Source organism: Streptococcus australis (genome assembly GCF_015553625.1).
Classification (GTDB): Bacteria; Bacillota; Bacilli; order Lactobacillales; family Streptococcaceae; genus Streptococcus; species Streptococcus australis_B.
Window position 1 is genome coordinate 1 of record NZ_JADNGY010000007.1, and the last position, 112,775, is coordinate 112,775.

124 protein-coding genes and 18 tRNA genes (1 of these 142 running past the window's edge) are annotated in these 112,775 nt (G+C 42.6%); 122 read left to right on the forward strand and 20 right to left on the reverse strand.

What is annotated here, in order from left to right:
• Positions 1-206 precede the first annotated feature (206 nt).
• The 34 genes from I2D56_RS06870 to purH all read left to right on the forward strand — a co-directional run bounded on the left by I2D56_RS06870 (position 207) and on the right by purH (position 19,882).
• Positions 207-279 (forward strand) — tRNA-Val (locus tag I2D56_RS06870).
• 2 nt (positions 280-281) lie between these two features.
• Positions 282-354: transfer RNA gene (locus I2D56_RS06875), tRNA-Asp, on the forward strand.
• Positions 355-385: 31 nt separating this feature from the next.
• Positions 386-458 (forward strand) — tRNA-Lys (locus I2D56_RS06880).
• 5 nt (positions 459-463) lie between these two features.
• Positions 464-545: transfer RNA gene (locus I2D56_RS06885), tRNA-Leu, on the forward strand.
• Positions 546-562: 17 nt separating this feature from the next.
• Positions 563-635, forward strand: a tRNA-Thr gene (locus I2D56_RS06890).
• 23 nt (positions 636-658) lie between these two features.
• A tRNA-Gly gene (locus I2D56_RS06895) sits at positions 659-730 on the forward strand.
• Between the two features lie 7 nt (positions 731-737).
• Positions 738-823, forward strand: a tRNA-Leu gene (locus I2D56_RS06900).
• Positions 824-844: 21 nt separating this feature from the next.
• Positions 845-918, forward strand: a tRNA-Arg gene (locus I2D56_RS06905).
• A gap of 36 nt (positions 919-954) precedes the next feature.
• A tRNA-Arg gene (locus I2D56_RS06910) sits at positions 955-1,028 on the forward strand.
• Positions 1,029-1,047: 19 nt separating this feature from the next.
• Positions 1,048-1,121: transfer RNA gene (locus tag I2D56_RS06915), tRNA-Pro, on the forward strand.
• A gap of 5 nt (positions 1,122-1,126) precedes the next feature.
• A tRNA-Met gene (locus I2D56_RS06920) sits at positions 1,127-1,200 on the forward strand.
• Between the two features lie 16 nt (positions 1,201-1,216).
• A tRNA-Ile gene (locus I2D56_RS06925) sits at positions 1,217-1,290 on the forward strand.
• 9 nt (positions 1,291-1,299) lie between these two features.
• A tRNA-Ser gene (locus I2D56_RS06930) sits at positions 1,300-1,389 on the forward strand.
• A gap of 9 nt (positions 1,390-1,398) precedes the next feature.
• Positions 1,399-1,472, forward strand: a tRNA-Met gene (locus tag I2D56_RS06935).
• A 5-nt stretch (positions 1,473-1,477) separates the two neighbouring features.
• Positions 1,478-1,550, forward strand: a tRNA-Phe gene (locus I2D56_RS06940).
• A 17-nt stretch (positions 1,551-1,567) separates the two neighbouring features.
• Positions 1,568-1,638 (forward strand) — tRNA-Gly (locus I2D56_RS06945).
• A 33-nt stretch (positions 1,639-1,671) separates the two neighbouring features.
• Positions 1,672-1,745: transfer RNA gene (locus tag I2D56_RS06950), tRNA-Ile, on the forward strand.
• A 3-nt stretch (positions 1,746-1,748) separates the two neighbouring features.
• Positions 1,749-1,836, forward strand: a tRNA-Ser gene (locus I2D56_RS06955).
• Positions 1,837-1,980: 144 nt separating this feature from the next.
• Positions 1,981-3,228, forward strand: a complete 1,248-nt coding sequence (pcsB, locus tag I2D56_RS06960; protein WP_195348254.1) for a peptidoglycan hydrolase PcsB — start codon at positions 1,981-1,983, stop codon at positions 3,226-3,228.
• Positions 3,229-3,388: 160 nt separating this feature from the next.
• Positions 3,389-4,363 (forward strand): ribose-phosphate diphosphokinase, encoded by a 975-nt coding sequence (locus I2D56_RS06965; RefSeq protein ID WP_195348255.1) that lies wholly within the window; start codon positions 3,389-3,391, stop codon positions 4,361-4,363.
• 380 nt (positions 4,364-4,743) lie between these two features.
• On the forward strand, positions 4,744-5,388 hold the full coding sequence (locus tag I2D56_RS06970; protein ID WP_195348256.1) for an LPKTxAVK-anchored surface protein: 645 nt from the start codon (positions 4,744-4,746) through the stop codon (positions 5,386-5,388).
• 93 nt (positions 5,389-5,481) lie between these two features.
• A complete protein-coding gene (gene srtB / locus I2D56_RS06975; RefSeq protein WP_195348257.1) occupies positions 5,482-6,333 on the forward strand; it encodes a class B sortase, LPKTxAVK-specific in 852 nt (283 codons plus the stop codon).
• 167 nt (positions 6,334-6,500) lie between these two features.
• On the forward strand, positions 6,501-7,682 hold the full coding sequence (locus I2D56_RS06980) for a pyridoxal phosphate-dependent aminotransferase (protein ID WP_195348258.1): 1,182 nt from the start codon (positions 6,501-6,503) through the stop codon (positions 7,680-7,682).
• Positions 7,666-8,445: a DNA repair protein RecO gene (gene recO, locus I2D56_RS06985; RefSeq protein ID WP_195348259.1), complete on the forward strand. Its 780-nt coding sequence runs from the start codon at positions 7,666-7,668 to the stop codon at positions 8,443-8,445. The genes I2D56_RS06980 and recO overlap by 17 nt, the downstream gene beginning before the upstream one ends.
• Positions 8,442-9,446 (forward strand): phosphate acyltransferase PlsX, encoded by a 1,005-nt coding sequence (gene plsX, locus I2D56_RS06990; RefSeq protein ID WP_048687892.1) that lies wholly within the window; start codon positions 8,442-8,444, stop codon positions 9,444-9,446. Before recO ends, plsX begins: the two co-directional genes overlap by 4 nt.
• Positions 9,443-9,688: an acyl carrier protein gene (locus I2D56_RS06995; RefSeq protein WP_023027448.1), complete on the forward strand. Its 246-nt coding sequence runs from the start codon at positions 9,443-9,445 to the stop codon at positions 9,686-9,688. Before plsX ends, I2D56_RS06995 begins: the two co-directional genes overlap by 4 nt.
• Before the next feature lie 169 nt (positions 9,689-9,857).
• On the forward strand, positions 9,858-10,565 hold the full coding sequence (gene purC / locus I2D56_RS07000) for a phosphoribosylaminoimidazolesuccinocarboxamide synthase (RefSeq protein WP_195348260.1): 708 nt from the start codon (positions 9,858-9,860) through the stop codon (positions 10,563-10,565).
• A gap of 68 nt (positions 10,566-10,633) precedes the next feature.
• Positions 10,634-14,359, forward strand: a complete 3,726-nt coding sequence (locus I2D56_RS07005) for a phosphoribosylformylglycinamidine synthase (RefSeq protein WP_195348261.1) — start codon at positions 10,634-10,636, stop codon at positions 14,357-14,359.
• 12 nt (positions 14,360-14,371) lie between these two features.
• Positions 14,372-15,811: an amidophosphoribosyltransferase gene (purF, locus tag I2D56_RS07010; RefSeq protein ID WP_023024864.1), complete on the forward strand. Its 1,440-nt coding sequence runs from the start codon at positions 14,372-14,374 to the stop codon at positions 15,809-15,811.
• 64 nt (positions 15,812-15,875) lie between these two features.
• Entirely contained in the window at positions 15,876-16,898 is a 1,023-nt protein-coding gene (gene purM / locus I2D56_RS07015; protein ID WP_195214412.1) for a phosphoribosylformylglycinamidine cyclo-ligase, read from the forward strand.
• Positions 16,898-17,455, forward strand: a complete 558-nt coding sequence (gene purN, locus I2D56_RS07020; RefSeq protein ID WP_195214411.1) for a phosphoribosylglycinamide formyltransferase — start codon at positions 16,898-16,900, stop codon at positions 17,453-17,455. The genes purM and purN overlap by 1 nt, the downstream gene beginning before the upstream one ends.
• Positions 17,452-17,826: a hypothetical protein gene (locus tag I2D56_RS07025; protein ID WP_195214410.1), complete on the forward strand. Its 375-nt coding sequence runs from the start codon at positions 17,452-17,454 to the stop codon at positions 17,824-17,826. The genes purN and I2D56_RS07025 overlap by 4 nt, the downstream gene beginning before the upstream one ends.
• Before the next feature lie 42 nt (positions 17,827-17,868).
• Positions 17,869-18,333 (forward strand): GNAT family N-acetyltransferase, encoded by a 465-nt coding sequence (locus tag I2D56_RS07030; protein ID WP_195214409.1) that lies wholly within the window; start codon positions 17,869-17,871, stop codon positions 18,331-18,333.
• Position 18,334: 1 nt separating this feature from the next.
• Entirely contained in the window at positions 18,335-19,882 is a 1,548-nt protein-coding gene (gene purH, locus I2D56_RS07035) for a bifunctional phosphoribosylaminoimidazolecarboxamide formyltransferase/IMP cyclohydrolase (RefSeq protein WP_195214408.1), read from the forward strand.
• 54 nt (positions 19,883-19,936) lie between these two features.
• Here purH and I2D56_RS07040 read toward each other — a convergent pair whose 3' ends face one another.
• Positions 19,937-20,941: a GBS Bsp-like repeat-containing protein gene (locus I2D56_RS07040; RefSeq protein ID WP_272066893.1), complete on the reverse strand. Its 1,005-nt coding sequence runs from the start codon at positions 20,939-20,941 to the stop codon at positions 19,937-19,939.
• 194 nt (positions 20,942-21,135) lie between these two features.
• On the opposite strand from I2D56_RS07040, the gene purD reads away from it, so the two are divergent.
• The 8 genes from purD (at position 21,136) to purB (ending at position 27,878) form a co-directional block, all read left to right on the forward strand.
• Positions 21,136-22,401: a phosphoribosylamine--glycine ligase gene (gene purD, locus I2D56_RS07045; protein WP_195348262.1), complete on the forward strand. Its 1,266-nt coding sequence runs from the start codon at positions 21,136-21,138 to the stop codon at positions 22,399-22,401.
• Between the two features lie 190 nt (positions 22,402-22,591).
• Positions 22,592-23,080 carry a 5-(carboxyamino)imidazole ribonucleotide mutase gene (gene purE, locus I2D56_RS07050; RefSeq protein WP_000805610.1) on the forward strand — a complete coding sequence of 163 codons (489 nt, stop codon included), beginning with the start codon at positions 22,592-22,594 and terminating at the stop codon, positions 23,078-23,080.
• Positions 23,067-24,149, forward strand: a complete 1,083-nt coding sequence (purK, locus tag I2D56_RS07055; protein ID WP_129822787.1) for a 5-(carboxyamino)imidazole ribonucleotide synthase — start codon at positions 23,067-23,069, stop codon at positions 24,147-24,149. The genes purE and purK overlap by 14 nt, the downstream gene beginning before the upstream one ends.
• Positions 24,112-24,783 carry a DUF6037 family protein gene (locus I2D56_RS07060; RefSeq protein ID WP_229039035.1) on the forward strand — a complete coding sequence of 224 codons (672 nt, stop codon included), beginning with the start codon at positions 24,112-24,114 and terminating at the stop codon, positions 24,781-24,783. Before purK ends, I2D56_RS07060 begins: the two co-directional genes overlap by 38 nt.
• 262 nt (positions 24,784-25,045) lie before the next feature.
• Positions 25,046-26,089: a hypothetical protein gene (locus I2D56_RS07065; protein WP_129822786.1), complete on the forward strand. Its 1,044-nt coding sequence runs from the start codon at positions 25,046-25,048 to the stop codon at positions 26,087-26,089.
• A complete protein-coding gene (locus I2D56_RS07070; protein ID WP_173018625.1) occupies positions 26,082-26,231 on the forward strand; it encodes a hypothetical protein in 150 nt (49 codons plus the stop codon). Before I2D56_RS07065 ends, I2D56_RS07070 begins: the two co-directional genes overlap by 8 nt.
• A 63-nt stretch (positions 26,232-26,294) precedes the next feature.
• Complete coding sequence (locus I2D56_RS07075) at positions 26,295-26,522, forward strand: phosphoribosylaminoimidazole carboxylase (RefSeq protein WP_195214404.1); 228 nt, start codon at positions 26,295-26,297, stop codon at positions 26,520-26,522.
• Between the two features lie 57 nt (positions 26,523-26,579).
• Positions 26,580-27,878, forward strand: coding sequence for an adenylosuccinate lyase (gene purB, locus I2D56_RS07080; RefSeq protein ID WP_195214403.1), 1,299 nt, complete (start codon positions 26,580-26,582; stop codon positions 27,876-27,878).
• Positions 27,879-28,275: 397 nt separating this feature from the next.
• On the opposite strand, the gene I2D56_RS07085 is transcribed toward purB, so the two are convergent.
• Entirely contained in the window at positions 28,276-28,992 is a 717-nt protein-coding gene (locus I2D56_RS07085; RefSeq protein ID WP_006595289.1) for a GntR family transcriptional regulator, read from the reverse strand.
• Positions 28,993-29,124: 132 nt separating this feature from the next.
• Between I2D56_RS07085 and I2D56_RS07090 the strand changes: the two genes are divergently transcribed.
• The 14 genes from I2D56_RS07090 to I2D56_RS07155 all read left to right on the forward strand — a co-directional run bounded on the left by I2D56_RS07090 (position 29,125) and on the right by I2D56_RS07155 (position 45,241).
• Positions 29,125-30,912, forward strand: coding sequence for a glycoside hydrolase family 35 protein (locus I2D56_RS07090; protein ID WP_195348263.1), 1,788 nt, complete (start codon positions 29,125-29,127; stop codon positions 30,910-30,912).
• A complete protein-coding gene (locus I2D56_RS07095; RefSeq protein WP_126403582.1) occupies positions 30,909-31,385 on the forward strand; it encodes a PTS system mannose/fructose/N-acetylgalactosamine-transporter subunit IIB in 477 nt (158 codons plus the stop codon). Before I2D56_RS07090 ends, I2D56_RS07095 begins: the two co-directional genes overlap by 4 nt.
• Positions 31,386-31,425: 40 nt before the next feature.
• A complete protein-coding gene (locus tag I2D56_RS07100) occupies positions 31,426-32,340 on the forward strand; it encodes a PTS mannose/fructose/sorbose/N-acetylgalactosamine transporter subunit IIC (protein WP_195348264.1) in 915 nt (304 codons plus the stop codon).
• Positions 32,327-33,148 (forward strand): PTS system mannose/fructose/sorbose family transporter subunit IID, encoded by an 822-nt coding sequence (locus I2D56_RS07105; protein ID WP_195348265.1) that lies wholly within the window; start codon positions 32,327-32,329, stop codon positions 33,146-33,148. The genes I2D56_RS07100 and I2D56_RS07105 overlap by 14 nt, the downstream gene beginning before the upstream one ends.
• A gap of 11 nt (positions 33,149-33,159) precedes the next feature.
• Positions 33,160-33,564 carry a PTS sugar transporter subunit IIA gene (locus I2D56_RS07110; protein WP_023024891.1) on the forward strand — a complete coding sequence of 135 codons (405 nt, stop codon included), beginning with the start codon at positions 33,160-33,162 and terminating at the stop codon, positions 33,562-33,564.
• A gap of 97 nt (positions 33,565-33,661) precedes the next feature.
• A complete protein-coding gene (locus tag I2D56_RS07115) occupies positions 33,662-34,825 on the forward strand; it encodes an SIS domain-containing protein (RefSeq protein ID WP_195348266.1) in 1,164 nt (387 codons plus the stop codon).
• Between the two features lie 27 nt (positions 34,826-34,852).
• A complete protein-coding gene (locus tag I2D56_RS07120; protein ID WP_195348267.1) occupies positions 34,853-35,893 on the forward strand; it encodes an aldose epimerase family protein in 1,041 nt (346 codons plus the stop codon).
• Between the two features lie 688 nt (positions 35,894-36,581).
• Positions 36,582-37,580: a Holliday junction branch migration DNA helicase RuvB gene (gene ruvB / locus I2D56_RS07125; RefSeq protein ID WP_045760104.1), complete on the forward strand. Its 999-nt coding sequence runs from the start codon at positions 36,582-36,584 to the stop codon at positions 37,578-37,580.
• Between the two features lie 6 nt (positions 37,581-37,586).
• Positions 37,587-38,153: a nucleotidyltransferase family protein gene (locus I2D56_RS07130; protein WP_195348268.1), complete on the forward strand. Its 567-nt coding sequence runs from the start codon at positions 37,587-37,589 to the stop codon at positions 38,151-38,153.
• Positions 38,154-38,271: 118 nt separating this feature from the next.
• Positions 38,272-38,694, forward strand: coding sequence for a low molecular weight protein-tyrosine-phosphatase (locus I2D56_RS07135; RefSeq protein ID WP_061564578.1), 423 nt, complete (start codon positions 38,272-38,274; stop codon positions 38,692-38,694).
• Between the two features lie 57 nt (positions 38,695-38,751).
• Entirely contained in the window at positions 38,752-39,165 is a 414-nt protein-coding gene (locus I2D56_RS07140) for a hypothetical protein (RefSeq protein WP_195348269.1), read from the forward strand.
• Positions 39,155-40,972, forward strand: coding sequence for an acyltransferase family protein (locus I2D56_RS07145; RefSeq protein ID WP_048717095.1), 1,818 nt, complete (start codon positions 39,155-39,157; stop codon positions 40,970-40,972). The genes I2D56_RS07140 and I2D56_RS07145 overlap by 11 nt, the downstream gene beginning before the upstream one ends.
• A 358-nt stretch (positions 40,973-41,330) precedes the next feature.
• Positions 41,331-43,982 carry a bifunctional acetaldehyde-CoA/alcohol dehydrogenase gene (adhE, locus tag I2D56_RS07150; RefSeq protein ID WP_195348270.1) on the forward strand — a complete coding sequence of 884 codons (2,652 nt, stop codon included), beginning with the start codon at positions 41,331-41,333 and terminating at the stop codon, positions 43,980-43,982.
• A gap of 209 nt (positions 43,983-44,191) precedes the next feature.
• Positions 44,192-45,241: a zinc-dependent alcohol dehydrogenase family protein gene (locus I2D56_RS07155; protein WP_195214398.1), complete on the forward strand. Its 1,050-nt coding sequence runs from the start codon at positions 44,192-44,194 to the stop codon at positions 45,239-45,241.
• 318 nt (positions 45,242-45,559) lie between these two features.
• On the opposite strand, the gene I2D56_RS07160 is transcribed toward I2D56_RS07155, so the two are convergent.
• The 7 genes from I2D56_RS07160 to I2D56_RS09855 form a co-directional block, all read right to left on the reverse strand.
• Positions 45,560-45,721, reverse strand: coding sequence for a hypothetical protein (locus I2D56_RS07160; RefSeq protein WP_006595272.1), 162 nt, complete (start codon positions 45,719-45,721; stop codon positions 45,560-45,562).
• A gap of 12 nt (positions 45,722-45,733) precedes the next feature.
• Positions 45,734-45,901 (reverse strand): hypothetical protein, encoded by a 168-nt coding sequence (locus I2D56_RS07165; protein ID WP_023024913.1) that lies wholly within the window; start codon positions 45,899-45,901, stop codon positions 45,734-45,736.
• A gap of 196 nt (positions 45,902-46,097) precedes the next feature.
• The gene (locus tag I2D56_RS07170; protein WP_195214397.1) at positions 46,098-46,250 is read right to left on the reverse strand and encodes a class IIb bacteriocin, lactobin A/cerein 7B family; all 153 of its coding nucleotides are present in this window, start codon (positions 46,248-46,250) and stop codon (positions 46,098-46,100) included.
• On the reverse strand, positions 46,251-46,421 hold the full coding sequence (locus tag I2D56_RS07175; RefSeq protein ID WP_164555422.1) for a hypothetical protein: 171 nt from the start codon (positions 46,419-46,421) through the stop codon (positions 46,251-46,253). It lies immediately after the preceding gene.
• A gap of 5 nt (positions 46,422-46,426) precedes the next feature.
• Positions 46,427-46,573: a class IIb bacteriocin, lactobin A/cerein 7B family gene (locus tag I2D56_RS07180; protein WP_126403595.1), complete on the reverse strand. Its 147-nt coding sequence runs from the start codon at positions 46,571-46,573 to the stop codon at positions 46,427-46,429.
• Between the two features lie 33 nt (positions 46,574-46,606).
• On the reverse strand, positions 46,607-46,735 hold the full coding sequence (locus tag I2D56_RS09850) for a hypothetical protein (RefSeq protein WP_267472029.1): 129 nt from the start codon (positions 46,733-46,735) through the stop codon (positions 46,607-46,609).
• Between the two features lie 15 nt (positions 46,736-46,750).
• Positions 46,751-46,876 (reverse strand): hypothetical protein, encoded by a 126-nt coding sequence (locus tag I2D56_RS09855; protein WP_267472199.1) that lies wholly within the window; start codon positions 46,874-46,876, stop codon positions 46,751-46,753.
• 394 nt (positions 46,877-47,270) lie between these two features.
• On the opposite strand from I2D56_RS09855, the gene I2D56_RS07185 reads away from it, so the two are divergent.
• The 8 genes from I2D56_RS07185 (at position 47,271) to I2D56_RS07220 (ending at position 54,822) form a co-directional block, all read left to right on the forward strand.
• Complete coding sequence (locus I2D56_RS07185) at positions 47,271-47,969, forward strand: N-acetylmannosamine-6-phosphate 2-epimerase (RefSeq protein ID WP_195214396.1); 699 nt, start codon at positions 47,271-47,273, stop codon at positions 47,967-47,969.
• Positions 47,970-48,130: 161 nt separating this feature from the next.
• Positions 48,131-48,583: a YhcH/YjgK/YiaL family protein gene (locus I2D56_RS07190; RefSeq protein ID WP_048687828.1), complete on the forward strand. Its 453-nt coding sequence runs from the start codon at positions 48,131-48,133 to the stop codon at positions 48,581-48,583.
• 113 nt (positions 48,584-48,696) lie between these two features.
• A complete protein-coding gene (locus I2D56_RS07195) occupies positions 48,697-50,046 on the forward strand; it encodes an ABC transporter substrate-binding protein (RefSeq protein ID WP_048687825.1) in 1,350 nt (449 codons plus the stop codon).
• Positions 50,047-50,099: 53 nt separating this feature from the next.
• Positions 50,100-50,984 carry a carbohydrate ABC transporter permease gene (locus I2D56_RS07200; RefSeq protein WP_048687823.1) on the forward strand — a complete coding sequence of 295 codons (885 nt, stop codon included), beginning with the start codon at positions 50,100-50,102 and terminating at the stop codon, positions 50,982-50,984.
• A complete protein-coding gene (locus I2D56_RS07205) occupies positions 50,984-51,817 on the forward strand; it encodes a carbohydrate ABC transporter permease (RefSeq protein WP_048687910.1) in 834 nt (277 codons plus the stop codon). The genes I2D56_RS07200 and I2D56_RS07205 overlap by 1 nt, the downstream gene beginning before the upstream one ends.
• A gap of 25 nt (positions 51,818-51,842) precedes the next feature.
• Entirely contained in the window at positions 51,843-52,949 is a 1,107-nt protein-coding gene (locus I2D56_RS07210) for a Gfo/Idh/MocA family protein (RefSeq protein ID WP_006595261.1), read from the forward strand.
• A 31-nt stretch (positions 52,950-52,980) separates the two neighbouring features.
• Positions 52,981-53,898: a dihydrodipicolinate synthase family protein gene (locus tag I2D56_RS07215; protein ID WP_195214395.1), complete on the forward strand. Its 918-nt coding sequence runs from the start codon at positions 52,981-52,983 to the stop codon at positions 53,896-53,898.
• Between the two features lie 30 nt (positions 53,899-53,928).
• Positions 53,929-54,822, forward strand: coding sequence for an ROK family protein (locus I2D56_RS07220; protein WP_023027495.1), 894 nt, complete (start codon positions 53,929-53,931; stop codon positions 54,820-54,822).
• Between the two features lie 249 nt (positions 54,823-55,071).
• Here I2D56_RS07220 and I2D56_RS07225 read toward each other — a convergent pair whose 3' ends face one another.
• The gene (locus I2D56_RS07225; protein WP_023024932.1) at positions 55,072-55,911 is read right to left on the reverse strand and encodes a MurR/RpiR family transcriptional regulator; all 840 of its coding nucleotides are present in this window, start codon (positions 55,909-55,911) and stop codon (positions 55,072-55,074) included.
• Positions 55,912-56,178: 267 nt separating this feature from the next.
• Here I2D56_RS07225 and I2D56_RS07230 point away from each other — a divergent pair, with 267 nt between their 5' ends.
• From I2D56_RS07230 to I2D56_RS07280, 11 genes are all read left to right on the forward strand, one after another.
• Positions 56,179-56,502 carry a hypothetical protein gene (locus tag I2D56_RS07230; protein WP_117745130.1) on the forward strand — a complete coding sequence of 108 codons (324 nt, stop codon included), beginning with the start codon at positions 56,179-56,181 and terminating at the stop codon, positions 56,500-56,502.
• Complete coding sequence (locus I2D56_RS07235; RefSeq protein WP_195348271.1) at positions 56,492-58,441, forward strand: V-type ATP synthase subunit I; 1,950 nt, start codon at positions 56,492-56,494, stop codon at positions 58,439-58,441. The genes I2D56_RS07230 and I2D56_RS07235 overlap by 11 nt, the downstream gene beginning before the upstream one ends.
• Positions 58,442-58,482: 41 nt before the next feature.
• Positions 58,483-58,962 carry a V-type ATP synthase subunit K gene (locus I2D56_RS07240; RefSeq protein ID WP_023024938.1) on the forward strand — a complete coding sequence of 160 codons (480 nt, stop codon included), beginning with the start codon at positions 58,483-58,485 and terminating at the stop codon, positions 58,960-58,962.
• Positions 58,963-59,047: 85 nt separating this feature from the next.
• Positions 59,048-59,638 (forward strand): hypothetical protein, encoded by a 591-nt coding sequence (locus tag I2D56_RS07245; RefSeq protein WP_195348272.1) that lies wholly within the window; start codon positions 59,048-59,050, stop codon positions 59,636-59,638.
• 8 nt (positions 59,639-59,646) lie between these two features.
• Positions 59,647-60,657 carry a V-type ATPase subunit gene (locus I2D56_RS07250; RefSeq protein ID WP_195348273.1) on the forward strand — a complete coding sequence of 337 codons (1,011 nt, stop codon included), beginning with the start codon at positions 59,647-59,649 and terminating at the stop codon, positions 60,655-60,657.
• Positions 60,647-60,967, forward strand: coding sequence for a V-type ATP synthase subunit F (locus tag I2D56_RS07255; RefSeq protein ID WP_048717121.1), 321 nt, complete (start codon positions 60,647-60,649; stop codon positions 60,965-60,967). Before I2D56_RS07250 ends, I2D56_RS07255 begins: the two co-directional genes overlap by 11 nt.
• Positions 60,964-61,668, forward strand: coding sequence for a GNAT family N-acetyltransferase (locus I2D56_RS07260; protein ID WP_195214389.1), 705 nt, complete (start codon positions 60,964-60,966; stop codon positions 61,666-61,668). The genes I2D56_RS07255 and I2D56_RS07260 overlap by 4 nt, the downstream gene beginning before the upstream one ends.
• A gap of 33 nt (positions 61,669-61,701) precedes the next feature.
• Positions 61,702-63,492: a V-type ATP synthase subunit A gene (locus tag I2D56_RS07265; RefSeq protein WP_195214388.1), complete on the forward strand. Its 1,791-nt coding sequence runs from the start codon at positions 61,702-61,704 to the stop codon at positions 63,490-63,492.
• Entirely contained in the window at positions 63,479-64,876 is a 1,398-nt protein-coding gene (locus I2D56_RS07270; protein WP_048690706.1) for a V-type ATP synthase subunit B, read from the forward strand. Before I2D56_RS07265 ends, I2D56_RS07270 begins: the two co-directional genes overlap by 14 nt.
• A gap of 21 nt (positions 64,877-64,897) precedes the next feature.
• A complete protein-coding gene (locus I2D56_RS07275; protein ID WP_023024951.1) occupies positions 64,898-65,521 on the forward strand; it encodes a V-type ATP synthase subunit D in 624 nt (207 codons plus the stop codon).
• Between the two features lie 550 nt (positions 65,522-66,071).
• On the forward strand, positions 66,072-67,244 hold the full coding sequence (locus I2D56_RS07280) for a LysM peptidoglycan-binding domain-containing protein (protein ID WP_195214387.1): 1,173 nt from the start codon (positions 66,072-66,074) through the stop codon (positions 67,242-67,244).
• An 84-nt stretch (positions 67,245-67,328) separates the two neighbouring features.
• Here I2D56_RS07280 and I2D56_RS07285 read toward each other — a convergent pair whose 3' ends face one another.
• Positions 67,329-68,501, reverse strand: coding sequence for a CynX/NimT family MFS transporter (locus tag I2D56_RS07285; RefSeq protein WP_195348274.1), 1,173 nt, complete (start codon positions 68,499-68,501; stop codon positions 67,329-67,331).
• 845 nt (positions 68,502-69,346) lie between these two features.
• Here I2D56_RS07285 and I2D56_RS07290 point away from each other — a divergent pair.
• The gene (locus tag I2D56_RS07290) at positions 69,347-69,688 is read left to right on the forward strand and encodes a metal-sulfur cluster assembly factor (protein WP_006595245.1); all 342 of its coding nucleotides are present in this window, start codon (positions 69,347-69,349) and stop codon (positions 69,686-69,688) included.
• 48 nt (positions 69,689-69,736) lie between these two features.
• Here I2D56_RS07290 and ilvD read toward each other — a convergent pair whose 3' ends face one another.
• Positions 69,737-71,440, reverse strand: coding sequence for a dihydroxy-acid dehydratase (ilvD, locus tag I2D56_RS07295; RefSeq protein WP_006597056.1), 1,704 nt, complete (start codon positions 71,438-71,440; stop codon positions 69,737-69,739).
• Between the two features lie 238 nt (positions 71,441-71,678).
• Here ilvD and rpmF point away from each other — a divergent pair, with 238 nt between their 5' ends.
• Together rpmF and rpmG are read left to right on the forward strand one after the other, a co-directional pair.
• Positions 71,679-71,861: a 50S ribosomal protein L32 gene (gene rpmF, locus I2D56_RS07300; protein WP_003009516.1), complete on the forward strand. Its 183-nt coding sequence runs from the start codon at positions 71,679-71,681 to the stop codon at positions 71,859-71,861.
• 15 nt (positions 71,862-71,876) lie between these two features.
• Positions 71,877-72,026 (forward strand): 50S ribosomal protein L33, encoded by a 150-nt coding sequence (rpmG, locus tag I2D56_RS07305; RefSeq protein ID WP_001265622.1) that lies wholly within the window; start codon positions 71,877-71,879, stop codon positions 72,024-72,026.
• A gap of 479 nt (positions 72,027-72,505) precedes the next feature.
• On the opposite strand, the gene I2D56_RS07310 is transcribed toward rpmG, so the two are convergent.
• Genes I2D56_RS07310 through I2D56_RS07325 form a run of 4 tightly spaced genes read right to left on the reverse strand, consistent with a single transcriptional unit; the run spans position 72,506 to position 75,266 of the window.
• Entirely contained in the window at positions 72,506-73,291 is a 786-nt protein-coding gene (locus I2D56_RS07310; protein ID WP_003013947.1) for an ABC transporter permease, read from the reverse strand.
• 1 nt (position 73,292) lies between these two features.
• A complete protein-coding gene (locus tag I2D56_RS07315; RefSeq protein WP_003013825.1) occupies positions 73,293-74,087 on the reverse strand; it encodes an ABC transporter permease in 795 nt (264 codons plus the stop codon).
• Positions 74,084-75,070: an ABC transporter ATP-binding protein gene (locus I2D56_RS07320; RefSeq protein ID WP_003010129.1), complete on the reverse strand. Its 987-nt coding sequence runs from the start codon at positions 75,068-75,070 to the stop codon at positions 74,084-74,086. The genes I2D56_RS07315 and I2D56_RS07320 overlap by 4 nt, the downstream gene beginning before the upstream one ends.
• A complete protein-coding gene (locus I2D56_RS07325) occupies positions 75,063-75,266 on the reverse strand; it encodes a hypothetical protein (RefSeq protein WP_003010127.1) in 204 nt (67 codons plus the stop codon). Before I2D56_RS07325 ends, I2D56_RS07320 begins: the two co-directional genes overlap by 8 nt.
• A 952-nt stretch (positions 75,267-76,218) precedes the next feature.
• Between I2D56_RS07325 and I2D56_RS07330 the strand changes: the two genes are divergently transcribed.
• Complete coding sequence (locus tag I2D56_RS07330) at positions 76,219-76,815, forward strand: hypothetical protein (protein WP_009732005.1); 597 nt, start codon at positions 76,219-76,221, stop codon at positions 76,813-76,815.
• 2 nt (positions 76,816-76,817) lie between these two features.
• Positions 76,818-77,042, forward strand: coding sequence for a helix-turn-helix transcriptional regulator (locus I2D56_RS07335; RefSeq protein WP_009732004.1), 225 nt, complete (start codon positions 76,818-76,820; stop codon positions 77,040-77,042).
• A gap of 314 nt (positions 77,043-77,356) precedes the next feature.
• Here I2D56_RS07335 and I2D56_RS07340 read toward each other — a convergent pair whose 3' ends face one another.
• The 3 genes from I2D56_RS07340 to I2D56_RS07350 form a co-directional block, all read right to left on the reverse strand.
• A complete protein-coding gene (locus I2D56_RS07340; protein ID WP_129270522.1) occupies positions 77,357-77,992 on the reverse strand; it encodes an SdpI family protein in 636 nt (211 codons plus the stop codon).
• Positions 77,979-78,260 carry an autorepressor SdpR family transcription factor gene (locus I2D56_RS07345; RefSeq protein WP_061564603.1) on the reverse strand — a complete coding sequence of 94 codons (282 nt, stop codon included), beginning with the start codon at positions 78,258-78,260 and terminating at the stop codon, positions 77,979-77,981. The genes I2D56_RS07340 and I2D56_RS07345 overlap by 14 nt, the downstream gene beginning before the upstream one ends.
• Positions 78,261-78,472: 212 nt before the next feature.
• Positions 78,473-80,185: an LPXTG cell wall anchor domain-containing protein gene (locus I2D56_RS07350; protein ID WP_195348275.1), complete on the reverse strand. Its 1,713-nt coding sequence runs from the start codon at positions 80,183-80,185 to the stop codon at positions 78,473-78,475.
• A 402-nt stretch (positions 80,186-80,587) separates the two neighbouring features.
• Here I2D56_RS07350 and asnA point away from each other — a divergent pair, with 402 nt between their 5' ends.
• From asnA to I2D56_RS07415, 13 genes are all read left to right on the forward strand, one after another.
• A complete protein-coding gene (gene asnA, locus I2D56_RS07355) occupies positions 80,588-81,580 on the forward strand; it encodes an aspartate--ammonia ligase (protein ID WP_048692049.1) in 993 nt (330 codons plus the stop codon).
• A gap of 191 nt (positions 81,581-81,771) precedes the next feature.
• Positions 81,772-83,046 (forward strand): histidine--tRNA ligase, encoded by a 1,275-nt coding sequence (gene hisS, locus I2D56_RS07360; RefSeq protein ID WP_195348276.1) that lies wholly within the window; start codon positions 81,772-81,774, stop codon positions 83,044-83,046.
• A 157-nt stretch (positions 83,047-83,203) separates the two neighbouring features.
• Positions 83,204-84,985 carry an MFS transporter gene (locus I2D56_RS07365; RefSeq protein WP_195348277.1) on the forward strand — a complete coding sequence of 594 codons (1,782 nt, stop codon included), beginning with the start codon at positions 83,204-83,206 and terminating at the stop codon, positions 84,983-84,985.
• 125 nt (positions 84,986-85,110) lie between these two features.
• Positions 85,111-87,321, forward strand: coding sequence for an anaerobic ribonucleoside-triphosphate reductase (gene nrdD / locus I2D56_RS07370; protein WP_129822761.1), 2,211 nt, complete (start codon positions 85,111-85,113; stop codon positions 87,319-87,321).
• A gap of 12 nt (positions 87,322-87,333) precedes the next feature.
• Positions 87,334-87,474, forward strand: coding sequence for a hypothetical protein (locus tag I2D56_RS07375; RefSeq protein ID WP_129822760.1), 141 nt, complete (start codon positions 87,334-87,336; stop codon positions 87,472-87,474).
• 45 nt (positions 87,475-87,519) lie between these two features.
• Positions 87,520-88,020, forward strand: a complete 501-nt coding sequence (locus tag I2D56_RS07380; protein WP_048716276.1) for a GNAT family N-acetyltransferase — start codon at positions 87,520-87,522, stop codon at positions 88,018-88,020.
• A gap of 9 nt (positions 88,021-88,029) precedes the next feature.
• Positions 88,030-88,548: a GNAT family N-acetyltransferase gene (locus I2D56_RS07385; RefSeq protein WP_129822759.1), complete on the forward strand. Its 519-nt coding sequence runs from the start codon at positions 88,030-88,032 to the stop codon at positions 88,546-88,548.
• Positions 88,545-89,135, forward strand: a complete 591-nt coding sequence (gene nrdG / locus I2D56_RS07390; protein WP_129822758.1) for an anaerobic ribonucleoside-triphosphate reductase activating protein — start codon at positions 88,545-88,547, stop codon at positions 89,133-89,135. Before I2D56_RS07385 ends, nrdG begins: the two co-directional genes overlap by 4 nt.
• 195 nt (positions 89,136-89,330) lie before the next feature.
• Positions 89,331-90,815 (forward strand): threonine synthase, encoded by a 1,485-nt coding sequence (thrC, locus tag I2D56_RS07395; protein ID WP_195324654.1) that lies wholly within the window; start codon positions 89,331-89,333, stop codon positions 90,813-90,815.
• 122 nt (positions 90,816-90,937) lie between these two features.
• Positions 90,938-92,221: an MATE family efflux transporter gene (locus tag I2D56_RS07400; protein WP_129822756.1), complete on the forward strand. Its 1,284-nt coding sequence runs from the start codon at positions 90,938-90,940 to the stop codon at positions 92,219-92,221.
• Between the two features lie 5 nt (positions 92,222-92,226).
• Positions 92,227-92,850, forward strand: coding sequence for an HAD-IA family hydrolase (locus I2D56_RS07405; protein ID WP_195324656.1), 624 nt, complete (start codon positions 92,227-92,229; stop codon positions 92,848-92,850).
• 575 nt (positions 92,851-93,425) lie between these two features.
• Positions 93,426-96,071, forward strand: a complete 2,646-nt coding sequence (polA, locus tag I2D56_RS07410) for a DNA polymerase I (protein WP_195324658.1) — start codon at positions 93,426-93,428, stop codon at positions 96,069-96,071.
• Between the two features lie 134 nt (positions 96,072-96,205).
• The gene (locus tag I2D56_RS07415; protein WP_129822754.1) at positions 96,206-96,646 is read left to right on the forward strand and encodes a CoA-binding protein; all 441 of its coding nucleotides are present in this window, start codon (positions 96,206-96,208) and stop codon (positions 96,644-96,646) included.
• A gap of 159 nt (positions 96,647-96,805) precedes the next feature.
• Here I2D56_RS07415 and I2D56_RS07420 read toward each other — a convergent pair whose 3' ends face one another.
• Positions 96,806-97,693 carry a DUF975 family protein gene (locus I2D56_RS07420; protein WP_229046334.1) on the reverse strand — a complete coding sequence of 296 codons (888 nt, stop codon included), beginning with the start codon at positions 97,691-97,693 and terminating at the stop codon, positions 96,806-96,808.
• A 151-nt stretch (positions 97,694-97,844) separates the two neighbouring features.
• Here I2D56_RS07420 and tgt point away from each other — a divergent pair, with 151 nt between their 5' ends.
• From tgt to I2D56_RS07565, 29 genes are all read left to right on the forward strand, one after another.
• Entirely contained in the window at positions 97,845-98,987 is a 1,143-nt protein-coding gene (tgt, locus tag I2D56_RS07425; protein WP_023024993.1) for a tRNA guanosine(34) transglycosylase Tgt, read from the forward strand.
• 433 nt (positions 98,988-99,420) lie between these two features.
• Positions 99,421-99,729: a 30S ribosomal protein S10 gene (gene rpsJ / locus I2D56_RS07430; protein ID WP_003009585.1), complete on the forward strand. Its 309-nt coding sequence runs from the start codon at positions 99,421-99,423 to the stop codon at positions 99,727-99,729.
• Positions 99,730-99,812: 83 nt separating this feature from the next.
• Positions 99,813-100,439: a 50S ribosomal protein L3 gene (gene rplC, locus I2D56_RS07435; protein ID WP_003010846.1), complete on the forward strand. Its 627-nt coding sequence runs from the start codon at positions 99,813-99,815 to the stop codon at positions 100,437-100,439.
• A gap of 24 nt (positions 100,440-100,463) precedes the next feature.
• Positions 100,464-101,087 (forward strand): 50S ribosomal protein L4, encoded by a 624-nt coding sequence (rplD, locus tag I2D56_RS07440; RefSeq protein ID WP_003009591.1) that lies wholly within the window; start codon positions 100,464-100,466, stop codon positions 101,085-101,087.
• Positions 101,087-101,383: a 50S ribosomal protein L23 gene (locus tag I2D56_RS07445; RefSeq protein WP_006595190.1), complete on the forward strand. Its 297-nt coding sequence runs from the start codon at positions 101,087-101,089 to the stop codon at positions 101,381-101,383. Before rplD ends, I2D56_RS07445 begins: the two co-directional genes overlap by 1 nt.
• Positions 101,384-101,400: 17 nt before the next feature.
• Positions 101,401-102,234 carry a 50S ribosomal protein L2 gene (gene rplB, locus I2D56_RS07450; protein ID WP_048690562.1) on the forward strand — a complete coding sequence of 278 codons (834 nt, stop codon included), beginning with the start codon at positions 101,401-101,403 and terminating at the stop codon, positions 102,232-102,234.
• A 102-nt stretch (positions 102,235-102,336) separates the two neighbouring features.
• Positions 102,337-102,618, forward strand: a complete 282-nt coding sequence (rpsS, locus tag I2D56_RS07455; protein WP_000533766.1) for a 30S ribosomal protein S19 — start codon at positions 102,337-102,339, stop codon at positions 102,616-102,618.
• 11 nt (positions 102,619-102,629) lie between these two features.
• Complete coding sequence (gene rplV / locus I2D56_RS07460; RefSeq protein ID WP_006595188.1) at positions 102,630-102,974, forward strand: 50S ribosomal protein L22; 345 nt, start codon at positions 102,630-102,632, stop codon at positions 102,972-102,974.
• Between the two features lie 12 nt (positions 102,975-102,986).
• Complete coding sequence (gene rpsC, locus I2D56_RS07465) at positions 102,987-103,640, forward strand: 30S ribosomal protein S3 (protein WP_006595187.1); 654 nt, start codon at positions 102,987-102,989, stop codon at positions 103,638-103,640.
• Between the two features lie 3 nt (positions 103,641-103,643).
• Positions 103,644-104,057: a 50S ribosomal protein L16 gene (rplP, locus tag I2D56_RS07470; RefSeq protein ID WP_023024998.1), complete on the forward strand. Its 414-nt coding sequence runs from the start codon at positions 103,644-103,646 to the stop codon at positions 104,055-104,057.
• A 9-nt stretch (positions 104,058-104,066) separates the two neighbouring features.
• Positions 104,067-104,273: a 50S ribosomal protein L29 gene (gene rpmC, locus I2D56_RS07475; RefSeq protein ID WP_003002350.1), complete on the forward strand. Its 207-nt coding sequence runs from the start codon at positions 104,067-104,069 to the stop codon at positions 104,271-104,273.
• A 23-nt stretch (positions 104,274-104,296) separates the two neighbouring features.
• Complete coding sequence (gene rpsQ, locus I2D56_RS07480; protein ID WP_000440801.1) at positions 104,297-104,557, forward strand: 30S ribosomal protein S17; 261 nt, start codon at positions 104,297-104,299, stop codon at positions 104,555-104,557.
• 25 nt (positions 104,558-104,582) lie between these two features.
• A complete protein-coding gene (gene rplN, locus I2D56_RS07485) occupies positions 104,583-104,951 on the forward strand; it encodes a 50S ribosomal protein L14 (RefSeq protein WP_195348278.1) in 369 nt (122 codons plus the stop codon).
• Positions 104,952-105,031: 80 nt separating this feature from the next.
• Positions 105,032-105,337 carry a 50S ribosomal protein L24 gene (gene rplX, locus I2D56_RS07490; RefSeq protein WP_006595185.1) on the forward strand — a complete coding sequence of 102 codons (306 nt, stop codon included), beginning with the start codon at positions 105,032-105,034 and terminating at the stop codon, positions 105,335-105,337.
• A gap of 23 nt (positions 105,338-105,360) precedes the next feature.
• The gene (gene rplE, locus I2D56_RS07495) at positions 105,361-105,903 is read left to right on the forward strand and encodes a 50S ribosomal protein L5 (protein WP_006595184.1); all 543 of its coding nucleotides are present in this window, start codon (positions 105,361-105,363) and stop codon (positions 105,901-105,903) included.
• Positions 105,904-105,920: 17 nt separating this feature from the next.
• Positions 105,921-106,106: a type Z 30S ribosomal protein S14 gene (locus I2D56_RS07500; RefSeq protein WP_001085699.1), complete on the forward strand. Its 186-nt coding sequence runs from the start codon at positions 105,921-105,923 to the stop codon at positions 106,104-106,106.
• A 284-nt stretch (positions 106,107-106,390) separates the two neighbouring features.
• Complete coding sequence (rpsH, locus tag I2D56_RS07505; RefSeq protein ID WP_006595183.1) at positions 106,391-106,789, forward strand: 30S ribosomal protein S8; 399 nt, start codon at positions 106,391-106,393, stop codon at positions 106,787-106,789.
• A 226-nt stretch (positions 106,790-107,015) separates the two neighbouring features.
• Complete coding sequence (gene rplF, locus I2D56_RS07510; protein WP_009732027.1) at positions 107,016-107,552, forward strand: 50S ribosomal protein L6; 537 nt, start codon at positions 107,016-107,018, stop codon at positions 107,550-107,552.
• 83 nt (positions 107,553-107,635) lie between these two features.
• Positions 107,636-107,992, forward strand: coding sequence for a 50S ribosomal protein L18 (gene rplR / locus I2D56_RS07515; protein WP_003010871.1), 357 nt, complete (start codon positions 107,636-107,638; stop codon positions 107,990-107,992).
• Between the two features lie 17 nt (positions 107,993-108,009).
• Complete coding sequence (gene rpsE / locus I2D56_RS07520) at positions 108,010-108,504, forward strand: 30S ribosomal protein S5 (protein ID WP_006595182.1); 495 nt, start codon at positions 108,010-108,012, stop codon at positions 108,502-108,504.
• Between the two features lie 14 nt (positions 108,505-108,518).
• Positions 108,519-108,701 carry a 50S ribosomal protein L30 gene (gene rpmD / locus I2D56_RS07525; RefSeq protein WP_002894509.1) on the forward strand — a complete coding sequence of 61 codons (183 nt, stop codon included), beginning with the start codon at positions 108,519-108,521 and terminating at the stop codon, positions 108,699-108,701.
• A 145-nt stretch (positions 108,702-108,846) separates the two neighbouring features.
• On the forward strand, positions 108,847-109,287 hold the full coding sequence (gene rplO / locus I2D56_RS07530) for a 50S ribosomal protein L15 (RefSeq protein WP_006595181.1): 441 nt from the start codon (positions 108,847-108,849) through the stop codon (positions 109,285-109,287).
• A 12-nt stretch (positions 109,288-109,299) separates the two neighbouring features.
• A complete protein-coding gene (secY, locus tag I2D56_RS07535; protein ID WP_195348279.1) occupies positions 109,300-110,607 on the forward strand; it encodes a preprotein translocase subunit SecY in 1,308 nt (435 codons plus the stop codon).
• 96 nt (positions 110,608-110,703) lie between these two features.
• A complete protein-coding gene (locus I2D56_RS07540; protein WP_006597039.1) occupies positions 110,704-111,342 on the forward strand; it encodes an adenylate kinase in 639 nt (212 codons plus the stop codon).
• A 116-nt stretch (positions 111,343-111,458) separates the two neighbouring features.
• Entirely contained in the window at positions 111,459-111,677 is a 219-nt protein-coding gene (gene infA / locus I2D56_RS07545) for a translation initiation factor IF-1 (RefSeq protein WP_001029883.1), read from the forward strand.
• A gap of 23 nt (positions 111,678-111,700) precedes the next feature.
• Positions 111,701-111,817 (forward strand): 50S ribosomal protein L36, encoded by a 117-nt coding sequence (gene rpmJ, locus I2D56_RS07550; RefSeq protein ID WP_001808836.1) that lies wholly within the window; start codon positions 111,701-111,703, stop codon positions 111,815-111,817.
• A gap of 17 nt (positions 111,818-111,834) precedes the next feature.
• Complete coding sequence (rpsM, locus tag I2D56_RS07555; protein WP_003009631.1) at positions 111,835-112,200, forward strand: 30S ribosomal protein S13; 366 nt, start codon at positions 111,835-111,837, stop codon at positions 112,198-112,200.
• 26 nt (positions 112,201-112,226) lie between these two features.
• Positions 112,227-112,610 carry a 30S ribosomal protein S11 gene (rpsK, locus tag I2D56_RS07560; RefSeq protein ID WP_001118385.1) on the forward strand — a complete coding sequence of 128 codons (384 nt, stop codon included), beginning with the start codon at positions 112,227-112,229 and terminating at the stop codon, positions 112,608-112,610.
• A 45-nt stretch (positions 112,611-112,655) separates the two neighbouring features.
• Positions 112,656-112,775: the 5' portion of a DNA-directed RNA polymerase subunit alpha gene (locus I2D56_RS07565; protein WP_006595177.1), read on the forward strand. 819 nt of this gene lie beyond the right edge of the window; 120 of the gene's 939 nt are visible here — the first part of the coding sequence; its start codon is at positions 112,656-112,658; the stop codon falls past the right edge of the window.

Below are 112,775 nucleotides of genomic sequence, written 5' to 3' on the forward strand. Positions count from 1 at the left end.
CCGAACACAGAAGTTAAGCCCTAGAACGCCGGAAGTAGTTGGGGGTTGCCCCCTGTGAGATATGGTAGTCGCTTAGCAAGATTGAGTCTAGAGAGATCTAGGCTCATTTGGGAGTTTAGCTCAGCTAAGGAGAACGAAAGTTCGACTTTGTCGAAACTGACGCAAGTCAGTGCACGACAGGGAACCAGTGAGCTAGACCACCATTTGGGAGTTTAGCTCAGCTGGGAGAGCATCTGCCTTACAAGCAGAGGGTCAGCGGTTCGATCCCGTTAACTCCCATAGGTCCCGTAGTGTAGCGGTTATCACGTCGCCCTGTCACGGCGAAGATCGCGGGTTCGATTCCCGTCGGGACCGTAGGAACATAGTTTCTAGAAGATAATGATACGACTCGTTAGCTCAGTTGGTAGAGCAATTGACTTTTAATCAATGGGTCACTGGTTCGAGCCCAGTACGGGTCATTATAGCGGGTTTGGCGGAATTGGCAGACGCACCAGATTTAGGATCTGGCGCTTTACGGCGTGGGGGTTCAAGTCCCTTAACCCGCATAAAGGAATAATAATGAGCCGGCTTAGCTCAGTTGGTAGAGCATCTGATTTGTAATCAGAGGGTCGCGTGTTCAAGTCATGTAGCCGGCATTTTTTTATATAAAGAAACAGATGCGAACGTAGTTCAGTGGTAGAACACCACCTTGCCAAGGTGGGGGTCGCGGGTTCGAATCCCGTCGTTCGCTTGAGGAGGCCGGGGTGGCGGAACTGGCAGACGCACAGGACTTAAAATCCTGCGATTGGTAACGATCGTACCGGTTCGATTCCGGTCCTCGGCATAGACTTAGGTTGGAGAAGAAGCACCCTTAGCTCAACTGGATAGAGTACCTGACTACGAATCAGGCGGTTAGAGGTTCGACTCCTCTAGGGTGCATGGTCGCAAGACTATGTAAGAATAGAATAATAACGAGCACCCTTAGCTCAACTGGATAGAGTACCTGACTACGAATCAGGCGGTTAGAGGTTCGACTCCTCTAGGGTGCATAAAGCGTAAGCTTTAGTTCGGGAAGTAGCTCAGCTTGGTAGAGTACTTGGTTTGGGACCAAGGTGTCGCAGGTTCGAATCCTGTCTTCCCGATTTATGGCGGTGTAGCTCAGCTGGCTAGAGCGTCCGGTTCATACCCGGGAGGTCGGGGGTTCGATCCCCTTCGCCGCTATACTATTGATCTTGTCGGACCTTTAGCTCAGCTGGTTAGAGCTCTCGGCTCATAACCGAGTGGTCGTAGGTTCAAGTCCTACAAGGTCCATAATTAGCTGGAGGATTACCCAAGTCCGGCTGAAGGGAACGGTCTTGAAAACCGTCAGGCGTGTAAAAGCGTGCGTGGGTTCGAATCCCACATCCTCCTTAATATTAACGCGGGATGGAGCAGCTCGGTAGCTCGTCGGGCTCATAACCCGAAGGTCGTAGGTTCAAATCCTGCTCCCGCAATATTTGGCTCGGTAGCTCAGTTGGTAGAGCAATGGATTGAAGCTCCATGTGTCGGCGGTTCGATTCCGTCTCGCGCCATTTTCTTTTAATACTAAGCGGGTGTAGTTTAGTGGTAAAACTACAGCCTTCCAAGCTGTTGTCGCGAGTTCGATTCTCGTCACCCGCTTTGAACATTCGTTCAATACCAAGTTTTTTACTTGGGCGCGTAGCTCAGGTGGTTAGAGCGCACGCCTGATAAGCGTGAGGTCGGTGGTTCGAGTCCACTCGTGCCCATTAGGAGAATTACTCAAGAGGCTGAAGAGGACGGTTTGCTAAATCGTTAGGTCGGGTAACCGGCGCGGGGGTTCGAATCCCCCATTCTCCGTATAAAATTAAGTTAGCTTTCTAGCTAACTTTTTTTGTTATTTTAATACATCAATAGAAATAAAAATGTAACAAAGGCGTAACATAAAATCTTTCATTTTCTGTTATACTAGTTAGTGTCTTATATGAAGGAGTCTTTTATTTTATGAAGAAAAAATTATTAACGACTATTTTACTTAGTACAGTTGCTTTATCACAAGTAGGTACAGTTATTTCTGTAGGAGCTGATTCTACTGATGATAAAATCGCAGCTCAAGATAGTAAGATTGCTGATTTGAGTTCAAAAGAACAAAGTGCTCAAGCAGAAGTTGATCAAATTCAATCTCAAGTTTCTGAAATCAAAAAACAACAAGAAACTCTAAAAGCTGAGAATGAACGTTTGAATGAAGAGTCTGCTCGTCTCTCTGCTGAGATTGAAGAACTCTCTAAAAACATTGTTGCTCGTCAAGAATCATTGGCGAACCAAGCACGTAGTGCTCAAACAACAGGAACTGCTACAAGTTACATTAACGCTATTGTAAGTTCTGGTTCTTTGACTGAAGCTATTTCACGTGTTTCTGCAATGAATGAAATTGCTAGTGCTAACAACAAAATGCTTGAAGAGCAAAAACGCGATAAAGAAGCAATTGATGCTAAGCAAAAAGAAAACAATGAAGCAATCAACACTGTTATTGCCAACCAACAAAAATTAGATGAAGATTCGCAAGCATTGACAACTAAAGAAGCTGAGTTGAAGGTTGCACAATTGAATTTGGCAGCTGAAAAATCAACTGCAGAAAATGAAAAGAATGCTTTGCTTGCTGAGAAAGCAGCAGCTGAGAAAGCGGCAGCTGAAGCAGCAGCAGCTGAAGCAGCTTACCGTGCACAACAAGAAGAGCAACGTAAGGCTGTAGAAGCATCTGCTAATACGAACTTGCAAGCACAAGTGCAAGCTGCAACTCAAACACCAGCAGCTGAAGCAGCACAACCTCAAGCAACTGTTGCAACTCCTGCTGCAGCACCAGCAGTTCAAACTCAAACTGTTGCTACACCTGCTGCAACTAGTCGTCCATCGTACAGCACATCTGCAAGTTCATACCCAGTAGGTGAATGTACTTGGGGTGCGAAAGTATTGGCACCTTGGGCTGGTGATTACTGGGGTAATGGAGCACAGTGGGCTGCAAGTGCCGCAGCTGCTGGATTCCGTACTGGTAGTCAACCACAGGTTGGAGCTATTGCATGTTGGAATGACGGTGGATATGGACACGTAGCGGTTGTTACAGCTGTTCAATCTACTACAAGTATCCAAGTATCTGAATCTAACTACTTAGGTATCCGTAGCATTGGGAACTACCGTGGATGGTTTAACCCAGTGAATGCACAAGGATCACTTACTTATATCTATCCAAACTAAGAATTCAAAACACCCACTAAAAGTGGGTGTTTTTTACTATAGTTACTATTTTAATTTTTGATGGATTATGGATTGAAAAATCATGTAAAAAGCGTTACAATGGGTAAAGAGAAGATTTGTACAATTTGTACATTGTGGTTAAATTTATGTGGAGGAAATCATGTCGTTTTCGGATTTAATGCTGTTTGCTTTATCTTCTAACCAAGATTTGGCTGAACGTGTTTCTAAGGAGATGGGATTGCCACTTGGTAAGTCGACCGTACGTCAATTTTCAGATGGAGAAATCCAGGTCAATATTGAGGAGTCTATTCGTGGTAAAGAAGTGTATATTCTTCAATCTACGAGCTCTCCTGTAAATGATAATTTAATGGAAATTTTGATCATGGTAGATGCTTTAAAACGTGCCAGTGCTCAAACCATTAATGTAGTGATGCCCTATTATGGTTATGCTCGTCAAGACCGTAAAGCTCGTGCTCGTGAGCCAATTACATCCAAATTGGTTGCCAATATGCTAGAGATTGCTGGTGTAGATCGTCTCTTAACTATTGATTTGCATGCAGCTCAGATTCAAGGGTTCTTTGATATTCCAGTGGATCATTTAATGGGGGCTCCATTGATTGCAGACTACTTTGAACGTTGTGGCATGGTTGGCTCTGACTATGTGGTAGTCAGTCCGGACCACGGTGGTGTGACTCGTGCTCGTAAGCTAGCTGAATTTTTGAAAACACCGATTGCTATTATTGATAAACGTCGGAGTGTCGATAAAATGAACACCAGTGAAGTCATGAACATCATTGGGAATGTCGAAGGGAAAACTTGTATCCTGATCGATGATATGATTGATACTGCGGGAACCATTTGCCACGCTGCAGATGCACTTGCTGAAGCAGGAGCTGTAGAAGTCTATGCAAGTTGTACGCACCCTGTATTATCTGGTCCAGCAATGGACAATATTCAGAAATCAGCAATTAAGAAGTTGGTGGTGTTGGATACCATTTACCTACCTGAAGAGCGCTTAATCGATAAAATTGAACAAATCTCCATCGCAAAACTATTGGCAGAAGCGATTATCCGCATCCATGAAAAACGTCCTCTGTCTCCACTATTTGAAATTGGAAATGCGAAAAAATCTTAAAAATGTAAAAAAGAGGTTGTAGAGAGCCTCTTTTTTAAGAAAGGAAAGATATGTTTTTCAACTGGTTAAAAAAAGAAAGTAAGATAAAAAATCAGAGGGAGGAGTTGCTGAAAGAAGCACAAAAAAATGAGGATAGAATGGATCCTTGTCTACCCAAAAAGACCTTGCCAAAAAGCGGTGTAGTCAAATAGAGTAAGAAAGATATCCTAGAAAATCAAGATTTCCATTATAGAAATCAAATAGTTTGCTTTTCTAAAAAAGTCTTAAAAAAATTTAAATTTTAGCAAAAAAATTGTTGACAAATAAAATATATCGTAGTAAACTAATAATAGTTACGAAGTAACGAACTATTTTTTAAAATGAAAAAAGGAGATAAAACAATGAAAAAAGTTTTATTATCATCAGTAGTTGCACTTTCAGTATTTGCAGCAGCAGCTCCTGCATTTGCAGCAGATAAAGTTGAAAAAGATACTACACCTTCAACTTTGAAAATTTCTGACCTTCCATCTACAGGTCAAGTAGCTCCATCTGCACCAGCATCAGCTGCGACAGAAAAACATCCAGGTGCTACTCAAGTTGACCCTAAAGTTGGTAAAGGTGAAGTTATCGAGAAAAAAGGTGACGTTTCATCTGTAGAATATGATGGCGAAAAAAATGCAGACACTTCTAAAGAGTTGACTGCTATCCCAGGTGCTGAATGGTTCACTCAAGGTCTTGACCTTTGGAACGGTAGCCAACACGTTACATTGAAGACTAAAGCTGGTGTTCAAACTGTTGAAGTTACAAACCCACATGATGGAACTAAATGGTTCGTAGATGTTAAGGTTGAAGCTGGTGCTGATACTCCTAGCGGATTCTACGCAACTGCAGTAAGTGGTTCATTGCGTCCTGCAGGTAAAGCTGATGCAAAAGCTCCTGCTTCTAAAGAAGAAGCTAAAGCTACTGAAGCTAAAGCTGGTAAAGCTGGTTCAGCTGGTTCAGCTGAAGCTGGTAAAGCTCTTCCAAAAACAAGCGCAGTTAAATAATTATTATTAATTAGCTCTTAAACAAAATATCACTGAGCCTTCGGGCTCGGTGTTATTTTTTAGATTAAATTTTGTATAGGGGATCTTATTTTTATGAATCGTACAGATAAACATTCTAGTTCTAAAAGAAAGGGCATTTCGCTTATTCTTGCTTTGCTTGCTCTTGTAGCCCTTGTAGGTGGTTTTGTCCTCTTTAATCCATTTGGAGGAAGCAAATCATCTAACACGCCTAAAAAAGCAAGTGGAACAAGTTCAACTAAGCAAGAAACTAAATATGAGCCAAGTCAAGAAGAAAAAGAGTATTTAGCCAACCGCTTTGCTCAATTAACTTCTGTCAATCCAGAAGCGATTGCCTATGTTTATGCTCCAGGAACTGAGTTAGATGAGCCTGTTGTTCAAACAGGGGACAATGCTACGTATTTGGATAAAACTTTTGAGGGTGGAAACCAACCTTTATTGGGAACGGTCTTCATGGATACTGATAACAAAAAGGACTTTAGTGATCGTTTGACCTGGTTATTCGGTCATGCTCGTGGTAGTCAGGTGGAAGACCATCGGATGTTTAACGATGTTAATTTCTATGATAACCAAGAGTACTTTAACCAGCACCCTTACGTAGTTATCGAAACGCCTGAACGCAAGTATTATTATGAAGCAATGGGCTTGGTCATTGTTCCTGAAACCACTGCTTTCTATCGTACAAGTTTCACGGATGATGAAGATTTCACTACCCAGTTGAAAAACATCTATGAGGCGGCGCGGACAAAAAATCCAAATATTAAAATCAATGCTTCTGATAAGTACCTAGTCTTGTCTACTTGTCGTGAAGAAGATGATACTATTCGTTCCAATCTCTACCTTCGTCAAATTCCGGATTCTGAAATGAAGGATTTCTTGGCGAAACATGGTGACCAGTTAAATTATGTGGCAACACGTGGTCAATAATAGAAAAGATTTGGTAAAATTTATTCAATGAGAGGATTTAGCATCTGCTAGGTCCTTTTTTTGATGAGAAAGGCTATTTTTGTATCATTTTAGTTGGGACTAGCCCCTTTTTTGCGATGACTTTCTATTTATAGTATAATGGTGATAGAACTTTTTTGGAGGTGGCTATGGATTTAATAAAACGGTTTAATCAAAATTTGAATCGAATCGAGATTTCTTTGATTCGTCAGTTTGACCAAGCCATTTCTTCTATTCCAGGTATCTTACGATTGACCTTGGGTGAGCCAGATTTTACGACACCAGATCATGTAAAGGAAGCGGCAAAAGCAGCTATTGATGCCAACCAGAGTCATTATACGGGGATGAGTGGCTTACTAGCTCTACGAGAAGCTGCTAGTCAGTTTGTAGCTGAAAAATATAACCTACAATATCGACCAGAGGATGAAATTTTGGTTACCATTGGGGCAACAGAGGCCCTTTCTGCGACCTTGACGGCTATATTGGAACCTGGAGATGTGGTATTATTACCAGCACCTGCTTATCCTGGTTACGAACCTATTATTAAATTGATGGGGGCTAGTGTCGTCGAAATCGATACGACTGATAATCGCTTTGTCCTCAGCCCAGAGGTTTTAGAAAAGGCTTTAGAAGAGCAAGGGGATCGCGTCAAGGCGGTTATTCTCAACTACCCAGCTAATCCGACAGGTGTCACCTACTCTAAGGAGCAGATGCAGGAGTTGGCTAGGGTCTTGAAGAAATATGAAGTCTTTGCCATTTGTGACGAAGTTTATTCAGAGCTAACCTATACAGGTCAGCCTCACGTTTCCTTGGGATCCTATCTACGGGACCAAGCCATTATTATCAATGGTTTATCAAAGTCTCATGCTATGACAGGCTGGAGACTCGGTTTTATCTTTGCTCCGGCTCCGTTGACGGCTCAATTAATCAAGAGTCATCAGTACTTGGTGACTGCAGCGGGGACCATGAACCAGTATGCAGCCATTGAAGCCTTAACGATTGGTAAAGACGATGCAGAGCCGATGAAACGGGAATACATAGAGCGTCGAGATTATATCATCAAAGAAATGTCTGCCATGGGCTTTGATATTATCCGCCCGGATGGTGCCTTCTATATTTTTGCTAAGATCCCACAAGGATATAACCAAGACTCCTTCGATTTTTTGAAGCTCCTAGCCCAAGAAAAGGCTGTTGCCTTTATCCCAGGAATGGCTTTTGGCCCATACGGCGAAGGATATGTGCGCTTGTCTTATGCAGCAAGTATGGAAGTAATCCAGGAAGCGATGAGTCGGTTGAAGGAGTTTATGAAAGAACATGCTGGAGAGCATTGAGAGTCGTGGCATCGTCCTCTACCATCGGGATTACCGAGAGGATGATAAGCTGGTTAAAATCTTTACAGAGCAAGCTGGCAAGCTCATGTTTTTCGTGAAACATGCCAATCGTTCTCGGTTGAATTCTATGATCCAACCCTTGACTTTAGCGGATATGTATCTGAAAATCAATGATGACGGACTCAGCTATATCGAAGATATTCATGAGGTTCAAAGTTTCCAAGGGATTAACCAAGACCTTTTTCGTCTTTCCTACGCAACCTATATACTGGCCTTGGCAGATGCTAGTATACAGGATCGTCAACCTGATCCAGCTTTATTTGCTTTTTTAGAGCAGACCTTGCAATTGATGGATCGGGGCTTGGATTATGAAATCTTGACCAATATTTTTGAAATGCAGATTTTATCCCGATTTGGTGTTGCCTTAAACGTCCATGAGTGTTGTGTCTGTCATCGAGTGGGGTTGCCTTTTGATTTTTCATTCCGCTTGGGTGGTGTCCTTTGCCCAGATCATTATGATCGTGACGAAAGACGAGCCCACTGGGATCCAAATGCCCTCTATTTGCTGGATCGTTTTCAAGCTGTGAAATTTGGTGAGTTAGAGACGATTTCCATCCATGATGCGATGAAGAAAGAGTTGAGAAAGTGCCTAGACCAACTCTATGATGAATATGTAGGAATTCATTTAAAAGCTAAGAAATTTATTGATTCCCTGGGAAGCTGGGGAGAGATCTTAAAAGATCAGTCAGGAGGTAAGAAATGAAAAAAATTGCAGTTGATGCAATGGGTGGAGATCATGCTCCACAGGCCCTAGTAGAGGGGGTCAATCAAGCCATACAAGAATTTAAGGATATTGAAGTCATTTTGTATGGGGATGAGGCTAAAATTAAGCAATACCTGACAGCAACTGAGCGGGTATCTATCGTCCATACAGATGAAAAAATCAACTCAGATGATGAGCCGACTCGTGCGATTCGTCGGAAAAAGCAAGCCAGCATGGTCTTAGCAGCGCATGCAGTTAAGAATGGGGAAGCGGATGCGATGCTTTCTGCAGGAAATACAGGAGCTCTTCTTGCCTCTGGTTACTTCATCGTCGGTCGGATCAAGGTCATCGATCGTCCAGGTTTGATGTCGACTCTTCCTACCCTTGATGGGAAGGGCTATGATATGTTGGATCTGGGGGCAAATGCTGAAAATACGCCAACACACTTGCACCAATATGCGATTATGGGAGCCTATTATGCAGAGAATGTCCGTGGCATTAAGCGACCTCGTATCGGTCTCTTAAATAACGGAACAGAGGAAAGCAAGGGGGATCCCCTACGCAAGGAGACCTATCAATTATTAGCAGCAGATCCTTCTCTTAATTTTGTAGGAAATGTAGAAGCGCGTGACTTGATGGATGGAGTTGCTGACGTCATTGTGACAGATGGATTTACAGGAAACGCTGTCCTTAAGACCATGGAAGGAACTGCTCTGGGTCTCTTTAAACAGTTGAAAACGGTCCTTAGTGGTGGCGGGTTGAAAGCCAAGATTGGAGCCTTCCTCTTGAAGAATGATCTACGAGGTTTGAAAAAGACCTTGGATTATTCAGATGTTGGAGGTGCGGTCTTGTTTGGCTTGCAAGCCCCTGTCGTGAAAACCCATGGTTCTAGTGATGCCAAGGCAGTCTATAGCACGATTCGCCAGATCCGGACCATGTTGGAAACAGATGTTATTCGTAAATCTGTGGTTGAATTATCAGAATTGGAGGAAGAGAAATGAGTCGTCATCAAGAAATTTTTAAACTAGTTGAAGGGTTGATTCAAGATCATAAAGGATCTGACTATGAGGTTACTTTGGATTTGGACTTACGAAAGGACTTGGAAGTAGATTCCGTTGATCTCATGGAATACATTATTTATTTGGAAGAAGCCTACCAAATTGATATCCCAGATAAAGACATTGATGCCATGGCAACCGTTGGAGATATGGTAGACTACGTTTTGAAGAAAACAAGCAAATAAAGTTCGGTTTTTACGAACGAATAAGCATCTAAAAATAAGAGGTTGAATCTTTTTGATTCAATCTCTTATTATTTTTGTGTTACAAGCGAACAAGATACGGATTTAACTTGAAAAAACAACATCTCTGTGATACACTGAAAGGGATAAAAGATGAAAGGCGAACAAGAAGATGTCCGATCAATTAATTTATACGGGGAAAGCAAAAGATATTTATAGTACAGAAGACGAACATGTGATTAAGTCCGTTTACAAGGACCAGGCCACCATGCTGAATGGAGCTCGCAAAGAGACCATTGAGGGGAAAGGTGTGCTGAATAATCAGATTTCGTCTCTTATTTTTGAAAAATTGAATGCTGCGGGTGTGGCGACACACTTTATCGAGCGTATTTCTGATACCGAACAATTGAATAAGAAGGTTAAAATTATTCCTTTGGAGGTGGTTCTTCGTAACGTGACTGCAGGTTCTTTCTCCAAACGTTTCGGCGTGGAAGAAGGTTTGGATTTGGAAACTCCAATCGTTGAATTTTACTATAAAAACGATGAGTTGGACGATCCATTCATCAATGATGAGCATGTGAAGTTCTTGGATATTGCCAATGATGAACAAATTGCCTATATCAAGGAAGAAACACGTCGTATCAATGAATTGTTGAAAGATTGGTTTACACAAATTGGTCTGCGTTTGATTGACTTCAAATTGGAATTTGGTTTTGATAAGGATGGTAAGATTATCTTGGCCGATGAATTTTCACCAGATAATTGTCGTCTTTGGGATGCGGAAGGGCACCATATGGACAAGGATGTTTTCCGTAGAGACTTAGGAAGTCTGACAGATGTTTATAAGGTTGTGTTGGAGAAGTTGCAGGGCTTGAAGTAACCTGTTTGAAAGGGAAAAACTTCGTCTTTCAAGAGCATGTTTGAATAGAAATAAATAAAGGAACTAAAATGGATAAACGTATTTTCGTTGAGAAAAAAGCTGATTTTCGCGTGAAATCTCATTCTTTAGTAAAAGAATTACAGCATAATCTTCAGTTGAAAACTTTGAAGGATCTTCGGATTGTGCAGGTTTACGATGTCTTTAATTTAGCAGAGGACTTGTTTGCGCGTGCTGAAAAACATATCTTCTCTGAGCAAGTGACCGATACTGTTTTGGATGAAGCTACGATCAAGGCAGATCTTGCTAACTATGCTTTCTTTGCTATCGAAAGCTTGCCTGGTCAATTTGACCAACGTGCAGCATCTTCACAAGAAGCTTTGCTCTTGCTTGGTAGCTCAAGTGATGTAACGGTCAATACTGCTCAATTGTACTTGGTCAATAAGGATATTGATGCGAATGAATTGGAAGCTGTTAAAAACTATCTCTTGAACCCAGTGGACTCTCGTTTCAAAGATATCACTCTTGGCATTGCTAAACAGGATTTCTCTGAGTCTGATAAGACCATTCCAAACTTGGATTTCTTTGAAACTTATACGGCAGAAGAATTTGCTCAATATAAGGCAGAGCAAGGATTGGCCATGGAAGTGGACGACCTGCTCTTCATCCAAGACTATTTCAAGTCAATTGGACGGGTTCCAACGGAGACGGAGCTTAAGGTTTTGGATACTTACTGGTCTGACCACTGCCGCCACACAACTTTCGAGACTGAGTTGAAAAAAATCGACTTCTCAGCTTCTAAATTCCAAAAACAATTACAAGCGACTTATGACAAATATATCGCCATGCGTGATGAGTTGGGACGTACAGAAAAACCTCAAACCTTGATGGATATGGCGACTATTTTTGGTCGCTATGAGCGTGCCAATGGTCGTTTGGATGACATGGAAGTGTCTGATGAAATCAATGCCTGCTCTGTTGAAATTGAAGTAGATATCAATGGTGTCAAAGAACCATGGCTTCTCATGTTCAAGAACGAAACCCACAACCACCCAACGGAAATCGAACCATTTGGTGGAGCAGCTACTTGTATCGGTGGTGCTATTCGTGACCCCTTGTCAGGTCGTTCCTACGTTTACCAAGCTATGCGTATCTCAGGTGCTGGTGATATTACAGCGCCGATTTCCGAAACGCGTGCTGGGAAATTGCCACAACAAGTGATTTCTAAAACAGCAGCTCATGGTTATTCTTCATACGGGAACCAAATTGGTCTTGCAACAACTTATGTTCGTGAATACTTCCACCCAGGTTTCGTTGCTAAGCGTATGGAGCTAGGTGCCGTTGTCGGTGTAGCTCCTAAGGAAAATGTTGTTCGTGAAAAGCCTGAAGCTGGTGATGTCATTATCTTGCTCGGTGGTAAGACTGGACGTGATGGTGTCGGTGGTGCGACAGGTTCTTCTAAAGTTCAAACGGTTGAATCGGTTGAAACAGCTGGTGCTGAGGTTCAAAAAGGGAATGCCATCGAAGAACGTAAGATTCAACGTCTTTTCCGTAATGGGGATGTGACCCGTCTGATCAAGAAATCCAATGATTTTGGAGCTGGTGGAGTTTGTGTGGCTATTGGTGAATTGGCAGATGGTCTTGAAATTGATCTAGACAAAGTGCCATTGAAATACCAAGGCTTGAATGGTACAGAAATTGCTATCTCCGAATCACAAGAACGGATGGCCGTGGTGGTTCGTCCAGAAGACGTAGAGGCCTTCGTTGTGGCATGTAATAAAGAAAATATTGACGCGGTTGTCGTGGCAACCGTGACGGAGAAACCAAATCTTGTCATGCACTGGAATGGCCAAACCATCGTTGATTTGGAACGTCGTTTCCTTGATACAAACGGAGTACGGGTAGTTGTCGATGCCAAGGTGGTTGACAAGGATGTCAAGCTTCCAGAAGAACGCCAAACATCTGCTAAAACCCTTGAAGCGGATACGCTTGAAGTCTTGGCTGACCTGAACCACGCAAGTCAAAAAGGTTTACAAACTATCTTTGATAGCTCGGTTGGTCGTTCAACAGTCAATCACCCACTTGGTGGTCGCTACCAACTCACACCAACGGAAGCTTCTGTACAGAAATTGCCAGTCCAACATGGTGTGACAACAACTGCGTCTGTCATGGCGCAAGGCTTCAACCCTTATGTAGCTGAATGGTCTCCATATCATGGAGCTGCTTATGCGGTCATCGAAGCAACCGCTCGCTTGGTTGCTGCTGGTGCAAACTGGTCTAAGGCCCGTTTCTCTTATCAAGAGTACTTCGAGCGGATGGATAAACAAGAAGAGCGTTTTGGTCAACCAGTAGCTGCTCTTCTTGGATCTATTGAAGCTCAGATTCAACTTGGTTTGCCATCTATTGGTGGGAAGGACTCGATGTCTGGTACTTTTGAAGAATTGACAGTACCATCAACCTTGGTTGCTTTTGGGGTGACAACAGCAGACAGCCGTAAGGTTCTTTCTCCAGAATTTAAGGCTGCTGGTGAACATATCTACTACATCCCAGGTCAAGCTTTAACCCAAGAGATTGACTTTGATCTCATCAAGTCGAACTTTGCTCAATTTGAAGCCATTCAAAAGGCTCACAAAGTGACAGCCGCATCAGCTGTCAAATATGGTGGTGTCCTTGAAGCTCTTGCCCTTGCAAGCTTTGGGAACCATATCGGCGCGACTGTTCAATTAGCTGATCTTGACACTAGCTTGACAGCTCAATTGGGTGGATTCATCTTCACTTCACCTGAAGAGATTGCAGGTGTGGCCAAGATCGGACAAACAGTTCCAGACTTTACACTACTTGTCAACGGTGTAACGCTCGATGGACACAAGCTTGACAGTACCTTCCAAGGTAAGTTGGAAGAAGTTTATCCAACAGAATTTGAACAGGCTACTGAACTGGAAGAAGTACCTGCTGTAGCATCAGATGATGTGATTAAAGCTAAAGAAGCAGTGGAAAAACCAGTGGTTTACATCCCAGTATTCCCAGGAACCAACTCTGAGTATGACTCCGCTAAGGCCTTTGAAAAAGAAGGTGCAACAGTCAACTTAGTGCCATTTGTCACATTAAATGAAGAAGCGATTGTCAAGTCGGTTGACACCATGGTTGACAACATCGAAAAAGCCAACATTATCTTCTTTGCAGGTGGCTTCTCAGCAGCAGATGAACCAGATGGATCAGCTAAATTTATCGTGAATATCTTGCTCAATGAAAAAGTACGTGCAGCCATTGATCACTTTATCGAAGGTGGTGGTTTGATCATCGGTATCTGTAATGGATTCCAAGCCCTTGTTAAATCAGGTCTCCTTCCATACGGTAACTTTGAAGATGCAAGCAGTACCAGTCCAACCCTTTTCTACAACGATGCCAACCAACACGTGGCCAAGATGGTGGAAACACGGATTGCCAATACGAACTCACCATGGCTTGCTGGAGTGGAAGTTGGTGACATCCATGCCATCCCAGTATCACACGGTGAAGGGAAATTTGTCGTGACAGCTGATGAGTTTGCAGAGCTTCGTGACAATGGTCAAATCTTTAGCCAATACGTCGACTTCGATGGGAAACCAAGCATGGATTCTAAATACAATCCAAATGGTTCTGTCCATGCGATTGAAGGGATCACTAGCAAGAACGGTCAAATCATTGGGAAGATGGGACACTCAGAACGTTTCGAAGACGGTCTCTTCCAAAATATTCCAGGAAATAAAGACCAGCATCTCTTTGCATCAGCGGTTCAATATTTTACTGGAAAATAAAAGGTATACAACATGACATACGAAGTAAAATCTCTTAATGAAGAGTGTGGAGTCTTTGGGATTTGGGGACATCCAGACGCTGCGAAACTCACCTATTTTGGCCTTCACAGTCTCCAACACCGGGGACAAGAAGGGGCAGGAATCCTGGCCAATGATCAAGGAACCTTGAGACGCCATCGGGATACCGGTCTACTTTCAGAAGTCTTTCGAAATCCTTTAAATCTGGAAAAATTGACAGGAAGTTCTGCTATTGGGCATGTTCGCTATGCGACAGCAGGGGAAGCTTCGGTGGATAACATCCAACCTTTCCTCTTCCGCTTTCAAGATACCCAGTTTGGTCTGGCCCATAATGGGAATTTGACCAATGCCCAATCGCTCAAATCTGAATTAGAAAAAAATGGAGCCATCTTTAGCTCAACCTCTGACTCAGAAATTTTGGCTCATTTGATTCGTCGGAGCCACAACCCTTCCTTTATGGGAAAAATCAAAGAAGCACTCAATACGGTCAAAGGTGGTTTTGCTTATCTGATGCTGTTTGAAGATAAGCTAATCGCAGCTCTGGACCCCAATGGCTTCCGTCCTCTATCCATCGGAAAAATGTCTAATGGAGCCTTGGTTGTTTCTTCTGAAACCTGTGCTTTTGAGGTTATTGGAGCAGAATGGATTCGAGATGTGCATCCTGGCGAGCTCGTTATCTTTGATGAAAATGGCATTACCTATGATCGCTATACGGATGATACCCAACTGGCGATTTGTTCCATGGAGTATATCTATTTTGCCCGTCCTGATTCCAATATTCAAGGGGTCAACGTCCATACAGCTCGCAAGCGGATGGGAGCACAGTTGGCACGAGAATTTAAGAACCAAGCAGATATTGTAGTGGGGGTTCCCAACTCTTCTCTCAGTGCTGCTATGGGCTTTGCGGAAGAATCTGGTTTGCCAAATGAAATGGGCTTGATCAAGAATCAGTATGTCCAACGGACCTTTATCCAACCGACTCAGGAATTACGGGAACAAGGGGTGCGGATGAAGCTCTCTGCCGTATCTGGTGTCGTAAAAGGCAAACGGGTTGTCATGATTGATGACTCTATCGTACGTGGAACCACTTCTCGTCGGATTGTGAAATTGTTGAAAGAAGCAGGGGCTACAGAAGTCCATGTGGCAATTGCCAGTCCAGCTTTGGCTTATCCATGTTTCTACGGAATTGATATTCAGAGCCGTGAAGAGCTGATTGCAGCCAATCATACAGTAGAGGAAACTTGTGAGATTATCGGCGCAGATAGCTTGACCTACTTGTCCATTGATGGCTTGATTGATTCTATTGGCATTGATACCGATGCACCAAACGGTGGCCTATGTGTAGCCTACTTTGATGGAAAATACCCAACGCCTTTGTATGACTACGAAGAACGCTATTTGGAAAGCTTGAATGAGCAGACATCCTTTTATTAGGAATTTTTGCAAGTGAATCTGTCCATTCACAGTAGAATCTAGGAACGGAAAAAGGAATAAACAAATGACAAATAAGAATGCATATGCTCAATCGGGTGTGGATGTTGAAGCGGGTTATGAAGTTGTTGAACGGATCAAAAAACACGTGGCACGTACGGAACGTGCGGGTGTCATGGGAGCTCTAGGTGGCTTCGGTGGCATGTTTGACCTTTCAAAAACGGGTGTCAAAGAGCCTGTCTTGATTTCAGGGACGGACGGTGTCGGTACCAAACTCATGCTGGCTATCAAGTACGACAAGCACGATACCATTGGTCAAGACTGTGTGGCTATGTGTGTTAACGATATTATCGCTGCAGGTGCGGAACCTCTTTACTTCCTTGACTATGTTGCAACTGGGAAGAATGAACCAGCTAAATTGGAACAGGTCGTTGCAGGTGTGGCTGAAGGTTGTGTGCAGGCAGGAGCAGCCCTCATTGGTGGAGAAACGGCTGAAATGCCTGGTATGTACGGTGAGGATGACTATGACTTGGCTGGTTTCGCAGTCGGTGTTGCAGAAAAATCTCAAATCATCGATGGTTCAAAAGTAGCAGCAGGTGATGTGATTCTTGGTCTCGCTTCAAGTGGTATCCACTCAAATGGTTACTCACTCGTGCGTCGCGTCTTTGCGGATTACACAGGTGAAGAAGTCCTCCCAGAATTGGAAGGTAAAAAACTGAAAGAGGTTCTTTTGGAGCCAACTCGTATCTACGTCAAAGCTGTTCTGCCACTCATCAAAGAAGAATTGGTCAATGGAATTGCCCACATCACAGGTGGTGGTTTCATCGAAAATGTCCCACGTATGTTTGCGGATGACTTGGCTGCTGAAATTGATGAAAGCAAGGTTCCAGTCCTTCCAATTTTCAAAGCCCTTGAAAAATATGGTGAGATCAAACATGAAGAAATGTTTGAAATCTTCAACATGGGGATTGGTCTCATGCTAGCGGTCAAGCCAGAACATGTGAAACGTGTCAAGGAACTTCTTGACGAACCAGTGTATGAAATCGGTCGGATTGTGAAGAAGACAGATGCTAGTGTGGTGATTAAATAATGGCTAAAAAAATTGCTGTTTTTGCTTCAGGGAACGGCTCAAACTTCCAGGTGATTGCTGAACAATTTCCAGTAGAGTTTGTCTTTTCAGACCACCGGGATGCCTACGTACTGGAGCGTGCAGAAAAGCTTGGAGTTTTATCCTATGCCTTCGAACTCAAGGAGTTTGAGAACAAGGCAGACTATGAAGGAGCCATCGTCGAGCTTTTGGATGAGCACCAGATTGACCTAGTCTGTTTAGCAGGTTATATGAAAATCGTCGGTCCAACCTTGCTAACTGCTTATGAAGGCCGTATCATCAACATTCACCCGGCTTACCTTCCAGAATTTCCAGGAGCTCATGGCATTGAGGATGCTTGGAATGCTGGTGTCGACCAGTCTGGTGTGACCATTCACTGGGTGGACTCGGGTGTGGATACCGGTAAGGTCATCAAACAAGTTCGTGTACCACGCCTAGCAGGCGATACCCTTGACTCTTTCGAAACCCGCATCCACGAAACAGAGTACAGGTTGTATCCGGAAGTGTTGGAAAGTTTGGGAGTGGAGGGGAAGAAATGAATATTGACAAATACTATATGGAGTTAAAGAATAAGTTATCTAACAGACCAATCCTACTGGATAATACTAATGATTTTCTTTTTGTTTTAGTAAATACAGTGAAAGCTATGATAGAAAATACTGATAAAAGTCAGCTTTCAGAGTTAGATAAAATTTTAGATGGTGTCACAAGTCAAGAATTAAAACTTGCCTATGATTTCTGTCAAGGGAGATTCGGTCAAGCAGGTTTTTCTTATCGTAGGCACCCTAATTATTTTTATTTGTCCAGTTTAATTGCGACTTTTCCAGAATTTGAGTTGTCTAAAGCAGACCGAGATTACCTCAAAGGAATCATAAATTTTGATAACTACCTTTTATATGAGTTAGATTAATCTTTAATCACCTCAAAACCCTATTTATTCAAAAGGAGAAAAATGATTAATCTGAAATTAGTAGATGAGAGCAGTTTTCAGGCAGTGCTGGATTTGAAAATATCTGAAGCTGATGAACGAGCACGTTTCGTAGCTCCAAATGTGCGTTCTTTAGCTGACGCATGGCTCTACCGAGAGAATGGGGATGTGTTTCCAATGGCAATCTATTGGAATGAGCAAGTGGTTGGCTTTCTCCTGCTAGAAATAGACAAGGATGAAGCGGAATACTTTATCTGGCGGATAATGATTGGCCAGCAGTACCAAGGAAGAGGTTATGGACGAAAAGCTTTGGAAGTTCTGATCAAAGAGGCTCAGATGGATAGAGCTTGCAATCATATTATCGCAGATTATGTAGTTGGAAATGAAAAAATGAAGTACCTGCTGACTAGTTTGGGTTTTCAGGAAACTGGATTTATAGAAGAAAATAACGAAGTTGCTATGCGCCTTGACCTAAAGAAAGAGGAATAGAATGACTAAACGCGCACTAATTAGTGTCTCAGATAAAGCGGGCATTGTTGAATTTGCCCAAGAACTCAAAAAACTCGGCTGGGATATCATCTCAACAGGTGGTACCAAGGTTGCCCTTGATAATGCTGGGGTAGAGACCATTGCCATCGATGATGTGACTGGTTTCCCAGAAATGATGGACGGTCGTGTCAAGACCCTCCACCCCAATATCCACGGGGGTCTTCTCGCTCGTCGTGACTTCGAAAGTCACCTAGAGGCTGCTAAGGACAATCAGATTGAGCTCATCGACCTTGTGGTGGTAAACCTTTATCCATTCAAGGAAACCATCCTTAAACCAGACGTAACGTATGCTGACGCCGTTGAAAACATCGATATCGGTGGGCCATCTATGCTTCGTTCCGCAGCGAAGAACCACGCTAGCGTGACAGTTGTGGTAGATCCTGCTGACTATGCTGTGGTTTTGGACGAATTGGCAGCCAAGGGCGAAACCACTTATGAAACTCGCCAACGTTTGGCAGCAAAAGTTTTCCGTCACACAGCAGCCTATGATGCCTTGATTGCGGAATACTTCACAGCTCAAGTGGGTGAAGAAAAACCTGAAAAACTCACTCTGACCTATGACCTTAAACAACCAATGCGTTACGGCGAAAACCCTCAACAAGACGCTGATTTCTACCAAAAAGCTTTGCCGACGGATTACTCGATTGCATCGGCTAAACAGCTCAACGGGAAAGAATTGTCCTTCAACAATATCCGTGACGCTGACGCGGCAATTCGTATCATCCGTGATTTCAAAGACCGTCCAACCGTTGTGGCTCTGAAACACATGAACCCGTGCGGTATCGGTCAGGCTGATGATATCGAGACAGCTTGGAACTACGCTTATGAGTCTGACCCAGTTTCTATCTTTGGTGGGATTGTCGTTCTCAACCGTGAGGTAGATGCTGCAACAGCTGAGAAGATGCATGGTGTTTTCCTTGAAATCATCATCGCACCAAGCTACACAGACGAAGCACTTGAAATCTTGACCAATAAAAAGAAAAACCTGCGGATTCTTGCCTTGCCATTTGACGCTCAAGATGCTAGTGAAGTGGAAGCAGAGTACACAGGTGTTGTCGGTGGACTTCTGGTGCAAAACCAAGACGTGGTGAAAGAAAGTCCAGCTGACTGGCAAGTGGTGACCAAACGCCAACCAACGGAGACAGAAGCGACTGCTCTTGAGTTTGCATGGAAAGCCATCAAGTACGTCAAATCAAACGGTATCATCATCACCAACGACCACATGACACTTGGTGTTGGTCCCGGTCAAACTAACCGTGTGGCTTCCGTCCGCATCGCCATTGACCAAGCCAAAGACCGTCTTGACGGTGCTGTTCTTGCTTCTGATGCCTTCTTCCCATTTGCAGATAACGTGGAAGAAATCGCCAAAGCTGGTATCAAGGCCATCATCCAACCGGGTGGTTCCGTCCGTGACCAAGAGTCTATCGAAGCAGCTGATAAATATGGTTTAACCATGATCTTTACAGGCGTTCGTCACTTCCGTCATTAATCAAAACAGGCACTCATCGATCGATGAGTGCCTGTTCTACTGGTTAAGAAACCTTTAATTTGGATAGATATAGCTGACCCTTCCCCAGACAACATTCGTTGGGTCAAACCAGCCACGGAAATTATTGATGGTCCGATTTCCATTGTAATTAGCTTCCTTCACTTGAATCTTTTGTTCATGTTCAACCTCTGTCACGACTGCAACGTGACCATAGCCTCCATTATCCCAGCAGGCGATAGCGCCAACCTCAGGGGTAGTTCCTGTCCGGAAGCCTGCGGCGCGAGCACTAGCAGCCCACATGCCACCGTTTCCCCACCAGTTTTGTGACCAAGGAGCCAGCTCTTTTGCTGCCCAGGTACATTCGCCAACGGGATAGTAATTATCCGGCTGGGTGACCAGTGGAGCAACTTTAGCCTGTTCTACCTGAAATGTTGTGGCGAGCAGGCCTTTTAAGTGTCCCTTGTCTTTCTGGTAGACATGGAGATGAAAGGTTCCTTTCCCTTTATGTTTTTCAGCATTGAAGGACAATTGATAGCGGCCAGGTGCCGTTCTTTTTGCGGGATACCAGATCAAGTCGTCTTGGCCATCTTGTTCAGACCAGATGGGAAAGAGGACTTCCTCCACATCTTCAAAGAGCTGGAGTTGGATCTCAAATAGCTGTGCAGTGCTAGGTCGGACTGTGATCTTGGGTTGGGAAGATGCGAGGTCTTTTTTCTCAACGATTGTCTGTAGTGGAAACAGTCCTTCAAGGTTTCCGTAAGAATTGATGCCGTAGACATGGATATGGTAAAGTCCTGCTTGATCCAAATGATTGGTCAGAGGTACTTGCAAATCAAAGCCATTTTCTCCTCGTTGAACAGGATACCAAATGAGATCGTCTTGGCCGTTTTGCTCGGACCAAATGGGGACGCTAACGCTTTGGAAGCGATCTGGAATGGTCCCGAGGTGGACAACTAATTGTCCCTTTTCCTTGTAGATGTAATTGACGTTTTGTTCTGCTCTTGCAACTTGTGAAGCCCCTGCCCAGAAAAGGCAAGCTGCCAAGAGTAGTTTCTTCATTCTCTGCATAAAACTCCTTTTTTAAAAAATAGTAGAGGTCTCAATTATAATATTCGTAAAAAGGAGTAGAAATTTAAAAAATAATGAAAAAAGTTTGTTTTCTAACGAAAATTATCGGACATTCCTTGAAATATTAGAATAAAACGAACGATTATGATATAATTTAATAAAATAATTCGCAAAAGAGGTTCAAGATGAAACTTTTGGTTGTTGGATCTGGTGGTCGTGAGCATGCGATTGCCAAGAAGTTGTTGGGGTCTAAAGACGTTGAGCAGGTTTTTGTGGCTCCTGGTAATGACGGGATGCGATTAGATGGTCTAGATTTGATCAATATCGGAATTTCCGAACATTCTAAGCTGATTGACTTCGCCAAAGTCAACGATATTGCTTGGGCCTTTGTCGGTCCAGATGATGCCCTTGCGGCTGGCATCGTGGATGATTTCAATGCAGCTGGTCTCAAGGCTTTTGGTCCGACAAGATTAGCTGCAGAGCTAGAGTGGTCTAAGGATTTTGCTAAGGAAATCATGGTCAAATATGATGTTCCAACAGCGGCCTATGGGACCTTTTCGGATTTCGAGGAAGCTAAAGCCTACATCGAAGAAAAAGGCGCTCCAATCGTCGTCAAGGCAGACGGTTTGGCGCTTGGGAAGGGTGTCGTCGTTGCGGAGACAGTTGAGCAAGCAGTCGAGGCTGCTCACGAGATGCTTTTGGACAATAAATTTGGTGACTCAGGTGCGCGTGTGGTCATTGAGGAATTCCTTGACGGAGAAGAGTTCTCCCTCTTTGCCTTTGTCAATGGTGACAAATTCTACATTATGCCAACAGCTCAGGACCACAAACGTGCTTTTGATGGTGACAAGGGTCCTAACACTGGTGGGATGGGGGCTTATGCGCCAGTTCCTCATTTGCCACAGAGCGTGGTTGACACAGCGGTTGACACCATTGTCAAGCCAGTCCTCGAAGGTATGATCAAAGAAGGTCGTCCCTATCTGGGTGTCCTTTACGCTGGTCTTATCTTGACAGCTGAAGGACCAAAAGTCATCGAGTTCAACGCTCGCTTTGGAGATCCTGAAACGCAAATCATCTTGCCTCGTTTGACATCTGACTTGGCGCAAAATATCACGGATATTTTGGATGGCAAAGAGCCAGCAATTACTTGGACCGACAAGGGTGTGACACTTGGCGTGGTTGTAGCCTCAGACGGTTACCCACTTGCTTATAAAAAAGGTGTCAAGCTTCCAGCCAAGACAGAGGGCGACATCATCACTTACTATGCAGGTGCTAAATTCTCTGATAATGGGCAAGACCTCCTCTCAAATGGCGGACGTGTCTACATGCTGGTCACCACAGCTGATACAGTCAAAGACGGCCAAAATACCATCTACAGCCAACTCGACAAACAAAACACAGAAGGCCTATTTTACCGTACAGATATCGGTAGCAAAGCCATAAAAGATTAACAGATATAATATTTGTCAATGGCGAGCGAAAGCGAGCTAGTATAGGATAATCGTCGCAGTAGTGGAACTCTAGTAGCTTTGCTACTAGGAGCGGAAAACTGGAGACCTAGGCTCCAGTTTTAGTAATGGAACGCCCTGGGCGGTCGCTTACGTCCGCACTACAATAGACGATTATCAAAAAGGAGAAGAAATGAAACCAGTAATTTCCATCATCATGGGCTCAAAATCCGACTGGGCAACCATGCAAAAAACAGCAGAAGTCCTAGACCGCTTCGGTGTAGTCTACGAAAAGAAAGTTGTTTCCGCTCACCGTACACCAGACCTCATGTTTAGACATGCGGAGGAAGCACGTAGCCGTGGCATCAAAGTCATCATCGCGGGTGCGGGTGGCGCAGCCCATTTGCCAGGAATGGTAGCTGCTAAAACAACCCTTCCAGTCATCGGCGTGCCCGTCAAGTCTCGTGCCCTTAGTGGTGTGGACTCGCTTTACTCGATTGTACAGATGCCAGGTGGTGTACCAGTCGCAACCATGGCTATCGGTGAAGCTGGTGCGACCAACGCAGCCCTCTTTGCCCTCCGTCTCCTATCAGTAGAGGACCAGGCTATTGCGACAGCTTTGGCAGATTTCGCAGAAGAACAAGGAAAAATCGCAGAGGAGTCTACAAATGAGCTCATCTAAAACAATCGGAATTATCGGTGGCGGTCAGCTGGGTCAGATGATGGCCATTTCTGCTATCTACATGGGACACAAGGTTATCGCGCTGGATCCTGCGGCGGATTGCCCAGCCTCTCGTGTAGCGGAAATTATCGTGGCTCCTTATAACGATGTGGATGCCCTCCGTCAGTTAGCTGAGCGTTGCGATGTCCTGACCTATGAGTTTGAAAATGTCGATGCAGACGGTTTGGATGCTGTCATTAAGGATGGTCAGCTCCCTCAAGGGACAGACCTACTCCGCATTTCACAAAACCGTATCTTTGAAAAGGACTTTTTATCAAACAAGGCTCAAGTCACCGTGGCACCTTACAAGGTCGTGACTTCTAGCCAAGACTTGATAGATATAGACCTATCAAAAAACTATGTCCTCAAGACGGCGACAGGTGGTTACGATGGGCATGGTCAGAAGGTTATTCGTTCAGCCGAAGATTTAGAAGAAGCCTATGCACTAGCGGATTCAGCAGACTGCGTCTTGGAAGAATTTGTTAATTTTGACTTGGAGATTTCTGTTATTGTATCAGGAAATGGCAAGGACGTGACAGTTTTCCCAGTGCAGGAAAATATCCACCGCAACAACATCCTTTCTAAGACCATTGTGCCAGCTCGCATTTCTGAGAGTCTAGCTGAGAAAGCCAAAACTATGTCAGTACGAATTGCTGAGCAACTGAACTTGTCTGGAACTCTTTGCGTGGAAATGTTTGCGACAGCTGATGACATCATTGTCAATGAGATTGCCCCACGTCCGCATAACTCTGGGCACTACTCAATCGAAGCCTGCGACTTTTCACAATTTGACACGCATATCTTAGGTGTTCTTGGAGCACCATTACCAGCAATACACCTCCATGCTCCAGCTGTCATGCTCAACGTTCTCGGCCAACATGTCGAGACTGCTGAAACATATGTGACAGAAAATCCAAGCGCTCACCTCCACTTATATGGTAAACTAGAAGCAAAGCACAACCGCAAAATGGGACATGTGACTTTGTTTAGTAATGAACCGGATAAGGTTGAGGAGTTTTGTTTATGCTAGAGAATTTGAAGTTATTAAAGTCAGATATGAAAGAAAAAGTTGGACTATTTGTAGTTTTATCTTTACATATAAGAATGTAGAATATATAGTTTTAGTAAAAAGATTTGTTGGAAGAGAACAAAGAACAGAAGAATATTCACTAGTAAAATTACATTTTATGAAAAGTGATGATTTAGGTCATGAATTGCAAGTTGAAGCGAGTAGCCAGCGGTTGTTTGTAGATGCAAAAAATTTGAGGGAGTTTTTTGGCATTGAGTATGCTAGTAATTTGGGAAGTATGCTTCACCAGCTTACTGAGCAAATAGGAAGGTCGGTTCCTCCCGTTGTTCCTGCTCCAAATGATATTAGCACAATCGAAAAAAATGCGATGGTTCATTCTTTGAGTAGAAGTGATGCAGAAGATCCCAATAAAGTATATTGTACTCATGTAAGAAGAAATCCTAACAATGGTGAACGAAGCATATTCAATTCAAATAAAACAAAATTACTTAGACCGTTATTATATGATAAACTTCAAAATGAACGTCATATTAGCTTCTGTTATTCTTTTGATAAAGATAAGGAGCGGACCGATTCTGACATTTTAAAACACTTTGCAGAGGATGAACAATATTTTAAAGGAGAAACATCTTAATCGGAGAACAAACCTAAAAACAATCGATCTTATCGGTGGCATGAGTAGGGGAAACACGACTTCCTATTATGAGCTCATCAATGATACAATCAAAGAGTTTTTAATTTATCAGTAAAGCAAGCAGACACAGCTCTCCCTCTTTATGGGACAACAACTATCTATGCCCAAGAGGTAGTGGATATGGCGATAAGTAGATGATCGTTGTGATAAAATGGTATATGATAGAGTTTAGCGATGAAATTGATTTTTGACAGGAGGATATATGGGCGAATTAGTCATAAAAAATGATAAACTAGCCAAAACGAAAGAAGCGGGAAATACCCCACTTGATGTTGAACTATTTCAAAATAAAATAAAAAGTTTTGAACAAGTTGGTAATTATTTTTCGACTATTGTTAATTCTTACAAAGAAATTAAACAAAATATCAATCCTGAGGAAATGTATGTTGTTAAATTCACTCAGGATCAGTTAAAAAAATTTCAAAATGGAGAAATTGATTTTCAGAAGACAGCGGATAGGAAGTCTCTGCTACCCAATTTTGTGACTAAAGGAACAAATAACGATATTGTTTCTAAAGCTAGACTAGAAAAGATTGTTATGGATAATCCTGAAGTTTTACAGAATATCATATATAATGTGAATCAATTAGCAAATGCTCAGAAAATTAATGATTTAGAAATTCTTCTCTCTGAAGTTAAACAGCTCAGTTTGGAAATTAAGCAGGGACAGAAAGATGATAGACGAGCAAAAATTTTAGGTGCAGAAAGCACGGTAAATCAGGCTTTACTAATGTCTGATGATAATCCACACAAACAATTTTTGTTATTAAATTCAATAAACCAGTTGAATGAAGGGCGAGCAGCCCTTATTAAAGAATTTGAAAGAGAGATCAACAAACAAATTCCTATTCCAAATTCAAAATTTATGCTGTTTTTAAAATCTTTATTTGATGATAAATTTAACGAAGACATTTCACATAGTTTCTTTGAATTAAATGATCAATTTTCTTATATCATAAAGGCTAGTGATTTACTTGCTAAAACTTATTTGGTGACAGGTAATGATAAATTGCTTGATACAATTTATTCACCTATAAAATCTTTGGTTGAAGATAACCGTGAATATGTATCAAAACTAGTAGAATTACAAGATTTAGACAATGAAGAACAGCAATGTCAAATAAAATGGTGCATTGAACCCAATGACTTCATTGCTCAAATTGGAACAATGGAACTACTGGAAAGAGATATAGTTAGTATTGAACTTACTGGTGAAGAATTATTGAACGGAGAACAACATGGATAAAAAACAAATTCATCAAATCGGTAAAACATTAAATAAACCTGTTAAAATTGTGAAGGAAAATATTGGATTGATTGCAACAGTAATACTTTCTGTTGGAGGAACAGCAATAGTCAATCATTTTTCAGGAAAAAACGAAAAATAGAAAGGAACAAGGGCTCACGTATTCACCAAAACTGAATACGGGCTACGGACTTGATTAATTCTTATGATTCAACTCATCGTCAACGCATTTGTCGAAAAAGAGAAGACGGGGGCAGTCGTTGAAGTTTTGTATGCTAGTAGTGATCACGAAAAGGTGAAAACTAAGTATGAAGAGTTGCTTGCACAATACCCTGAAAACTATTTAGCTATCTATGATGTCCCGCTGGATACAGATTTGAATACACTGGATCATTATCCATCTGTGTGGATTGGGAAAGAAGAATTTGAATAAACCGACTGTCGGTTGTTAACTGATGTGAAACATCAAAAGAAAGGAAAATAAAACAACATGATCGAACGTTACTCTCGCCCAGAAATGGCGAACATTTGGACTGAAGAAAATAAATACCGTGCTTGGCTTGAGGTGGAAATCTTGGCTGACGAGGCATGGGCGGAGTTGGGGGAAATCCCTAAGGAAGATGTGGCTTTGATTCGCGAAAAAGCGGACTTTGACATTGACCGTATTTTGGAGATTGAGCAAGAGACTCGTCACGATGTGGTGGCTTTCACACGTGCGGTTTCTGAAACTCTTGGCGAAGAGCGCAAGTGGGTTCACTATGGATTGACTTCTACTGACGTGGTAGATACAGCCTATGGTTACCTCTACAAACAAGCCAACGACATCATCCGTCGAGACCTTGAAAACTTCACCAACATCATCGCTGATAAAGCAAAAGAACACAAGTTCACGATCATGATGGGTCGTACCCACGGTGTGCACGCTGAGCCGACAACCTTTGGTCTTAAATTGGCGACTTGGTACAGCGAAATGAAACGCAACATTGAGCGTTTCGAGCACGCAGCAGCTGGTGTGGAAGCTGGTAAGATTTCTGGTGCGGTTGGGAACTTTGCCAACATCCCACCATTCGTTGAAAAATACGTCTGCGACAAGCTTGGTATCCATGCCCAAGAAATCTCTACACAGGTGCTTCCTCGTGACCTCCACGCTGAGTACTTTGCGGTTCTCGCCAGCATCGCAACTTCTATCGAGCGTATGGCAACTGAAATTCGTGGTCTTCAAAAGTCAGAACAACGTGAAGTGGAAGAGTTCTTTGCCAAAGGTCAAAAAGGGTCTTCAGCAATGCCTCACAAACGGAACCCGATCGGTTCTGAAAACATGACAGGTCTTGCGCGTGTCATCCGTGGTCACATGGTGACAGCCTATGAAAACGTCGCTCTTTGGCACGAACGTGATATCTCTCACTCATCAGCTGAGCGAATCATCGCACCAGATACGACCATCTTGATTGACTACATGCTTAACCGTTTTGGAAACATCGTTAAGAACTTGACAGTCTTCCCTGAAAACATGATCCGCAACATGAACTCAACATTTGGTTTGATCTTCAGCCAACGTGCCATGTTGACCTTGATTGAAAAAGGGATGACCCGTGAGCAAGCCTATGACTTGGTGCAACCAAAAACAGCCTACTCTTGGGATAACCAAGTAGACTTCAAACCACTTCTTGAAGCAGATCCAGAGGTAACTTCTCGCCTCACTCAAGAAGAAATTGATGAAATCTTCAACCCAACTTACTACACCAAACGGGTGGATGAAATCTTCGAACGCATCGGTTTGGGTGACTAATCGCAACGAAAAACGAGAATTTAAAAAATAGACGAAAAGAGGCTGGGACAAAAGTCCTAGCCTCTTTTCGTCTTTGGATTATCGAGCAAGACGCAGTGGTTGAGTGGGCTCTACTAGGCTGATTTCATCAGCTGTTAGATCCCTACTCAACTGTGCGGAGGTGGGACGACGAAATCGAATTCTAACGAATGACCGATTTCTGTCCCACTCTCTTTTCTTTGCCTATATCAGGCGCTCTAGATCCTGAATTTATCATAATAAATTTTGACTTATTAAACTATTTATAGGAAGTCTATCACTAATTATAGATTATTCGTTTTACATGTTTTAGGAACTATTTTTTCATGCTATAATTTGTATCATAAAAGTCTGAGGCCAGACCCCAGACTTTGAATGATCAATGATCACGATCACAAGAGATAAATTTGATTTTATAGTAGTCACCGCGTTTATAGGTTTCGCTATATTCGAGAATTTGACCGGTCGCTTCCAATTTTGTCGTCTTCACTTGACGGACAGTTGGGAAGTTTTCATCGATATTCAACACAGAAGCGATTTTGCTTGGTGTTGGAAATACAATATCATTGATTTCTTCAAAGTGTTCATCATTCATATGAATATGATAATCTTCTTTGAAGCGATCATAAATCGAACTATAGTAATCTAAGCTCGGATAATTTGGGTTAATATATTGCTCTGGGACGTAGGTCTGGTGGTAGATATAAGTATCTTCACCAATATGACGGGTCCGATCAATCTTATAATAGAATTGAGTCGGAGCGAGTCCTAGTTTATCCAAGATGTTCAGCGCGTTGCCACGCTTAATAGAGAGAACTTTTACAGTCGCTTTTTGGATAGGGAAGGTTTCAACGTCTGAAAACTCAACCAGCTTGTGTTTTCTAGCGCGCGAAACAAAGGTTCCTTTTCCTTGTTGGCGGACGATGTATCCATCGCTAGCCAAATCGTTCAAAGCCCGAACAACAGTAATCGAGCTAACATTATAAATCTTAATCAGCTCGGCTTCTGTGTAAAATTTATCTCCATTTTCGAATTTGCCTGAGATAATTTGTTGTTTCAAATCATCTTTGATGTGTTGGTATTTTGGGATTGCCATGTACTTCACCTCTTCTTTCGGATATCCCTTGTTAATATTATTTTAACATATTTTTTTAAAAGTTGTTGACATTTTTTTATTAATATATTATATTAATAAATGAAAAGGGTTTCTTAGAAGGAGGTTCTCAGTATGGGGGCATTTGAAATCCGTGAAGATTTTTATTTAAATGATCAACCTTTTAAGATTTTATCTGGTGCAATTCATTATTTTCGGATCGATCGTGAGGATTGGTATCATTCCTTATATAACCTAAAAGCTCTAGGTTTTAATACTGTTGAAACCTATGTTCCATGGAATGCTCATGAGCCACAAAGAGGCCACTTTCACTTTGAAGGGAATTTGGACCTGGAGCACTTTATCCAAGTAGCTCAAGAGTTGGATCTGTATGTGATCCTCCGTCCATCACCGTTTATCTGTTCGGAGTGGGAATTTGGGGGTTTGCCAGCCTGGTTAATCGAAGAAGACCTTCGGATTCGCTCATCGGATCCGGCCTTTCTCAAGGAAGTGGCTCGCTATTACGACGAGCTCCTGCCACGTGTGGCCAAGTACCAATTGGATCGTGGGGGTAATATCCTCATGATGCAGGTCGAGAACGAATACGGCTCTTACGGCGAAGACAAAGCCTATCTTCGGGCGATCAGAGATCTAATGATCGAGCGGGACATTACCTGTCCACTCTTTACCTCTGATGGACCTTGGAGGGCGACTCTTCGAGCAGGGACTTTGATTGAGGATGGACTCTTTGTAACCGGTAATTTTGGTTCGCGAGCAAATTACAATTTCTCTCAGATGAAAGAATTTTTTGCAGAGCATGACAAAAAGTGGCCACTCATGTGTATGGAATTTTGGGATGGCTGGTTCAATCGGTGGAAAGAACCTATCATCAAGCGAGATCCAGAAGAGTTGGCAGAAGCAGTCCATGAAGTCTTACAAGAAGGCTCTATCAATCTCTATATGTTCCATGGTGGGACCAACTTTGGATTTATGAACGGTTGCTCAGCACGAGGGACCGTGGATTTGCCACAGGTAACATCTTATGACTATGATGCTCTCTTAGATGAGCAGGGCAATCCGACTCCTAAGTACCATGCAGTCAAAAAGATGATGGCGACCTACTATCCAGAGTATCCACAGATGGATCCGCTTGTGAAGTCGACTTTGCCAGAGCATAGACTAAAGGTAACCAACAAGACTAGTTTATTTGGTAATTTAAATGAGATTGCTCAGGTCACAGAAAGTCTTTATCCACAGACCATGGAAGAAATCGACCATCCCTTAGGCTATCTGCTCTATGAGACAGATGTTGAAATGGATGCGGAAGAAGAGCGCTTGCGTATCATCGATGCGCGTGACCGGGTACAGGTTTATGCCAATGATCAATTGATTGCCACTCAATACCAAGAAGAAATCGGTCAAGATCTTTTTTTAAACGGAAAAAAGAAAACGATTACAAGTTTAAAACTCTTGATCGAAAATATGGGACGAGTCAATTATGGACACAAGCTCCTAGCGGATACGCAGCGAAAAGGAATCCGTACAGGAGTTTGCATCGATCTACATTTCAAGCTTGATTGGAAACAATATGCGCTTGATTTCACCCAGCTGGATCGCTTGGACTTTTCGAAAGAATGGCAAGAAGGTCAACCAGCTTTTTATCAATTTGCTTTTCATCTAGATCAGGTTGAGGATACCTTCCTTGACATGACTGGATTTGGAAAAGGGATCGTTCTTGTAAACGGCCACCATATCGGTCGTTTCTGGGAAGTCGGTCCAACACTCTCCCTCTACATCCCTCATGGTTTTCTCAAAGATGGGGAAAATGAGATCCTCGTCTTTGAGACAGAGGGCACTTGGACGGAGACCTTAAAACTTGTTTCACAACCTACATTCAAAGAAGTAAAGGGGGAAAACTTATGACTATTGTAGGATGCCGTATCGATGGACGTTTGATCCACGGGCAGGTAGCCAACCTTTGGACTACCAAACTAAATGTTTCACGTATCATGGTGATCGATGATGAAGTCGCTCAAAATGATATCGAAAAAAGTGGCTTGAAACTCGCGACACCACCTGGTGTCAAGCTCAGTATCTTGCCAGTAGCAAAGGCTGCAGAAAATATCTTGGCTGGAAAATATGACAGCCAACGTCTCTTCATCGTAGCTCGCAAGCCAGATCGTTTCCTCGGTTTGGTAGAAGCAGGTGTGCCACTTGAAACCTTAAACGTTGGGAACATGTCTCAATCAGACGAGACTCGTCCGATTACTCGTTCGATCAACGTAGTGGATGCTGATGTGGAAGCTTTCCACAAGCTAGCTGAAAAAGGAGTTAAGCTAACTGCTCAAATGGTTCCAAATGATCCAATTGAAGACTTCTTGAAGTTACTCAAATAGTTTATAAATAAAAAAAGAAAAATTTTAGGAGGAAATTGTCATGATACAATGGTGGCAAATTTTACTACTTACTTTGTACTCAGCTTATCAAATCTGTGATGAGTTGACGATTGTTTCATCAGCAGGATCACCAGTCTTTGCTGGTTTCATTACAGGGCTTGTCATGGGAGATTTAAAGACAGGTCTCTTTATCGGAGCTTCTCTTCAATTGACAGTGCTCGGTGTTGGTACTTTCGGTGGAGCTTCTCGTATTGACGCTACTTCTGGTGCCGTTCTTGCGACTGCCTTCTCAGTAGCACAAGGGATTGATCCAGAGCTTGCTATTGCTACAATCGCTGTGCCGGTAGCAACTTTGTTGACCTACTTTGATATTCTTGGTCGTATGACTACAACTTACTTCGCTCACCGTGTAGATGCTGCGATTGAACGCTTTGATTACAAAGGCATCGAACGCAACTATCTCCTTGGTGCTCTTCCTTGGGCTCTTTCTCGTGCTCTCCCAGTTTACTTCGCGCTTGCTTTTGGTGGATCTTTCGTAGAAACTGTTGTTACAGGTCTTGCTAATGTACAATGGTTGGCAAACGGTCTGAAACTTGCAGGTCAAATGCTTCCAGGTCTTGGATTTGCGATCTTGCTCCGTTACCTTCCTGTTCGTCGTAACCTTCACTACTTAGCACTTGGCTTTGGTTTGACAGCTATGTTGACAGTGCTTTATAGCAATGTTCAAAGCCTTGGTGCTGCAGTGTCTAGCATTGTCGGTTCTGAAGTGTTCGCTAAACTTCCAGAAGAACAAGCTATTACTTTTGTTAACAACTTCAAGAGTGTATCTATGATTGGTATTGCCATTATCGGTATCTTCCTTGCAGTACAACACTTCAAAAACAGTCAACGTACAGTCGTAGCTGCTCCAGTAACTGAATCAGAAAGCGGGGAAATTGAAGATGACGAATTCTAAGAATTACAAACTCACTAAAGAGGATTTTAATCAAATTAACAAACGTAGTCTGTTTACTTTCCAATTAGGTTGGAACTATGAACGGATGCAGGCTTCTGGTTACCTTTATATGATTTTACCTCAGTTGCGTAAAATGTATGGTGATGGCACTCCAGAATTGAAAGAAATGATGAAATTGCATACGCAATTCTTCAATACTTCACCATTCTTCCACACCATTATCACTGGTTTTGACCTCGCTTTGGAAGAAAAAGATGGTGTCAAATCAAAAGATGCGGTCAATGGTATCAAGACAGGTCTCATGGGACCATTCGCTCCTCTTGGGGACTCAATCTTTGGATCATTGGTACCAGCTATTATGGGTTCAATCGCAGCAACTTTGGCTGTTGCAGGAAACCCAGCCGGTATCTTCTTGTGGATCGCTGTGGCAGTTGCTTATGACATTTTCCGTTGGAAACAATTGGAATTTGCCTATAAAGAAGGGGTTAACCTCATCAACAACATGCAAAGTACCTTGACAGCTTTGATTGATGCAGCTGCCGTTCTGGGTATCTTCATGGTTGGTGCCTTGATTGCCAGCATGATTGGTGTTGAAGTTTCTTGGGCTCCACACATTGGGGACAAAGCGATTGAAATTCAAGATATGCTCAACCTTATCTTCCCACGTTTGGTACCAGCTATCATCACAGGTGTGATCTACTGGTTGCTTGGACGTAAAGGTATGAACTCTACAAAAGCTATCTTGCTCATCATCCTTGCAGCAATCGCATTCTCAGCATTTGGCCACTTCTTCTTTGGAATGGAATAATGGAGTAAGGTATGGCAAAACAGTTAGTATTGGTCAGTCATGGTCGCTTCTGTGAAGAGCTCAAAGCCAGCACAGAAATGATTATGGGACCACAAGACAACATTCATGCCGTGGCCCTCTTGCCAGAGGAAGGTCCTGAGGAGTTTACAGCCAAGTTTGAAGCCTGTGTTGCAGACTTTGAGGACTACATCGTCTTTGCGGATCTTTTGGGAGGCACTCCTTGTAATACAGTTAGCCGTCTGATTCTTGAAGGACGTGCGATTGACCTCTATGCAGGGATGAACTTGCCAATGGTAATTGAATTTATTAATAATAGCCTGGTCGGAGGAGAAGAAGCTTATCCAGCGCGTGCACAAGAAAGCATCGTGAAGGTTAATGATCTTTTATCCAACTTTGATGACGACGAGGATGAATAAGATACGATAGCGAAAACCGCTTGAACATTCGGAATGGGGCTGGGACAATTGTCTCGGCCTCTTACCGCTTATAAGGCGGGTAGAAAAGAGGAGAAGCATGCTAGATTATACAAAAGAAGACCTGCTTGAACTGGGGGCTGAAATTACGACACGCGAAATTTACCAGCAACCGGAAGTTTGGAAAGAAACCTATCGTCTCTATCAAGAGAAAGCAAAAGAAATTCAAGAGTTTTTAGAGACCATTGGGAAGCGTCATGGCTACATCAAGGTTATCTTGACAGGTGCAGGAACTTCAGCTTATGTGGGGGACACCTTGGTTCCTTATCTGCAGGAAGTGCACGATGAACAGCACTGGAATTTCCAATCCATTGCGACGACCGATATCGTGGCGCATCCACAAACCTATCTCAAAAAAGAAGTGCCGACGGTCTTGGTTTCCTTTGCACGAAGCGGCAACTCGCCTGAAAGTGTTGCGACAGTTGAGTTGGCTCAAGACTTGGTCGATGAACTCTATCAGATCACCATTACCTGTGCAGAAGAAGGGAAGTTGGCCCAGCAGGCCCACGGAGATGAGCGCAATCTCTTGCTCTTACAACCAAAAGAAACCAATGATGCTGGCTTTGCCATGACCTCCAGCTTTACCTCTATGCTCCTGACAGCCCTCTTGGTCTTTGATCCAAGCGAGGAAGAAATCAAGGCAAAACGAGTAGAAGAACTGATTCGTCTGTCAGAGCAAGTCTTGGAGAAAGACCGTGAGGTCAAGGAAGTTGTAGATTTAGATTTCGAACGCGTCATCTATCTGGGGGCAGGACCTTTCTTTGGGCTAGCTCATGAAGCTCAACTCAAGATTTTGGAATTGACTGCCGGTAAAATCGCGACCATGTACGAGAGTCCTGTCGGCTTCCGTCACGGACCGAAATCTCTTATCAATGACCAAACTCTCGTCTTGGTATTTGGCTCCATTAATCCTTATACGCGTCAGTATGATCTAGATTTGGTTGGAGAAGTAGCAGGGGATCAGATTGCCCGTCAGGTCGTCCTCTTGACGGACCAAGCTGCAGGTATTGAGCAGGCACGAGAAGTGTTAGTAGAAGCTTCTGCAGACTCACTAGATATCTACCGTGCCTTCCCTTACATTATCTACGGTCAATTGATTTCTCTCTTGACTTCGCTCAAGGTTCAAAATCGCCCAGACACGCCATCACCAACTGGAACAGTCAACCGTGTTGTACAAGGAGTGGTGATTCACCCTTTTCACTAGAATGAATGATCTTGGAGGAGACAACTTGTGAAACACTATCAAAAATATCTATTTGGTCAACTGGACGGCCAAGACGTAGAAGCTTATCGCCTCGAAAATGACCTGGGTTATCAATTGTCTGTCATGACTTATGGGGCGACGATCTTAGAGTATGTGACGCCTGACAAACAGGATCAATTCGCTAATATTGTATTGGGCTTTGACAATTTTGATGCCTATGTCGGCAATAGCCCCAAGTATGGAGCCAGCATTGGTCCAGTTGCTGGTCGGATCGCAGGAGCCAACTTTGAGCTCAATGGTCAAACCTATCACTTAGAAGCCAATAATGGTGCCAACTGCAACCACAGTGGATCGACTGGCTGGGACAGCGCCTTGTTTAGCGTGGAATCCGTGACAGACCAAGAAATCACCCTGTACACAGAGCGTGCAGATGGTACCGGTGGTTTCCCTGGAAATCTCAAGATCTGGGTGACCTATGGCTTGACGGAAGCAGGGGAGTTGGAAATCAGCTATCGAGTAGAAACGGACCAAGATACGCTAGTTAATCCGACCAACCACAGCTATTTCAACCTATCAGGCAACTTCACTCAGCCGATTAATGACCATGTCTTTCAGATCAACCATCAGGGGCTTTACCCTATCCATCCCGACGGTGTCCCTCTTCATACCGTAGATACAGAAAGTCCGGTTGTTCAGCATCTCTACCAAGCTATGCTCTTAGAGGATCTCTTTAAGGATTCGGATCCGCAAATCCGCCTGGTAGAAGGATTAGACCATCCATTTGCTCTTCCAGAAGGGCATGAAAATGCAGGCTTCTTCTATCATCAGCCGTCTGGACGCTTTTTGACCTTCAAGTCAGAAGCTCCCGTCTTGGTGGTGTATTCAGCTAACTTTGTGGATGAAACGGTTTATCTGGAAGGGCAACCAATGGTTCAACACAATGGCCTGGCCTTGGAATTCCAAATCGTACCAGATGCCATTCATAGCGACCAAGCTGAAAAGGTTATCTTGAGAGCGGGTCAAGTCTTCACCAGCAAGACCAGCTACCATGCCATTGCTAAGAAATAGATAAGAAAGAGAGGGTGACAAACAAGGATGTGAAAACCTTGCTTGAAACCTCCTCTTTTTTTGAAAAAAAATTTTAAAAATGACTATAAGGAAACTTTAAGCTTCCCGTCGTATACTAATACCATCATCAAAGACCTCCTAACTTTGAATGATAAAACTCCTAAAACTTTTTCATAATAATCTCCCTATAAGAGCCACCAAAACCGGTGGCTTTTTTTCTGGGAGTGAGACAGAACAATTTTTAAAAATTGCTTCGCTTCCTTATTTTTTGGCTCAGGTTGAAAAGGTTCCCCAAACCTTTTCAATTGTCTCACCCCCGCACAGTTGATTAGGTAATCTTTGGAGCTATAAGAGCGAACAAAGATACCAATCAACCACTGCGTTATGTAATTATTACTAAACCTATTTCATCTAACCAAGCCTGATAGGGACGTAGACGAGCTTAGGTACATTGACGCAGTTCGAACGCTAGTGAGAACTACGATCCTTATTTCTTAGCAAACGTTAGAGAGCTTAGGCACGTTGACGCAGTTCGAACAACAGAGAGGACTACATTCCCTAAAAAGAAACAAGGTAGTTTAAGAGGGAAACCGATTCCCAACACCTAACAATCAATAATTAGTGATAGATTGAATGGAATATGATTTTAAATCATCTGGAGGCATCATTTTTTGCTATAATAGACTGTATGAGTAGAATTTTAGACAATGAAATCATGGGCGATGAAGAGGCCGTTGAACGGACGTTGCGCCCGCAATATTTACATGAATATATCGGTCAGGATAAGGTTAAAGACCAGCTAAAAATCTTTATCGAGGCAGCCAAGCTTCGGGATGAAGCGTTGGATCATGTCCTTCTTTTTGGCCCTCCGGGGCTTGGGAAAACCACCATGGCCTTTGTCATTGCCAACGAACTGGGCGTCAATCTCAAGCAGACTTCCGGTCCTGTCATTGAAAAGGCTGGTGACTTGGTAGCCATCCTTAATGACTTAGAGCCGGGCGATGTCCTCTTTATCGATGAGATCCACCGTCTGCCTATGTCAGTCGAAGAAGTGCTATACAGCGCCATGGAAGATTTTTACATCGACATTATGATTGGTGCTGGCGAGACTAGCCGGAGTGTCCACCTGGATCTTCCTCCTTTCACTCTGATTGGGGCGACGACTCGAGCTGGGATGCTGTCCAATCCCTTGCGCGCTCGCTTTGGGATTACCGGCCACATGGAATATTATGAGCAAGATGATCTGACAGAGATTGTCGAGCGGACCGCCGAGATCTTTGAGATGGAGATTACCCACGAGGCTGCCGAAGAGCTTTCTCTTCGTAGTCGGGGGACTCCTCGGATTGCCAACCGTTTGCTGAAGCGGGTGCGTGATTTTGCCCAGATCATGGGCGATGGCTTGATTGACGATACCATTACCGACAAGGCCCTCTCTATGCTGGATGTGGACCATGAAGGTCTGGACTATGTCGATCAAAAGATCCTGCGGACCATGATTGAGATGTACGGAGGAGGCCCAGTTGGCCTTGGGACTCTTTCGGTCAATATTGCTGAAGAGCGAGAGACTGTAGAAGATATGTATGAGCCTTACTTGATTCAAAAAGGCTTTATCATGCGGACCCGGACAGGGCGCGTGGCGACCCGCAAAGCTTATGAACACCTGGGTTATCCCTACAATGGAGACTAGAAGAAAATGCTGACGGAAGAAGCGATAGTAGAGCAAATCCAAGCGGATCAAGAGATGATGACAGTCTTGGCTATTATTCGAGATCTCAACCTGGCAGATGCCTGGTTAGCAGCGGGTGCTGTGCGCAATTTTATCTGGAACCAGCTTTCTGGCAGACCAGGGTTTGACGCGTCGACAGATCTGGATCTGGTCTTTTATGACCCTACGATTAGCTATGAGGAGACTCTCCAGATCGAGCAGGAATTAAAGAAGACCTATCCCCAGCACGCTTGGGAAGTCAAAAATCAAGTCTACATGCACCAACATAGCCCAGGGACGGCCCCTTATCATAGTGCCTGTGATGCGGTTTCTAAATACCCCGAGCAGTGTACAGCTCTTGCAGTTTGCTTAAGGAATGATGGTCAGCTAGAGCTCTTTCTCCCCTATGGGACAAGGGATATCGAAGACTTCATCGTTCAGCCAACTCCACATTTTTTAGCTAGTCCCGAGCGTTTGGCAGTTTATAGAGAGCGTATGCGGAAGAAAGATTGGAAACGAAAATGGCCAGCCCTTCAGATCATCCTGCCTAAATAAAAAAAGAAAGTCAGCCCACCTCAATGGTGGACAGGCTTTTTTCATCTTGCCTCAAAATTATAATTTTAGCAGATTATATTTTTCTCACATTCTGTTATAATAGAAAGGAGGTGCTGTCATGAAAAAAATTGTATTTGTGTGTTTAGGAAATATTTGTCGGAGCCCCATGGCAGAGTTTGTCATGAAGGATTTGACCAACCAGTATGAGATTGAAAGTCGTGCTACATCTAACTGGGAGCACGGGAACCCTATTCACCAAGGGACTCAAAAGATTTTTCGCAGTCATGGCGTGCCCTATGATGCGTCTAAAACATCTCTTCAAATCAGTGACCAAGATTTTCATACCTTTGATCTGATCTTAGGAATGGATGAGAACAATGTGGCTGACCTCAAACGAATGGCACCGCCTGGAACAGAGCACAAGATTCATCTCTTTGCAGGAGAAAGTGTCCCAGATCCATGGTACACAGGAGATTTCGAAGAGACCTATCGCCGTGTCCTAGCTGGTTGTCAAGAGTGGTTGGATCGATTAGAAGATTAGTTTCGGACTGGCTCCTTAAAGGACTAACCGGCTGAAGATAAAAAGAATGAACAGAGTATGGAAAAAATAAAAGAATTATATGAGACCTATAAGGTCTATGTTACGAGAGAGAATATTGAACGCTTGTCCTTGGGGATTATTGTTCTGTCTGCTTTGTGGGTATTTCTTTCCTCCATTCCTTTCAGAGGTGTGTTGACCCTCGATAAGGGAGCTATTCGCTACGAAGGAAGTGTCGTCCGAGGCAAGATGAATGGCCAAGGGACGGTGACTTTTGAGAACGGGGACACCTACAAGGGCAATTTTGTCAATGGGACCTTTAGTGGTTATGGAACCTTTACAGCCAAGGCTGGCTGGAAATATGAAGGTGAATTTGTCAATGGCCAACCAGAAGGCCAGGGAACCTTGACGACAGAACAAAATGTCGTTTATAAGGGAACGTTTAAACAAGGAATTTATCAAAATGCGAATTAAATGGTTTTCATTGGTACGGATAACGGGACTTCTTCTCGTTCTTCTCTACCATTTCTTTCAAAAAGTTTTTCCTGGTGGATTTATTGGAGTCGACATCTTCTTTACTTTCTCAGGATTTTTGATCACGGCTCTGCTGATTGATGAGTTTGCCCGTCATCAAAAAATTGATCTCAAGGGCTTTCTTCGACGACGCTTCTACCGGATTGTCCCTCCTTTAGTCTTTATGGTCTTGCTGGTCATGCCTTTTACCTTCTTGGTCAGACGAGACTTTATTGCTGGGATTGGGACGCAGATTGCAGCCGTCTTTGGTTTTGTGACCAACTTCTATGAGATGTTAAGTGGCGGAAGTTACGAAAGTCAGTTCATCCCCCATCTGTTCATTCATACTTGGAGTTTGGCTCTTGAAGTTCATTACTATGTCCTCTGGGCGCTCTTGGCTTGGTTTTTGGGTAAAAAAGCTAAGTCAGTTGGCCAATATAGAGGCTATATCTTCCTATCTTCGACAGGTCTCTTCTTGGTGACCTTCCTGACCTTCTTTGTCGGAGCGCTGGTCACCAAGAATTTGTCCAATGTCTACTTTTCTAGTATCGCTCACGTCTTTCCTTTCTTTGTGGGGAGTGCTTTAGCGACAGTGACAGGGATTACAACGACCAGCCCAAATCTTACTCAATTAGTGAAGAAGCTATCTCTACAGAAGACGTTAGCGATTTTAGCGGGTGCTTTTCTAGTTTTATTGGTCTTGACCTTTATTCTTCCATTTGATAGTGTTTGGACCTATTTATTTGGCTTTTTAGTAGCAACTCTTGCTGCATCTGTGATGATTGTGATGACGCGTGTCCTCCATGAAAAGACACCGAATCAGAAAGAACCAGCAGTGATTACCTTTATTGCAGATACCAGTTATGGGGTTTATCTCTTCCACTGGCCATTTTACATCATCTTTTCTCAATTAATGACCAATGGCTGGGCTTCTCTACTAACAGCGCTTGTATCCTTTAGTCTTGCTGCCTTGAGTTTCTATATTATTGAACCAACCTTGGCTGGACGTGAACCGAAGATTTTTGGGATCTCGATGGATCTCAGAAGTTTCACGAAACCACTCTTTTACAGCGCGATTCCCTTGACCTTGCTCATGTTTGGGATTGCACTCTTTGCGCCACGCGTCGGAGCCTTTGATGAAAACCTGATTACCGAAGGGCTTCGTCAATCCGACAGCAAGATGCAGATCACGCGTGCCCAAGTTGACAATGCTTCAGCGACTTCCTACAATGTATCAGATGGCGTGACCATGATCGGGGATTCTGTAAACCTCCGGGCATCAGATTATCTGAAACAAGTTCTGCCAGATATCCAATTAGATGCTTTGGTGAGCCGCAATCTGGACTCAGGCTTAAAAGTATATGAAACAGATATTGCCAATAGAGTCTTACTCAAGAACGTGGTAATCGCACTTGGAACCAACTCTTCTAATAATTATCAAGAATTGTTGGATAAGTTTGTTCAAGAACTACCAAAAGGACATCGCTTAATTTTTGTGACCCCATATGATGGGCGTGAAGCCAATGATAGCAATAGCGTTACCGTTCAGACTCGACAGTATCAGCTGGAATTGGCTAAAAAATATGACTATGTCTATGTAGCAGACTGGTACCAAGTGGCTGTCGATAATCCAGAGATTTGGGCTGGAACGGATAATGTCCACTTTGGTTTAGAATCAGATGGTTCCATCGATGTTGGAGGAAACCTGTATGCCAACGTCGTGAAAGAAGCAGTTGATCAAGCCAATCAGGGGCCGGTTAAACCCTAAAATTTACTATATGATTTAAGCAATTTTCACTTGAAGAAAATTGCTTTTTTTAGTAAAATTAAGAAAACGCTTACAAAAATTGCGTGAAAATATTTGTTTGTGAAATTGAAGTGATTTCTCAAAAAAATCCTTCAATTTTTTCTTGAAAATACTCCTGTATAGAAGGAGAAGGAGGGTTCATGGAAAAAAGTTAAAAAAATCTTTGTGAAACTATTTACAAATTTTCTAAAATAGAGTACAATAATATTGTGAAAAAATTAACAAATCGAAATTTCTTACACTATTCTTGAAAGTTTCTGAAAACAAGAAAAAGTTCCGGAAAAGGATAAGGGTTTCAAACATTGGAGGAAAGCATCAAATGGCTGATAAAAAAACTCTCTCACCTGAAGAAAAGAAACTCGCTGCTGAAAAACACGTAGACGAGTTGGTGCAAAAAGCGCTCGTAGCGCTTGAAGAAATGCGCAAATTGGATCAGGAGCAAGTAGACTACATTGTGGCGAAAGCATCTGTAGCGGCTCTTGACGCTCACGGTGAGCTCGCTCTTCACGCCTATGAAGAAACTGGTCGTGGAGTCTTTGAAGACAAGGCGACTAAGAACTTGTTCGCTTGTGAACACGTAGTAAATAACATGCGTCACACGAAAACAGTTGGTGTCATTTCAGAAGATGACGTCACTGGTTTGACCCTTATTGCTGAGCCAGTCGGAGTTGTCTGCGGGATCACGCCTACAACCAACCCAACTTCAACAGCAATCTTTAAAGCATTGATCTCCTTGAAGACACGGAACCCTATCGTCTTTGCCTTCCACCCATCCGCTCAAGAATCATCTGCTCATGCGGCACAAATCGTCCGCGATGCAGCGATTAAAGCAGGAGCTCCTGAAAACTGTGTGCAATGGATTACGCAACCATCTATGGAAGCAACCAGTGCCCTTATGAACCACGAAGGAGTTGCGACTATCCTTGCGACCGGTGGTAACGCCATGGTTAAAGCAGCATACTCATGTGGGAAGCCAGCTCTTGGGGTCGGTGCCGGGAACGTTCCTGCCTATGTTGAAAAATCAGCTAACATCCGCCAAGCAGCACACGATATCGTTATGTCTAAATCATTTGACAATGGTATGGTTTGTGCGTCTGAACAAGCGGTCATCATCGATAAAGAAATCTACGATGAGTTTGTTGAAGAATTCAAATCTTACCACACTTACTTCGTTAACAAAAAAGAAAAAGCCCTTCTTGAAGAGTTCTGCTTTGGTGTGAAAGCTAACAGCAAAAACTGTGCGGGTGCGAAATTGAATGCGGACATCGTTGGGAAACCAGCAGCATGGATCGCAGAACAAGCTGGCTTCTCAGTGCCAGAAGGAACCAATATCCTTGCGGCAGAATGTAAAGAAGTTGGTGAAAAAGAGCCGTTGACTCGTGAAAAATTGTCACCAGTTATCGCTGTCTTGAAATCTGAAAGCCGTGAAGACGGAATTAACAAAGCACGCCAAATGGTTGAATTCAACGGTCTTGGTCACTCAGCTGCCATCCATACAGCTGACGAAGAATTGACCAAAGAATTTGGTAAAGCAGTCAAAGCCATTCGTGTGATCTGCAACTCTCCTTCGACTTTCGGTGGTATTGGGGATGTTTACAATGCCTTCTTGCCATCATTGACACTTGGATGTGGTTCTTACGGACGCAACTCTGTTGGGGACAACGTTAGTGCCATCAACCTCTTGAATATCAAAAAAGTCGGACGCCGGAGAAATAACATGCAATGGATGAAACTTCCTTCAAAAACATACTTTGAACGTGATTCAATTGAATACCTACAAAAATGTCGTGACGTTGAACGTGTCATGATCGTTACAGACCACGCTATGGTAGAGCTTGGTTTCCTTGATCGCATCATCGAACAGCTTGACCTTCGTCGCAATAAGGTAGTTTACCAAATCTTTGCAGACGTTGAACCAGATCCAGACATCACAACTGTTGAACGTGGTACAGAGATCATGCGTTCCTTCAAACCAGATACCATCATTGCTCTTGGTGGTGGATCACCAATGGATGCGGCCAAAGTAATGTGGCTCTTCTACGAACAACCAGAAGTGGACTTCCGTGACCTTGTACAAAAATTCATGGATATCCGTAAACGTGCCTTCAAATTCCCATTGCTTGGTAAGAAGACTAAATTTATTGCGATCCCAACAACATCTGGTACAGGATCTGAAGTAACACCATTTGCCGTTATCTCTGATAAAGCAAACAACCGTAAATACCCAATCGCTGACTACTCATTGACACCAACCGTTGCCATCGTAGACCCTGCTTTGGTATTGACAGTTCCAGGATCTGTTGCGGCTGATACTGGTATGGATGTATTGACTCACGCGACTGAAGCTTACGTATCTCAAATGGCAAGTGACTACACAGATGGTCTTGCGCTTCAAGCCATCAAACTTGTCTTCGAAAACTTGGAAAGCTCAGTGAAGAACGCGGACTTCCATTCACGCGAAAAGATGCACAATGCGTCAACCATCGCAGGTATGGCCTTCGCCAACGCCTTCCTCGGTATTTCTCACTCAATGGCCCACAAGATTGGTGCGCAATTCCACACCATCCACGGACGGACCAATGCAATCTTGCTTCCATACGTTATCCGCTACAATGGTACACGTCCAGCTAAGACAGCAACATGGCCTAAGTACAACTACTACCGTGCAGATGAGAAGTATCAAGACATCGCTCGTATGCTTGGACTTCCATGCTCTACACCAGAAGAAGCAGTTGAAGCTTACGCGAAAGCTGTTTATGAACTCGGTGAGCGCGTAGGAATCCAAATGAACTTTAAAGCACAAGGAATCGATGAAAAAGAATGGAAGAAACATTCTCGCGAATTGGCCTTCCTTGCTTACGAAGATCAATGTTCACCAGCTAACCCACGTCTTCCAATGGTAGACCATATGCAAGAAATCATCGAAGATGCATACTATGGTTACAAAGAACGTCCAGGACGTCGTAAATAAGACGCTACTGAACAAATGATGTTTATCAGCTATCCCTCACTCGAAAGAGTGGGGGATTTTTTTATTTGATAGGGTGGTTCATTTCTTGAAAATACTTTTATAAAAAATCTAATAAATATGTTGCAAGCGCTTACTTTGTATGTTATAATATTCACAAAGTAAAAACTGTAATAAAATGGTTTGATAAAACCAACAAAAAGGAGTCGCTTATGAAAGCAGCAACATATGTATCCGCAGGAAATCTTCAGTTGATTGATCAACCAAAACCAGTGATCAAGAAACCAACTGATGCGATTGTTCGTTTAGTGAAAACGACCATTTGTGGAACAGATCTCCATATTTTGGGTGGTGATGTTCCAGCTTGTAAAGAAGGGACCATCCTGGGTCACGAAGGAATTGGGATTGTCGAAGAAGTCGGCGATGCGGTTACGAACTTTAAGGTAGGAGACAAGGTTATTATCTCTTGCGTAACAGCTTGTAACACTTGCTACTATTGTAAACGTGGCTTGCCTTCCCACTGTGAAGATGGGGGCTGGATTCTTGGTCACTTGATCAACGGTACCCAAGCAGAGTATGTCCATATCCCTCACGCAGACGGCAGTCTTTATCATGCACCTGCTTCTGTAGATGACGAAGCCCTGGTTATGCTCTCTGATATTCTGCCTACTTCCTATGAAATTGGTGTTCTCCCTTCTCACGTGAAACCTGGAGACAACGTTTGTATCGTTGGTGCAGGGCCAATCGGTTTGGCAGCTCTCTTAACCGTACAATTCTTCTCACCAGCTACCATTATCATGGTAGACTTGTCAGAATCTCGTCTCGAAGCTTCTAAGAAGTTTGGGGCTACTCATACCATCTGTTCAAGTGATATTGATGAAATCAAGGCCTTTATCAATGAAGTGACCGATGGTCGTGGTGTTGATATCTCTATGGAATGTGTGGGCTATCCAGCTACCTTCGATGTCTGCCAAAATATTATCTCGGTCGGCGGTCATATTGCCAACGTCGGAGTGCATGGTAAACCAGTTAGCTTCAATCTTGATGACCTTTGGATCAAGAACATCACGCTCAATACTGGTTTGGTTAATGCCAATACAACTGAAATGCTTCTTAATGTATTGAAGTCAGGTAAGATTGATGCGACGAAGTTGGTGACCCACCACTTCAAACTTTCAGAAGCAGAGAAGGCATACGAAATCTTCAAACATGCTGGGGAAAACAGTGCTTTGAAAGTCATTATTGATAATGACCTCAGCTAAGAAGTTGGATGGTTCCATCACCTAAATAAGGTAGAAAAATGAGAGTGGGACAGAAATCGGTAATTCGTTAGAATTCGATTTCGTCGTCCCACCTCCGCACAGTTGAGTAGGGCTGTAAAAGCTGATGAAATCAGCGTGGTAGAGCCCACTCAACCACTGTGTCTTGCTCGACAATCAAAAAATAATTGAGAGGCTAGGACTTTTGTCCCAGCCTCATTTTTTTTTGCTTAAAAAGATCGTTTTAGCAATAGAACATCCCAGCTATAGAATGATAGCTGGGATGTTTGTACTGTTTAGTGAGATGATAAAGAAGTGTTACTATTTGCCTCGTTTGCGAGCGTATTCGTCAAAGGCGCCAGCGAAGGTTCCCATGAGTAGGGGAGTTGCGATTAGTCCAACAGTGATCCATACGGATCCACCATCTACATGGCTGAGTTCCTGCTCGGATAAGCTTCTAAAACGTGTTTCTTCGAGTTTCATGCTTGCTCCTTTCTAGTGCATGATGCCATTGATGATACTACGGCCAAAATCACGTCCGGAATTGTATAAAATATTCCATGTTTGAACGATGAATTTTGCCGAGTCAAAGACGGAGGCTCCTCCATCAATGGTCGCCAGTTCAGCTTCTGTTAGGCAAGTATAATGGATGCTTGTATCCATAAGTGTCCTCCTTAATGTAAGATTGTGTAGAGTAAATCAATTGCCTCGTTCAGAATGGTGAAAGTGACCATGAAGGCAATAGCAAATTTAGGAAAGTACCCTTCTACCTGTTTGGGTGCTTTTTTATCAAGAATGCAGTATCCTGTCAAAAGGATGAGGGTGATAAAGGGCAGAGAAATCATAGAAATGCCTCCTTTTAGAAGAATTTCTTTTTGATATCTTTGCCAATTGTATAGCATAGAGCGACGAGGGCGACGCAGACTCCTGCTGAAACTACTGCTCCGCCGTTAACATCGACTAGTTCATCTTCCGTCAAGGTTACAAAGTTTTGTGTGAATTCTGTTGTCATTTAGTTTTCCTTTTTATTTTTTACTTGTTTTAGGGTAGCATCGACTGCCAAATAGATTGTGGCTGCAATGGCTAAATTCATATTTGGTTGAAATGCAATCAGATGTGCATCGTGTAACATGGTTAATCCGATAATGATGGCGAAAATAATGGTGTGTAAATGTCGTTTCATAAGCCTTATCCTAAAATGAAGCCAAGGGCTAGACCAGTGATGATGCATCCTCCGTAGACGATAAAAGGTGCTACCCCACCGTTGACATGAGTTAACTCTTCATCCGTCAGAGTAGTGAATTGATTGTCAATCAGTTGATTTGTTTGTGTCATAAGCTATCTCCTTTTCTAATGTATTGTCTGTTATTACTTTCTTTGGCAACTACTTAAAGCCAAAAGTCCAAGAGGAATCAAGATGAAAGGGATGAAACCTCCAGTACATTCTTCTAATTCAGCGTCGTTTAGTTTTGAAAACTTTTTATCAATTGTTGTCATGATATTTCCTTTCTGTTAGAGCACATTGGCTAGTGTTTTTCCTAGTTCGTAGCCTACTTGATAGATGCCATACATCAAAACGGGTGTTAGAATGCTAGCGAGTATGATGAGTGACATTTTTTTGTTTTTCCTTGTTTTCATGATTTCTCCTTACAGGATGATCAGTGATAAGAATAGTAATAGAATAAAAAATTGAGTATTCTTTTTCATGTTCGGCATTCCCTTTCCTTATTTATTTACGGAAGAAGTAATACAAAAACCATGGGATGATAATGGGAGTATAGTACATCTGTGGTCCTCCTTTCTTTTTGTTTGGTCACTTATACTATTCGTATAAAAATCTGGAAATGGAAAAAATATCTAAAAAAGTTTTAGAATGTTTGAATCTCTGAAACTAGTTTTAGAGATCTTTTTATTTTTCCCAAAATGTGAAACTATAATCCAATTGCAAGAATAATGTTGTAAGCGCTTTAAAAATAGATTATAATCAATTTACAAGTACTCGAGTTGCCTTAGTATCAAAGGAGAAGGAGTTATGTCAAAGATTACAAAAGATGAACTGATTGAACAAATCAAAGATGGCATCATTGTTTCTTGTCAGGCCCTCCCTCACGAACCGCTTTATACAGAAACAGGAGGAGTCATTCCTCTCTTGGTTAGAGCGGCTGAGCAGGGTGGAGCTGTCGGGATCCGAGCCAATAGTGTCCGGGATATCAAGGAAATCAAGGAAGTGACAAAGCTTCCGATTATCGGGATCATCAAGAGAGATTATCCTCCTGAAGAACCATTCATTACTGCTACCATGAAAGAAGTAGATGAATTGGCCGTATTAGATATCGCAGTGATTGCCCTGGATTGTACCAAACGTCCGCGTCATGACGGTCTATCGATTGTCGACTTTATCCAGCAAGTGAAGGAGAAATATCCTAATCAACTCTTGATGGCAGATATCAGCACCTTTGAAGAAGGCTTAACAGCTGTCGAAGCAGGCGTTGATTTTGTCGGAACGACCTTATCTGGGTACACAGACTATAGCCCGAAAGTAGACGGACCTGACATTGACTTGATTCGCCAACTCTGCCAAGCGGATGTCGATGTGATTGCTGAAGGTAAGATTCATTATCCTGCACAAGCCAAAGAAATTCATGACCTGGGTGTCAGAGGGGTTGTAGTAGGGGGAGCTATTACACGACCTAAAGAAATTACAGAACGCTTCGTCGCAGCCTTAAATTGAGAAAACAAAACAGAAGATTGAAGGAGGAGGAGACCCAATAGAGACTAGTCGAATTCATTTAATGAGAATGTTTCAGTGAAGGATAACGATGAAGATTTCAAGAAGGAAGTCATATTTGCTTAACTTTCTGCAACATAAATCTAGTGTAAAAGGAGAAATAGATGATATTTGATGATTTAATAAACATAAAATTGTACAAAGGGATTCATCCTAATCTGGATCAAGCGATTGATTTTCTCTATGAACACCGGAAAGATTCTTTTGAGCTAGGGAGATATGATATCGACGGTGACAAGGTCTTTCTCGTTGTCCAAGAAAACACCCTTAACAAAGATGAAAATGATCGCTTTGAACATCATCGCCGTTATGCCGACCTTCATTTATTAGTTGAAGGACATGAATTTTCTAGCTACGGTTCCCTTATCCTAGATGAAGCTATTCCATTTGATGAAGCAAGTGATATTGGCTTTGTTCATTGTGAGAAATTCTATCCACTTCATTTGGGCTATCATAATTTTGCAGTCTTCTTCCCTGGTGAACCTCACCAACCAAATGGTTATTCAGGTCAGGAAGAAACAGTCAGAAAATATTTATTCAAAATTGCGATTGATTAGATGTCTTAAATAGAAAATGGAGGAGATAGGCAATATAGTTAGTTTTTTCGGAGAAGTTAAGTCTTCAAAGCGCTGATTACATATTTTGTATTTAAAACAGAAAGAGGAAAACAATGAAAAATAGTAAGAAAATTCTTTTAGCTTTGGTTCTCGCGTTATTCGCATTATTTGTCACTGCATGTTCATCTTCAAAAAATGATGCAGAAGGAAGTAATAAAACTGGAGAATTATCTGGTGAAATTGTAGTGTGGCACTCATTTACTCAGGGTCCGCGGTTAGAAAGTATTCAAAAATCAGCGGATGAGTTTATGAAGAAGCATCCAAAGGTTAAAATTAAGATTGAGACGTTTTCATGGAACGACTTCTATACAAAATGGACGACTGGATTAGCAAATGGGAATGTTCCAGATATTAGCACTGCATTGCCGAATCAGGTCATGGAAATGGTCAATTCAGATGCTTTGGTTCCATTGAATGATACCGTTAAAAAAATAGGAGAAGATAAATTTAATAAAACAGCATTAGATGAAGCGAAGGTTGATGGCAATTTTTATTCCATTCCTTTGTACTCACATGCTCAAGTAATGTGGGTTCGCACCGATTTATTGAAACAATATAATATTGAAGTTCCAAAAACATGGGATCAATTGTATGAGGCTTCCAAAAAATTAAAAGAAAATGGAGTTTATGGAGTGTCTGTACCTTTCGGGACAAATGATATGATGGGGACACGCTTCTTGAATTTCTATGTACGAAGTGGTGGTGGAAGTCTTTTGACAAAAGATATGAAAGCTGACTTGACAAGTAAACTGGCTCAAGATGGAATTAAATATTGGGTGAAGATGTACAAGGAATTTTCTCCAAAAGATTCACTTAACTTTAATGTCTTGCAACAAGCCACTTTGTTCTATCAAGGAAAGACAGCATTTGACTTTAACTCAGGATTCCATGTTGGTGGTATCCAAGCAAATAGCCCTCAATTGATTGATGCAATTGATGCCTATCCTATTCCAAAGGTGAAAGAATCAGATAAAGATTATGGTATTGAAACTTCTAATATTCCATTGGTAGTTTGGAAGAATTCCAAACATCCAGAAGTAGCGAAGGCATTCTTAGAATCTTTGTATGAAAAGGAAGATTACATTAATTTCTTAGATTCAACTCCTGTTGGAATGTTGCCTGCCATCAAAGGAATTAGTGATGATCCAGCCTATAAAGATAATGACATTCGCAAGAAATTCCAACATGCAGAAGAAGTTATTACAAAAGCAGCAGAAAAAGGTACAGCTATTGGATATGAAAATGGTCCAAGTGTTCAAGCTGGAATGTTAACAAACCAACATATCATTGAACAAATGTTCCAAGATATTATTACAAATGGTAAAGATCCAATGGAGGCTGCTAAGGATGCAGAAAAACAATTGAACGATTTATTCGAAACTGTAGCAGTTGATGTTAAATAATAATAGCAGAGGCTACAATAATGTAGCCTCTGTTTTTAGAGAGGAAAAAGCATATGGTCAAAAATAGAAATTTGACTCGATGGGTGTTTGTGTTACCTGCTATTATCATTGTTGGACTATTATTTGTTTACCCATTTTTCTCCAGCATTTATTTTAGCTTTACAAACAAACATTTGATCTTGCCGCGGTATAAATTTGTAGGATTAGCAAATTATAAAGCAGTTTTATCGGATCCTAATTTCTACAATGCCTTCTTCAACTCCCTTAAATGGACAGTCTTTTCTCTTGTGGGACAAGTGCTTGTTGGTTTTGTATTAGCACTTGCATTGCATAGAGTTAGACGTTTTAAGAAGTTATATAGGACATTGTTGATTGTTCCTTGGGCGTTCCCAACTATTGTCATTGCCTTTTCTTGGCAATGGATCTTAAATGGAGTATATGGTTATCTACCTAACTTGATTGTGAAATTAGGACTGATGAATCACGTCCCTGGATTTTTGACAGAAAGTACGTGGGCTTTCATCTGTTTAGTATTTATTAATATTTGGTTTGGTGCCCCTATGATCATGGTCAATGTTCTATCTGCCTTACAAACGGTTCCGGAGGAACAGTTTGAAGCAGCTAGGATTGATGGAGCCTCCAGTTGGCAAGTTTTTCGATTTGTAATTTTACCTCATATTAAAGTAGTAGTCGGATTACTTGTTGTACTTAGAACAGTATGGATCTTTAATAACTTTGATATTATCTATCTGATTACAGGTGGAGGCCCTTCAAACGCAACAACAACATTGCCAATATTCGCATATAATCTCGGTTGGGGAACAAAACTTCTTGGGCGTGCCTCCGCAGTAACAGTCTTGCTATTTATTTTCTTGTTGGCAGTATGTTTCATTTACTTTGGAGTAATTAGTAAATGGGAGAAGGAGGGTAGAAAATGATGAAGAGAAGAACAAATGTACTCCTTGATATTGGGTCACATGTTGTTTTAGTTATTTCAACTATTATCGCAATTTTTCCTTTAATTTGGATCCTTTTATCTTCTGTAAAAGGAAAAGGTGAATTAACCCAGTTTCCAACAAGATTTTGGCCTAAACAGTTTACTCTCGATTATTTTACGCATGTTATTAATGACCTACATTTTATAGATAATATAAAAAATAGCTTATTAATCGCATTAACGACAACTGTCATCGCTATTATCATTTCTGCAATGGCTGCTTACGGGATTGTTCGCTTCTTTCCAAAATTAGGGGCGATCATGTCTCGATTGTTAGTAATTACTTATATCTTCCCTCCGATCTTGTTGGCAATTCCTTATTCTATTGCCGTTGCAAAAGTTGGATTAACCAATAGTTTAATTGGTTTAATGATTGTTTATCTTTCGTTTAGTGTCCCTTATGCAGTGTGGTTGTTAGTAGGGTTCTTCCAAACAGTTCCAATTGGAATCGAGGAAGCAGCAAAAATAGATGGCGCGAATAAATTTGTTACCTTTTATAAAGTGGTGTTACCAATTGTTGCACCAGGGATTGTGGCCACAGCCATATATACCTTTATTAATGCTTGGAATGAATTTCTTTATGCATTGATCTTGATCAATGATACAAGTAAGATGACGGTTGCGGTGGCTTTGCGTTCATTAAACGGTTCGGAGATTCTAGATTGGGGAGATATGATGGCAGCCTCTGTAATTGTGGTACTGCCTTCAATCATCTTCTTCTCAATTATCCAAAATAAAATTGCAAGTGGTCTTTCTGAAGGATCCGTAAAATAGTAAAAATAGAAACAGGAGAAAAACAATGGTTGTAAATTATGGTGTTGTTGGCACAGGATACTTTGGTGCTGAATTAGCAAGATATATGAAAGAAAATGACGGTGCAGTAATTACAGTTGTGTATGATCCAGAAAATGCAGAAGCTGTAGCAGAAGAATTAGGAGCACGAGTGGCTTCGTCACTAGATGAATTGGTTCAAAGTGATGATGTGGACTGCGTGATTGTTGCTTCTCCTAATAATCTGCATAAAGAACCCGTTATTAAAGCTGCTCAGAATGGAAAAAATGTTTTCTGTGAAAAACCGATTGCTTTATCATATGAAGATTGTAAAGAGATGGTAGAAACATGTAAAGAAAATGGTGTGATTTTCATGGCTGGTCACATTATGAATTTCTTTAATGGTGTTCATCATGCTAAAGAATTGATCAATCAAGGGGTTATTGGAGATGTTTTGTACTGTCATACAGCGAGAAATGGCTGGGAAGAACAACAACCATCCATTTCATGGAAAAAAATTCGTGAAAAATCAGGGGGCCATCTTTACCACCATATCCATGAGTTGGATTGCGTTCAATTTTTAATGGGAGGTATTCCTGAAACAGTTACGATGACAGGTGGAAATGTAGCTCACCAAGGAGAAAACTTTGGTGATGAAGATGATATGATTTTTGTTAATATGGAATTCCCTGGCAAGCGATTTGCCTTGCTTGAATGGGGTTCTGCCTATCGTTGGGGAGAACACTATGTTCTGATTCAGGGAACGAAGGGTGCTATAAAATTAGACCTATTTAATTGTAAAGGTACTCTGAAAGTAGATGGAAAAGAAACTTATTTCTTAATTCATGAATCTCAGGAAGAGGATGATGACCGTACAAGAATTTATCATAGTACGGAGATGGATGGTGCCATTGCTTATGGCAAACCAGGGAAACGAACTCCATTATGGCTATCTTCTGTTATTGATAAAGAAATGAAATACCTTCATGACATAATGAATGGTGCTCCTGTATCAAAAGAATTTGAAAAACTATTAACCGGAGAAGCGGCGTTAGAAGCGATTGCGTCTGCTGATGCTTGTACTCGTTCCATTAATGAAGACCGAAAAGTTAAATTATCAGAGATCATGGGTTAATAATATTACTGATACGACAAAAGGAGAAAAAATGTCAGATTTAAAAAAATATGAAGGAGTCATCCCGGCTTTTTATGCCTGCTATGATGACCAAGGAGAAATTAGCCCGGAGCGGGTACGTGCGCTGGTAGAATATTTTATCGCGAAAGGTGTGCAGGGCTTGTATGTCAACGGATCTTCCGGCGAATGTATCTACCAGAGCGTAGCCGATCGCAAGCTAGTCTTGGAAGAAGTCATGGCAGTGGCTAAAGGAAAATTGACCATCATCGCTCACGTGGCCTGCAACAATACCAAGGACAGCGTGGAATTGGCACGACATGCAGAAGAACTAGGAGTAGATGCCATTGCGGCCATTCCGCCGATTTACTTCCGCTTGCCAGAGTATAGTGTAGCCCACTATTGGAATGAAATCAGCGCAGCAGCGCCAAACACAGACTTTGTTATCTACAATATCCCGCAATTGGCAGGTGTGGCTTTGACACCGAGTCTTTATAAAGAAATGTTGAAAAATCCACGGGTCATTGGGGTGAAAAACTCTTCCATGCCTGTGCAGGATATTCAAACCTTTGCTTCTTTAGGTGGTGAAGACCACATCGTCTTTAATGGTCCGGATGAGCAATTCTTAGGTGGCCGTCTGATGGGAGCAGGAGCTGGTATTGGAGGTACCTATGGTGCTATGCCGGAACTCTTCTTGAAACTCAATCAATTGATTGCGGACAAGGACTTGGAGACTGCGCGTGCCTTGCAGTTTGCCATCAATGGCATTATCGGAGTCTTGACGTCTGCACATGGCAACATGTATGGAGTCATTAAAGAAGTATTGCGGATCAATGAAGGTCTAGAACTGGGATCTGTTCGGAGTCCATTAACTCCAGTAACGGAAGCAGACCAGCAAGTGGTTCAAAAAGCAGCTAGCTTAATCCGTGAAGTCAAGGAACGTTTTCTTTAAAAAAGAATAGAAATCGGAAAGGAGAGGTGTATGGCCTATTACCTAGCGATTGATATCGGTGGGACCAATATCAAATATGGTCTGATTGATGAAGCAGAGAATTTGATTGAGTCGCATGAAATGCCGACAGAAGCTGAAAAAGGGGGACCTGGAATTCTAGGGAAAACCAAAGCTTTAGTAGAATCTTACCTCCAAGAAAATAATATTCTTGGAGTCTGTATTTCGTCAGCTGGCATGGTTGATCCCGATAAGGGAGAAATCTTTTATGCAGGGCCTCAGATTCCCAATTATGCGGGAACTCAGTTTAAAAAAGAAATTGAAGATGCCTATCATATTCCCTGCGAAATTGAAAATGACGTCAACTGTGCTGGTTTAGCAGAAGTCATGTCAGGGAATGGCCAGGGGGCTCAAGTTGCGGTCTGTTTAACAGTCGGCACTGGAATCGGTGGCTGTCTCCTAATCAATGGGGAGATTTTCCATGGCTTTAGCAATTCTGCCTGTGAAGTCGGTTACCTCCATCTTCAAGATGGCGCCTTCCAAGATTTGGCCTCAACAACAGCTTTAGTTGAATATGTTGCTAAGCAACATGGGGACCCTGTCGAACAATGGAGCGGTCGTCGTATTTTCAAGGAAGCGACCCAAGGAAATACTATCTGTATGGCGGGAATCGATCGCATGGTCGACTACCTAGGTAAGGGGCTTGCCAATATCTGTTATGTTGTCAATCCTCAAGTGGTCATTCTTGGTGGTGGGGTCATGGGACAGGAAGCTATATTGAAACCAAAAATTTCAGTCGCCCTCAAAGACTCCCTCGTTCCAAGCCTTGCAGACAAAACACAATTGGAGTTTGCGCATCATCAAAATACGGCGGGGATGATAGGAGCTTACTACCATTTCAAGCAACAGCAAGCTAGACGCAATTAAATCGAAAAGGCTGGGACAAAAGTCCCAGCCTTTCAATTTTCTTTGCATTGTAGAGCAAGACGCAGTGGTTGAGTAGGCTCTACTACGCTGATTTCATCAGCTTTTACAGCCCTACTCAACTGTGCGGAGGTGGGACGATGAAATCGAATTCTAACGAATGACCGATTTCTGTCCCACTCTCTTTTTGTGGAAAAGAAAAACCAGGTGCCGAAGGCAAAAGCCCTTGGCGCCTGGTGATACATATGGAGACTACCGTCTACGTGAATCGTAGCCATTGAGTTTTTTGTTTTCCCAATAGCTATTGAAAATTTTCTCTTTGCGCTCCCGATCCATTTCAAGAAAGTGAGCGTAGATTAAATCAATCGTGGTTAAGAACGGAAGGGTCGCCGTAATACGGTCAATATAGGTGCTTCCAGGTAGGGGAGCAACTGGTAAAATTTCCGTAAAGTCATCTTTGATAGCGTCTGGTTGAGCAGTAAGAAGAACGGTTTTTGCCCCCATTTCTTGAGCATCCAAGAGGCTATGGATAATCGAGCGTGTGGTTCCCGACAGAGAGAAGGCAATGACCAGACAGGATTTATCCAAGATACTGGTCGTCCATGCAAAGCCGTCTTGATCGGTTAAGGCCTCACAAATAACGCCTAGTCGGAGGAAACGAAGTTTCATCTCAGAAGCCACCAATCCTGAGCTTCCTTTTCCAAAGAAGTAGACCCGATCTGCTTGAGTGATTAAGTTAGCGACTTCTTTGATTTGGTCATCTTTTGCTAGGTTTTCTGTAGCCTGAAGGACATGTTGGTAGCGACGCAAGACATCCTGGGTTAATTCGTCGTGCGGGGATTGTTGTTTTTGAGATTTGGTTTCTTCGTTAAAGTGATAGATAAATTCTCGATAGCCTGTGAAGCCACACTTTTGGGAAAAACGGGTCAAAGCAGCTTTTGATACATGCAACAGTTCCGTCACTCTAGACGAGGAAAGAGAGTGTTGCTGTGCTTCAGGAGATAAAAAATAGCGGGCGATGTCTAACTCTAGCTCCGTCATTTCTTCTTGATGGCTCTTAATAATGCTTCGGAGATCACGATCTTGTTTCACAGCGGTCCTCCTTTCAACTGAGGTTACACATGGAGAAAATCCTATAATATATTTCACAGTATAACATAAAAAACCGGGATATACAAGGAGTACGACCAGCGAACGACTGAAAGAAGGAACAGAATCAGCGTCTCTTTTAAATCACCTTTGTTAAAAAAATAACCTCTGGAAACAAAGGAAAGACGCTGAAAAAAGTTGTTAAAATATGTTATAATTTACACAAGAATTTGTTCCTTCTCGTAAAGGAAGAGGTAAGGAGGTGGAGTGATGGCCAACGCAACTCTAGAAATGATGCAAGAGATTGAAATGGCGGCAGAAGCCGTTGTCGCAAGTTACGAAGATCAGGTCCAAGATTTGCGCCAACAGTTAGGTGATCACCTACAGGAGGTAGCAGCATCCTATGACAAAGAGACCGCAAAGCTAGTAGCAGAGAGGGAAGAGTCCTCGAGAGCGACGATTGCTAGCTTGGAAGCAGACCTTGCAGTGACCAGCCAGCGCAATGACGAAAAGGTGCAGCAAGCCATGACAAATAAGCGTGCAGCTTTGGTAGATGAAATTGTAGAAAAGGTGGTAGCAACCTATGGCAATTAGCCCAATGCAACACCTTTCCTTGGTTTTGCCAACCGATCTAATGGACGAGCTTCTCTTGTCGCTCCAGTCAGAGGAGTCCGTCCAAATCTATGATTTGAGCGAGAAAGAGGACTGGCAAGTTGCTTTCCAGACGAGTGATGGGGCCAAAGGATCAGCTCAAAGACTGGATGAACTAAGACGTCGGGAAGAGCAGTTAGAAAAGGCCATTCAGGCCTTGGAGCCTTTTATTCCTCAAAAGAAGGGATTAGAAAAACTAAAAGAAGCTCCCTTATCTTTGTCTTTTCACGATTTAGAGTCCCATGGGGTCATTCGTGATGAGCAATGTCTCTTACAGTCGGTGCAAAAACAATTGGCTGTCTTAGCAAAGGCACGGGATCGCATCCAGCTAGCCCAAGAAGAGCTTGCCTCTTTAGAAAAATGGGTTGACTTGTCAATGACACCTGACCAGCTCAAGCGTTTCCGCTATGTTCGTGGCTTAATCGGCACCATTCCCAATAGTGAACAGGATCAGGCGCGTCAAGCCTTGCTAGCGCACCCAGATGTAGAGGTTGATGTAGTTTTCAGCTCGGAAACAGAGCATGGAGTCGTTATCCTGTACAAGTCTGGTGACTTAGCGGATCTTCAAGATACGCTGACCAGTTCACATTTCAAAGAGTTTGACTACCAAGGAGAGACCCTGCCGAAAGAACGTTTGGAGCAACTCAAGAGAGAGATCAAAGAACAAGGTGCTGTTGAAGCGGCTACTTTGGAAAGGCTTAGCCAAGCCAAGGAAGATCTCAACCAACTCAAGTACCAACTCGATTATGTCTTGAGTCTAGGAGCTCGGGAAGAGGCTAAAGGCTCTCTGGCCAGTACAGCCCATCTAGTCGCATTAGAAGGATGGATTGAGAGCTCTCAACTCAAAGCTTTAAAGGCCAAACTTCAAAAGGAATTTGGGAACCAAGTCGTCTTGCAGACGCGAGAGGTTACTCAAGAAGAATGGGATCAGGTGCCAATCAAACTGAAAAACAATGCCTTGGTGGAGCCCTTCGAGTTAGTGACGGAAATGTATGCTCTGCCCAAGTATTACGAGAAAGATCCGACCCCAATCGTCTCTCTCTTCTACTTTGTTTTCTTCGGCATGATGGTAGCAGATATCGGCTATGGTCTCTTGTTGACATTGGCAACTGGCTTTGCTCTAAAAGCTTTCCAGCTTCAGCCGAGCGCAGCAAAAAACCTTCGATTTTTCTGCCTCTTAGGAATCTCGGTAGCCCTTTGGGGAGTCGTCTACGGTTCCTTCTTCGGCTTTGAGATGCCCTTTGCTTTGATCAGTACGACGACCAATGCCATGGCTATCTTGATCCTATCGGTTGTCTTTGGTTTCATCACCGTTTTGGTTGGTCTCTTCCTAGGTGGAATGAAAAACGTTCGCCTGAAAGACTATACGGAAGCCTACAACGCAGGCTTTGCCTGGGTCTTGATCTTGTTAGGCTTGATGCTCTTAGCAGTCGGAAACATCCTACCAGGTTTATCCTATCTAGTCCCCATTGGCCAGTGGCTAGCCATTCTCAATGCGATTGGCATTTTGGTCGTGTCCATTGTCAGTGCCAAGAAATTATCAGGACTTGCAGCAGGTCTCTTTAATCTTTACAACGTCAGTGGCTATGTCGGAGACTTGGTCAGCTTTACTCGTTTGATGGCGCTTGGTTTATCAGGGGCCAGCATCGGTTCAGCCTTTAACCTGATTGTCAATCTCTTCCCAACCCTGGGACGATTCACCGTCGGCCTTGTCCTCTTTGTCCTCCTCCATGCCATCAACATGTTTCTGTCCTTTTTATCAGGCTATGTGCATGGAGCGCGTTTGATCTTTGTCGAGTTCTTTGGCAAGTTCTACGAGGGTGGTGGCAAGCCCTTCCGACCTCTAAAACCGTCGGAACGCTATGTCAAAACAAAAAAATAATTCAGTAAATCAATCATAAAAAATTTTATAGGAGTATATTCATGGAATCTTTAGCTTCATATTTCTCAACCCATGGGGGTGCCTTCTTTGCAGCACTTGGTGTAGCCATTGCAGTGGCTCTTAGTGGAATGGGTTCAGCTCTCGGTGTTGGTAAGACCGGTCAAGCAGCTGCCGCACTCTTGAAAGAACAACCAGAAAAATTTGCCCAAGCCTTGATCTTGCAATTGTTGCCAGGTACACAAGGTTTGTACGGTTTCGTTATCGGGATCTTGATTTGGTTGCAAATTAAGCCAGATATGGCTCTTGAAACAGGAGTTGCTTATTTCTTCACAGCCCTTCCAGTAGCGATTGTCGGCTATTTCTCAGCAAAACACCAAGGAAATGTCGCAACTGCTGGGATGCAAATCTTGGCAAAACGCCCTGAAGACATGATGAAAGGGGTTATCCTTGCGGCCATGGTTGAAACCTATGCCATCTTGGCCTTCGTTGTGTCCTTCCTTTTGACTCTTCGCGTCGGCTAATCTAGACACACCTCAGTCAAAGAAGAGGAATGTTCTCTTCGTCTATTATCGGTGGCGAAGAACTCCAAAGGAGGAAATAAAAACAATGACGGATTATTCCCAATTAAAGGATTCCATCCTTGAACAGGCCCATGAAAAAGGCCGGAAATTAGTGGCAGAAGCGACGGCCAAGGTTCAAGCAGAGTCCCAGTTGCAGGAAGCTCGTTTGGTAGAAGAAAAGTTACACCAACGGGCGGTTCAATTGCAGACCATTGAGCGCCGCTTGCAACGTGAAAGCCAACAAATCGAAAATCAAAAGCGCCAATCGACATTGGTCACCAAGCAACGGGTCTTAAAAGAGTTGTTTGCGGATGCCTACCAGAAAATGGCGACTTGGTCACGCCAAGAAGAGCTCGCATTTCTGCATCGCATTCTTCCTCGCTATGCAGATCAAGCAATGGTCTTAACGTTTGGTGCTGTGACGGCAGAAAAATTGACAGATCAAGATCGTCAGGATTTGATAGAGGCCTATCCACAGTTTCAATTAGTGAAAGAAACACTTGCCCAAGAGGCTGGTTTTGTCCTTTCCTTTGGCAAAGTGGATGCCAGCTACCTCTACCGTGATTTGGTTGATGCTGTACGGGAGGAGCAAAGCTTCCATATGGCAGCTAGCATTTTTAAAGAAGAGAAAAACTAGGAGGGGCTATGAGTGAACGGACGTATTCTCAAGTAAATACCGGGATTAGTGTACGTGAAGCTAGTTTTTTGAGCCCGGCTCAGTTTGATGCCCTTCTGAATAGCTCCGATGCAGAAGCGCGTGCTAATCTCTTGCAAGGGACGGCCTATGCCTTGGAGGCAGATCAACTGCGTCAAGTCCAAGTGATCGAGCAAGCCTTGATGAAGCACCTTCTAGCAGAGTACGATTGGGCTTATCAGGTAGCTCCGAACCCTGCGGTAGTCGACCTCTTTGCCCTCAAGTACACCTATCACAATCTCAAGGTCTTCTTGAAAGAGCGAGCAACGGGGCGGGATTTGAACTTCCTATTATTGGATGCAGGTCCCTATTCCTTAGCAGTTCTTGAACAAGTAGCCAAGACCTTTTCTTCAGAGAACTGCCCAGAGTTTATGGCTCAAGAAGTCGCAGCAACCTGGCAGGAATATGTCGACTATCAGGATATTCGGGTTCTGGAGATCGGCATGGATCTGGCTTACTTTGATCATCTCAAATGCTTGGCGAAAGATCTGGACCATCCACTTTTAAAATCCTTGGTCACCTTGACCATTGATTGTTACAATGTCATCACAGTTGAACGAGCCCTCAGTTTGAAAAAGCCGAACAGCTTTATGAAGCAACTCTTGTCCGATGCAGGGACCTTCTCAGCAAGAGAAGTCATCCAGTGCGTCGAGCAGGGCAACCTCATCAGTTGGTTCCAACAAGTCAATCCCTTGCCTTATGATGTGGAATTGACACAGTATGAGGAGCAGATGCGAGCAGGCAGAGTAACTGCTGAGACAGTGGAATACCTGGAGCATGTGCTTAAGTACCGAATATTGGAACAAGCTTCATTTGAGATAGACGGGCCCTTACCTTTAGCTCGCTATCTCTTTGGAAAAGAGCTGGAGGTGAAGAACCTTCGTTTGGTCTTGACGGGTCTGGATAATCAGCTCCCGATTGACAAAATAAAAGAAAGGATGAGACCAATCTATGGCCAGTAAAACGCAAAAAATTGCCGTTGTGGGAAACCGTGATGCCATCCTTCCTTTTCAAATGATTGGCTTTCAGACCTTTCCCGTAGCAGAGGCTCAGGAAACCATCAATACCTTACGTCACTTGAGCCAAGAAGATTTTGGCATCATCTATCTGACGGAGGATATGGCTCAGGAAATCCCAGATACCATTGCCCACTATGATCGCCAAGTAACCCCAGCCGTCATCTTGATCCCTACTCATAAGGGAACGACTGGACTGGGACGGCAGCGAATTCGAGACAATGTCGAAAAAGCAGTTGGACAGGATATTTTATGAGAACAAATGAATTTGGCCAAGCGATTGGCGATGCACTGCCTGATTTTACACCAGGGCGTCTGCCAGCTATTGAGCGGATCGAGGGTCGCTATACTGTGATCGAACGCCTCTCAAAAGAAAAACATGGAGCAGATCTTTATCAGGTCTACGGGCCGGACTCTCCAGCAGCGATGTGGACCTTTCTGTTCAAAGATCCTGCCCGCAATGAAGAGGAGTGGGACCGCTTATTGGATGATCTCATGACAGATCAAGGTCGCTTTTACTATGCGATTGTAGACAAAGATTCAGGCAAGGCTTTGGGGACTTTCTCTCTGATGCGGATCGATCAAGCTAACCGAGTGATAGAAGTCGGAGCAGTGACCTACTCACCAGCGCTCCAAAGAACACGCATGGCTACAGAAGCCCAGTATCTCTTAGCGCGCTACGTGTTTGAAGATTTAGGCTACCGCCGCTATGAGTGGAAATGCGATGCCCTAAACCAAGCATCTCGCAAAGCAGCTGAGCGCTTAGGATTCACCTATGAAGGCTGTTTCCGTCAGGCTGTTGTTTATAAAGGTCGGACCCGTGATACAGACTGGTTGTCTGTCATTGACCAAGAATGGCCAGCTATCAAACAGCGCTTCGAAGCCTGGTTGGATCCAAGCAATTTCGATGCCAATGGCCAACAAAAGCAATCTCTAAGAGAGATAGCGCAAAAGTAAAACAAAGAAACAAAGGATTCCCAGGAGGAATACATGACTCAAGGAAAAATTATTAAAGTTTCCGGTCCCTTGGTGGTCGCATCAGGGATGCAGGAGGCCAATATCCAAGACATTTGCCGGGTCGGCGATCTTGGTTTGATTGGCGAAATTATTGAGATGCGGCGTGACGAAGCCTCTATCCAAGTATATGAAGAAACGTCTGGAGTCGGTCCAGGAGAACCAGTGGTAACAACCGGAGCTCCCCTCTCTGTCGAGTTGGGACCAGGCTTGATTTCTCAGATGTTTGACGGGATCCAACGCCCCTTGGAACGCTTCCAAGAAGTCACCGCCAGTGACTTCTTGGTTCGTGGGGTGCAAGTTCCAAATCTAGACCGTGACACCAAATGGACCTTCGAGCCAAGTGTGGCAGAAGGAACAGAGGTAGTTGCCGGAGACATCGTCGGTACCGTTCAAGAGACCAATATGGTGGAACACCGCATTATGGTGCCCTTCGGTGTCAGTGGACGTGTGACCAAGATCGCAGCAGGTTCTTACACAGTGGAAGAGCCAGTTTATGAGATCGAGCAGGCAGATGGTAGCCTCTTTACTGGAACCTTGATGCAAAAATGGCCGGTTCGTCGAGGCCGTCCCTTTGCACAAAAACTGATTCCAGTAGAGCCTTTGGTTACAGGCCAACGGGTTATTGATACCTTCTTCCCAGTGACTAAAGGTGGAGCTGCAGCTGTTCCTGGTCCTTTCGGAGCTGGGAAAACAGTTGTGCAACACCAGGTGGCCAAGTTTGCCAATGTAGACATCGTAATTTACGTGGGTTGTGGGGAACGTGGAAATGAAATGACGGACGTTCTAAATGAATTTCCTGAATTGATCGATCCAACGACCGGTCAATCCATTATGCAACGGACGGTTCTGATCGCTAATACTTCGAACATGCCGGTAGCGGCGCGTGAAGCTTCCATCTACACAGGGATTACCATTGCCGAATACTTCCGTGACATGGGCTATTCCGTTGCCATCATGGCGGACTCTACTTCGCGTTGGGCAGAAGCTCTCCGTGAAATGTCTGGTCGTCTAGAAGAAATGCCAGGGGATGAAGGATACCCAGCCTATCTTGGTAGCCGGATTGCTGAATATTACGAGCGTGCAGGTCGGGTTAAGACACTCGGAACTACTGCGCGTGAAGGTTCGATTACCGCCATCGGTGCCGTTTCCCCTCCAGGTGGAGACATTTCAGAGCCGGTGACCCAAAATACCCTGCGGATCGTCAAGGTCTTCTGGGGACTAGATGCTCAGTTGGCGCAACGCCGCCACTTCCCAGCCATTAACTGGTTGAGTTCTTATTCCCTTTACCAAGATGAAGTGGGCCAATATATTGATCAGCATGAACAGATTAGCTGGGCAGAAAAAGTGACCCGCGCTATGAACCTGCTTCAAAAAGAGAGTGAATTGCAAGAAATCGTCCGCTTGGTTGGTCTGGATTCCCTGTCTGAAAAAGACCGCTTGACCATGAATGCGGCCAAGATGATCCGTGAAGACTACCTGCAACAAAATGCCTTTGATGAGGTCGATACCTATACCTCCTTCAGCAAGCAGGTGGCCTTGTTGACCAACATTTTGGCCTTTGACCAAGAAAGTCAAAAAGCACTAGAATTAGGAGCTTACTTCACAGAAATCATGGAAGGAACTGTAGACCTTCGGGACCGCATTGCCCGGAGCAAGTTCATCCATGAGGACCAGTTGGCAGCCATTCAAGCCCTGAAAGAAGAAATCGTAGAAACCCTACACCAAATCGTCGCAAAAGGAGGAGTAGACAATGAGCGTGATTAAAGAATACCGTACTGTCAGCGAAGTTGTTGGCCCCTTGATGATTGTCGATCAGGTTGAAGGGGTTCACTACAATGAACTGGTAGAAATCAAGCTTCATGATGGAACGACCCGTCAGGGACAAGTCCTCGAAGTCCAAGAAGACAAGGCCATGGTCCAGCTCTTTGAAGGATCTAGCGGGATCAACTTGGAAAAAGCCAAAGTCCGCTTTACCGGACGTCCCCTAGAACTCCCAGTGTCTGAAGACATGGTGGGACGCATCTTTAACGGGATGGGCAAACCCATCGATGGTGGTCCAGAAATTATCCCAGAGAAATACTTGGACATTGATGGACAAGCCATCAATCCTGTTTCGCGGGACTATCCGGATGAATTTATCCAGACAGGGATCTCAGCTATTGACCATTTGAACACCCTAGTTCGGGGCCAAAAGCTCCCAGTCTTCTCAGGTTCTGGTCTTCCTCACAAGGAGTTGGCAGCTCAGATTGCTCGTCAAGCGACGGTTCTTAATTCTGAAGAAAACTTCGCCGTGGTCTTTGCGGCTATGGGGATTACCTTTGAAGAAGCCGAGTTCTTTATGAACGACCTACGGGAAACAGGTGCGATTGACCGCTCGGTCCTCTTTATCAACCTAGCTAATGACCCAGCTATCGAGCGGATTGCCACTCCTCGGATCGCCTTGACAGCTGCCGAGTATTTGGCCTATGAAAAAGACATGCACGTCTTGGTCATTATGACCGACATGACCAACTACTGTGAGGCCCTTCGGGAAGTATCTGCTGCCCGCCGTGAGGTTCCAGGACGTCGGGGCTATCCAGGTTACCTTTATACTAACCTCTCAACCCTCTACGAACGTGCAGGACGCTTGGTTGGAAAGAAAGGATCTGTGACCCAAATTCCGATCCTCTCCATGCCAGAAGATGACATCACCCACCCCATCCCTGACCTGACAGGCTACATCACAGAAGGTCAGATTATTCTGTCCCGCGATCTCTACAACAGTGGCTACCGTCCACCGATCAATGTTCTTCCATCCCTTTCTCGTTTGAAGGACAAGGGTTCTGGTGAAGGCAAGACTCGGAAAGACCATGCGGCGACCATGAACCAGCTCTTTGCGGCTTACGCCCAAGGGAAACAAGCCAAAGAGTTAGCCGTGGTGCTTGGAGAATCCGCCTTGTCCGATACAGACAAGCTCTATGTCAAATTTACGGATCGCTTTGAGAAGGAGTACATCAACCAAGGCTTTACCACCAATCGGACCATTCAAGAAAGTCTGGATCTAGGTTGGGAATTGCTGGCTATCTTGCCACGGACAGAGCTCAAGCGGATCAAGGATGACATGATTGACGAATACCTCCCAAAAACTTCTCAGGAAGCACAAGCCTAGGAGTAGAAAGGAGGAAGTCAAATGGCACGATTAAATGTCAAACCCACTCGGATGGAGTTAAACACCCTCAAAGAGCGTCTGAAAACGGCAACCAGAGGACACAAACTTCTCAAGGACAAACGAGACGAGCTCATGCGACGCTTCATCGAATCGGTCCGTGAAAATGACCGCCTCCGTCAGAAGGTTGAAGCCGCTCTCATTGGGAATATGCAAGAATTTGTCCTGGCTAAATGTCTGGAAAATGACCTCATGGTCCAGGAAATCTTTGCAGTTCCGACGCGGGAAGTCAGCCTGCATATCGAGACGGAGAATATCATGAGTGTGCGCGTGCCCAAGATGCATGCCCATATTGATAATCCATATGGAGACGATGAGGGAGACGTGGTCTATAGCTACGTGGCTTCCAATAGCCAGATGGACAATACCATTCAAGAAATGGAAGAACTCCTTCCAGACCTGTTGCGCTTAGCAGAGATTGAAAAAACTTGTCAGCTCATGGCCGATGAGATCGAAAAAACGCGTCGTCGGGTCAATGGACTGGAGTATGCGACTATTCCAGACCTCAAGGAAACCATCTATTATATCGAAATGAAACTCGAAGAAGCCGAACGCGCCAACCTGGTCCGAATGATGAAGGTCAAATAAGATACAAAGCCGTTAAGCAACTCAAAGGAAAATAGGGAGCAGGACAGAAGCACTGTTGTATAGAATGCTTCGTTGTCCTGCCCCCACAAGGCTGATTAGGATTTTTCCGAGCTCTTAAAGCGAGAGAAAAATCCAATCAGCTACTGTGCCTTTGAAGTTAGTACTATTACAGTTTGCGTTTTTCACACAGCATTTAGGGCGTGTTCAATTCATAAGATACAAGCCGTTAAAAACAGCACCTCAAGTGATGTCTACAGGACACGAACTTAGGGTGCTTTTTTAGCTTTTATTCGACTGAAAAATCTTCTAAAATCCCTTCGTTCAGAGCTCTCAAAAGCTTCTGACACAATGAATTTGTTTGATTATCCAAATAGTACTAACTGTCATTAATTGTTAAGAGAATGTAACAAGAAAGGGCTAATGTTACAAATTAGGGTCAGTTAGATTAAAAGAAAAGAGGAGCCATTCTAAAGACAAAAAATATGGTAGAATATTAAATGTATCTGTCTGGAGATAAATCTCCGATAATAAGAAAACGAGGAAAGAACGTATGAAGAAAGTAAATAAAAAGGCTTTAATTGCTTCGACTGTTGCTATGGCGGTCTTGCCATTTACAACTGGTAAAGCAGAATCAAATGGAGATTGGGTTGCCCGTTCTGTAGATGAAATTCGTGCAGATATCTCAACTTCAGAAAACAAACAAACCTACACTATCAAATATGGGGATACCCTAAGCACGATTGCGGAAGCTTTGAATGTTGACGTAACTGTTTTGGCAAACTTGAACCAAATCAGTAACATTGATTTGATTTTCCCAGGAACTGTCTTGACAACAACTGTCAATGATCAAAATCAAGTGACAGGTGTAGAAATCCAAACTCCTACAGCAGGTAATGCTGATGCAACTGTGACAACTTCTGCTGATTTGACAAACAACCAAATCAAAGTAGACAACCAAACTGTTGCAGTGGGTGATTTGACAAAACCAGTAGCAGATGAAAGCAACCAAGCTGTAGAACTCCCTCAAGCACCTGCAGTTGTAGCAGCAGTGGCAGAGCAAGTATCAGAAAGCTTGTCAACTCCAGAAGCACCAGCTGAAACACCTGCACCAGCAGCTCCAGTAGCAGAGGAAGCACCAGCACCAGTTGTTGAAGAAGCACCTGCACAACCTGCTGCAGCGCCAGCTGAAGTAGCGGCTCCTGTAGAAGCACCAGTTGTTGAGGAAGCCCCAGCGGCTCCAGTAGCTGAACCAGCTCCAGTCGTAGAAGTTCCAGCAGAACCAGAAGTTACTGCGGTTGCTTCAACACCACAATATGGTGCACCAGCACCAGTTGTTGATACGACAGCTTCAACTCCTTCAACAGCAACTCCAACTTCAAATGAAGGTCTTCGACCTCAAACAATTAAATTCAAAGAACAAGTGATTAATGAACTTGGCTTGACTGATATCGGTGGTTACCGTCCTGGTGACCCAGAAGATCACGGTAAAGGTCTTGCGATAGACGTTATGGTTCCAGAAAGTTCAGCGATTGGTGATCAAGTAGCTCAATATGCAATCGATCACATGCAAGAAAATGGCATTTCTTACATCATCTGGAAACAACGTTTCTATGCTCCAGTAAATAACATTTATGGACCAGCAAACACTTGGAATGAAATGCCAGACCGTGGTAGCGTAACAGAAAATCACTACGACCACGTACACGTATCATTTTACGAATAATTAAGACATAGCAAAGAATCAGGATATTCCTGATTCTTTTTTTGTATAAAAAATAGATCCCATTGCTCAATGGGACCTAGTGGATTAAAGGATGATATCAGATTTTTCAACTTGATAGAGAGCCATACTCATAAACAAAGCAACAACAAGAAGAATAAGAATCCCGGGTGTCCAAGAGTGGAAGATTTGTTGGCTTGAACCAAATAAGATAGGTCCAAGGGCAGCAAAGACGTATCCTCCCGTTTGAGCTAGTCCAGAGAGCTGAGCAGTTTTCTCAGGAGAGCTAGACTTCATGGAGAAGGTAACCATGAGGTAAGGGAATAAGATACTCGTAAAACTTCCGATCAAGATATTCAGGATCAACCAGTAAATGAAGTTGTCTGTCTTTAGTAACAGCATGGCAATTCCAGTAAAACCAGCTAAAACAGTCGTTATCAGCATGATGCGACGGTTTCGTTCAGAAAGGCTGGTGGTGAGACTTGGAATGGTCATAGAGAAGGGAAGACTCATCAGGGTGAATACAGATGCTAAAATTCCTGCATTGGCTTGACTGATGCCGGCTTGGGTCGCCATGGTAGGAAGCCAGGTCATCGTGGTATAGTACAAGAGAGACTGAAGACCACAGAAGAGCATAATAGCCCAGACCTTACCATTCTTATACCAGCTAGTCTTATTTTCATTAGAAGAGGAGTTTTTTTTCAAATAATGATTATGACGAGCATTGGGAAGCCAGATCACAAGTGCAAGCGCACAGACAACTGTCAGCACCCAGACTAGGCCTTGCCAAGAGGTAGCTTGAGTGATAGGAACAGCAACAGAAGAAGCTACCGCAGTAGACAAGCCCATTGCAGTGATATAGAGGGTTGTTAAGAAGCCAAGACGTTTAGGCTCATTGGCTTGGATCAAGCTTGGTAGAAGGACATTGATAAAGGCAATAGCAGCACCAATCAAAAGAGTTCCCACATAGAGGAGAGGCAGATTGATGGTGCGTAGAGCAGATCCAATCGTCATCAGGATCAAAACTCCGAGAAAGAGTCGCTCAATCCCAAAGCGTCTCGCCCAGCTAGTAGCAAAAGGAGAGAAAATAGCGAAGGTTAAGAGGGGCAGACTCGTCAAGAGGCCGAGAGAACTCACCTCAACACCAAAGCTAGCAGCAATATCTGATAAGACAGTGGAGAGGGTCGTAAATGGGGCCCGCAAGACCACTCCTAGTAAAAGGATTCCTGGAATGAGAAAACGAGAATGGTTTTGTTTCATAATGTACCTCCTTGTTCGAAAATGAACAGCATCCGTATCATTATAGCACAAGAACTTGGAGGAGGCAAAAGGAATTATCGGGGAAAAAAGCCTGTAAAATAGCTATTTCGCCTACAAATATAGGAAATAATAGAAAGATAGAGCTGAAAAAAATATTTTGAAGGTTTTCAAACTTTCTTCGCATATATATTTATAGGAACGTAGTTTTCGCTCCGCTCAAATTGCATCCATATCTCTAAATTCGGTTGAACTCACCGAGTTCACCTCATTCAGTTTTCTAAGGCACGGAGTTCTCACTATCGTTCGAACTGCGTCAACGTACCTAAACTCACGGATGCTCGTAAAGATAAGGAACGTAGTTCTCTCTGTCGTTCGAACTGCATCAATGTACCTAAGCTCATCTACGTCCTTGTTAGGATTGGTTTAAGGAAATAGGTTTGGTAATAATTACATAACGCAGTGGTTGATTGGTATCTTTGTTCGCTCTTATAGCTCCAAAGATTACCTAATCAACTGTGCGGGGGGTGAGACAACGAACAATTTTAAAAAATTGTTCTGTCTCACTCCCATAAAAAAAGCCACCTGATTTGGTGGCCTTTATGGGAGATTATTATGAAAAAGTTTAGGATTTTCTATCAAACAAAGTTAGGAGGTCTTCATTTGATGGTATTAGTATAAATCGGAAAACTTAAAGAAAGCTTAAGATACCTTCCTGTAATTTAAAATCAGTCTTAAGACGGATGGTTTGATTTGTAGCTGTCATTCGATCTCATTCTAGGTTAACTTGCATTATTGTCAGAATTGTGAGAAAATAGTCTTCATTAAAGGAGGGAAAGGATAGCGAGATGAGAGAGGATATCAAGATTAACGATCGTGCCCTAGCACTGGAGAAACAATTGATTGAGAAGTTAGAGCTTGTGTTTGATACCGATGTTGAATTGGACGTCTACAACCTCGGTTTGATTTACGAGTTGGACCTGGATGAGGAAGGGACTTGCAAAGTAGTCATGACCTTTACCGATACCGCTTGTGACTGTGCGGAAAGTTTGCCTATCGAAATCGTCGCCCGCCTAAAAGAAATTGACGGTATTGAAGACGTCAAAGTAGAAGTAACCTGGTCGCCAGCTTGGAAAATTACCCGGATCAGCCGTTATGGGCGTATTGCCCTTGGCTTGCCACCACGATAAATCAATAAAACTCACTTTACAAATCAGTAAAGTGAGTTTTTTCTTATCTTATTGTTTACCAGACTGTTCCATATTCCAGAAGTCGGTTACGGCACCGCGTGAAGCAGAGGATACCGTGTGGGCATACTTACCGAGAACCCCACGGCTATACAGTGGTGGCAAGGTTGTTTCAGCCTTCCGTTTGGCCAACTCTTCGTCTGAGACGTGCATGGTGATTTCTTTAGTATCTTGGTCAACTGTTACCAAATCCCCTGTATGGAGGTAGGCGATTGGACCGCCGACCTGAGCTTCAGGCGCGATATGTCCAACAACGAGACCGTAAGTACCACCAGAGAAGCGTCCGTCTGTCAAGAGGGCCACCTTATCTCCTTGGCCTTTCCCAACGATCATGGATGACAAGGACAGCATTTCCGGCATACCAGGACCACCCTTAGGACCCACAAAACGAACAACAACAACGTCGCCATCCACGATTTCATCCGAAAGAACCGCTTCAATGGCCGCTTCTTCCGAGTCAAAGACCTTAGCAGGACCAGTGATGTTACGAACTTTCACACCTGATACCTTGGCAACCGCCCCTTCTGGAGCCAAGTTCCCTTTCAAGATGATCAATGGACCATCCGCACGTTTTGGATTTTCAAGTGGCATGATGACTTTTTGGCCTGGTGTCAAATCAGCAAAGGCTTCCAAGTTCTCAGCTACTGTTTTACCAGTACATGTGATGCGATCCCCATGAAGGAAACCGTTCTTAAGAAGGTATTTCATGACGGCTGGCACACCACCGACATTGTAAAGGTCTTGGAAGACGTATTGACCAGAAGGTTTCAAGTCTGCCAAGTGAGGCACCCGCTCTTGGAAATCGTTGAAGTCTTCAAGGGTCAAATCCACATTAGCCGCATGAGCAATCGCGAGCAAGTGAAGAGTCGCATTTGTTGAACCACCCAGCGCCATGGTCACTGTAATCGCATCTTCAAAGGCTTCACGGGTCAAGATGTCAGATGGCTTCAGTCCCATTTCAAGCATTTTGACAACTGCACGACCCGCTTCTTCGATATCGGCTTTTTTATCAGCTGATTCAGCAGGGTGAGAAGAGGAACCTGGCAAGCTCATCCCAAGAACCTCGATCGCTGTCGCCATGGTGTTGGCAGTGTACATTCCACCACAACCACCAGGGCCTGGGCAGGCATTACATTCTAGTTGCTTCACTTCTTCAGCAGTCATATCACCATGGTTCCATTTCCCGATCCCTTCGAAAACAGAAACCAAGTCAATATCCTTGCCGTTCAGATTACCCGGTGCAATGGTACCACCATAGGCAAAGATCGCTGGGATATCCATATTGGCAATGGCGATCATCGAACCAGGCATGTTCTTATCACAACCCCCGATGGCTACAAAGGCATCCACGTTGTGACCGCCCATAGCCGCTTCGATAGAGTCTGCTATGATATCACGAGAAGTCAAGGAGAAGCGCATCCCAGGCGTTCCCATAGCAATCCCATCCGCAACCGTAATAGTTCCGAATTGGACCGGCCAAGCTCCCGCATCTTTTACACCTTCTTTGGCCAATTTTCCAAAATCATGAAGGTGCATGTTACAAGGTGTGTTTTCAGCCCAAGTAGAAATCACCCCTACGATTGGTTTTTCAAAGTTTTCATCTGTCATCCCAGTTGCCCGAAGCATAGCCCGGTTAGGGGACTTGACCATGCTGTCATAGACGCTACTGCGATGGCGTGTATCTAATTCTGTCATCTGATTCCCTCTCATCGTATTTTTTATTATTATAGCACAATTTACGACCCAACGACAGAAGAAAATTCTTGAATTTTCAGACAATTTAACAGAGTGAGGATGGAGAATAGCAGGATGAAAGAAATTATTTGAAAAAAGTTGTCAAGTAACTTTACTTTACAAAAAAGTTTTGTTATACTGTTAAAGTTGATGAAAATCAAACCTAATTGAATTTATATCTTAAAAGGAGAAAAACGAAATGGCAGTACCTGCACGTCGCACATCAAAAGCGAAGAAAAACAAACGTCGTACGCACTACAAAGTAACAGCTCCATCTGTAAACTTTGACGAAGCAACTGGAGATTACTCACGTTCACACCGTGTATCACTTAAAGGATATTACAAAGGACGTAAGATCGCTAAAGCTGCATCAGCTGAATAATAGAAGGGAGATACCATGCGCGTAAATATTACACTTGAACACAAAGAATCTGGTGAACGCTTGTACCTTACTTCTAAAAACAAACGTAACACTCCAGACCGTCTTCAATTGAAGAAATACTCACCAAAACTTCGCAAACACGTTGTGTTTACAGAGGTGAAATAGGGGTTCACTACACGTCAATAGATGTTAGAAACCTTGATTTTAAGCGATTCTTGAAATTCTAAATTTCACTACATTGCAATATAAATCAACCGAATCACTACCTTTTTCACTACTTTTTTTGAAATAAGAATAATGATTCGGATATATAAAAGAAGAGGAACTTTATTGTGAAGCTCCTCTTTTTGTTATGTGTTCTTTTTCTCACAGATCGTATGATCTGGTTTGACACAGTTGGATTTCAGGTACTTTCAGTTTAGCTTTATATCAACCATCATCAAAATCCAACTATTTTCTTATTTTAAAAAATATGAATAAGTTTGATTGAATGAGGGAATTTCTTTAAATTTTTTCTTAGCACCTATAAGTTAATAATACTATTCTTTAAATTATAGTTTATAATTATCTGATGTTTCAATGACCACAAAACAAAGTACAGCGAATCACTTCCTTTAGTCAAACATATAACTGAACAACATTGTTTATCTTCCTGCACTTTCATATTTTTTCAATCCTTTTCTAAAAATTGTACGACTGATAATAATCAAAAAAACTGTAAAAACTATTTGATAGAAAAATAGGTTCAATGTATCTTTCCCTAAAAATATTAATACTGCAGGATTGGCAATTAATAAATTGGGAACAAATAACATAGTGATCAATCTGTTAATACCTGTAAAAATATTATATGGATACTTAGAAATTCCAATATAATTCAAAAATACATCTACTTTTGAAAATTTAGTTGGGAACCAAAATGAACTAATCGTTATTAGAAACCAAATTGAATAATATATAATACAACCACACATTAAAGAAAGGATATAAAATAATATTTTTAATGAATTTAAATGTACATTTAAATTTCCATAACTTATAAAAATGATCGCAAGACCAAAAAAAGTATTCACGAATTGAACTAAATTAAATGATCTAAAAATATAGAACAACTGAGTATCAAACGGCCTCAATAAAATTTGATCCAAGTTACCACTCAAAATATCTGATTCTAAAATTCCCATACTTCTAATTAACAATCCCATCATAACTCCATCTACAATAGTGTAGGAACCTACCAAAAATAAAATTTGATAATAGTCCCAACCATTAAAAGAGTCTATGTTTAAGAAAATCAATCTAAAAAATACAATAGGTAAACCAATCCACAGTATCGACGAAAATAGACCACAAAAGAAGTCAAAATGAAAATTCATATCAGATTTAAAACCAAAATGAAGTAGCCTAAAAATTACTTTTATTCTAAACATTTTATCCTCCCACATTTGAGAAGTGCTCCACTCCTTTTCTCAATATGAATCTTGATATAATATAAAAAATGATGCACCAAATCAATTGAATACAAATAATTCTCAAATAGTCTATTAATTTATATGTATCATTACTAAACATCTGAAGCGGTTCATATACTAAGTATTTAAAAGGTAATACATCTAAAAACAGACGAAAATTATTTGAAAAAAAACTTAAAGGCAATAATATTCCTGATAAAAACTGAATTACTATTTCTTTAACAGTAAGGACAAAAAATATATTTTCTAACCAAAAAGAAAGCATACCTACACAACATGATATTAAAAACCATAGAACCATAGATAGAATAATTGCAATACTTCCTAAAATAAGAATTTCAATGGTTAATAACTCATTCTTGTAATAAACACTGGAGAATAAAATGACAGGAATGATGATAAATAATAAATGAGCAAGCCTATCTCCAAGCATTTTACAAAAATAATACTTATAAAAAGTAACAGGTTTTATTAATATGCTAAAAAAATTTCCTGAATGAACATCGTCATTGATTTCCCAATCAACTGGATAAAAAACAAAATATGAAAAAATTATAGTCCCCAAATAGTATTGAACCATTGAGGTAAAATCATATCCTGCTATATTTATCTGGTTACTCTGATATATATACGTCCATAAAAATACTGATATCATAATTTGTATACTTGCCTGTAACATTAACAATAGTACACTTGATTTATAGTTCAAAATAGATCGAAATGATATCAGAATAATAGACATTTCTTTTTTCAATTGTGCTCCTTTTTTGTAAAATAGTTTTGTAAAATAATTTCTTCTAAAGAAAGATTTGATATTTCAAAATCTTCTATATCTACAAGCTTATTGATTGATTCTAATGTCTCAAAGACAAAATCTCTAGGTATTTTTAGTATACATTCCGATTTTGTTTGAGAAATGACTACTACTCCTTTAACAGAGCATAACTCTGGTACCAAATCTAATGTCATTTTTATCTTTAAATATTTAAAATCAGAAAATTTAGATAAAATAACATCCATTGACTCCTGCAAAATAATTTTTCCTTTGTCAATGACGATTAATTCGTCACAAACAGACGAAATATCATCCATATCATGACTCGTTAAAATAATAGTAGTATGACATTCTTCATTCATTTTCTTTAAAAATGTTCTGATATCTTTTTTAGACTGTATATCTAACCCTATAGTAGGCTCGTCTAAAAATAATATTTCCGGACTTGTTAAAGATGCCGCGATAAACTCCATTTTCATTTTTTGTCCAAGAGAGAGGGTCCGGACCTGCTGGTAAAGCTGATCTTTTACATTCAACAAATTGCTTAATTCCTGAATTCGTTCTTGTAAAATCGCCGGTTCTACCTCATATAAAGTACCAATCAATTGAAAATAATCCATAGCCGAAACATCTTGAAATAACTGTAATTTATTTCCTACTACTATTGAAATTTTTTTTCTAAAATTTATACTTCTTTTAAATGGAATTTCTCCATTCACTTCTAATTTTCCGGAACTAGGATAAAGAGTCCCAGTCAACATTTTAATCGTTGTGGATTTACCAGCTCCATTACTCCCAATAAAGCCAACTATACTCCCTCTCTTAATCGTAAAACTAATATCTTGAACAGCTCGAATCGTTATTTGATTACGTTTCAAAAATCTCTTGATAAATGGGAGTCTTGAATCAAAATTATAAAAATTTTTAGATAAATTCTGAGCATTAATAACTATTTCACTCATATATCTCTCCTTTCGATAAAATATATTTACTTGTACTTTTTCCATACTTTACCAAAATGCTAAAGATTGAGCTAAAATCTTCGGGATGGGTAAAATAATATTTGTCTTTAAAAAGTTTCTCAAAACCTTCAAGGCGATTATTGAAATCATTAAATTTTGTATTGTCTAGCTGGTTGAATGTCTCTTTAATATCCATAAACTTTCTCCGTGATTCTTTATTTCACTTTATAAATAGAAGAGTGTCTATATATTTATAGATCCTCAAGAACTTGCATTTTATCAAGTATAAGTAGAATAGTATGTAAGGGTTTACATATTCATATCATATGATTATTTAAGGAATCTGTCAATTTTCCACATTATTATATGACAAAATGTATTTTTTAAAAATGCAAAAATCTATGAGCAAGATGTTTGACTTCCTTTTTTAAAGTATATATACTTATATTAACCTTAGAAAAGAAAAAATGTTTGAACAGATATTCAATAATAATTACTTTTTTTAAAATTAAAATTCGAACTTTAAATTTTTATCTTTTTTATATTATTGAGTAACCTAAATTGCCCAATTTGTAAAATTTAGCTAGACAAAAAAAGACATCCAAGAGAAATTTCTTAAATGTCTGTAAACGTTGATATAAGCGTGTTGATTAACGTTTTGATAATTGTGATGCTTTACGAGCTTTCTTAAGACCTGGTTTGGAAAGTTTGGGTTTCAGTTGGATTAAAAATAGCGTAATATCAAGGCTTTTCAGAACGGGATATACTGTTTAATTTCATAAAATTTGAATCAGTATTTTTTAAACAGGGGAATAGTTTAGGTCTGTAAGAATTAGCTTATACATTTACAAGGTTCATTCTGATCGACTTTATAACTGTCTAAGAAAAAAGCAGAGATTCATACAGTATCTAGATTTTCCAAAAATTCTTTATCATCAAATATTATTAACGAAACCATCCAAACCAAATCCGATGCATTGCTTCAAAAAATTCTTTAGTTGTTTGACTAGCGAGGTCTTTAATTAAAAAATTTTTTCAAATAATTGCCACATTGACACATAAATTCTTGCTTTCTAAATTTAAGTGTGATATATTTATAACATAAAATTTAAATGTTATATATTTATAACATAAAAAAGGAGTCTATCGTGAAAAAAAGTCAAAAAATGCGTGGCCTCATTGCAATGATTGCCGTAGCTCTCTTTATTGATTTTATTGTTTTATTTGGTTCTAATCTTAGTTGGGGGTCCAAGTTAGTTATTACTGGTATTTCAGTGTCAGGTCAAATTATAGCTATATGGAGCTGGCTACATATGAAACCACGGCCTCATAAGATTCAGAAAGGTGAGGGGAAGACTATTTTTGACTTGTCTGCTAAGCTTTACACGATACTTTTTTTTGCAGCAAGCATTTTTTATACAGTAGGGATTTGGGTTGCGACCCCAAGCGAAAGTTCTGGTATTAAAGAATGGATTTTGGGAATTGGTCTCGTTATTGAAGTGATTGTATTTGGTTTTTTCTGTTTGAAAAATGTCAAGGAAACTCCGGACGAACGCTTTTATGCTAATTTAGCCAAGGCAGCTAGCTTGATGTTTGTTTTTATACTAGGCGCACTGATGATTCTAGCAGTTATCATTGGGTATATAGGGTCTCTCACTCTTCACATGGGCCAGATCTTTATTAGCATATCTGCCTTGATTTTCATCTTTGCGGTTGTCTATCTTATCTTGGAACGGAGAGGATAAGCATGGCCAAAGAAAGCAAGATTATTACTAATCTCAAATCTGTTCGTGAGTCCACAGGCATGACCCAGCAGGAGTTAGCCGACCTCATCGGCATGCGACGCGAGACAATTCTGCACTTAGAAAATAACCGTTACAATCCTTCGCTGGAAATGGCTCTTAAAATTGCTCAAGTTTTTAATCTGAAAATAGAAGACCTCTTTGAACTCAGACAGAAAGAGGAAGCATAATTCTTTTCGAGACCTAGTATTAGGTTCATTGATTAATTAGGAATTGAAGCCAAAGGAAAAATCCTTTTTAGTCGTGATAAAGAAGTTATTTCATTGATACCTAACTTACATTGCTTAAAGAGAAATAAAAATGGAACCCCTAGTCATCCACTCTACTTATCCAAAGACATAAAACCTTCCTCATACAAAGGATAGACCTTCGACTTTCAGAAAAAAATCTTTCCCTGAAAATTTGGAATTTGAAACGATGAATATGCAAAAACAACCAGAAAAGAAACAGTTCACGACTGCTTCTTCTCTGGTTGTTTTTTATACTAACGATTTTTCCGACTTAATTGATAAGAGTACATCATAGGGATAAACACAATGGCGAGGATGACCAGCACCAATACATAAGAAAGCGCGAATTGAAGGCCAGCTTCCAGTAGGAGGATCAAGCCTCCGAGGACCCACAACTTCCCTGCCAAGCGATGGGTTTTGTGCCAGTTATCTTCACTCTGTAAGGTCCAAGGCAGACGGATCCCAACCGTATGGTTCACTTTTAGCTTAGGCATGTAGTTGCCCATGATTACAAAGATGAGCCCTAGCAAAGCCGAAACAAAAACAGATGGATTGGTAGTAGAACCTAGCGCCTTACTATAGATGAGATAGGAGACGATTAAGGAGACTATTGGAATCAACCAGTAGATTACTTTGACCATTTTCTCATTCATAGTACGGTTCTTAGGATCACGTCCGATCATAAAGATCACAAACAGATGCACCAAGAGAAGGAGAATAGGAAGACCAAAAACAACCAGGGGTTTCGATTGGAAGTTATCAGCCTGATCAGCAACATTAAAGTGAATCGGGATTTGGTTAGGTAATTGTGACCAAATCATCAGCCCCCAAAGTATGGGAAAGAGTATCACAATAGAGGTTAAGGCCAATAATTTTTTATTCGTTTTCATCAGTAGAATCTCCTTTCAAATCAACGAGCCAGACCATTAAATCTTCTAAGACAGAAGTATTGAGTTCATAGTAGATAAAATTCTTTTCTTTTTCCTCTCGAATCAAATCCGCCTGCTTGAGGATGCTTAAATGATGGGAAATGGTCGCTCCTGCTACATCAAAGTGGCCAGCGATATCGCCAGCAGATAATTTCCCCGCCTTTAGCAGTTCTAAGATACTTCTTCTTATCGGGTTTGATAAAGCCTTAAATGTTTGCGCAAAATTCATTCTCTATCTCCTCTAACCTATTTAGATATCTTTCTAAATAGATTGTATAACTCCACTATCATTTTGTCAACTCTATTTTGAAAAAAATCGAAATAGGTCTAAATTGGATCTCCTTGTGACCTGCTAGGAAGATGTTGTTGCCAGTAGAAATGTTATTTTAGAAGACACAAAAAACCTCTAGCTATTAGCTAGAGGTTGCGATTTAGTCATCTTTATTGATGTGAGAGTTTACGTTTCAATAAGATAGCACCTGATAGAACAACTGCTCCGAGAACAATGAATCCAGTAGCGGCAACTTCACCTGTACTTGGGAGGACTTTCTTCCGACCTTTACCTTTGCCATCGCCGGTACCTTCAGTTGTTGAAGATGACGGAGTTGGGTTTGGAGTAGTCGTTACTTTAGTAGTAGGTTCTTCGCTTGTGGTAGTTGTTGTCGTTGTCGTTGTTTCACCTGTCGTAGTAGTCGTTGTTGTATCTTCTTTGGTTGTTGTAGTAGTTGAAGATGTAGTCGGTTCTTCAGTTGTAGTCGTAGTAGTCGTTGTTTCACCTGTAGTGGTTGAAGTAGTAGTTGGCTCTTCGGTTGTTGTAGTAGTCGTTGTAGTCGTAGTCGTAGTCGTAGTAGTAGTCGTGGTTGTTTCTTCCTTCGGATTGACGATCGTCTTAGTTACTGAGTGATCGGCTCCGAAATCTTCAGCATTGACTTCTGTATCTGCAGATTTGATGGTGTAGCCTGCGGGTGCTTCTGTTTCAGTTAAGATATACTTATCTTTTAGCAAAGCACTGACAGTAATGTTCCCGTTTTCGTCGGTTACATACTCACCGATGACTTGGTTGTTCGCTTGACGTACGACCTTGAATTTGGCACCTTGAAGAGGTTGGTTGGCATCATCTACTTTGTGGATATTGATAGTAAATACATAGCCAACACCAGAGCCACCAGCGATTTGTACAGCGGCAGCATTGGTTACTTCTTTCACTACTGTATTTTTTCCTTTTAAGATGGCATCATTTTTTAGGAGTTCGCCATCTACAGGCTCGTAGTTGAGCTCAACGTCGTAAGCAATACGATACTGGTCGTTTTCAGTGATATCGCCTAAGTCAACTACAAAGGATTGACCATCTTCACTAATGGTCACCTTGTGTTGGTCAGTGACATCTGTTCGGTTGCTAAATTGCCATTCACCTGCTACAAAGGCAAAGGTACCTTTTAAGATTTTGATGCTACCAGGCACATAAGAAGCATTGGTAAATTTCATGTGATCTTCAATGGTCACGCTATTGATATTTTCTCTGGTCCGGTTGACAGAAATGGTATAGGATACCTTCTTGTGATTGTCTGAATTCACCCAGCTCGTCTTTGTTAAGACTTTGGGATTCCCGTCTCCAACTCCCTTGAAGGTTACTTTTCCGCCGACCTTAAGCTCGTTGTTAATGGTGATTTCAATCGGAATTTCTCCTTTTTCAGGGTGCTTCTGGAAATCAATCCGTGCATAGAAGAAGAAGGAACCGTTTGTGTCAGAGTGTTTTTCAACATAGTCTGTATAGGTGAGGGAAATCGATTTTTTTGCAGCATCTACGGTTGCATGAGCGATGACCTCGTTGGTGTTAATATCTCGAATCTCGAAGCTGTCTGAAGAAATGATAAGGGCATCTGGCACAGTCACGACGGTGGTGTCCCCTGCCTTGACATTTTTTCCAGCTAAATCGTAGGTGGCATTAATTCGGAAAGTAGCCCATTGCTCCAACTCCCAAGTGAGATCTCCACCTTCGTTATTGGTGACGTTGACACTGGTAATCGTGTCCGCAAATTTTCCTGTTACCGAAACAGTCGATGTTTCAGCAGATGATCTATTCAAACCTAAAGTGAATAGGGTGGCTAGCAAACAAAGAACAAATGGGAAAATCCAAAATTTCTTTTTATCCATAATTTTCTTCCTTTTTCATAAGATGGGTGTTTAATAAACAATCCTACTCTTAGTTCAACTAAGACGAACAGTAGGCTTCCAAAAGATGGAATCGCTATTAAACGACTCGGTATTGCGACAGGTTACTCGGTTGTTAGTTACGGTGTTGTTAAGAATGAAATCCTCCCTTTGTTCAAACAATCACAAGATCGTCTTCTTAGATAGATTGTAGCACAAAAAGCGCCTTATTTCAACAGTATAACTTTGATTGTTAAAATAAAAATGAGTATAAAATAGATAGGTTAAATAGCTGAAAGGAGAGGGTCTTGAAATAGCTTTCAAAACCCCTTTTTGAAGCAGTAGGTATTGCTTTTTCTCTAAAAAAGCGTATAATCAAATTCATACTATTTAAAGGGAGTCTCTATGAAGAAGAGTTTTATTCATCAGCAAGAAGAAATTTCATTTGTAAAAACAACATTTACTCAATATTTGAAAGACAAACTAGAAGTCGTTGAGGTTCAAGGTCCAATCTTGAGCAAGGTAGGAGATGGGATGCAGGACAACCTATCCGGTGTGGAAAACCCTGTCTCTGTAAAGGTCTTACAAATTCCCAATGAGACCTATGAAGTGGTTCATTCCCTTGCAAAATGGAAGCGTCATACCTTGGCGCGATTTGGCTTTGGGGAAGGGGAAGGTCTCTTCGTCCATATGAAGGCCCTTCGTCCAGATGAAGATTCGTTGGATGCGACCCACTCAGTTTATGTTGACCAATGGGACTGGGAAAAGGTCATTCCAAATGGGAGCCGTAACCTAGCTTACTTGAAGGAAACGGTTGAAAAAATCTACAAGGCCATTCGTCTAACAGAGTTAGCTGTCGAAGCTCGCTATGATATTGAATCAATCCTGCCGAAGCAAATCACCTTTATCCACACAGAAGAGTTGGTAGAGCGTTATCCTGACTTGACGCCGAAAGAACGGGAAAATGCCATCACCAAAGAATATGGAGCTGTCTTTTTGATTGGGATTGGTGGCGTCTTATCAGATGGCAAACCGCACGATGGACGGGCACCAGACTATGACGACTGGACAACGGAAACTGAAAATGGCTACAAGGGCTTAAATGGGGATATCCTTGTTTGGAATGATAACTTAGGGGCGGCATTCGAATTATCTTCTATGGGGATTCGGGTTGATGAAGACACCCTCAAGCGCCAGGTTGCTATTACAGGAGATCAAGATCGTTTAGAATTGGAATGGCACCGCGCGCTCTTGAATGGACTCTTTCCACTGACTATCGGAGGTGGGATTGGTCAATCGCGGATGGCTATGTTCTTGCTTCGTAAGAAACATATCGGAGAAGTCCAAACCAGCGTCTGGCCGCAGGAAGTTCGCGAACAATATGAAAATATCTTATAAGATAGTTGAAAGTAAAGAAACGAAAGAAATCGAGCCTTGCATGTGATGCGGGCTCGATTTTTATGGGGCTGGAGAAGTTCCCTTTTTCTATTCCTGATGGGCTTGTAGGCTGATTTTATCGCTTGAGCGCTGTCACGAACTAGAAATTATGATAAAATAAATAGTACAAAGCAAGCAAAGGAGTGGTGTCTATGAAATTACAAAAACCAAAAGGAACCCAAGATATCCTGCCACAGGAATCCGCTAAGTGGCAATATGTAGAAGGATTTGCTCGCGAAACCTTTAAAAAATACAATTACGCAGAAATCCGCACACCTATTTTTGAACATTACGAGGTGATTAGTCGTTCGGTAGGGGATACAACGGATATCGTGACCAAGGAGATGTACGACTTCTATGATAAGGGTGATCGTCATATCACTTTGCGTCCGGAAGGGACAGCACCAGTGGTCCGCTCCTATGTTGAAAATAAACTCTTTGCACCAGAAGTTCAAAAACCAAGCAAGGTCTATTATATCGGTCCTATGTTCCGCTATGAGCGCCCTCAGGCTGGCCGTCTGCGTCAATTCCACCAGATTGGTGTAGAGTGTTTTGGATCTAGCAATCCTGCAACAGACGTTGAGACGATTGCCATGGCTGACCAATTCTTCAAAGAAATTGGCATTGAAAATGTCGTCCTCCACTTGAATACCCTTGGTAGCACAGCCAGTCGGGCAGCTTATCGCCAAGCTTTGATCGACTACCTCCTTCCAATGAAGGACCAACTTTCAAAAGATAGCCAACGTCGTCTAGAGGAAAATCCGCTCCGCGTCTTGGACTCAAAAGAAAAAGAAGACAAGCAAGCGGTTGAGAATGCTCCATCTATCCTAGACTACTTGGACGAAGAAAGCCAAGCACACTTTGATGCTGTACGGGCTATGCTAGACGGTCTCGGAATTGACTATGTCATCGATACCAATATGGTACGTGGTCTAGACTACTACAACCACACCATTTTCGAGTTCGTGACAGAAGTAGATGGGAATGAGTTGACTGTGTGTGCGGGAGGTCGTTACGATGGCTTGGTAGAATATTTTGGTGGACCAGCAACACCAGGTTTTGGTTTTGGGATGGGACTTGAGCGTCTCTTGTTGATCCTCGATAAACAAGGAGTTGAGCTTCCTGTTGAGACGTCATTGGATGTCTACATTGCTGTGTTGGGTTCAGAAGCAGAAGTAGCTGCCTTGGAATTGGTTCAGGCCCTTCGTCGTCAAGGCTTCATCGCAGAACGTGATTACCTAGGCCGTAAGTTGAAGGCTCAGTTCAAGTCAGCTGACGTCTTTGGGGCCAAAACTATCATTGCCTTAGGTGGTAGCGAGGTTGAAAGTGGTCAAATCACCGTCAAAAACAACCAGACTCGCCAGGAAATGACCACGTTCATCGAAGAAGTAAAAAAAGATTTTCAGACTATTTTGAATCAACTATAAAAAGAAAAGACGGATGCCGAGAAGGTGTCAGTCTTTTTGCATGTCCTCTACTTTCTCCTTGTGGAGAAAGCTGACAGCTGGGCCCATTTTTGATATACTAGTAGGGTATGCATGTGCCCTTTAGCACTTGCAATTCTAGTAAAGGAAAAAACACGGTATGAGTGAAAAAGAAAAAGAATCGCATAAACTTGGCTTGAGTGTCGGGTCCAATTTTCAAGATACTCAAGAGCTACGAAAGGTATTGGAACAATCAATTAGCCGGGAAGAAGAAGTTTTGACGGCTAATCAACCGGTGGAATCAGAGCAGAACCAGGAAGAGAGCCAGGTTGCTGGAGAAGCGGTGGAAACAGAAGCTTCGACCGGAACTCTAAGTCGCCTATCACAATCTGGTCATCGTCGCAAAGAGAAGGTTGAAGCGAGATCGAAAGACCAAGAGGATGTAGAAGAGACATTAGAAGAGCAAGAAGATGAAAAGTCGTTGGGGCGCTATGCCATTAAGCGACCAGTTCCCTTGTCACTACCAATTGCTCTTAGTGTCCTACTTGGGCTGGTCCATGTAGCCCTTCCTTTTATCAACTTACTGGCGACCAATCAGCAAACCCAGGACTTATATGCCGGTTGGGCAATGTCTCAAGGTCAAGTTCCCTATGGTCATTTCTTTGGGGTCAATGGCTTGCTCTACTACGGGATCAGCGGTTTAGGAAGTTTGGTAGGAGGTCAAGTTCTCCTGGTGGTCTTCCAGATTTTAGCCTACTTTTTTGCTGGGACGAGCCTGTATCGGATGGTCAGAAGCTTAGTTGCAAGTGAAAAAATTGCAGGACAAGTCCAGCTGCTCTTCTACCTACTTGCTGGAGTGCTTGGATTTGGCGGCAATTACGCTGTCTTTTATGCCCTACCCTTCCTATTTGGCTCTATGAATTTCATTCTCGCTTATCTAGAGGGTGAAAAAACAGATGAATCCTTTGTCGCTTATGGCGCAGGAGCCTGTTTGGCATTTATGATGGTGCCATGGCTGAGTGTGATTTTTTATCTGCTTGCCTTCCTTGGATTGACAGCCTATCATGTGAAGCAAAAGAAATTTTCCCACGGCTTCTATCAATTCCTTGCTGCCCTCTTGGGATTCTCTCTTCTTTTCTATCCCTTAGGCTACATCACTGTGTGGAACGGCTCCTTTGGGTATGCAATTCATCAGACCTTATATAGTCTCCGCTCCCTCCAGTTTGATGCGGGGCACCTATTTGCCAACCTGGTTTATTACTGTTTATTGCTGTTGACCCTTGGTTTCGCTTCAGCTTTCGTCATGTCTTTCCGAAAAGTATCGACAAGCGGTCAACGTGTGATTCGGTTTATGAGTTGGTTTGGTCTTCTGCTGGTTGCCACTGTTGTGGTTGGGACACCAGAGCAAGGGGCCTATCAGTTCCTTAGCTTCTTGCCTTTTGGTTTCCCTTTGTTCGCTCTTTGGTTTGCGGGAGAAGAGTCCACTTATCAGCGCCGGAAGATGAAGAACAATTCTATCTGGGACCTTTATTTCTCCAGTCAAGCCTTCTTACCGTTTTTGGCAATGGCTTATCTAGTTGGCTATCCAGTTGTGAATCAATTTGTTCTCCAAAACAACCTAGCGAGTGAACGAAGCACCATTGCCCACTATATCAAGAGTCATAGTGATTCCAAGGATACCATCTATGCTTGGGATCAGACGGCCCATCTCTATCAGGAAAGTGGTCGCCTGGCATCTTCGTCCCTCCTAACTCCGACGGCCTATCTAGGTCCGAGGGAAAATCGAACCAATCTGATTAATCAGATTAAGCAAGACAAGCCGAAGTTTATTGTGGTCAATAAGGACCTAGATGTAACGTCTGCTCTGCAAAAAGTTTTAACTAAAAATTATGAAAAAGTGAACCAGAAAGGTTCCCAGTATACCTTGTACCAATATAAATAGACTATCAATATCTTGTGGTTTTGAAATGAAATAACATTTTGTGCCACAAGATATTGATTTTTTATTTTTGAGTGATATAATATGGAGTGAATTCTATTTGTATAAAAAAGAAAGTGGGCGAGCGTATGATAACGTTACGAGAAGAGCATATCCAAAGTCTCCCCCAACTCTTTGTGGAAAAGAGAGATGGGCGGAAGGTCAAGTTTGATGTCGATAAAATTTACCGTGCTTTGGTCAAAGCGACAGAAGAAGTGGCCGGTCTCACTCCAGCCTTGGAAGCGAAATTAGAAACCGTAACAGACCGGATTGTGGCTGAAATTTTGGAACGCTTCCCTCGTGGCGTAAAAATCTACGAGATTCAAAATGTCGTTGAACACGAGTTGCTGCAAGCCAATGAATATGCGATTGCCGAGAGCTATATTACCTATCGCACGCAGCGTGATTTTGAGCGCTCAAAGGCAACGGATATCAACTTTACCATCGGCAAGCTACTCAACAAGGACCAAGCTGTCGTTAATGAAAATGCCAATAAGGACAGCGACGTTTTTAATACCCAGCGCGATTTGACAGCAGGAATTGTCGGCAAGTCTATTGGTCTTAAAATGTTGCCCAAACACGTAGCCAATGCCCACCAAAAAGGGGATATCCACTACCATGATTTGGATTATAGTCCTTACACTCCGATGACCAACTGTTGTTTGATCGATTTTGAAGGCATGCTACGCAATGGTTTTAAGATTGGGAATGCAGAAGTAGAAAGTCCTAAGTCCATCCAAACTGCAACGGCTCAGATCTCGCAAATCATTGCCAATGTAGCCTCTAGCCAGTATGGGGGTTGCTCAGCAGACCGGATCGACGAGGTCTTGGCTCCTTATGCAGAAAAGAATTATCAGAAGCACTTGAAAGATGCAGAGGAGTGGGTTCTCCCTGAAAAACTCGAGGACTATGCTTGGCAGAAAACGAAAAAGGACATCTATGATGCCATGCAGTCCTTGGAGTACGAGATCAATACCCTCTTTACCTCAAATGGGCAAACGCCCTTTACTTCGCTTGGCTTTGGTCTTGGAACCAATCGCTTCGAACGGGAAATTCAAAAGGCCATTCTGGAAATTCGAATCAAGGGACTTGGTTCAGAACACAGGACCGCTATTTTCCCTAAGTTGATTTTCAGTTTAAAAAGAGGCCTCAACTTAGAACCAGGTAGTCCCAACTACGACATCAAGCAGTTGGCCTTGGAATGTGCGACCAAGCGCATGTACCCAGACGTTTTGTCTTATGACAAGATTGTCGAGTTGACGGGTTCCTTCAAGGTGCCCATGGGTTGTCGCTCTTTCCTCCAAGGGTGGAAGGACGAAAATGGCGTTGAAGTCAATTCTGGTCGGATGAACCTAGGGGTTGTGACAGTCAATCTCCCTCGGATTGCCTTGGAGTCAGAAGGGAATAAAGAAAAGTTCTGGGAAATTTTTAATGAACGGATGAACATCGCTGAAGATGCCTTGGTTTACCGGGTGGAACGCACCAAAGAAGCGACACCAGCTAATGCGCCGATTCTCTACCAATATGGGGCTTTCGGGAAACGCTTGGGCAAGTACGATCAGGTAGATCAGCTCTTCCGTCATCGCAGAGCAACTGTTTCTCTTGGCTATATCGGACTCTATGAAGTTGCAACCGTCTTTTATGGTCCAAATTGGGAAGCAAATCCAGAAGCCAAACAATTTACAATCGCCATCATCAAGGATATGAAGAAGCGGGTCGAAGAATGGTCCGACCAGTATGGCTACCACTTCTCGATTTATTCGACGCCGTCAGAAAGCTTGACAGATCGCTTCTGTCGCATGGATACGGAGAAATTTGGTCAGGTTCCGGATATCACAGACAAGGAATATTACACCAATAGTTTCCACTACGATGTTCGCAAGAACCCAACTCCATTTGAGAAACTGGATTTTGAAAAAGTCTATCCAGAAGCAGGGGCCTCCGGTGGCTTTATCCACTATTGCGAGTATCCAGTGCTCCAACAAAATCCAAAAGCCCTAGAGGCGGTTTGGGATTATGCCTATGACCGGGTCGGTTATCTCGGAACCAATACACCGATTGACCGTTGCTACAAGTGTGACTTCGAAGGGGACTTCACACCAACCGAGCGTGGTTTTACTTGCCCAAACTGTGGCAATAGTGATCCCAAGACAGTAGATGTGGTCAAACGGACCTGCGGCTATCTCGGAAATCCTCAAGCTCGCCCCATGGTCAATGGCCGCCATAAGGAAATAGCTGCACGGGTGAAACACATGAATGGCTCCACGATCAAATCAGCTGGACAGCAAGTGACAGATTAGAAAAGGAAGATTATGGGAAAATACCAATTAGACGATAAAGGCAAGGCCCAGGTTCAACGATTCCACGAAAAGCATTCGACAGGTGGAGTCAATAAAAAAGACCGCGTGGCCAGCCTAAGAGAGAAATTTTTAAAAAAGGCTAAGAAAAAATAAAAGTGAGAGTCCGCTCTCGCTTTTCTCGTATGGGGGGAGGTAAAGATGGAACTACGCAGACCGACTCTAGCAGATAAAGAAACTGTATTAGACATGATGGCAGAGTTTGAAGCGAATCAATCAGCTCACGATGGCGGATTTTGGGATGCTGAGAATTTTGTTTATGAAGAGTGGTTGGAAAGTAATCAGAATCATGAAATGGGGATTAATTTGCCTGAAGGGTGGGTGCCTGATATTCAGTTAGTTGCTTTTTCGAGAGATGGACAAGCCGTAGGGTTTCTCAATCTGAGATTGCGTCTTAGTGACTATTTGCTGGAGGTAGGTGGTCATATTGGCTATAGTATCCGTCCCTCTGCGCGTGGGCAAGGATTGGCAAAAGAGCAGCTGCGGCAAGGATTGCAAGTAGCCAAAAGTAAAAATATCAAACGTGCTTTAGTGACTTGTGATAGTGACAATGCTGCCAGTCGAGCAGTGATTCTGACTAATGGCGGAGCTTTAGAGGATGTTCGAGGCGGGAAAGAGCGCTATTGGATTGATTTAGATTGAGGAAAGTTTATGAAGTTACAACGACCAACTTTAGAAGATAAAGACGCGATTTTAGAGATGATTGCTGAGTTCGATGCTGCAAAATCCTATATGCACGGTGGCATGGGCTCCACTTGGAAGCGAGCAAAGGATTTTGCGGATTGGTTGCGAATCGTAGAGCAGCAGGAGGATACTGAGAATCTGCCAGAAGGCTGGGTTCCTACCATTCAATTTTTATCCTTTGATGAGACTGGCTACCCTCTGGGCTTTTTAGCCCTGCGCTTGTCCTTGAATGACAAATTATTTGTAGAGGGTGGTCACATTGGCTATTCCATCCGGCCCAGTCAACGCAGAAAGGGCTTGGCTAAGTTGCAGCTAGAGCTAGGACTAGCAGAGGCTCGAAAACAAGGACTAGAACGAGTGCTGATTACCTGTGATGAAGACAACGAAGCTAGCCGTCGCACGATTCTATCTGCTGGCGGTGTTTACGAAAATACAATCGACAGAAGTCAGCGCTACTGGATAGAGTTAGATGGGGAGGTGTCATGAACAATCCCAAACCTCAAGAATGGAAAAGTGAGGAGCTGAGTAAGGGGCGAATCATTGACTATAAGGCCTTTAACTTTGTGGATGGCGAAGGCGTCCGCAACTCCCTCTATGTCAGTGGCTGTATGTTTCACTGTGAAGGCTGCTATAATGAAGCAACTTGGTCTTTCAACGCTGGCATTCCCTATACCAAAGAGTTAGAAGAACAGATCATGGCTGATCTGGCCCAACCCTATGTTCAGGGCTTGACCCTGCTTGGGGGTGAACCTTTTCTCAACACTGGCATCCTGCTGCCCTTGGTCAAGCGGGTGAAAAGAGAGTTGCCTGACAAAGATATCTGGTCTTGGACCGGCTACACCTGGGAAGAAATGATGCTGGAAACACCGGACAAACTGGAGCTGCTTTCGCTGATTGATATTCTGGTGGATGGTCGCTATGATAAGAGCAAACGCAACCTCATGTTGCAGTTTCGTGGCTCTTCCAACCAGCGGATCATCGATGTCCAACAGTCCCTCAAAGAAGGAAAAGTCGTCATCTGGGACAAGCTCAATGATGGCAAGGAATCCTATGAACAAGTGAAAAGAGAGTAGCAAGAGTCGGAGGGCAAATAAATTGATGAAGAGAGGTTTTCGTGGTTTTTCAGTTTGCAAGAAGGGGGCTCTTTTTTCAGACAATTTCATTCTCACTGATAAAATTCAGAAGGATTCATGGTATAATGGAATGGATTGTACGAAAGTTAGAGTGATCCAACTCGTACATTTAAGGAACAGAATGAGGAAATTGACATGACATTAGTTTATCAATCAACGCGTGATGCGAAAAATACCGTAACAGCCAGCCAAGCGATTTTGCAAGGTTTGGCAACAGATGGAGGCTTATTTACTCCAGTTAGCTATCCAAAGGTAGATTTGGATTTTGACACATTGAAAGACGCTTCTTACCAAGAAGTAGCTAAGCTTGTCTTGTCAGCTTTCTTGGATGACTTTACAGCAGAAGAGTTGGACTACTGTATCACCAACGCCTATGACAGCAAGTTTGATACGCCAGCCATTGCTCCTCTTGTGAAACTAGATGGCCAATACAACTTGGAATTGTTCCACGGTTCAACCATTGCCTTCAAGGATATGGCCTTGTCTATCTTGCCTTACTTTATGACAACGGCAGCTAAGAAACACGGCTTGGAAAACAAGATTGTCATCTTGACAGCGACGTCTGGAGATACTGGGAAAGCTGCTATGGCAGGTTTTGCGGATGTTCCAGGTACGGAAATTATCGTCTTTTATCCAAAAGATGGTGTCAGCAAGGTCCAAGAGTTGCAAATGACCACTCAAACGGGTGAAAATACCCATGTCATCGCCATTGATGGAAACTTTGACGATGCCCAAACCAATGTGAAACATATGTTCAATGATGTGGCTCTTCGTGAGAAATTGGCAGCCAACAAGCTTCAGTTCTCATCAGCTAACTCTATGAATATCGGTCGTTTGGTCCCACAGATTGTCTATTATGTTTATGCCTACGCTCAGCTTGTTAAAACTGGCGAAATTAATGCTGGTGACAAGGTTAACTTTACTGTTCCAACAGGAAACTTTGGAAATATCTTAGCTGCCTTTTACGCAAAACAAATCGGCCTACCAGTCGGCAAGTTGATCTGTGCTTCAAATGACAACAATGTCTTGACAGACTTCTTTAAAACTCGTGTCTATGACAAGAAGCGTGAATTCAAGGTAACCACTAGTCCATCTATGGATATCTTAGTATCTTCAAACTTGGAGCGTTTGATTTTCCATCTTTTGGGAAATGATGCGGTTAAGACGGCTGAACTCATGACTGCCTTGAATACGCAAGGTCAGTATGAATTGACAGATTTTGATGAAGAAATCCTTGACCTCTTTGCAGCTGAGTATGCGACGGAAGCGGAAACAGCAGCAGAAATTAAGCGTGTTTATGAGTCAGATTCTTATATTGAGGACCCTCATACAGCGGTTGCTTCAGCAGTTTATAAAAAATACCAAGCAGCGACAGGCGATGCGGCCAAGACCGTAATTGCATCAACAGCTAGTCCTTACAAATTCCCAGTGGTTGCGGTGGAAGCTGTAACAGGGAAATCAGGTTTGAGCGACTTTGAAGCCTTGGCTCAATTACATGAAATCTCAGGTGTAGCCTTGCCACCAGCAGTGGATGGTCTCGAAACTGCTCCAGTTCGTCACAAGACAACTGTTGCAGCAACAGATATGCAGGCTGCAGTTGAAGCCTATTTGGGATTGTAAGTGGGAGTCCCAAAATTAGAAAGCAGAAGTCTCTAGGACTTGACTGAATAAATCTCACAATAGTTCTACAAGCAGAACTCAGTTAGGCAACTAGCTGAGTTTCTTTTCATCAGGAGGAAAGTGTGTCACGTCAACAACAAGTAGATCGACAAATTTTAAGAATTGCCCTTCCAGCCATCGGAGAAAACTTTCTCCAAATGCTCATGGGGATGGTAGATAGCTACTTGGTTGCTCAGTTGGGTTTAGTAGCTGTATCGGGTGTATCCGTTGCAGGCAATATCATTACGATTTACCAAGCTATTTTTATCGCTCTTGGAGCAGCGGTCGTGAGTCTCTTATCTAAAAGTATGGGACAAAAAGATCAGAAAGCCATAGCTCGTCAGGCGACTGAATCTATTAAAGTCACGGTTTTATTAAGTTGTATCTTGGGGGTCTTATCCCTCTGCTTTGGCAAGGAATTGATTGCCCTCTTGGGGGTTGAAGCAGCGGTTGCAGAAGCCGGAGGAATTTATTTATCCCTTGTCGGAGGAAGTATTTTGCTTTTAGGTCTGATGACGACCTTGGGAGCCCTAGTCCGTGTGGCCCATAACCCGCGACTACCCATGTATGTCAGTTTGTTGACCAATGTTTTGAATGCTCTATTATCGAGCATCTTGATCTTTGTTTTTGGGCTGGGCATCGCCGGGGCTGCCTTAGGAACGGTTCTCTCTCGCTTATTAGGGGCTTTCTTGCTCTGGCGTCAGGTTCAACTTCCCTTTGCTCCTTTTCGTTGGGGCTTGGATCGAGACTTGCTCTCCCTTGCTTTGCCTGCTGCTGGTGAGCGCCTCATGATGCGAGCAGGGGATATTGTCATCATTGCTATGGTGGCCGTTTTTGGTACTAGAGCGGTAGCTGGGAATGCTATTGGGGAAGTCTTGACCCAGTTCAACTATATGCCGGTCTTTGGGATTGCGACAGCGACAGTCATGTTGGTCGCCAAAAGTTTGGGACAGAATGATTTACAAGGGATCAAGCAAATCATCAGTAGGAGTTTTTGGATTTCCTTTCTCACCATGCTTCCCCTCGCCCTTACCATCTTCTTGTTTGGAAGTCCTTTGACAGCCCTTTACACTAAGGATCCAGGAGCCCTTGCTGCCTCCTTATCCGTCATTTTGTTCTCTTTACTTGGAACGCCTCTGACAGCTGGGACCGTCATCTATACCGCGGTCTGGCAAGGGTTAGGCAACGCGCGTCTTCCCTTCTATGCGACCACTATCGGCATGTGGGTGATTCGGATTGGCTCAGGTTATCTGATGGGGGTTAGCCTCGGTTGGGGCTTGCCAGGGATTTGGGCTGGTACCCTTTTGGACAATGGATTTCGCTGGATTTTCTTAAAAACACTCTATCATCGGACATGGAAGGAATAAAATGTATGACACGAGCTTTTATTTGGGATTTGGATGGAACTCTTTTGGATTCTTATGAAGCTATTTTAGATGGGATTGCTGAGACTTATGCGCATTACTCTTTGGACTTTGATCGAGAAGCGGTCCATGCCTTTATCCTTCAACAATCCGTCCAGGCACTTCTTGAAGAAGTGGCTAGAGAACATGGTTTGGATGCGGAAGAAATGAATCGTTATCGCGCGTCTAGCCTGCGTGAGAAAAATGCCCAAGTGCATCTGATGTCAGGAGCTAGAGACATTCTAGCTTGGGCCAAAGAGGAAGGGATTGTCCAATTCGTCTATACCCACAAGGGGAAAAATGCTTATCCAATTCTGGAAGATCTAGGGATCTTATCCTATTTCCAAGAGGTTGTCACAACGGACAATGGCTTTCGAAGAAAACCAGATCCAGAAGGAGTCGATTATCTAGTGGATAAGTATCAACTGGATCGGAGTGAGACCTATTATATTGGAGATCGAACCTTGGATGTTGATCTGGCAGACAATGCAAGAATCGGGAGTATTAATTTTTTGGATTACAAGCCGGATGTCAATCATGCGATTCGTCATTTGGATGACATTCGCCTCTATTTTGAAGAAGAAAAAAGTTAACTTATTTAACAAAGCTAGGCTTCTTTGTTGCTGGAATGGCGCTATGAAAAGAATCCGTAAACAATTTGTTTTGGAAATGAAATAATTCCTTAAGAAATCTTTAAGATAAATCCGATATAATAAAACCATAAACAAAGACCTCCTAACTTTGTTTATGAAATCCTAAAACTTTTCTTTTTCATAATAATCTCCCTAAAAGGCCACCAAATCCGGTGGTCTTTTACTTTGCTTTTCTTAGGGCTACGATGGCAAGGGCTCCATCTTCAGTTACCGGTCTGCAGCAAAAAACAACTGCATGCTTTGCGCCTCAGCTTTTAGTTTTCTTAAAGCTTTCTATAAGGAATGGTTTAGGTTTGAGCTGTATACTAAACTCATCCAATAAGAAATGAGGTACAGAAAATGAAAATCTCAGTTAATTATCCAAAACGCTTTAAGAAATTGCCACAACAAGGTTCTTGTTACGGCGAATAAACACTTCTCTTCATTTTTCATAAGAAATTCCTAAAGAAGGCTCTACCCGAAAGGGTAGAGTTTTTATGTACCAGAGACCTTGTGATTCGTGGTATAATAAGCCTATGGAAAAAAAGAACAAATTACTACTCATCGACGGGTCTTCCGTCGCTTTTCGTGCCTTTTTTGCACTTTATAATCAAATCGATCGCTTCAAAAATGCCAATGGGTTGCATACCAATGCGGTCTATGGTTTTAACCTCATGTTGAGCCATCTCTTGGAGCGCATCCAACCAACCCATGTCCTCGTTGCTTTCGATGCAGGCAAGACGACTTTTCGGACGGAGATGTATGCCGACTACAAAGGAGGCCGGGCAAAAACTCCAGATGAGTTCCGTGAGCAGTTTCCTTTCATTCGTGAACAACTGGATCATTTGGGGATCCGCTATTATGAGCTAGCCCAGTATGAGGCAGATGACATCATTGGAACGATAGATAAGATGGCCGAAGCTAGCTCGGTGCCCTTTGATGTCACCATTGTCTCTGGGGATAAGGATTTGATCCAGCTGACAGATGATAATACGGTGGTTGAAATCTCCAAAAAAGGGGTGGCAGAGTTTGAAGAATTCACTCCAGCCTATCTGAAAGAAAAGATGGGACTGACACCAGAGCAGTTTATTGACCTCAAGGCCTTGATGGGAGATAAGTCGGATAATATCCCGGGTGTCACCAAAATCGGAGAAAAGACAGGGATCAAACTACTCCTAGAGTATGGCTCTCTCGATGGCATTTACGAGCATATCGATGAGATGAAGGCCTCTAAGATGAAGGAAAACCTCATCAACGACAAGGAGCAGGCCTACCTATCCAAGACTCTCGCGACCATTGATACCAATGCGCCCATTGAGCTTGGCCTGGATGATATCATCTATACGGGCCCTCATCTAGAAAATCTCGCCAAGTTTTATGAGGAGATGGGCTTTAAGCAACTTCGCCAAGCCTTGGATCTCAGTGGAGAAGAAGTAGCTCCTGTAGCCATTGACTATACAGAAGTCGAGCAAGTCACTTCAGATATGCTTGCGGAAGATAGTTTCTTCCATTTCGAGATTTTTGGGGACAACTACCATACGGAACCCATCATCGGCTTTGCATGGGGGACCAAAGGTCAGCTCTACGCGAGTACAGATACTGGTCTTTTACAAACACCGATTTTCAAAGAATTTCTCGAAAAAACGCCCCTCAAGGTCTATGACTTTAAGCGGGCCAAGGTCTTGCTCAGCCACTTGGGCATTACCTTGCAAAAGCCGGCTTTTGATAGTCGATTGGCTAAGTATCTCTTGTCGACCGTAGAGGACAATGAAATTTCAACCATTGCGAGTCTCTATAGTCAGATTGCGCTACCGTTGGACGAAGTCGTTTATGGCAAGGGAGCCAAAAAAGCTATCCCAGAAAAGGCGGTCCTATTAGAGCATTTGGCACGAAAAGTCGCTGTTCTACTGGATACCGAAGGGCCCATGGTGGAGCAGTTGCAAGCCCATGACCAATTGGATTTGCTCTATGATATGGAGCAACCACTAGCAGCTGTTTTGGCCAAGATGGAAATCGCGGGGATTAAGGTAGAGCGCCAGACCCTAGAAGATATGCAGGTGGAAAACGAGGTGGTCTTGGAACGCTTAACTCAAGAAATCTATGAGCTTGCAGGAGAAGAGTTTAACATCAATTCTCCAAAACAATTGGGGGTCATTCTCTTTGAAAAATTGGAACTCCCTCTTGAATATACGAAGAAGACCAAAACCGGCTATTCAACAGCCGTCGATGTCTTGGAACGCCTAGCTCCAATTGCACCGATTGTATCTAAGATTCTTGAATACCGCCAAATCGCAAAAATCCAGTCTACCTATGTGGTGGGCTTGCAAGAGGCTATCCTAGAGGATGGAAAAATCCATACCCGCTATGTGCAGGATTTGACGCAGACAGGCCGTTTGTCCAGCGTGGATCCCAACTTGCAAAACATTCCTGTCCGTTTGGAACAAGGCCGTCTCATTCGTAAGGCCTTTGTCCCAGAAGAGGAAAATAGTGTCTTGCTCAGTTCGGACTATTCACAGATTGAATTGCGCGTCTTGGCCCATATTTCGGGAGATGAGCATTTGATTGATGCCTTTCAGCATGGGGCAGATATCCATACATCGACTGCTATGCGCGTCTTCAACATTGAAAAACCAGAATATGTAACGCCGAATGACCGGCGGAATGCAAAAGCGGTAAACTTCGGTGTGGTTTATGGAATTTCCGACTTTGGACTGTCTAACAACCTAGGGATCAGTCGAAAAGAAGCCAAGGCCTACATTGAGACTTACTTCGAACGCTACCCTGGCATCAAGGACTATATGGAGAGAGTGGTGCGGGAAGCGCGTGATAAAGGCTATGTGGAGACTCTCTTCAAGCGTCGTCGGGAGATTCCAGATATCAATTCTCGCAACTTCAATGTTCGAGGCTTTGCGGAGCGAACAGCTATCAACTCACCAATCCAAGGATCGGCAGCCGATATCTTGAAAATTGCTATGATCCACTTGGACCAAGCGCTAGAAGCAGGAGCATACAAGACCAAGATGCTCCTTCAGGTGCACGATGAAATCGTTCTGCAAGTACCAAGTGATGAACTGGCAGCGATCAAAGAGCTCGTCAAAGAGACCATGGAATCCGCTATCGAACTTGCGGTACCACTGGAAGCCGATGAGAATGAAGGCAAAACATGGTATGAAGCCAAATAAGATTAAGTTTGTTCAAAACAGAAAGCGGTAGGAAACTTTTCAGTTTCCTACCGCTTTTAACGACAAACACTTGCAATGCCTTCCGTATTGTTATACTATTTAAATAAAGGAAACGCATACAAAAGGAGATTCTTATGGCTTATTCATTTCGCAATCCTAGTGATGGCATTATCAAACATTACCTAGAAACCAGCAAGATCATCGCTGTGGTTGGATTATCTGACCGTGAAGATACGACCAGTCATCGTGTTAGCAAGGAGATGCAAGAGCGGGGCTATCGGATTATTCCTGTCAACCCTCGTGCAGCCGGTGGCCAAATCCTTGGAGAAAGGGTGTACGCTAGCCTGCAGGAAATTCCTTTCCCAGTAGATATCGTCGATGTTTACCGTCGCAGTGAGTTTTTGCCAGATGTAGCGCGTGACTTTATCGAGTCGGATGCGAAGATTTTCTGGGCACAATTGGAGCTGGAAAATCAAGAAGCAGAAGAAATCCTTCGTGGAGCTGGACGAGAAGATATCGTCATGAACCGCTGTATCAAACGCGAGCACACTCGTTTGGTCTTAGGAGAAGGATAGCCTTTGATTTATCCCAGAACCTCGCGTCTTTCATCCGGTGATTAAACTGATACGGGAGATGAAATAAATACAGACGGATTTCCCTAACAGAGATAAAAGAACCCACCTAGTGCTTTGGAGAATGGCTCCAATCGAAGGTGGGTTTTCTTGTTTTCTTTGTTAATCAAGTGGATTAGACTTTGGTAGATCCGGCGCCTTTTGCTGGAAGCGACTGTCCGCCTGCATCCGTTTTTGAAGGAGGGTATGGTAGAAGATGATTTGGCAACTGGTTGCATAAGGTTTGACATAAAAATTCGCCATTCCTAAAGTGAAAAAAGATAGAATTTGCCAACCAAGCAGGCTCAAATCAAGAACAAGGCGGTGGCTCTTAAAGCCTTTCATCTCTTCCTTACTTTGGCGGAGGATAGACATAGGCCCATCATAGGTTCCTGTCATCAGTCGACTATATAGGATCAACTCGACCAAACTATACTGGTAATAAAAAGGGAGGAAGAGCAGGAGCCCAACCAGAGCCATTAAGAGGCCGGTCGTCATCGTTGGAGCTAACTTTAGAATTGCTTGAACTTCTGGAGTATCCGCTCTAAGGGTAGACGTAGTGGAGGAGGATTCATTGATAGCGAGAACGTGATAGCTGACCACCGTTAAGAGGAGTTGACTCACATAGAGGAGACTCCCCCACAAAGACAGGATCACTTGCTTAATGAATAGCGTCAAAAACGCAGGTGTAAAATACTGGCTCTGAAAGATGGTGAAGATACCAAAGTTCTTTTCTCCCTTGCTAGAGGCAGAAATCAAAAAGCGAAAAGTTGCCCCTAAATAGAGAAAAGACAGGATAAAACCAACAATCGCAGGAAAAATCTGCCGACTTAGAAGAAAGAGTATCCCTTCTCTAAGTTCCATGTGAGCAAGTGTTTCAGTGATGTCTGTCCCTGTCAGCATGTAACTTGCAAGGATTGTCAGGAAAGTTGGTAAGGCAAAGTAGGAGAAGACTTTGGGATGTTGCAATTGCAGCTGACGAGCTTGAGCACGAACCAATTTTATATTCATAATGTCCTCTTTCATGGTAGTAGTACCCTTTATTATAACACAAGTCCGTGACAGAGCTGGTAAAATTTGGTACAATCGTACAGGTGCTCACAGGAGATCCTGTGACAGGAATAAGAAGGCTGGGACTGTTTTTCCCAGTACGGAGGTAACCATGACAGATTCACCGATTCAATATCGATTAATCAAAAAAGAAAAGCATACAGGAGCTCGTCTGGGAGAAATTATCACCCCCCACGGGACTTTCCCAACTCCAATGTTTATGCCTGTAGGGACTCAGGCAACCGTTAAGACCCAATCACCAGAAGAACTCAAGGAAATGGGGTCCGGAATTATTTTGGCCAACACCTACCATCTCTGGCTTCGTCCGGGGGATGATCTAGTCGCAAAAGCAGGAGGACTGCACCAGTTCATGAACTGGGACCAGCCCATTTTGACAGATAGTGGAGGCTTCCAGGTCTATTCACTAGCGGATACCCGAAATATCACCGAAGAAGGGGTAACCTTTAAAAACCACCTCAATGGTTCGAAGATGTTCCTCTCCCCAGAAAAGGCCATCTCGATCCAAAATAATCTAGGGAGCGACATCATGATGTCCTTTGACGAATGTCCTCAGTTCTATCAACCCTATGATTATGTGAAGAAATCAATCGAACGGACCAGTCGTTGGGCAGAACGTGGCCTTAAGGCTCATCGTCGCCCTCATGATCAAGGTCTTTTCGGGATTGTTCAAGGGGCTGGATTTGAAGACTTGCGCCGTCAGTCTGCGCGTGATCTTGTTAGCATGGACTTCCCAGGCTATTCTATAGGTGGGTTAGCTGTTGGAGAAAGCCATGAAGAGATGAATGCCGTGCTGGATTTCACAACTCCGCTCTTACCAGAGAACAAGCCTCGCTATCTCATGGGAGTAGGAGCACCAGACAGTCTGATCGATGGCGTTATTCGTGGAGTGGACATGTTTGACTGTGTCTTACCGACGCGGATTGCGCGAAATGGCACCTGTATGACTAGTCAAGGACGTCTGGTGGTGAAAAATGCGCAATTTGCAGAAGACTTTACACCGCTAGACCACGAGTGTGATTGCTACACTTGTAAGAATTACACCCGTGCTTATCTTCGCCACCTCCTCAAGGCAGATGAGACCTTCGGCATTCGCTTGACCAGCTACCACAACCTCTACTTCTTGATCAACCTCATGAAGCAGGTCCGTCAAGCCATCATGGATGACAATCTTTTAGAATTCCGTGAGCATTTCGTCGAAAAATATGGCTATAACAAATCAGGGCGGAATTTCTAGGAAAAGCTAAATAGAAAGAAAAAAGACTACAGCCATCTGAGAATAATAGGAATAACTGATAGACGCAGTGGTTGATTGGTATCTTTGTTCGCTTGTTAAGCTCCAAAGATAACCTAATCAACTGTGCGGGGGCGAGACGATGAACAAATTTGGAAATAAATTTGTTCTGTCTCGCTCCCTTTTTTCTATATATTAGCAACTTTTTTAGCACGCTTTTTCTTTCGAAAACACTTTCATCAAAAAAACGAAAAAAATCTGCTCAAATTCCTTGCATTGGGGCTTTCATTGTGTTAAACTACTATGGTGCTGTGAAAAACAGCTATTAGCTTTGATGCAAGAGGTTGCGACACGCTCGGTTGCATTGCCACGCAACGCGCGTCGGTTTTCTTGTGGAGCTAGCCTATTATCTTAAATAGACGAAAAGGAGAAAAAGATGGCAAACAAAAAAATCCGCATCCGTTTGAAAGCGTACGAACACCGTACACTTGACACAGCGGCTGCAAAAATCGTAGAATCAGCTACTCGTACAGGTGCACAAGTTGCGGGTCCAATCCCACTTCCAACTGAGCGTAGCCTCTACACAATCATTCGTGCGACTCACAAATATAAAGATTCTCGCGAACAATTCGAAATGCGTACACACAAACGTTTGATCGATATCATCAACCCAACTCAAAAAACAGTTGACGCTTTGATGAAATTGGATCTTCCAAGTGGTGTAAACGTAGAAATCAAACTTTAATCTAAAGCTTGATACCTTGAGCATAAAAAACGCTCGTTAAAAACTTTTTGAATAAAAAACTATAGAAAAGGAACTATTTTCTCATGACAAAAGGAATCTTAGGGAAAAAAGTGGGAATGACTCAAATCTTCACTGAAGCTGGCGAATTGATCCCTGTAACAGTTATCGAAGCAACTCCAAACGTTGTTCTTCAAGTGAAAACTGTTGAAACAGATGGTTACAACGCTATCCAAGTTGGTTTCGATGACAAACGCGAAGTATTGAGCAACAAACCTGCTAAAGGACATGTAGCAAAAGCTAACACGGCTCCTAAGCGCTTCATTCGTGAATTCAAAAACGTTGAAGGCTTGGAAGTTGGTGCTGAAATCACAGTTGATACTTTCGAAGCTGGAGACATTGTTGATGTAACTGGTACTTCTAAAGGTAAAGGTTTCCAAGGTGTTATCAAACGCCACGGACAATCACGTGGACCTATGGCTCACGGTTCTCGTTACCACCGTCGTCCAGGTTCTATGGGACCTGTTGCACCTAACCGCGTATTCAAAGGTAAAAACCTTGCAGGACGCATGGGTGGCGATCGTGTAACTATTCAAAACCTTGAAGTTGTACAAGTTGTTCCAGAAAAGAACGTTATCCTTATCAAAGGTAACGTACCAGGTGCTAAGAAATCTCTTATCACTATCAAGTCAGCAGTTAAAGCTGGTAAATAATAAGGAAAGGGGAATACAGTCAAAATGGCAAATGTAACATTATTCGACCAAACTGGTAAACAAGCGGGCGAAGTTGTTCTTAACGATGCGATCTTTGGTATCGAACCAAACCAAGCAGTTGTATTTGATGTGATCATCAGCCAACGTGCTAGCCTTCGTCAAGGAACTCACGCAGTTAAAAACCGCTCAGCTGTTTCAGGTGGCGGACGCAAACCATGGCGTCAAAAAGGAACTGGACGTGCTCGTCAAGGTTCTATCCGCTCTCCACAATGGCGTGGTGGTGGAATCGTCTTCGGACCAACTCCACGTAGCTATGCGTACAAACTTCCTCAAAAAGTTCGTCGCCTTGCACTTAAATCTGTTTACTCAGAAAAAGTTGCTGAAAACAAATTTGTAGCCGTTGATTCTCTTGAATTTACAGCTCCAAAAACTGCTGAATTTGCAAAAGTTCTTGCAGCTTTGAGCATCGATTCTAAAGTCCTTGTTATTCTTGAAGAAGGAAACGAATTCGCAGCTCTTTCAGCTCGTAACCTTCCAAACGTGAAAGTTGCGACTGCTACAACTGCAAGTGTTCTTGACATCGCAAATAGTGACAAACTTCTTGTTACTCAAGCAGCTATCTCTAAAATCGAGGAGGTTCTTGCATAATGAATTTGTATGATGTTATCAAAAAACCTGTTATCACTGAAAAGTCAATGGCTCAACTTGAAGCAGGCAAATATGTATTCGAAGTTGACACTCGCGCTCACAAACTTTTGATCAAACAAGCTGTTGAAGCTGCCTTTGAAGGTGTAAAAGTTGCGAATGTGAACACTGTAAACGTAAAACCAAAAGCTAAACGTGTTGGACGTTACACTGGTTTTACTTCAAAAACTAAAAAAGCTATCATCACGCTTACAGCTGATTCAAAAGCAATCGAGTTGTTCGCTACTGAAGCTGAATAATCTAAGGAGGAAATATCGTGGGAATTCGTGTTTATAAACCAACAACAAACGGTCGCCGTAATATGACTTCTTTGGATTTCGCTGAAATCACAACAAGCACACCAGAGAAATCTTTGCTCGTTTCATTGAAGAGCAAAGCAGGTCGTAACAACAACGGACGTATCACAGTTCGTCACCAAGGTGGTGGACACAAACGTCATTACCGTTTGATTGACTTCAAACGTAACAAAGATAACGTTGAAGCCGTTGTAAAAACAATTGAGTACGATCCAAACCGTTCTGCAAACATCGCTTTGGTACACTACACTGATGGTGTGAAAGCTTACATCATCGCTCCAAAAGGTCTTGAAGTTGGTCAACGCATCGTTTCAGGTCCAGAAGCAGATATCAAAGTCGGAAACGCTCTTCCACTTGCTAACATTCCAGTTGGTACTTTGATCCACAACATCGAGTTGAAACCAGGTCGTGGTGGAGAATTGGTACGTGCTGCTGGAGCTTCTGCTCAAGTATTGGGTGCTGAAGGTAAATATGTTCTTGTTCGTCTTCAATCAGGCGAAGTTCGTATGATCCTTGGTACTTGTCGTGCTACAGTTGGTGTTGTCGGAAACGAACAACATGGGCTTGTAAACCTTGGTAAAGCTGGTCGTAGCCGTTGGAAAGGTATCCGTCCAACAGTTCGTGGTTCTGTAATGAACCCGAATGATCACCCACACGGTGGTGGTGAAGGTAAAGCACCAGTTGGTCGTAAAGCGCCATCTACTCCATGGGGCAAACCTGCTCTTGGTCTTAAAACTCGTAACAAGAAAGCGAAATCAGACAAACTTATCGTTCGTCGTCGCAACGAGAAATAATTTAGAACTAGTCGCTTAAGCGCTAGATGATCCGCCAGCTCGGTAGCGCTCCTTGTGAGCGCAAGCCGCTGTGGTACTATATTTAAAGGAGAAAATAATAAAATGGGACGCAGTCTTAAAAAAGGACCTTTCGTCGATGAGCATTTGATGAAAAAAGTTGAAGCTCAAGCTAACGACGAAAAGAAAAAAGTTATCAAAACTTGGTCACGTCGTTCAACGATCTTCCCAAGTTTCATTGGTTACACTATCGCAGTTTATGATGGACGTAAACACGTACCTGTTTACATCCAAGAAGACATGGTAGGTCACAAGCTTGGTGAATTTGCACCAACTCGTACTTACAAAGGTCACGCTGCAGATGACAAGAAGACACGTAGAAAATAAGGAGAACATAAATGGCAGAAATTACTTCAGCTAAAGCAATGGCTCGTACAGTGCGTGTTTCACCTCGTAAATCACGTCTTGTTCTTGACAACATCCGTGGTAAAAGCGTAGCCGATGCAGTAGCAATCTTGAAATTCACTCCAAACAAAGCAGCTGAAATCATCTTGAAAGTGTTGAACTCAGCAGTAGCAAACGCTGAAAACAACTTTGGTTTGGAAAAAGCAAACTTGGTAGTATCTGAAGCATTCGCAAACGAAGGACCAACGATGAAACGTTTCCGTCCACGTGCGAAAGGTTCAGCTTCACCAATCAACAAACGCACAAGCCACATCACAGTGGTTGTGACAGAAAAATAAGGAGGTAACATCGTGGGTCAAAAAGTACATCCAATTGGAATGCGTGTCGGCATCATCCGTGATTGGGATGCCAAATGGTATGCTGAAAAAGAATACGCGGATTACCTTCATGAAGATCTTGCAATCCGCAAATTTATTCAAAAAGAATTAGCTGACGCAGCGGTTTCTACTATCGAAATCGAACGCGCAGTAAACAAAGTTAACGTTTCACTTCACACTGCTAAACCAGGTATGGTTATCGGTAAAGGTGGAGCAAACGTCGATGCACTTCGTGCAGCTCTTAATAAATTGACAGGTAAACAAGTTCACATCAACATCATCGAGATCAAACGTCCTGACTTGGATGCTCACCTTGTTGGTGAAGGAATTGCTCGTCAATTGGAGCAACGTGTGGCTTTCCGTCGTGCTCAAAAACAAGCGATCCAACGTACTATGCGCGCAGGAGCTAAAGGAATCAAAACCCAAGTATCAGGTCGTTTGAACGGTGCAGATATTGCCCGTGCTGAAGGATACTCTGAAGGTACAGTTCCACTCCACACACTTCGCGCAGACATCGATTACGCTTGGGAAGAAGCAGATACAACTTACGGTAAACTTGGTGTTAAAGTATGGATCTACCGTGGTGAAGTTCTTCCAGCTCGTAAAGACGCTAAAGGAGGTAAATAACCAATGTTAGTACCTAAACGTGTAAAACACCGTCGCGAATTCCGTGGTAAAATGCGCGGTGAAGCAAAAGGTGGAAAAGAAGTATCATTCGGTGAATACGGTCTTCAGGCTACAACTAGCCACTGGATCACTAACCGCCAAATCGAAGCTGCTCGTATTGCCATGACTCGTTACATGAAACGTGGTGGTAAGGTTTGGATCAAAATCTTCCCACACAAATCATACACCGCTAAAGCTATCGGGGTACGTATGGGATCTGGTAAAGGGGCACCTGAAGGTTGGGTAGCACCAGTTAAACGTGGTAAAGTAATGTTTGAAGTTGCTGGTGTATCTGAAGAGATCGCTCGCGAAGCGCTTCGTCTTGCAAGCCACAAATTGCCAGTTAAATGTAAATTCGTAAAACGTGAAGCAAAATAAGGAGAGGTCATGAAACTTACAGAAGTAAAAGAATTTGTTAAAGAACTTCGTGGTCTTTCTCAAGAAGAACTCGCGAAGCGTGAAAATGAATTGAAAAAAGAATTGTTTGAACTTCGTTTCCAAGCTGCTGCAGGTCAATTGGAGCAAACTGGACGTTTGAAAGAAGTGAAAAAACAAATCGCTCGTATCAAAACTGTTCAATCAGAAGCTAAATAATAGACTAGGGAAGGAGAATTTCAATGGAACGCAATAATCGTAAAGTTCTTGTTGGACGCGTTGTGTCTGACAAAATGGACAAAACAATCACAGTTGTAGTTGAAACTAAACGTAACCACCCAGTCTATGGTAAACGTATCAACTATTCTAAAAAATACAAAGCTCATGATGAAAACAACGTTGCCAAAGAAGGCGATATCGTTCGTATCATGGAAACTCGTCCGCTTTCAGCTACAAAACGCTTCCGTCTTGTAGAAGTTGTTGAAGAAGCGGTTATCATCTAATCAAACCTGAAAGGAGAAAACTGAAATGATTCAAACAGAAACTCGTTTGAAAGTCGCAGACAACAGCGGTGCTCGCGAAATCTTGACTATCAAAGTTCTTGGTGGTTCAGGACGTAAATTTGCAAACATCGGTGATATTATTGTGGCATCTGTAAAACAAGCTACTCCTGGTGGTGCGGTTAAAAAAGGTGACGTTGTAAAAGCTGTTATCGTTCGTACTAAATCAGGTGCTCGTCGTAAAGATGGTTCATACATCAAATTCGACGAAAATGCTGCAGTGATCATCCGTGAAGACAAAACTCCTCGCGGAACTCGTATCTTTGGCCCAGTCGCTCGCGAATTGCGTGACGGTGGTTTCATGAAGATCGTATCACTTGCTCCAGAAGTACTTTAATTTTTAAAAAAATCACAAACACAGTCCCCTGGCTCATTGGCCAGGGTGCCCATCGGGCGTAAGAATAAAAGGAGAATAAAATGTTTGTAAAAACTGGCGACAAAGTTCGTGTAATTGCTGGTAAAGACAAAGGTGTTGAAGCTAAAGTCGTTGCTGCTCTTCCAAAAGTAAATAAAGTTGTTGTTGAAGGTGTAAACCTTGTTAAAAAACACCAACGTCCAAATAACGAAAACCCTCAAGGTGCTATCATCGAAAAAGAAGCTCCAATCCACGTATCAAACGTTCAAGTCTTGGACAAGAACGGTGTTGCTGGACGTGTTGGCTACAAATTCGTAGACGGCAAAAAAGTTCGTTATAACAAAAAATCAGGCGAAGTGCTTGACTAATCACGAAGGAAAGGAGAAGTATAATGGCTAATCGTTTAAAAGAAAAATACCTTAATGAAGTAGTTCCAGCTTTGACTGAACAATTTAACTACTCATCAGTTATGGCAGTGCCAAAAGTTGATAAGATCGTTTTGAACATGGGTGTTGGAGATGCTGTTTCTAACGCTAAAAACCTTGAGAAAGCTGCTGAAGAATTGGCATTGATCTCAGGTCAAAAACCACTTATCACAAAAGCTAAAAAATCAATCGCCGGCTTCCGTCTTCGTGAAGGTGTAGCGATCGGTGCGAAAGTAACTCTTCGTGGCGAACGTATGTACGAATTCTTGGACAAATTGGTTTCAGTTTCACTTCCACGTGTTCGTGACTTCCATGGTGTTCCAACAAAATCATTTGACGGACGCGGAAACTACACACTTGGTGTGAAAGAACAATTGATCTTCCCAGAAATCAACTTTGATGATGTTGATAAAACTCGTGGTTTGGATATCGTAATCGTAACTACTGCGAACACAGACGAAGAATCACGTGCATTGCTTACTGGCCTTGGTATGCCGTTTGCAAAATAATATAGGAGGTAAAACTAATGGCTAAAAAATCTATGATTGCTAAGAACAAACGCCCAGCGAAGTTCTCTACTCAAGCATACACTCGCTGTGAACGTTGTGGACGTCCACACTCAGTTTACCGCAAGTTTAAACTTTGCCGTGTTTGCTTCCGTGAATTGGCATACAAAGGACAAATCCCTGGTGTCACTAAAGCATCTTGGTAATTTAAGATATCAAGGGCGTTAAAACTCCAAGTGAAAATAGGAAACTTGACGGAGAAACTCTAGTTTCTAGGAAAGTTTATCTTTTTCACACAGAGTTTAGCCCGGGTTCGGTTGGGCTTGCCAATTTGAACACGAGCTACAGCTTTGGCAAAAAAGACCAATTTATTTCGGAGCAGAGCTCCTACACTAAATTGCCTATTTTTGCTCGTGCTGTTACGCTCTTTGTATCATGTATTAACTAGCAAGTGAAACATTCAAACTACTAGTAAGAGGAGAAATATAAAATGGTTATGACTGACCCAATCGCAGACTTCCTAACTCGTATTCGTAACGCTAACCAAGCAAAACACGAAGTACTTGAAGTACCTGCATCAAACATCAAAAAAGGGATTGCTGAAATCCTTAAACGCGAAGGTTTTGTAAAAAACGTTGAAGTAATCGAAGATGACAAACAAGGTATCATCCGCGTGTTCTTGAAATACGGAGCAAACGGTGAAAAAGTTATCACAAACTTGAAACGTGTTTCTAAACCAGGTTTGCGTGTTTACAAAAAACGTGAAGATCTTCCAAAAGTTCTTAACGGACTTGGAATTGCTATCCTGTCAACTTCTGAAGGTTTGCTTACTGATAAAGAAGCACGCCAAAAGAACGTTGGTGGGGAAGTTATCGCTTACGTTTGGTAATTTATGATGTGAGAGCGTTAAAAGAATGCAGTGAAAATAGGAAGTTTGTAGAAGGAGCGATGCTCCAAGACAAACTTATCTTTTTCACCAAATTCTTAGCTCGAACTCAAATCAAGATACACAGTTCTTAGAGCGTGTTCAGTTCAGCTCTTGAACTAAATAAGTATCTTAAACCCCGTGAAAACTGGCCTTCAAAGGCCTGACAATTTAACAGGAGAATAAAAACATGTCACGTATTGGTAATAAAGTTATCGTGTTGCCTGCTGGTGTTGAACTCACTAACAATGACAACGTTGTAACTGTAAAAGGACCTAAAGGAGAACTTACTCGTGAGTTCTCAAAAGATATTGAAATCCGTGTGGAAGGTACTGAAGTAACTCTTCACCGTCCAAACGATTCAAAAGAAATGAAAACTATCCACGGAACTACTCGTGCCCTTTTGAACAACATGGTTGTTGGTGTATCAGAAGGATTCAAGAAAGAACTTGAAATGCGCGGGGTTGGTTACCGTGCACAACTTCAAGGAAACAAACTTGTCTTGGCTGTAGGTAAATCTCATCCAGACGAAGTTGAAGCTCCAGAAGGAATTACTTTTGAACTTCCAAACCCAACGACTATCGTTATCAGCGGAATTTCAAAAGAAGTAGTTGGTCAAACAGCTGCTTACGTACGTAGCCTTCGTTCACCAGAACCTTACAAAGGTAAAGGGATCCGTTACGTTGGTGAATTCGTTCGCCGTAAAGAAGGTAAAACAGGTAAATAATGTAGATTGGTTGTTTTTCAACCAATCTTCATCTTACCAACTCAGTGCTTAGCACATGATTTTAAAATTAAGAGGTGAAAATTGTGATTTCGAAACCAGATAAAAATAAAATCCGTCAAAAACGCCACCGTCGCGTTCGCGGAAAACTCTCTGGAACTGCTGATCGCCCACGTTTGAACGTATTCCGTTCTAATACAGGCATCTACGCTCAAGTAATTGATGACGTAGCGGGTGTAACGCTCGCAAGCGCTTCAACTCTTGACAAAGAAGTTTCAAAAGGAACTAAAACTGAACAAGCCGTTGTTGTCGGCAAACTTGTTGCTGAACGTGCAGTTGCTAAAGGTATTTCTGAAGTGGTGTTCGACCGCGGTGGATATCTATATCACGGACGTGTTAAAGCTTTGGCTGATGCAGCTCGTGAAAACGGATTGAAATTCTAATAGGAGGACACTAGAAAATGGCATTTAAAGACAATGCAGTTGAACTTGAAGAACGCGTAGTTGCCATCAACCGTGTTACAAAAGTTGTTAAAGGTGGACGTCGTCTTCGCTTTGCAGCTCTTGTAGTTGTTGGTGACCGTAACGGACGTGTTGGTTTTGGTACAGGTAAAGCTCAAGAAGTACCAGAAGCAATCCGTAAAGCAGTAGAAGATGCTAAGAAAAACTTGATTGAAGTTCCTATGGTTGGAACAACAATTCCTCACGAAGTAACATCAGTGTTTGGTGGAGCTCGTGTATTGTTGAAACCAGCTATCGAAGGGGCTGGGGTTGCTGCAGGTGGTGCAGTTCGTGCCGTTGTTGAATTGGCAGGTATTGCAGATGTAACATCTAAATCACTTGGATCAAACACTCCAATCAACATTGTTCGTGCAACAGTGGAAGGTTTAGCTCAATTGAAACGCGCTGAAGAAGTTGCTGCCCTTCGTGGTATTTCAGTTTCTGACTTGGCTTAAGAAAGGAGATTCAAATGGCTCAAATTAAAATTACTTTGACTAAGTCTCCAATCGGACGCATCCCGTCACAACGTAAAACTGTTGTAGCACTTGGACTTGGCAAATTGAACAGCTCTGTTATTAAAGAAGATAACCCAGCAGTACGTGGTATGATTACTGCAGTATCTCACTTGGTAACAGTTGAAGAAGTAAAATAATCTATTTTGAAATAGAACAAGGTTTTCAGGGGTATGAGAAATTTCTCATCCCCTAAAACTAAATATAAGTATAGGCGAGTTTGTAGTCGGGACACCTTTTCCTGATTACATGCGTTAGCAATTTACAAAAGAGGAGAAAATAATAATGAAACTTCATGAATTACAACCTGCTGCAGGTTCACGTAAAGTCCGCAACCGTGTTGGTCGTGGTACTTCATCTGGTAATGGTAAAACTTCTGGCCGTGGTCAAAAAGGTCAAAAAGCTCGTAGCGGTGGCGGTGTACGTCTTGGTTTTGAAGGTGGACAAACTCCATTGTTCCGTCGTCTTCCAAAACGTGGATTTACAAACATCAACGCTAAAGAATATGCGATTGTAAACCTTGATCAGTTGAACGTCTTCGAAGATGGTGCTGAAGTAACACCAGTTGTACTTGTTGAAGCAGGTATTGTAAAAGCTGAAAAATCAGGAATTAAAATTCTTGGTAACGGAGAATTGACTAAGAAATTGTCTGTTAAGGCAGCTAAATTCTCTAAATCAGCTGAAGAAGCTATCACTGCTAAAGGTGGTTCAGTAGAAGTCATCTAAGAGGGGTGACCTATGTTCTTTAAATTATTAAAAGATGCATTTAAGGTTAAACAAGTACGATCAAAAATTTTATTTACTATTTTTATCATACTTGTCTTCCGAATTGGGACCACGATTACGGTTCCTGGTGTGAATGCGAAGATCCTTAACAACTTACAAGATGTTTCCTTCTTGAATATGATGAGCTTGGTGTCAGGGAATGCTATGAGAAACTTCTCTGTCTTCGCCCTCGGGGTGAGTCCTTACATCACGGCTTCCATCGTAGTTCAGCTCCTTCAAATGGATTTGCTTCCAAAGTTTGTTGAGTGGGGGAAACAAGGAGAAGTTGGGCGGAGAAAGTTAAATCAGGCAACGCGCTATATTGCTTTGGTTCTAGCTTTCGTTCAATCCATTGGAATTACAGCTACTTTCCATACTTTGTCACAAGCTAAATTAGTATCGACACCGAACGTTGAAACCTACATCTTAATTGGTGCAATTTTAACGACAGGTTCGATGATTGTGACCTGGTTGGGAGAACAGATTTCAGACAAAGGATACGGAAACGGTGTTTCTATGATCATCTTTGCGGGGATTGTTTCTTCCATCCCAGAAATGATCAAAGGTGTTTATGAAGATTCATTTGTCAACGTCCGTTCTGGACAATTGAACAATTCACTAATTTTCGTAGGTGTATTAATCTTAGCGGTATTAGTGATTATCTACTTCACAACCTTTGTGGAACAAGCACAGTATAAAATTCCAATTCAATACACAAAGATTGCACAAGGAGCACCATCTAGCTCATATCTTCCACTGAAGGTAAATCCAGCTGGAGTGATTCCTGTCATCTTTGCTAGTTCGATCACAGCTGCACCGGCAGCAATTTTCCAAGTCATTAGTGCCATGGGTTACAATGCTGGATGGGTTCGAACAGCACAATCTATGTTAGCAACCAATACACCAACAGGTGTAGCAATGTATGCTTTGCTAATCATTTTGTTTACTTTCTTCTACACCTTTGTACAGATTAACCCAGAAAAAACTGCGGAAAATCTACAAAAGAGTGGTGCCTACATTCCAGGTGTGCGTCCTGGTAAGGGAACAGAAGACTACATGTCGCGTCTTCTTAGACGTTTGGCTACAGTTGGTTCTCTCTTCCTTGGATTCATCACTATTATTCCAATCCTTGCTCGGGATGTCTTTGGTTTAACAGATACAGTTGCTCTCGGAGGAACTAGTCTCTTGATCATCATCTCAACTGGTATTGAAGGAATGAAACAATTAGAAGGTTACTTATTGAAACGCAAATACATTGGTTTCATGGATACAACAGAATAGAATTAGGTTGACATTGTCAACCTTCTATTTTGTTTTTGAATAAGTTTGTTAGATCGTAACAGACTTATTTAAAAACAAAATAAGGAGCAAATGATTATGAATCTATTAATCATGGGATTGCCTGGAGCAGGTAAGGGGACACAAGCGGCTAAGATTGTCGAACAATTTCAAGTTGCACATATCTCAACTGGGGATATGTTCCGTGCTGCAATGGCCAATCAAACCGAAATGGGTGTGTTGGCAAAATCATTCATCGATAAAGGTGAATTGGTGCCGGATGATGTGACAAACGGGATTGTAAAAGAACGTTTGGCTCAAGACGATATTAAGGAAAAAGGATTCCTCTTAGATGGTTTCCCTCGTACAATTGAACAAGCACATGCTTTGGATCAAATCTTGGTCGACCTTGGTCTTGAACTTGAGGGAGTGATCAACATCGAAGTAGATCCATCTTGCCTTCTTGAACGCTTGAGTGGACGTATTATTCACCGTGAAACAGGTGAAACCTACCATAAGGTATTCAATCCACCAGCTGATTACAAGGAAGAAGACTATTACCAACGTGAGGACGATAAACCAGAAACGGTTAAACGTCGCTTGGATGTGAATATTGCTCAAGGTGAGCCAATTCTTGCTCATTATCGTGCAAAAGGGTTAGTCCATGATATCGAAGGAAATCAAGACATTAACGACGTCTTTAAAGATATCCAAAAAGTCTTGGAGAATTTGAAATAAAAACGTTTTAGTCACTTGCAATAATTGACAACAAGTGATACAATGAATTAGTCTGACTTATAATTGTTACCTCTGTGCTCAGAGGAATGAATCGAAATTTATGGAGGTACTTTTGCGTGGCAAAAGACGATGTGATTGAAGTAGAAGGCAAAGTAGTCGATACGATGCCGAATGCTATGTTTACGGTTGAACTTGAAAATGGACATCAGATTTTAGCAACAGTTTCTGGTAAAATTCGTAAAAACTATATTCGTATTTTAGCGGGAGATCGTGTTACAGTGGAGATGAGTCCGTACGATTTGACACGTGGACGTATCACATACCGCTTTAAATAATCGAAAAACTTGGAGGGATAAAAATGAAAGTAAGACCATCGGTCAAACCAATTTGCGAATACTGTAAAGTAATTCGTCGTAATGGTCGTGTTATGGTAATTTGCCCAGCAAATCCAAAACACAAACAACGTCAAGGATAAGATAGAAAGGAGAAAACATGGCTCGTATTGCTGGAGTTGACATTCCAAATGACAAACGTGTAGTAATTTCATTGACTTATGTATACGGTATCGGACTTCCAACATCTAAGAAAATTCTTGCTGCTGCAGGCGTTTCTGAAGATATTCGTGTTCGCGACCTTACACCAGATCAAGAAGATGCTATCCGTCGTGAAGTTGACGCAATTAAAGTAGAAGGTGACCTTCGTCGTGAAGTGAACTTGAACATTAAACGTTTGATGGAAATCGGTTCATACCGTGGTATCCGTCACCGTCGTGGACTTCCTGTTCGTGGACAAAACACTAAAAACAATGCTCGCACTCGTAAAGGTAAAGCTGTTGCGATTGCTGGTAAGAAAAAATAAGAAAATAAAATAAGGAGGTAAAAATCTTGGCTAAACCAACACGTAAACGTCGTGTGAAAAAGAATATCGAATCAGGTATTGCTCATATTCACGCAACATTTAATAACACAATTGTTATGATTACTGATGTGCATGGTAACGCAATTGCATGGTCATCTGCAGGTGCTCTTGGTTTCAAAGGTTCTCGTAAATCTACACCATTTGCTGCACAAATGGCATCAGAAGCTGCTGCAAAATCAGCTCAAGAACATGGTCTTAAATCAGTAGAAGTTACTGTTAAAGGTCCTGGTTCTGGTCGTGAGTCTGCTATTCGTGCTCTTGCTGCTGCTGGTCTTGAAGTTACTGCAATCCGCGATGTGACTCCTGTGCCACACAATGGTGCTCGTCCTCCAAAACGTCGCCGTGTATAATCATCAACAATTACACAGCTTTTCGTTTCAGAGGGAGTATAGCAAATGATTGAGTTTGAAAAACCAAATATAACAAAAATTGATGAAAATAAAGATTACGGTGTATTTGTAGTAGAACCACTTGAACGTGGTTATGGTACAACACTAGGGAACTCTCTTCGTCGC

Excerpts from the sequence above, each read along its gene's own strand:
- pcsB (WP_195348254.1), top strand. The coding sequence starts at position 1,981 with ATGAAGAAAAAATTATTAACGACTATTTTACTTAGTACAGTTGCTTTA.
- I2D56_RS06965 (WP_195348255.1), top strand. The coding sequence starts at position 3,389 with ATGTCGTTTTCGGATTTAATGCTGTTTGCTTTATCTTCTAACCAAGAT.
- I2D56_RS06970 (WP_195348256.1), top strand. The coding sequence starts at position 4,744 with ATGAAAAAAGTTTTATTATCATCAGTAGTTGCACTTTCAGTATTTGCA.
- srtB (WP_195348257.1), top strand. The coding sequence starts at position 5,482 with ATGAATCGTACAGATAAACATTCTAGTTCTAAAAGAAAGGGCATTTCG.
- I2D56_RS06980 (WP_195348258.1), top strand. The coding sequence starts at position 6,501 with ATGGATTTAATAAAACGGTTTAATCAAAATTTGAATCGAATCGAGATT.
- recO (WP_195348259.1), top strand. The coding sequence starts at position 7,666 with ATGCTGGAGAGCATTGAGAGTCGTGGCATCGTCCTCTACCATCGGGAT.
- plsX (WP_048687892.1), top strand. The coding sequence starts at position 8,442 with ATGAAAAAAATTGCAGTTGATGCAATGGGTGGAGATCATGCTCCACAG.
- I2D56_RS06995 (WP_023027448.1), top strand. The coding sequence starts at position 9,443 with ATGAGTCGTCATCAAGAAATTTTTAAACTAGTTGAAGGGTTGATTCAA.
- purC (WP_195348260.1), top strand. The coding sequence starts at position 9,858 with ATGTCCGATCAATTAATTTATACGGGGAAAGCAAAAGATATTTATAGT.
- I2D56_RS07005 (WP_195348261.1), top strand. The coding sequence starts at position 10,634 with ATGGATAAACGTATTTTCGTTGAGAAAAAAGCTGATTTTCGCGTGAAA.
- purF (WP_023024864.1), top strand. The coding sequence starts at position 14,372 with ATGACATACGAAGTAAAATCTCTTAATGAAGAGTGTGGAGTCTTTGGG.
- purM (WP_195214412.1), top strand. The coding sequence starts at position 15,876 with ATGACAAATAAGAATGCATATGCTCAATCGGGTGTGGATGTTGAAGCG.
- purN (WP_195214411.1), top strand. The coding sequence starts at position 16,898 with ATGGCTAAAAAAATTGCTGTTTTTGCTTCAGGGAACGGCTCAAACTTC.
- I2D56_RS07025 (WP_195214410.1), top strand. The coding sequence starts at position 17,452 with ATGAATATTGACAAATACTATATGGAGTTAAAGAATAAGTTATCTAAC.
- I2D56_RS07030 (WP_195214409.1), top strand. The coding sequence starts at position 17,869 with ATGATTAATCTGAAATTAGTAGATGAGAGCAGTTTTCAGGCAGTGCTG.
- purH (WP_195214408.1), top strand. The coding sequence starts at position 18,335 with ATGACTAAACGCGCACTAATTAGTGTCTCAGATAAAGCGGGCATTGTT.
- I2D56_RS07040 (WP_272066893.1), bottom strand. The coding sequence starts at position 20,941 with ATGAAGAAACTACTCTTGGCAGCTTGCCTTTTCTGGGCAGGGGCTTCA.
- purD (WP_195348262.1), top strand. The coding sequence starts at position 21,136 with ATGAAACTTTTGGTTGTTGGATCTGGTGGTCGTGAGCATGCGATTGCC.
- purE (WP_000805610.1), top strand. The coding sequence starts at position 22,592 with ATGAAACCAGTAATTTCCATCATCATGGGCTCAAAATCCGACTGGGCA.
- purK (WP_129822787.1), top strand. The coding sequence starts at position 23,067 with ATGAGCTCATCTAAAACAATCGGAATTATCGGTGGCGGTCAGCTGGGT.
- I2D56_RS07060 (WP_229039035.1), top strand. The coding sequence starts at position 24,112 with ATGAACCGGATAAGGTTGAGGAGTTTTGTTTATGCTAGAGAATTTGAA.
- I2D56_RS07065 (WP_129822786.1), top strand. The coding sequence starts at position 25,046 with ATGGGCGAATTAGTCATAAAAAATGATAAACTAGCCAAAACGAAAGAA.
- I2D56_RS07070 (WP_173018625.1), top strand. The coding sequence starts at position 26,082 with ATGGATAAAAAACAAATTCATCAAATCGGTAAAACATTAAATAAACCT.
- I2D56_RS07075 (WP_195214404.1), top strand. The coding sequence starts at position 26,295 with ATGATTCAACTCATCGTCAACGCATTTGTCGAAAAAGAGAAGACGGGG.
- purB (WP_195214403.1), top strand. The coding sequence starts at position 26,580 with ATGATCGAACGTTACTCTCGCCCAGAAATGGCGAACATTTGGACTGAA.
- I2D56_RS07085 (WP_006595289.1), bottom strand. The coding sequence starts at position 28,992 with ATGGCAATCCCAAAATACCAACACATCAAAGATGATTTGAAACAACAA.
- I2D56_RS07090 (WP_195348263.1), top strand. The coding sequence starts at position 29,125 with ATGGGGGCATTTGAAATCCGTGAAGATTTTTATTTAAATGATCAACCT.
- I2D56_RS07095 (WP_126403582.1), top strand. The coding sequence starts at position 30,909 with ATGACTATTGTAGGATGCCGTATCGATGGACGTTTGATCCACGGGCAG.
- I2D56_RS07100 (WP_195348264.1), top strand. The coding sequence starts at position 31,426 with ATGATACAATGGTGGCAAATTTTACTACTTACTTTGTACTCAGCTTAT.
- I2D56_RS07105 (WP_195348265.1), top strand. The coding sequence starts at position 32,327 with ATGACGAATTCTAAGAATTACAAACTCACTAAAGAGGATTTTAATCAA.
- I2D56_RS07110 (WP_023024891.1), top strand. The coding sequence starts at position 33,160 with ATGGCAAAACAGTTAGTATTGGTCAGTCATGGTCGCTTCTGTGAAGAG.
- I2D56_RS07115 (WP_195348266.1), top strand. The coding sequence starts at position 33,662 with ATGCTAGATTATACAAAAGAAGACCTGCTTGAACTGGGGGCTGAAATT.
- ruvB (WP_045760104.1), top strand. The coding sequence starts at position 36,582 with ATGAGTAGAATTTTAGACAATGAAATCATGGGCGATGAAGAGGCCGTT.
- I2D56_RS07130 (WP_195348268.1), top strand. The coding sequence starts at position 37,587 with ATGCTGACGGAAGAAGCGATAGTAGAGCAAATCCAAGCGGATCAAGAG.
- I2D56_RS07135 (WP_061564578.1), top strand. The coding sequence starts at position 38,272 with ATGAAAAAAATTGTATTTGTGTGTTTAGGAAATATTTGTCGGAGCCCC.
- I2D56_RS07140 (WP_195348269.1), top strand. The coding sequence starts at position 38,752 with ATGGAAAAAATAAAAGAATTATATGAGACCTATAAGGTCTATGTTACG.
- I2D56_RS07145 (WP_048717095.1), top strand. The coding sequence starts at position 39,155 with ATGCGAATTAAATGGTTTTCATTGGTACGGATAACGGGACTTCTTCTC.
- adhE (WP_195348270.1), top strand. The coding sequence starts at position 41,331 with ATGGCTGATAAAAAAACTCTCTCACCTGAAGAAAAGAAACTCGCTGCT.
- I2D56_RS07155 (WP_195214398.1), top strand. The coding sequence starts at position 44,192 with ATGAAAGCAGCAACATATGTATCCGCAGGAAATCTTCAGTTGATTGAT.
- I2D56_RS07160 (WP_006595272.1), bottom strand. The coding sequence starts at position 45,721 with ATGAAACTCGAAGAAACACGTTTTAGAAGCTTATCCGAGCAGGAACTC.
- I2D56_RS07165 (WP_023024913.1), bottom strand. The coding sequence starts at position 45,901 with ATGGATACAAGCATCCATTATACTTGCCTAACAGAAGCTGAACTGGCG.
- I2D56_RS07170 (WP_195214397.1), bottom strand. The coding sequence starts at position 46,250 with ATGACAACAGAATTCACACAAAACTTTGTAACCTTGACGGAAGATGAA.
- I2D56_RS07175 (WP_164555422.1), bottom strand. The coding sequence starts at position 46,421 with ATGAAACGACATTTACACACCATTATTTTCGCCATCATTATCGGATTA.
- I2D56_RS07180 (WP_126403595.1), bottom strand. The coding sequence starts at position 46,573 with ATGACACAAACAAATCAACTGATTGACAATCAATTCACTACTCTGACG.
- I2D56_RS09850 (WP_267472029.1), bottom strand. The coding sequence starts at position 46,735 with ATGACAACAATTGATAAAAAGTTTTCAAAACTAAACGACGCTGAATTA.
- I2D56_RS09855 (WP_267472199.1), bottom strand. The coding sequence starts at position 46,876 with ATGAAAACAAGGAAAAACAAAAAAATGTCACTCATCATACTCGCTAGC.
- I2D56_RS07185 (WP_195214396.1), top strand. The coding sequence starts at position 47,271 with ATGTCAAAGATTACAAAAGATGAACTGATTGAACAAATCAAAGATGGC.
- I2D56_RS07190 (WP_048687828.1), top strand. The coding sequence starts at position 48,131 with ATGATATTTGATGATTTAATAAACATAAAATTGTACAAAGGGATTCAT.
- I2D56_RS07195 (WP_048687825.1), top strand. The coding sequence starts at position 48,697 with ATGAAAAATAGTAAGAAAATTCTTTTAGCTTTGGTTCTCGCGTTATTC.
- I2D56_RS07200 (WP_048687823.1), top strand. The coding sequence starts at position 50,100 with ATGGTCAAAAATAGAAATTTGACTCGATGGGTGTTTGTGTTACCTGCT.
- I2D56_RS07205 (WP_048687910.1), top strand. The coding sequence starts at position 50,984 with ATGAAGAGAAGAACAAATGTACTCCTTGATATTGGGTCACATGTTGTT.
- I2D56_RS07210 (WP_006595261.1), top strand. The coding sequence starts at position 51,843 with ATGGTTGTAAATTATGGTGTTGTTGGCACAGGATACTTTGGTGCTGAA.
- I2D56_RS07215 (WP_195214395.1), top strand. The coding sequence starts at position 52,981 with ATGTCAGATTTAAAAAAATATGAAGGAGTCATCCCGGCTTTTTATGCC.
- I2D56_RS07220 (WP_023027495.1), top strand. The coding sequence starts at position 53,929 with ATGGCCTATTACCTAGCGATTGATATCGGTGGGACCAATATCAAATAT.
- I2D56_RS07230 (WP_117745130.1), top strand. The coding sequence starts at position 56,179 with ATGGCCAACGCAACTCTAGAAATGATGCAAGAGATTGAAATGGCGGCA.
- I2D56_RS07235 (WP_195348271.1), top strand. The coding sequence starts at position 56,492 with ATGGCAATTAGCCCAATGCAACACCTTTCCTTGGTTTTGCCAACCGAT.
- I2D56_RS07240 (WP_023024938.1), top strand. The coding sequence starts at position 58,483 with ATGGAATCTTTAGCTTCATATTTCTCAACCCATGGGGGTGCCTTCTTT.
- I2D56_RS07245 (WP_195348272.1), top strand. The coding sequence starts at position 59,048 with ATGACGGATTATTCCCAATTAAAGGATTCCATCCTTGAACAGGCCCAT.
- I2D56_RS07250 (WP_195348273.1), top strand. The coding sequence starts at position 59,647 with ATGAGTGAACGGACGTATTCTCAAGTAAATACCGGGATTAGTGTACGT.
- I2D56_RS07255 (WP_048717121.1), top strand. The coding sequence starts at position 60,647 with ATGGCCAGTAAAACGCAAAAAATTGCCGTTGTGGGAAACCGTGATGCC.
- I2D56_RS07260 (WP_195214389.1), top strand. The coding sequence starts at position 60,964 with ATGAGAACAAATGAATTTGGCCAAGCGATTGGCGATGCACTGCCTGAT.
- I2D56_RS07265 (WP_195214388.1), top strand. The coding sequence starts at position 61,702 with ATGACTCAAGGAAAAATTATTAAAGTTTCCGGTCCCTTGGTGGTCGCA.
- I2D56_RS07270 (WP_048690706.1), top strand. The coding sequence starts at position 63,479 with ATGAGCGTGATTAAAGAATACCGTACTGTCAGCGAAGTTGTTGGCCCC.
- I2D56_RS07275 (WP_023024951.1), top strand. The coding sequence starts at position 64,898 with ATGGCACGATTAAATGTCAAACCCACTCGGATGGAGTTAAACACCCTC.
- I2D56_RS07280 (WP_195214387.1), top strand. The coding sequence starts at position 66,072 with ATGAAGAAAGTAAATAAAAAGGCTTTAATTGCTTCGACTGTTGCTATG.
- I2D56_RS07285 (WP_195348274.1), bottom strand. The coding sequence starts at position 68,501 with ATGAAACAAAACCATTCTCGTTTTCTCATTCCAGGAATCCTTTTACTA.
- I2D56_RS07290 (WP_006595245.1), top strand. The coding sequence starts at position 69,347 with ATGAGAGAGGATATCAAGATTAACGATCGTGCCCTAGCACTGGAGAAA.
- ilvD (WP_006597056.1), bottom strand. The coding sequence starts at position 71,440 with ATGACAGAATTAGATACACGCCATCGCAGTAGCGTCTATGACAGCATG.
- rpmF (WP_003009516.1), top strand. The coding sequence starts at position 71,679 with ATGGCAGTACCTGCACGTCGCACATCAAAAGCGAAGAAAAACAAACGT.
- rpmG (WP_001265622.1), top strand. The coding sequence starts at position 71,877 with ATGCGCGTAAATATTACACTTGAACACAAAGAATCTGGTGAACGCTTG.
- I2D56_RS07310 (WP_003013947.1), bottom strand. The coding sequence starts at position 73,291 with ATGTTTAGAATAAAAGTAATTTTTAGGCTACTTCATTTTGGTTTTAAA.
- I2D56_RS07320 (WP_003010129.1), bottom strand. The coding sequence starts at position 75,070 with ATGAGTGAAATAGTTATTAATGCTCAGAATTTATCTAAAAATTTTTAT.
- I2D56_RS07325 (WP_003010127.1), bottom strand. The coding sequence starts at position 75,266 with ATGGATATTAAAGAGACATTCAACCAGCTAGACAATACAAAATTTAAT.
- I2D56_RS07335 (WP_009732004.1), top strand. The coding sequence starts at position 76,818 with ATGGCCAAAGAAAGCAAGATTATTACTAATCTCAAATCTGTTCGTGAG.
- I2D56_RS07340 (WP_129270522.1), bottom strand. The coding sequence starts at position 77,992 with ATGAAAACGAATAAAAAATTATTGGCCTTAACCTCTATTGTGATACTC.
- I2D56_RS07345 (WP_061564603.1), bottom strand. The coding sequence starts at position 78,260 with ATGAATTTTGCGCAAACATTTAAGGCTTTATCAAACCCGATAAGAAGA.
- I2D56_RS07350 (WP_195348275.1), bottom strand. The coding sequence starts at position 80,185 with ATGGATAAAAAGAAATTTTGGATTTTCCCATTTGTTCTTTGTTTGCTA.
- asnA (WP_048692049.1), top strand. The coding sequence starts at position 80,588 with ATGAAGAAGAGTTTTATTCATCAGCAAGAAGAAATTTCATTTGTAAAA.
- hisS (WP_195348276.1), top strand. The coding sequence starts at position 81,772 with ATGAAATTACAAAAACCAAAAGGAACCCAAGATATCCTGCCACAGGAA.
- I2D56_RS07365 (WP_195348277.1), top strand. The coding sequence starts at position 83,204 with ATGAGTGAAAAAGAAAAAGAATCGCATAAACTTGGCTTGAGTGTCGGG.
- nrdD (WP_129822761.1), top strand. The coding sequence starts at position 85,111 with ATGATAACGTTACGAGAAGAGCATATCCAAAGTCTCCCCCAACTCTTT.
- I2D56_RS07375 (WP_129822760.1), top strand. The coding sequence starts at position 87,334 with ATGGGAAAATACCAATTAGACGATAAAGGCAAGGCCCAGGTTCAACGA.
- I2D56_RS07380 (WP_048716276.1), top strand. The coding sequence starts at position 87,520 with ATGGAACTACGCAGACCGACTCTAGCAGATAAAGAAACTGTATTAGAC.
- I2D56_RS07385 (WP_129822759.1), top strand. The coding sequence starts at position 88,030 with ATGAAGTTACAACGACCAACTTTAGAAGATAAAGACGCGATTTTAGAG.
- nrdG (WP_129822758.1), top strand. The coding sequence starts at position 88,545 with ATGAACAATCCCAAACCTCAAGAATGGAAAAGTGAGGAGCTGAGTAAG.
- thrC (WP_195324654.1), top strand. The coding sequence starts at position 89,331 with ATGACATTAGTTTATCAATCAACGCGTGATGCGAAAAATACCGTAACA.
- I2D56_RS07405 (WP_195324656.1), top strand. The coding sequence starts at position 92,227 with ATGACACGAGCTTTTATTTGGGATTTGGATGGAACTCTTTTGGATTCT.
- polA (WP_195324658.1), top strand. The coding sequence starts at position 93,426 with ATGGAAAAAAAGAACAAATTACTACTCATCGACGGGTCTTCCGTCGCT.
- I2D56_RS07415 (WP_129822754.1), top strand. The coding sequence starts at position 96,206 with ATGGCTTATTCATTTCGCAATCCTAGTGATGGCATTATCAAACATTAC.
- I2D56_RS07420 (WP_229046334.1), bottom strand. The coding sequence starts at position 97,693 with ATGAATATAAAATTGGTTCGTGCTCAAGCTCGTCAGCTGCAATTGCAA.
- tgt (WP_023024993.1), top strand. The coding sequence starts at position 97,845 with ATGACAGATTCACCGATTCAATATCGATTAATCAAAAAAGAAAAGCAT.
- rpsJ (WP_003009585.1), top strand. The coding sequence starts at position 99,421 with ATGGCAAACAAAAAAATCCGCATCCGTTTGAAAGCGTACGAACACCGT.
- rplC (WP_003010846.1), top strand. The coding sequence starts at position 99,813 with ATGACAAAAGGAATCTTAGGGAAAAAAGTGGGAATGACTCAAATCTTC.
- rplD (WP_003009591.1), top strand. The coding sequence starts at position 100,464 with ATGGCAAATGTAACATTATTCGACCAAACTGGTAAACAAGCGGGCGAA.
- I2D56_RS07445 (WP_006595190.1), top strand. The coding sequence starts at position 101,087 with ATGAATTTGTATGATGTTATCAAAAAACCTGTTATCACTGAAAAGTCA.
- rpsS (WP_000533766.1), top strand. The coding sequence starts at position 102,337 with ATGGGACGCAGTCTTAAAAAAGGACCTTTCGTCGATGAGCATTTGATG.
- rplV (WP_006595188.1), top strand. The coding sequence starts at position 102,630 with ATGGCAGAAATTACTTCAGCTAAAGCAATGGCTCGTACAGTGCGTGTT.
- rplP (WP_023024998.1), top strand. The coding sequence starts at position 103,644 with ATGTTAGTACCTAAACGTGTAAAACACCGTCGCGAATTCCGTGGTAAA.
- rpmC (WP_003002350.1), top strand. The coding sequence starts at position 104,067 with ATGAAACTTACAGAAGTAAAAGAATTTGTTAAAGAACTTCGTGGTCTT.
- rpsQ (WP_000440801.1), top strand. The coding sequence starts at position 104,297 with ATGGAACGCAATAATCGTAAAGTTCTTGTTGGACGCGTTGTGTCTGAC.
- rplN (WP_195348278.1), top strand. The coding sequence starts at position 104,583 with ATGATTCAAACAGAAACTCGTTTGAAAGTCGCAGACAACAGCGGTGCT.
- rplX (WP_006595185.1), top strand. The coding sequence starts at position 105,032 with ATGTTTGTAAAAACTGGCGACAAAGTTCGTGTAATTGCTGGTAAAGAC.
- rplE (WP_006595184.1), top strand. The coding sequence starts at position 105,361 with ATGGCTAATCGTTTAAAAGAAAAATACCTTAATGAAGTAGTTCCAGCT.
- I2D56_RS07500 (WP_001085699.1), top strand. The coding sequence starts at position 105,921 with ATGGCTAAAAAATCTATGATTGCTAAGAACAAACGCCCAGCGAAGTTC.
- rpsH (WP_006595183.1), top strand. The coding sequence starts at position 106,391 with ATGGTTATGACTGACCCAATCGCAGACTTCCTAACTCGTATTCGTAAC.
- rplF (WP_009732027.1), top strand. The coding sequence starts at position 107,016 with ATGTCACGTATTGGTAATAAAGTTATCGTGTTGCCTGCTGGTGTTGAA.
- rpsE (WP_006595182.1), top strand. The coding sequence starts at position 108,010 with ATGGCATTTAAAGACAATGCAGTTGAACTTGAAGAACGCGTAGTTGCC.
- rpmD (WP_002894509.1), top strand. The coding sequence starts at position 108,519 with ATGGCTCAAATTAAAATTACTTTGACTAAGTCTCCAATCGGACGCATC.
- rplO (WP_006595181.1), top strand. The coding sequence starts at position 108,847 with ATGAAACTTCATGAATTACAACCTGCTGCAGGTTCACGTAAAGTCCGC.
- secY (WP_195348279.1), top strand. The coding sequence starts at position 109,300 with ATGTTCTTTAAATTATTAAAAGATGCATTTAAGGTTAAACAAGTACGA.
- I2D56_RS07540 (WP_006597039.1), top strand. The coding sequence starts at position 110,704 with ATGAATCTATTAATCATGGGATTGCCTGGAGCAGGTAAGGGGACACAA.
- rpmJ (WP_001808836.1), top strand. The coding sequence starts at position 111,701 with ATGAAAGTAAGACCATCGGTCAAACCAATTTGCGAATACTGTAAAGTA.
- rpsM (WP_003009631.1), top strand. The coding sequence starts at position 111,835 with ATGGCTCGTATTGCTGGAGTTGACATTCCAAATGACAAACGTGTAGTA.